At 61.5% G+C, this 107,649-nt stretch carries 127 protein-coding genes and 1 tRNA gene (2 of these 128 only partly in view); 70 read left to right on the top strand and 58 right to left on the bottom strand.

Going from position 1 to position 107,649, the window contains the following annotated elements; genetic code table 11:
• Positions 1–319 carry the end of an HTH domain-containing protein gene (locus AACZ65_RS08355; RefSeq protein ID WP_339669806.1) on the top strand. Its footprint begins 464 nt before the window's first position, so only the last 319 of its 783 coding nucleotides appear in the window; the start codon falls outside the window, past its left edge; its stop codon occupies positions 317–319.
• A 106-nt stretch (positions 320–425) separates the two neighbouring features.
• Here AACZ65_RS08355 and AACZ65_RS08350 read toward each other — a convergent pair whose 3' ends face one another.
• The 4 genes from AACZ65_RS08350 to trpA form a co-directional block, all read right to left on the bottom strand.
• The gene (locus tag AACZ65_RS08350) at positions 426–902 is read right to left on the bottom strand and encodes a transposase (RefSeq protein WP_339669804.1); all 477 of its coding nucleotides are present in this window, start codon (positions 900–902) and stop codon (positions 426–428) included.
• Between the two features lie 144 nt (positions 903–1,046).
• Positions 1,047–2,345 (bottom strand): terminase family protein, encoded by a 1,299-nt coding sequence (locus tag AACZ65_RS08345; protein ID WP_339669802.1) that lies wholly within the window; start codon positions 2,343–2,345, stop codon positions 1,047–1,049.
• The gene (locus tag AACZ65_RS08340; protein WP_339669800.1) at positions 2,317–2,778 is read right to left on the bottom strand and encodes a hypothetical protein; all 462 of its coding nucleotides are present in this window, start codon (positions 2,776–2,778) and stop codon (positions 2,317–2,319) included. Before AACZ65_RS08340 ends, AACZ65_RS08345 begins: the two co-directional genes overlap by 29 nt.
• Positions 2,779–2,885: 107 nt before the next feature.
• On the bottom strand, positions 2,886–3,677 hold the full coding sequence (gene trpA / locus AACZ65_RS08335) for a tryptophan synthase subunit alpha (RefSeq protein WP_339669798.1): 792 nt from the start codon (positions 3,675–3,677) through the stop codon (positions 2,886–2,888).
• 126 nt (positions 3,678–3,803) lie between these two features.
• On the opposite strand from trpA, the gene ychF reads away from it, so the two are divergent.
• The gene (gene ychF, locus AACZ65_RS08330; protein WP_339669796.1) at positions 3,804–4,901 is read left to right on the top strand and encodes a redox-regulated ATPase YchF; all 1,098 of its coding nucleotides are present in this window, start codon (positions 3,804–3,806) and stop codon (positions 4,899–4,901) included.
• Between the two features lie 26 nt (positions 4,902–4,927).
• On the opposite strand, the gene mnmA is transcribed toward ychF, so the two are convergent.
• The gene (mnmA, locus tag AACZ65_RS08325) at positions 4,928–6,073 is read right to left on the bottom strand and encodes a tRNA 2-thiouridine(34) synthase MnmA (protein ID WP_339669794.1); all 1,146 of its coding nucleotides are present in this window, start codon (positions 6,071–6,073) and stop codon (positions 4,928–4,930) included.
• Between the two features lie 123 nt (positions 6,074–6,196).
• Between mnmA and AACZ65_RS08320 the strand changes: the two genes are divergently transcribed.
• From AACZ65_RS08320 to AACZ65_RS08300, 5 genes are all read left to right on the top strand, one after another.
• Positions 6,197–6,469, top strand: coding sequence for a DUF1153 domain-containing protein (locus AACZ65_RS08320; RefSeq protein ID WP_339669792.1), 273 nt, complete (start codon positions 6,197–6,199; stop codon positions 6,467–6,469).
• 101 nt (positions 6,470–6,570) lie between these two features.
• Positions 6,571–7,287 carry a response regulator transcription factor gene (locus AACZ65_RS08315; RefSeq protein WP_339669790.1) on the top strand — a complete coding sequence of 239 codons (717 nt, stop codon included), beginning with the start codon at positions 6,571–6,573 and terminating at the stop codon, positions 7,285–7,287.
• Between the two features lie 104 nt (positions 7,288–7,391).
• Positions 7,392–9,512 carry an NAD-dependent DNA ligase LigA gene (gene ligA, locus AACZ65_RS08310; protein WP_339669788.1) on the top strand — a complete coding sequence of 707 codons (2,121 nt, stop codon included), beginning with the start codon at positions 7,392–7,394 and terminating at the stop codon, positions 9,510–9,512.
• Complete coding sequence (recG, locus tag AACZ65_RS08305) at positions 9,509–11,599, top strand: ATP-dependent DNA helicase RecG (RefSeq protein ID WP_339669786.1); 2,091 nt, start codon at positions 9,509–9,511, stop codon at positions 11,597–11,599. The genes ligA and recG overlap by 4 nt, the downstream gene beginning before the upstream one ends.
• Before the next feature lie 97 nt (positions 11,600–11,696).
• Positions 11,697–11,819 (top strand): hypothetical protein, encoded by a 123-nt coding sequence (locus AACZ65_RS08300; RefSeq protein WP_339669784.1) that lies wholly within the window; start codon positions 11,697–11,699, stop codon positions 11,817–11,819.
• A gap of 189 nt (positions 11,820–12,008) precedes the next feature.
• On the opposite strand, the gene AACZ65_RS08295 is transcribed toward AACZ65_RS08300, so the two are convergent.
• Positions 12,009–13,226, bottom strand: a complete 1,218-nt coding sequence (locus AACZ65_RS08295) for a methyl-accepting chemotaxis protein (RefSeq protein WP_339669783.1) — start codon at positions 13,224–13,226, stop codon at positions 12,009–12,011.
• A 99-nt stretch (positions 13,227–13,325) separates the two neighbouring features.
• The gene (locus tag AACZ65_RS08290) at positions 13,326–13,781 is read right to left on the bottom strand and encodes an iron-sulfur cluster assembly scaffold protein (RefSeq protein WP_297537837.1); all 456 of its coding nucleotides are present in this window, start codon (positions 13,779–13,781) and stop codon (positions 13,326–13,328) included.
• Positions 13,782–13,848: 67 nt separating this feature from the next.
• Here AACZ65_RS08290 and hisI point away from each other — a divergent pair, with 67 nt between their 5' ends.
• Positions 13,849–14,208 carry a phosphoribosyl-AMP cyclohydrolase gene (hisI, locus tag AACZ65_RS08285; RefSeq protein WP_339669782.1) on the top strand — a complete coding sequence of 120 codons (360 nt, stop codon included), beginning with the start codon at positions 13,849–13,851 and terminating at the stop codon, positions 14,206–14,208.
• 22 nt (positions 14,209–14,230) lie between these two features.
• Here hisI and gluQRS read toward each other — a convergent pair whose 3' ends face one another.
• From gluQRS to AACZ65_RS08270, 3 genes are read right to left on the bottom strand one after another with little or no spacing between them, the layout of a single operon-like run.
• On the bottom strand, positions 14,231–15,064 hold the full coding sequence (gluQRS, locus tag AACZ65_RS08280; protein ID WP_339669781.1) for a tRNA glutamyl-Q(34) synthetase GluQRS: 834 nt from the start codon (positions 15,062–15,064) through the stop codon (positions 14,231–14,233).
• Between the two features lie 11 nt (positions 15,065–15,075).
• The gene (trmFO, locus tag AACZ65_RS08275; RefSeq protein WP_339669779.1) at positions 15,076–16,434 is read right to left on the bottom strand and encodes a methylenetetrahydrofolate--tRNA-(uracil(54)-C(5))-methyltransferase (FADH(2)-oxidizing) TrmFO; all 1,359 of its coding nucleotides are present in this window, start codon (positions 16,432–16,434) and stop codon (positions 15,076–15,078) included.
• Between the two features lie 42 nt (positions 16,435–16,476).
• Positions 16,477–17,262, bottom strand: a complete 786-nt coding sequence (locus AACZ65_RS08270) for an enoyl-CoA hydratase (RefSeq protein WP_339669777.1) — start codon at positions 17,260–17,262, stop codon at positions 16,477–16,479.
• A 58-nt stretch (positions 17,263–17,320) separates the two neighbouring features.
• Here AACZ65_RS08270 and AACZ65_RS08265 point away from each other — a divergent pair, with 58 nt between their 5' ends.
• The 3 genes from AACZ65_RS08265 to rpsI all read left to right on the top strand — a co-directional run bounded on the left by AACZ65_RS08265 (position 17,321) and on the right by rpsI (position 18,942).
• Positions 17,321–17,740, top strand: coding sequence for a PaaI family thioesterase (locus AACZ65_RS08265; RefSeq protein ID WP_339669775.1), 420 nt, complete (start codon positions 17,321–17,323; stop codon positions 17,738–17,740).
• A gap of 246 nt (positions 17,741–17,986) precedes the next feature.
• A complete protein-coding gene (gene rplM, locus AACZ65_RS08260; protein ID WP_037269663.1) occupies positions 17,987–18,451 on the top strand; it encodes a 50S ribosomal protein L13 in 465 nt (154 codons plus the stop codon).
• On the top strand, positions 18,451–18,942 hold the full coding sequence (rpsI, locus tag AACZ65_RS08255; protein WP_037269666.1) for a 30S ribosomal protein S9: 492 nt from the start codon (positions 18,451–18,453) through the stop codon (positions 18,940–18,942). The genes rplM and rpsI overlap by 1 nt, the downstream gene beginning before the upstream one ends.
• Before the next feature lie 65 nt (positions 18,943–19,007).
• Here the strand turns inward: rpsI and AACZ65_RS08250 are convergent, their stop codons facing one another.
• From AACZ65_RS08250 to AACZ65_RS08200, 11 genes are all read right to left on the bottom strand, one after another.
• The gene (locus AACZ65_RS08250; protein WP_339669772.1) at positions 19,008–19,385 is read right to left on the bottom strand and encodes a DUF2852 domain-containing protein; all 378 of its coding nucleotides are present in this window, start codon (positions 19,383–19,385) and stop codon (positions 19,008–19,010) included.
• Between the two features lie 91 nt (positions 19,386–19,476).
• Positions 19,477–20,100, bottom strand: a complete 624-nt coding sequence (locus tag AACZ65_RS08245; protein WP_339669770.1) for a TetR/AcrR family transcriptional regulator — start codon at positions 20,098–20,100, stop codon at positions 19,477–19,479.
• Positions 20,093–20,962 carry a polyphosphate kinase 2 gene (gene ppk2, locus AACZ65_RS08240; protein ID WP_339669768.1) on the bottom strand — a complete coding sequence of 290 codons (870 nt, stop codon included), beginning with the start codon at positions 20,960–20,962 and terminating at the stop codon, positions 20,093–20,095. The genes AACZ65_RS08245 and ppk2 overlap by 8 nt, the downstream gene beginning before the upstream one ends.
• Before the next feature lie 37 nt (positions 20,963–20,999).
• Positions 21,000–21,968, bottom strand: a complete 969-nt coding sequence (locus tag AACZ65_RS08235) for an alpha/beta hydrolase (protein WP_339669766.1) — start codon at positions 21,966–21,968, stop codon at positions 21,000–21,002.
• Positions 21,952–22,875, bottom strand: a complete 924-nt coding sequence (gene metA, locus AACZ65_RS08230; protein ID WP_339669764.1) for a homoserine O-succinyltransferase — start codon at positions 22,873–22,875, stop codon at positions 21,952–21,954. The genes AACZ65_RS08235 and metA overlap by 17 nt, the downstream gene beginning before the upstream one ends.
• A 27-nt stretch (positions 22,876–22,902) precedes the next feature.
• The gene (locus tag AACZ65_RS08225; protein WP_339669762.1) at positions 22,903–23,775 is read right to left on the bottom strand and encodes an ATPase; all 873 of its coding nucleotides are present in this window, start codon (positions 23,773–23,775) and stop codon (positions 22,903–22,905) included.
• A gap of 113 nt (positions 23,776–23,888) precedes the next feature.
• On the bottom strand, positions 23,889–25,007 hold the full coding sequence (locus AACZ65_RS08220) for an outer membrane protein transport protein (protein ID WP_037269676.1): 1,119 nt from the start codon (positions 25,005–25,007) through the stop codon (positions 23,889–23,891).
• Positions 25,008–25,146: 139 nt separating this feature from the next.
• Positions 25,147–26,034 (bottom strand): DMT family transporter, encoded by an 888-nt coding sequence (locus AACZ65_RS08215; RefSeq protein WP_339669759.1) that lies wholly within the window; start codon positions 26,032–26,034, stop codon positions 25,147–25,149.
• Positions 26,031–26,297 (bottom strand): antibiotic biosynthesis monooxygenase, encoded by a 267-nt coding sequence (locus tag AACZ65_RS08210; RefSeq protein ID WP_339669757.1) that lies wholly within the window; start codon positions 26,295–26,297, stop codon positions 26,031–26,033. Before AACZ65_RS08210 ends, AACZ65_RS08215 begins: the two co-directional genes overlap by 4 nt.
• Positions 26,294–27,862: a glutamine-hydrolyzing GMP synthase gene (gene guaA, locus AACZ65_RS08205; RefSeq protein ID WP_339669756.1), complete on the bottom strand. Its 1,569-nt coding sequence runs from the start codon at positions 27,860–27,862 to the stop codon at positions 26,294–26,296. Before guaA ends, AACZ65_RS08210 begins: the two co-directional genes overlap by 4 nt.
• Before the next feature lie 51 nt (positions 27,863–27,913).
• Positions 27,914–29,173: an outer membrane protein transport protein gene (locus AACZ65_RS08200; RefSeq protein WP_339669754.1), complete on the bottom strand. Its 1,260-nt coding sequence runs from the start codon at positions 29,171–29,173 to the stop codon at positions 27,914–27,916.
• A 323-nt stretch (positions 29,174–29,496) separates the two neighbouring features.
• Between AACZ65_RS08200 and AACZ65_RS08195 the strand changes: the two genes are divergently transcribed.
• Positions 29,497–31,044 carry a trimethylamine methyltransferase family protein gene (locus AACZ65_RS08195; protein ID WP_339669752.1) on the top strand — a complete coding sequence of 516 codons (1,548 nt, stop codon included), beginning with the start codon at positions 29,497–29,499 and terminating at the stop codon, positions 31,042–31,044.
• A 60-nt stretch (positions 31,045–31,104) separates the two neighbouring features.
• Here AACZ65_RS08195 and AACZ65_RS08190 read toward each other — a convergent pair whose 3' ends face one another.
• The gene (locus AACZ65_RS08190) at positions 31,105–31,404 is read right to left on the bottom strand and encodes a DUF6477 family protein (RefSeq protein WP_297537812.1); all 300 of its coding nucleotides are present in this window, start codon (positions 31,402–31,404) and stop codon (positions 31,105–31,107) included.
• 238 nt (positions 31,405–31,642) lie between these two features.
• Here AACZ65_RS08190 and AACZ65_RS08185 point away from each other — a divergent pair, with 238 nt between their 5' ends.
• The 3 genes from AACZ65_RS08185 to lipA all read left to right on the top strand — a co-directional run bounded on the left by AACZ65_RS08185 (position 31,643) and on the right by lipA (position 34,909).
• Positions 31,643–32,761 carry a DUF6456 domain-containing protein gene (locus AACZ65_RS08185; protein WP_339669749.1) on the top strand — a complete coding sequence of 373 codons (1,119 nt, stop codon included), beginning with the start codon at positions 31,643–31,645 and terminating at the stop codon, positions 32,759–32,761.
• Positions 32,762–32,843: 82 nt separating this feature from the next.
• The gene (locus AACZ65_RS08180) at positions 32,844–33,842 is read left to right on the top strand and encodes a LysR substrate-binding domain-containing protein (protein ID WP_339669747.1); all 999 of its coding nucleotides are present in this window, start codon (positions 32,844–32,846) and stop codon (positions 33,840–33,842) included.
• A 122-nt stretch (positions 33,843–33,964) separates the two neighbouring features.
• Entirely contained in the window at positions 33,965–34,909 is a 945-nt protein-coding gene (gene lipA / locus AACZ65_RS08175) for a lipoyl synthase (RefSeq protein ID WP_339669745.1), read from the top strand.
• 83 nt (positions 34,910–34,992) lie between these two features.
• Here the strand turns inward: lipA and AACZ65_RS08170 are convergent, their stop codons facing one another.
• Positions 34,993–35,562, bottom strand: coding sequence for a DUF882 domain-containing protein (locus tag AACZ65_RS08170; RefSeq protein WP_339669743.1), 570 nt, complete (start codon positions 35,560–35,562; stop codon positions 34,993–34,995).
• 326 nt (positions 35,563–35,888) lie between these two features.
• Between AACZ65_RS08170 and AACZ65_RS08165 the strand changes: the two genes are divergently transcribed.
• The 3 genes from AACZ65_RS08165 (at position 35,889) to AACZ65_RS08155 (ending at position 39,202) form a co-directional block, all read left to right on the top strand.
• Entirely contained in the window at positions 35,889–37,514 is a 1,626-nt protein-coding gene (locus AACZ65_RS08165) for a L,D-transpeptidase family protein (RefSeq protein ID WP_339669741.1), read from the top strand.
• Between the two features lie 219 nt (positions 37,515–37,733).
• Complete coding sequence (locus tag AACZ65_RS08160) at positions 37,734–37,994, top strand: acyl carrier protein (RefSeq protein WP_339669739.1); 261 nt, start codon at positions 37,734–37,736, stop codon at positions 37,992–37,994.
• Positions 37,991–39,202: a beta-ketoacyl-[acyl-carrier-protein] synthase family protein gene (locus AACZ65_RS08155; RefSeq protein ID WP_339669737.1), complete on the top strand. Its 1,212-nt coding sequence runs from the start codon at positions 37,991–37,993 to the stop codon at positions 39,200–39,202. Before AACZ65_RS08160 ends, AACZ65_RS08155 begins: the two co-directional genes overlap by 4 nt.
• A gap of 59 nt (positions 39,203–39,261) precedes the next feature.
• Here AACZ65_RS08155 and AACZ65_RS08150 read toward each other — a convergent pair whose 3' ends face one another.
• Positions 39,262–39,885: an invasion associated locus B family protein gene (locus AACZ65_RS08150; protein ID WP_339669735.1), complete on the bottom strand. Its 624-nt coding sequence runs from the start codon at positions 39,883–39,885 to the stop codon at positions 39,262–39,264.
• A 431-nt stretch (positions 39,886–40,316) separates the two neighbouring features.
• Between AACZ65_RS08150 and AACZ65_RS08145 the strand changes: the two genes are divergently transcribed.
• Positions 40,317–41,876, top strand: a complete 1,560-nt coding sequence (locus tag AACZ65_RS08145) for a helicase HerA-like domain-containing protein (RefSeq protein ID WP_339669733.1) — start codon at positions 40,317–40,319, stop codon at positions 41,874–41,876.
• Positions 41,877–41,887: 11 nt separating this feature from the next.
• On the opposite strand, the gene AACZ65_RS08140 is transcribed toward AACZ65_RS08145, so the two are convergent.
• Positions 41,888–42,940 carry an ornithine cyclodeaminase gene (locus tag AACZ65_RS08140; RefSeq protein WP_339669731.1) on the bottom strand — a complete coding sequence of 351 codons (1,053 nt, stop codon included), beginning with the start codon at positions 42,938–42,940 and terminating at the stop codon, positions 41,888–41,890.
• 10 nt (positions 42,941–42,950) lie between these two features.
• Positions 42,951–43,880 carry an arginase gene (rocF, locus tag AACZ65_RS08135; RefSeq protein WP_339669729.1) on the bottom strand — a complete coding sequence of 310 codons (930 nt, stop codon included), beginning with the start codon at positions 43,878–43,880 and terminating at the stop codon, positions 42,951–42,953.
• Positions 43,881–43,997: 117 nt separating this feature from the next.
• Here rocF and AACZ65_RS08130 point away from each other — a divergent pair, with 117 nt between their 5' ends.
• Positions 43,998–44,426, top strand: coding sequence for an Lrp/AsnC family transcriptional regulator (locus tag AACZ65_RS08130; RefSeq protein ID WP_037269691.1), 429 nt, complete (start codon positions 43,998–44,000; stop codon positions 44,424–44,426).
• 7 nt (positions 44,427–44,433) lie between these two features.
• Here the strand turns inward: AACZ65_RS08130 and AACZ65_RS08125 are convergent, their stop codons facing one another.
• On the bottom strand, positions 44,434–44,898 hold the full coding sequence (locus AACZ65_RS08125) for a disulfide bond formation protein B (RefSeq protein WP_339669726.1): 465 nt from the start codon (positions 44,896–44,898) through the stop codon (positions 44,434–44,436).
• Positions 44,898–45,476: a YqaA family protein gene (locus tag AACZ65_RS08120; protein WP_339669898.1), complete on the bottom strand. Its 579-nt coding sequence runs from the start codon at positions 45,474–45,476 to the stop codon at positions 44,898–44,900. The genes AACZ65_RS08125 and AACZ65_RS08120 overlap by 1 nt, the downstream gene beginning before the upstream one ends.
• A gap of 143 nt (positions 45,477–45,619) precedes the next feature.
• Between AACZ65_RS08120 and AACZ65_RS08115 the strand changes: the two genes are divergently transcribed.
• Together AACZ65_RS08115 and AACZ65_RS08110 are read left to right on the top strand one after the other, a co-directional pair.
• Positions 45,620–45,705, top strand: a tRNA-Leu gene (locus AACZ65_RS08115).
• Positions 45,706–45,854: 149 nt separating this feature from the next.
• Positions 45,855–46,817, top strand: coding sequence for a site-specific integrase (locus AACZ65_RS08110; RefSeq protein WP_339669724.1), 963 nt, complete (start codon positions 45,855–45,857; stop codon positions 46,815–46,817).
• Positions 46,818–46,979: 162 nt separating this feature from the next.
• On the opposite strand, the gene AACZ65_RS08105 is transcribed toward AACZ65_RS08110, so the two are convergent.
• The 19 genes from AACZ65_RS08105 to AACZ65_RS08015 form a co-directional block, all read right to left on the bottom strand.
• Positions 46,980–47,204, bottom strand: coding sequence for a helix-turn-helix domain-containing protein (locus tag AACZ65_RS08105; protein WP_339669722.1), 225 nt, complete (start codon positions 47,202–47,204; stop codon positions 46,980–46,982).
• A 33-nt stretch (positions 47,205–47,237) separates the two neighbouring features.
• Positions 47,238–47,573, bottom strand: coding sequence for a hypothetical protein (locus tag AACZ65_RS08100; protein ID WP_339669721.1), 336 nt, complete (start codon positions 47,571–47,573; stop codon positions 47,238–47,240).
• 222 nt (positions 47,574–47,795) lie between these two features.
• Positions 47,796–47,984: a hypothetical protein gene (locus AACZ65_RS08095; RefSeq protein ID WP_339669719.1), complete on the bottom strand. Its 189-nt coding sequence runs from the start codon at positions 47,982–47,984 to the stop codon at positions 47,796–47,798.
• A complete protein-coding gene (locus AACZ65_RS08090) occupies positions 47,984–48,325 on the bottom strand; it encodes a hypothetical protein (protein ID WP_339669717.1) in 342 nt (113 codons plus the stop codon). The genes AACZ65_RS08095 and AACZ65_RS08090 overlap by 1 nt, the downstream gene beginning before the upstream one ends.
• Position 48,326: 1 nt before the next feature.
• A complete protein-coding gene (locus tag AACZ65_RS08085) occupies positions 48,327–48,584 on the bottom strand; it encodes a hypothetical protein (protein ID WP_339669715.1) in 258 nt (85 codons plus the stop codon).
• Positions 48,574–49,107 (bottom strand): hypothetical protein, encoded by a 534-nt coding sequence (locus AACZ65_RS08080; protein WP_339669714.1) that lies wholly within the window; start codon positions 49,105–49,107, stop codon positions 48,574–48,576. Before AACZ65_RS08080 ends, AACZ65_RS08085 begins: the two co-directional genes overlap by 11 nt.
• Before the next feature lie 99 nt (positions 49,108–49,206).
• Positions 49,207–49,701: a DNA N-6-adenine-methyltransferase gene (locus tag AACZ65_RS08075; RefSeq protein ID WP_339669712.1), complete on the bottom strand. Its 495-nt coding sequence runs from the start codon at positions 49,699–49,701 to the stop codon at positions 49,207–49,209.
• A 522-nt stretch (positions 49,702–50,223) separates the two neighbouring features.
• Positions 50,224–50,913, bottom strand: coding sequence for a hypothetical protein (locus AACZ65_RS08070; RefSeq protein WP_339669711.1), 690 nt, complete (start codon positions 50,911–50,913; stop codon positions 50,224–50,226).
• Positions 50,910–51,143, bottom strand: coding sequence for a hypothetical protein (locus AACZ65_RS08065; RefSeq protein ID WP_339669709.1), 234 nt, complete (start codon positions 51,141–51,143; stop codon positions 50,910–50,912). The genes AACZ65_RS08070 and AACZ65_RS08065 overlap by 4 nt, the downstream gene beginning before the upstream one ends.
• A complete protein-coding gene (locus AACZ65_RS08060; protein ID WP_339669707.1) occupies positions 51,134–52,045 on the bottom strand; it encodes a phage Gp37/Gp68 family protein in 912 nt (303 codons plus the stop codon). The genes AACZ65_RS08065 and AACZ65_RS08060 overlap by 10 nt, the downstream gene beginning before the upstream one ends.
• A gap of 2 nt (positions 52,046–52,047) precedes the next feature.
• Positions 52,048–52,338 carry a hypothetical protein gene (locus AACZ65_RS08055; protein ID WP_339669705.1) on the bottom strand — a complete coding sequence of 97 codons (291 nt, stop codon included), beginning with the start codon at positions 52,336–52,338 and terminating at the stop codon, positions 52,048–52,050.
• Positions 52,335–52,574, bottom strand: a complete 240-nt coding sequence (locus AACZ65_RS08050; protein WP_339669703.1) for a hypothetical protein — start codon at positions 52,572–52,574, stop codon at positions 52,335–52,337. The genes AACZ65_RS08055 and AACZ65_RS08050 overlap by 4 nt, the downstream gene beginning before the upstream one ends.
• Positions 52,571–52,801, bottom strand: coding sequence for a hypothetical protein (locus AACZ65_RS08045; protein ID WP_339669702.1), 231 nt, complete (start codon positions 52,799–52,801; stop codon positions 52,571–52,573). Before AACZ65_RS08045 ends, AACZ65_RS08050 begins: the two co-directional genes overlap by 4 nt.
• Positions 52,798–53,112, bottom strand: coding sequence for a hypothetical protein (locus AACZ65_RS08040; protein ID WP_339669700.1), 315 nt, complete (start codon positions 53,110–53,112; stop codon positions 52,798–52,800). Before AACZ65_RS08040 ends, AACZ65_RS08045 begins: the two co-directional genes overlap by 4 nt.
• 17 nt (positions 53,113–53,129) lie before the next feature.
• The gene (locus tag AACZ65_RS08035) at positions 53,130–53,759 is read right to left on the bottom strand and encodes a hypothetical protein (RefSeq protein ID WP_339669698.1); all 630 of its coding nucleotides are present in this window, start codon (positions 53,757–53,759) and stop codon (positions 53,130–53,132) included.
• A 12-nt stretch (positions 53,760–53,771) separates the two neighbouring features.
• Complete coding sequence (locus AACZ65_RS08030) at positions 53,772–54,053, bottom strand: hypothetical protein (protein ID WP_339669696.1); 282 nt, start codon at positions 54,051–54,053, stop codon at positions 53,772–53,774.
• A 216-nt stretch (positions 54,054–54,269) separates the two neighbouring features.
• On the bottom strand, positions 54,270–54,614 hold the full coding sequence (locus AACZ65_RS08025) for a hypothetical protein (protein ID WP_339669694.1): 345 nt from the start codon (positions 54,612–54,614) through the stop codon (positions 54,270–54,272).
• Positions 54,611–55,285 carry a S24 family peptidase gene (locus AACZ65_RS08020; RefSeq protein ID WP_339669692.1) on the bottom strand — a complete coding sequence of 225 codons (675 nt, stop codon included), beginning with the start codon at positions 55,283–55,285 and terminating at the stop codon, positions 54,611–54,613. The genes AACZ65_RS08025 and AACZ65_RS08020 overlap by 4 nt, the downstream gene beginning before the upstream one ends.
• Before the next feature lie 401 nt (positions 55,286–55,686).
• Positions 55,687–56,067: a hypothetical protein gene (locus AACZ65_RS08015; protein ID WP_339669690.1), complete on the bottom strand. Its 381-nt coding sequence runs from the start codon at positions 56,065–56,067 to the stop codon at positions 55,687–55,689.
• Between the two features lie 219 nt (positions 56,068–56,286).
• Between AACZ65_RS08015 and AACZ65_RS08010 the strand changes: the two genes are divergently transcribed.
• From AACZ65_RS08010 to AACZ65_RS07875, 28 genes are all read left to right on the top strand, one after another.
• Positions 56,287–56,553: a hypothetical protein gene (locus AACZ65_RS08010; protein WP_339669688.1), complete on the top strand. Its 267-nt coding sequence runs from the start codon at positions 56,287–56,289 to the stop codon at positions 56,551–56,553.
• Positions 56,553–56,909, top strand: coding sequence for a hypothetical protein (locus tag AACZ65_RS08005; protein ID WP_339669686.1), 357 nt, complete (start codon positions 56,553–56,555; stop codon positions 56,907–56,909). The genes AACZ65_RS08010 and AACZ65_RS08005 overlap by 1 nt, the downstream gene beginning before the upstream one ends.
• Complete coding sequence (locus tag AACZ65_RS08000) at positions 56,906–57,097, top strand: hypothetical protein (protein WP_339669685.1); 192 nt, start codon at positions 56,906–56,908, stop codon at positions 57,095–57,097. The genes AACZ65_RS08005 and AACZ65_RS08000 overlap by 4 nt, the downstream gene beginning before the upstream one ends.
• A complete protein-coding gene (locus AACZ65_RS07995; RefSeq protein WP_339669684.1) occupies positions 57,097–57,342 on the top strand; it encodes a hypothetical protein in 246 nt (81 codons plus the stop codon). Before AACZ65_RS08000 ends, AACZ65_RS07995 begins: the two co-directional genes overlap by 1 nt.
• A complete protein-coding gene (locus AACZ65_RS07990) occupies positions 57,339–58,163 on the top strand; it encodes a ParB N-terminal domain-containing protein (protein ID WP_339669896.1) in 825 nt (274 codons plus the stop codon). The genes AACZ65_RS07995 and AACZ65_RS07990 overlap by 4 nt, the downstream gene beginning before the upstream one ends.
• On the top strand, positions 58,160–58,705 hold the full coding sequence (locus AACZ65_RS07985; protein ID WP_339669683.1) for an MT-A70 family methyltransferase: 546 nt from the start codon (positions 58,160–58,162) through the stop codon (positions 58,703–58,705). The genes AACZ65_RS07990 and AACZ65_RS07985 overlap by 4 nt, the downstream gene beginning before the upstream one ends.
• Positions 58,702–59,166, top strand: a complete 465-nt coding sequence (locus AACZ65_RS07980) for a hypothetical protein (protein WP_339669681.1) — start codon at positions 58,702–58,704, stop codon at positions 59,164–59,166. Before AACZ65_RS07985 ends, AACZ65_RS07980 begins: the two co-directional genes overlap by 4 nt.
• Positions 59,167–59,986: 820 nt before the next feature.
• The gene (locus AACZ65_RS07975) at positions 59,987–60,211 is read left to right on the top strand and encodes a hypothetical protein (protein ID WP_339669679.1); all 225 of its coding nucleotides are present in this window, start codon (positions 59,987–59,989) and stop codon (positions 60,209–60,211) included.
• Complete coding sequence (locus tag AACZ65_RS07970; protein ID WP_339669677.1) at positions 60,208–60,516, top strand: DUF6378 domain-containing protein; 309 nt, start codon at positions 60,208–60,210, stop codon at positions 60,514–60,516. The genes AACZ65_RS07975 and AACZ65_RS07970 overlap by 4 nt, the downstream gene beginning before the upstream one ends.
• Before the next feature lie 48 nt (positions 60,517–60,564).
• On the top strand, positions 60,565–60,975 hold the full coding sequence (locus AACZ65_RS07965; RefSeq protein ID WP_339669675.1) for a hypothetical protein: 411 nt from the start codon (positions 60,565–60,567) through the stop codon (positions 60,973–60,975).
• Positions 60,972–61,619 (top strand): helix-turn-helix domain-containing protein, encoded by a 648-nt coding sequence (locus tag AACZ65_RS07960; RefSeq protein WP_339669673.1) that lies wholly within the window; start codon positions 60,972–60,974, stop codon positions 61,617–61,619. The genes AACZ65_RS07965 and AACZ65_RS07960 overlap by 4 nt, the downstream gene beginning before the upstream one ends.
• A 17-nt stretch (positions 61,620–61,636) precedes the next feature.
• On the top strand, positions 61,637–62,221 hold the full coding sequence (locus tag AACZ65_RS07955; RefSeq protein WP_339669671.1) for a hypothetical protein: 585 nt from the start codon (positions 61,637–61,639) through the stop codon (positions 62,219–62,221).
• Between the two features lie 8 nt (positions 62,222–62,229).
• Entirely contained in the window at positions 62,230–62,997 is a 768-nt protein-coding gene (locus AACZ65_RS07950; RefSeq protein WP_339669669.1) for a hypothetical protein, read from the top strand.
• 146 nt (positions 62,998–63,143) lie between these two features.
• The gene (locus tag AACZ65_RS07945) at positions 63,144–63,488 is read left to right on the top strand and encodes an HNH endonuclease (RefSeq protein ID WP_339669667.1); all 345 of its coding nucleotides are present in this window, start codon (positions 63,144–63,146) and stop codon (positions 63,486–63,488) included.
• 59 nt (positions 63,489–63,547) lie between these two features.
• Positions 63,548–64,045, top strand: a complete 498-nt coding sequence (locus AACZ65_RS07940) for a resolvase (RefSeq protein WP_339669665.1) — start codon at positions 63,548–63,550, stop codon at positions 64,043–64,045.
• A gap of 4 nt (positions 64,046–64,049) precedes the next feature.
• Positions 64,050–64,694, top strand: a complete 645-nt coding sequence (locus AACZ65_RS07935) for an HNH endonuclease (RefSeq protein ID WP_339669663.1) — start codon at positions 64,050–64,052, stop codon at positions 64,692–64,694.
• A complete protein-coding gene (locus tag AACZ65_RS07930) occupies positions 64,691–66,388 on the top strand; it encodes a terminase large subunit (protein ID WP_339669661.1) in 1,698 nt (565 codons plus the stop codon). The genes AACZ65_RS07935 and AACZ65_RS07930 overlap by 4 nt, the downstream gene beginning before the upstream one ends.
• A 3-nt stretch (positions 66,389–66,391) precedes the next feature.
• On the top strand, positions 66,392–67,603 hold the full coding sequence (locus tag AACZ65_RS07925) for a phage portal protein (protein WP_339669659.1): 1,212 nt from the start codon (positions 66,392–66,394) through the stop codon (positions 67,601–67,603).
• A complete protein-coding gene (locus AACZ65_RS07920) occupies positions 67,581–68,405 on the top strand; it encodes a head maturation protease, ClpP-related (RefSeq protein WP_339669657.1) in 825 nt (274 codons plus the stop codon). The genes AACZ65_RS07925 and AACZ65_RS07920 overlap by 23 nt, the downstream gene beginning before the upstream one ends.
• Before the next feature lie 11 nt (positions 68,406–68,416).
• Positions 68,417–69,646 carry a phage major capsid protein gene (locus tag AACZ65_RS07915; protein ID WP_339669655.1) on the top strand — a complete coding sequence of 410 codons (1,230 nt, stop codon included), beginning with the start codon at positions 68,417–68,419 and terminating at the stop codon, positions 69,644–69,646.
• Positions 69,647–69,707: 61 nt separating this feature from the next.
• Complete coding sequence (locus AACZ65_RS07910) at positions 69,708–69,872, top strand: hypothetical protein (protein ID WP_339669653.1); 165 nt, start codon at positions 69,708–69,710, stop codon at positions 69,870–69,872.
• Positions 69,869–70,378 carry a hypothetical protein gene (locus AACZ65_RS07905; RefSeq protein WP_339669651.1) on the top strand — a complete coding sequence of 170 codons (510 nt, stop codon included), beginning with the start codon at positions 69,869–69,871 and terminating at the stop codon, positions 70,376–70,378. The genes AACZ65_RS07910 and AACZ65_RS07905 overlap by 4 nt, the downstream gene beginning before the upstream one ends.
• Positions 70,375–70,695, top strand: a complete 321-nt coding sequence (locus AACZ65_RS07900) for a phage head closure protein (protein ID WP_339669649.1) — start codon at positions 70,375–70,377, stop codon at positions 70,693–70,695. Before AACZ65_RS07905 ends, AACZ65_RS07900 begins: the two co-directional genes overlap by 4 nt.
• Positions 70,692–71,168, top strand: a complete 477-nt coding sequence (locus tag AACZ65_RS07895) for an HK97-gp10 family putative phage morphogenesis protein (protein ID WP_339669647.1) — start codon at positions 70,692–70,694, stop codon at positions 71,166–71,168. The genes AACZ65_RS07900 and AACZ65_RS07895 overlap by 4 nt, the downstream gene beginning before the upstream one ends.
• A 3-nt stretch (positions 71,169–71,171) precedes the next feature.
• Positions 71,172–71,414: a hypothetical protein gene (locus AACZ65_RS07890; protein ID WP_339669645.1), complete on the top strand. Its 243-nt coding sequence runs from the start codon at positions 71,172–71,174 to the stop codon at positions 71,412–71,414.
• A complete protein-coding gene (locus AACZ65_RS07885; protein WP_339669643.1) occupies positions 71,414–71,800 on the top strand; it encodes a DUF3168 domain-containing protein in 387 nt (128 codons plus the stop codon). The genes AACZ65_RS07890 and AACZ65_RS07885 overlap by 1 nt, the downstream gene beginning before the upstream one ends.
• 1 nt (position 71,801) lies before the next feature.
• Positions 71,802–72,218, top strand: coding sequence for a phage tail tube protein (locus AACZ65_RS07880; RefSeq protein WP_339669642.1), 417 nt, complete (start codon positions 71,802–71,804; stop codon positions 72,216–72,218).
• A gap of 3 nt (positions 72,219–72,221) precedes the next feature.
• Positions 72,222–72,575, top strand: a complete 354-nt coding sequence (locus AACZ65_RS07875; RefSeq protein ID WP_339669640.1) for a hypothetical protein — start codon at positions 72,222–72,224, stop codon at positions 72,573–72,575.
• 292 nt (positions 72,576–72,867) lie between these two features.
• Here AACZ65_RS07875 and AACZ65_RS07870 read toward each other — a convergent pair whose 3' ends face one another.
• The gene (locus AACZ65_RS07870) at positions 72,868–73,332 is read right to left on the bottom strand and encodes a hypothetical protein (RefSeq protein ID WP_339669638.1); all 465 of its coding nucleotides are present in this window, start codon (positions 73,330–73,332) and stop codon (positions 72,868–72,870) included.
• Between the two features lie 38 nt (positions 73,333–73,370).
• Here AACZ65_RS07870 and AACZ65_RS07865 point away from each other — a divergent pair, with 38 nt between their 5' ends.
• The 16 genes from AACZ65_RS07865 to AACZ65_RS07790 all read left to right on the top strand — a co-directional run bounded on the left by AACZ65_RS07865 (position 73,371) and on the right by AACZ65_RS07790 (position 85,123).
• Entirely contained in the window at positions 73,371–75,455 is a 2,085-nt protein-coding gene (locus tag AACZ65_RS07865) for a hypothetical protein (protein WP_339669637.1), read from the top strand.
• The gene (locus tag AACZ65_RS07860) at positions 75,455–75,646 is read left to right on the top strand and encodes a hypothetical protein (protein WP_339669635.1); all 192 of its coding nucleotides are present in this window, start codon (positions 75,455–75,457) and stop codon (positions 75,644–75,646) included. The genes AACZ65_RS07865 and AACZ65_RS07860 overlap by 1 nt, the downstream gene beginning before the upstream one ends.
• A complete protein-coding gene (locus AACZ65_RS07855) occupies positions 75,646–76,308 on the top strand; it encodes a hypothetical protein (protein ID WP_339669633.1) in 663 nt (220 codons plus the stop codon). Before AACZ65_RS07860 ends, AACZ65_RS07855 begins: the two co-directional genes overlap by 1 nt.
• Positions 76,308–77,009, top strand: coding sequence for a hypothetical protein (locus AACZ65_RS07850; protein WP_339669631.1), 702 nt, complete (start codon positions 76,308–76,310; stop codon positions 77,007–77,009). The genes AACZ65_RS07855 and AACZ65_RS07850 overlap by 1 nt, the downstream gene beginning before the upstream one ends.
• Positions 77,006–77,389 (top strand): hypothetical protein, encoded by a 384-nt coding sequence (locus AACZ65_RS07845; protein WP_339669629.1) that lies wholly within the window; start codon positions 77,006–77,008, stop codon positions 77,387–77,389. The genes AACZ65_RS07850 and AACZ65_RS07845 overlap by 4 nt, the downstream gene beginning before the upstream one ends.
• Positions 77,386–81,171 carry a phage tail protein gene (locus AACZ65_RS07840; RefSeq protein WP_339669627.1) on the top strand — a complete coding sequence of 1,262 codons (3,786 nt, stop codon included), beginning with the start codon at positions 77,386–77,388 and terminating at the stop codon, positions 81,169–81,171. Before AACZ65_RS07845 ends, AACZ65_RS07840 begins: the two co-directional genes overlap by 4 nt.
• Positions 81,171–81,362 (top strand): tail fiber assembly protein, encoded by a 192-nt coding sequence (locus AACZ65_RS07835; RefSeq protein ID WP_339669625.1) that lies wholly within the window; start codon positions 81,171–81,173, stop codon positions 81,360–81,362. The genes AACZ65_RS07840 and AACZ65_RS07835 overlap by 1 nt, the downstream gene beginning before the upstream one ends.
• A 10-nt stretch (positions 81,363–81,372) precedes the next feature.
• On the top strand, positions 81,373–82,251 hold the full coding sequence (locus tag AACZ65_RS07830; RefSeq protein WP_339669623.1) for a hypothetical protein: 879 nt from the start codon (positions 81,373–81,375) through the stop codon (positions 82,249–82,251).
• Positions 82,252–82,262: 11 nt separating this feature from the next.
• Entirely contained in the window at positions 82,263–82,580 is a 318-nt protein-coding gene (locus tag AACZ65_RS07825) for a hypothetical protein (protein WP_339669621.1), read from the top strand.
• Positions 82,570–82,932, top strand: coding sequence for a hypothetical protein (locus AACZ65_RS07820; RefSeq protein WP_339669619.1), 363 nt, complete (start codon positions 82,570–82,572; stop codon positions 82,930–82,932). Before AACZ65_RS07825 ends, AACZ65_RS07820 begins: the two co-directional genes overlap by 11 nt.
• A gap of 23 nt (positions 82,933–82,955) precedes the next feature.
• The gene (locus AACZ65_RS07815; protein ID WP_339669617.1) at positions 82,956–83,333 is read left to right on the top strand and encodes a hypothetical protein; all 378 of its coding nucleotides are present in this window, start codon (positions 82,956–82,958) and stop codon (positions 83,331–83,333) included.
• On the top strand, positions 83,318–83,737 hold the full coding sequence (locus tag AACZ65_RS07810; protein ID WP_339669615.1) for a hypothetical protein: 420 nt from the start codon (positions 83,318–83,320) through the stop codon (positions 83,735–83,737). Before AACZ65_RS07815 ends, AACZ65_RS07810 begins: the two co-directional genes overlap by 16 nt.
• Positions 83,725–83,937 (top strand): hypothetical protein, encoded by a 213-nt coding sequence (locus AACZ65_RS07805; protein WP_339669613.1) that lies wholly within the window; start codon positions 83,725–83,727, stop codon positions 83,935–83,937. Before AACZ65_RS07810 ends, AACZ65_RS07805 begins: the two co-directional genes overlap by 13 nt.
• Complete coding sequence (locus tag AACZ65_RS07800; protein WP_339669611.1) at positions 83,934–84,584, top strand: lysozyme; 651 nt, start codon at positions 83,934–83,936, stop codon at positions 84,582–84,584. The genes AACZ65_RS07805 and AACZ65_RS07800 overlap by 4 nt, the downstream gene beginning before the upstream one ends.
• A complete protein-coding gene (locus tag AACZ65_RS07795) occupies positions 84,581–84,763 on the top strand; it encodes a hypothetical protein (RefSeq protein ID WP_339669609.1) in 183 nt (60 codons plus the stop codon). Before AACZ65_RS07800 ends, AACZ65_RS07795 begins: the two co-directional genes overlap by 4 nt.
• Positions 84,764–84,901: 138 nt before the next feature.
• Positions 84,902–85,123 (top strand): hypothetical protein, encoded by a 222-nt coding sequence (locus AACZ65_RS07790; RefSeq protein ID WP_339669607.1) that lies wholly within the window; start codon positions 84,902–84,904, stop codon positions 85,121–85,123.
• A gap of 203 nt (positions 85,124–85,326) precedes the next feature.
• Here AACZ65_RS07790 and AACZ65_RS07785 read toward each other — a convergent pair whose 3' ends face one another.
• From AACZ65_RS07785 to AACZ65_RS07760, 6 genes are all read right to left on the bottom strand, one after another.
• Positions 85,327–86,919 (bottom strand): FMN-binding glutamate synthase family protein, encoded by a 1,593-nt coding sequence (locus tag AACZ65_RS07785; protein ID WP_339669605.1) that lies wholly within the window; start codon positions 86,917–86,919, stop codon positions 85,327–85,329.
• Between the two features lie 112 nt (positions 86,920–87,031).
• A complete protein-coding gene (locus AACZ65_RS07780; RefSeq protein ID WP_339669603.1) occupies positions 87,032–90,772 on the bottom strand; it encodes a translocation/assembly module TamB domain-containing protein in 3,741 nt (1,246 codons plus the stop codon).
• Positions 90,772–92,580: an autotransporter assembly complex family protein gene (locus tag AACZ65_RS07775; RefSeq protein WP_339669601.1), complete on the bottom strand. Its 1,809-nt coding sequence runs from the start codon at positions 92,578–92,580 to the stop codon at positions 90,772–90,774. The genes AACZ65_RS07780 and AACZ65_RS07775 overlap by 1 nt, the downstream gene beginning before the upstream one ends.
• Before the next feature lie 102 nt (positions 92,581–92,682).
• Entirely contained in the window at positions 92,683–95,781 is a 3,099-nt protein-coding gene (locus AACZ65_RS07770) for an efflux RND transporter permease subunit (protein ID WP_339669599.1), read from the bottom strand.
• Positions 95,778–96,890, bottom strand: a complete 1,113-nt coding sequence (locus AACZ65_RS07765; protein ID WP_339669597.1) for an efflux RND transporter periplasmic adaptor subunit — start codon at positions 96,888–96,890, stop codon at positions 95,778–95,780. The genes AACZ65_RS07770 and AACZ65_RS07765 overlap by 4 nt, the downstream gene beginning before the upstream one ends.
• Positions 96,891–97,003: 113 nt before the next feature.
• Positions 97,004–99,487: an ATP-binding protein gene (locus AACZ65_RS07760; RefSeq protein WP_339669595.1), complete on the bottom strand. Its 2,484-nt coding sequence runs from the start codon at positions 99,485–99,487 to the stop codon at positions 97,004–97,006.
• Between the two features lie 472 nt (positions 99,488–99,959).
• Here AACZ65_RS07760 and AACZ65_RS07755 point away from each other — a divergent pair, with 472 nt between their 5' ends.
• A complete protein-coding gene (locus AACZ65_RS07755; protein ID WP_339669593.1) occupies positions 99,960–100,568 on the top strand; it encodes a response regulator transcription factor in 609 nt (202 codons plus the stop codon).
• 290 nt (positions 100,569–100,858) lie between these two features.
• Here the strand turns inward: AACZ65_RS07755 and AACZ65_RS07750 are convergent, their stop codons facing one another.
• The 4 genes from AACZ65_RS07750 to AACZ65_RS07735 all read right to left on the bottom strand — a co-directional run bounded on the left by AACZ65_RS07750 (position 100,859) and on the right by AACZ65_RS07735 (position 105,378).
• Positions 100,859–102,613: an AAA family ATPase gene (locus AACZ65_RS07750; protein ID WP_339669591.1), complete on the bottom strand. Its 1,755-nt coding sequence runs from the start codon at positions 102,611–102,613 to the stop codon at positions 100,859–100,861.
• Between the two features lie 440 nt (positions 102,614–103,053).
• Positions 103,054–104,115 carry a methyltetrahydrofolate cobalamin methyltransferase gene (locus AACZ65_RS07745; RefSeq protein WP_037274792.1) on the bottom strand — a complete coding sequence of 354 codons (1,062 nt, stop codon included), beginning with the start codon at positions 104,113–104,115 and terminating at the stop codon, positions 103,054–103,056.
• Positions 104,116–104,124: 9 nt separating this feature from the next.
• A complete protein-coding gene (locus tag AACZ65_RS07740; protein WP_339669588.1) occupies positions 104,125–105,051 on the bottom strand; it encodes a methylenetetrahydrofolate reductase in 927 nt (308 codons plus the stop codon).
• Between the two features lie 30 nt (positions 105,052–105,081).
• A complete protein-coding gene (locus tag AACZ65_RS07735; protein ID WP_037274794.1) occupies positions 105,082–105,378 on the bottom strand; it encodes a virulence factor in 297 nt (98 codons plus the stop codon).
• Positions 105,379–105,614: 236 nt separating this feature from the next.
• Here AACZ65_RS07735 and AACZ65_RS07730 point away from each other — a divergent pair, with 236 nt between their 5' ends.
• The 3 genes in view from AACZ65_RS07730 to AACZ65_RS07720 are tightly spaced (at most 10 nt apart) and all read left to right on the top strand, a layout consistent with a single transcriptional unit that may run on beyond the window.
• Positions 105,615–106,727, top strand: a complete 1,113-nt coding sequence (locus tag AACZ65_RS07730) for a Ppx/GppA phosphatase family protein (protein ID WP_339669585.1) — start codon at positions 105,615–105,617, stop codon at positions 106,725–106,727.
• Positions 106,728–107,186, top strand: coding sequence for a phage tail protein (locus tag AACZ65_RS07725; RefSeq protein ID WP_339669583.1), 459 nt, complete (start codon positions 106,728–106,730; stop codon positions 107,184–107,186). It abuts the gene before it with no gap.
• A 10-nt stretch (positions 107,187–107,196) separates the two neighbouring features.
• On the top strand, positions 107,197–107,649 hold the 5' portion of the coding sequence (locus AACZ65_RS07720) for an RlmE family RNA methyltransferase (protein WP_339669581.1). Its footprint extends 264 nt past the window's final position; the window shows 453 of its 717 coding nt (coding positions 1–453); its start codon is at positions 107,197–107,199; its stop codon lies beyond the right edge, outside the window.

Below are 107,649 nucleotides of genomic sequence, written 5' to 3'. Positions count from 1 at the left end.
TCCAATGGGTAGACGTCTATTCGAACACACAAAGGATAGATTGAACGGGAGATGGGATCGATTTTCTTGGTTTGGGTTGAGGTCTGTTAGCGAGGAAGGGCAGCTTAGAGATGTAGACACTTCATCAATAGATAGGGACACGCTAATTGCTACCTTGGAAGCGGTTCTAATAGAAGCATTGGAGCCACCGCAGAATAGGCGAAGAGGAGATCAGTTCAGCGCGATTGAGTATTTACAAGTTGCCGATCCAGACAAGGACAAACAAAAAATTGATGCGATAACCGCACTCATTTCCGGCACTCTCTTTTCCACTTCATAATTTCGAGGGCTATCTTGCGCATTTATTGCGCACCGGGTCGGTCGATGAATTCGGGGCGTGGGGTTGGGTTTGCGTCGGTGACAATGGTGCGCAATGAATGCGCACCCTACGGCCAATGGACGGGGCCGTCGCGGTGGATGGAGGAATAGGGCCAATCCTCGGGACGGTCGGCCAACCCATGTTTCACCGGATTGATCCAGCAATAGCGGATTGCGGCGCTTTTGTCCGCATCGCTGCGGAGGTGTTGCTCCCAGAACCGACGTTGCCAGATCCCATGCTCGCGCCGGGCCTCGTGGCTGGGGCGGCGGGGCCCAGGGGGCATGGCACGGGAAAACCGGGCTTTGATCACGCTCCACCGGGTCGAGAAATCGTGGTCATTCTCGGGCAGGGTCCAGACACAATGCATATGGTCGGGCAGGACAACCCAAGCCTCGATCGTGAAGGGCCGCTCGGCCTTGGTGCGTCTCACGGCGGCGCGCAGGGCCGCGATTTCGCGGGTGAGCAGCTCTGAGCGGCGGTTGGCGAGCGTCACGGTGAAGAAGATGCAGGCCCCGGCGATCTTGGGGCGGATATAGTTGGACATGGGTTCAGAGAACCATGGCAGGGTTAAGGAATGGTTATTGGCGGTGGGGGTGCGCAATGAATGCGCACCCTACGGGAGGAAACCGGATCGAGAGGGCACCCGTCGTAGGGTGCGCATTCATCGCGCGCCTGGGCGGTAGCCCAATCACACCCCCCGCACCCGTGGGCGGACCCATTTCGAGGCGGGTTCGACGATCAGATCGGTGAGCGCCCAGACCAGCGCATCGACGCGGTCGGGGCTGCCGCGCCCCTCATAGCCGCGCGCGGTCATGGCGCACATCTGATCCTCGAGCGCGCCAAGCCCGCGTGCGTGATGCACGCGGCCCTGTTCATAGAGGGCTGCCACAGGTTCGGCCCGCGCCACCTTGCCCCGGCTGGCGTGGACCTTGCGCAGGGGCACGAGGGGATCGACCTGCCGGATCACCCGTTCCACCAGATCGCCGCCCTGGTTGACCTCGGCCACCACGCGCTCTGCCCCCCAGAGTTCGCGCGCGCGGATCGCGGCGCGCGCCCAGCGGGCGGGGCTGGCGGCGCTGACGCTGGCATCGGCCAGAACATAGGCGCGCCAGTCCTGCACCGGGCCGCGCGTGATCGCGCCCACCACGATGATCCCACATTCATCCGATCCCGAATGGCCCGTGACGGGAGGATCGACCGCCACCACCACCCGGTCGAATTCGGGCAGGGTTTCGATCCGGGTCGCCTCGATCATCGCGGGGGTCCAGAGCGCGTCCTCGGCCTCGTCGATCAGCAGCCCGTCCAGTTCCTGCCGCCCGAGCCGCGTGCCGGCGTAGCGCGCGCGCACCTCGTCAAGGAAGCCTTCGGCGAGATAGGCACGATTGGCCTCGGTTGGGGCAGAGGTGGTGACGGTGCTGGAGGTGGCGAGAATATCCTTGAGCACGCCGACATTGCGCGGCGTGGTGGTGACACAGACGCGGGGGGCCTCGCCCAGGCGCAGGCCGAATTGCAGCATGTCCCAGGTTTCGCGCGCGCGTTTCCATTTGGCCAGCTCATCGACCCAGGCCCCGTCGAATTGCGGGCCGCGCAGCCCCTCGGGGTCATGGGCGGAAAAGGCCTGTGCCACCGCGCCATTGGGCCAGATCAGGCGTTTGCGCGTGGCCTGCCACTCGGGGCGGCGGTCGGGGGGCGAACAAGCGAGAATCCCGCTCTCGCCAAAGATCATCACCTCACGCACCTGATCGATGGTTTCACCCACAAGTGCGATCCGCCTGCAGCGGCCTGCATCCATGGGGCGCGCGCCTTCGACCTCGGACCGCACCCATTCGGCCCCGGCGCGGGTCTTGCCCGCCCCGCGCCCGCCCATGATGACCCATGTCCGCCAATCGCCCGACGGGGGCAGCTGATGTGGCAGCGCCCAGAACTCGAAGAGATAGGGCAGGGCCATGAGTTCACCGTCACTCAGGGCATCGAGGAAGTCTTCCATGACAACTGGCCCTTTTGAGACGATCCAGTCGGCACCCGATCTGATGCCGGGCGTCGTCGAAATCGAGGGCGTATCCATGGACAATGCCAAGGTCTTCTTTTCTGCGTCGTTCAAGCTGTGCCTCCGCTTCCAGTGCGATCTTGAGCCATTGCCGGATTTCGGTGGTGGCCTTGGTCGCGTTTTTCAGTTCATCGAGGTCGCCGGACCTGATCCGTTGATAGATCTCTGCCAGATCCGCGCGCATATCGGCCAATTGCTGTTCCAGCGCGTTGATCGAGGTGGTCAGGCCGGTGGGCCCCTCGTCGGGGGTGATCAAAACCATGCGTGCTCTTGCCTCATGAGTGGTGTGTTTCGGTGGGCCCCTCAGGCTGAACGGCACGAAAAAACGGCCGCCGGGGTTTCCCCCGGGGCCGTTGCCCAATTCGTCCAGCATGTCACAACCTATACGAGAGACCGCGCGCCAAGTCAAGTTTCAGCGCTTTAGCTTCGGCCCGCAAGTATCCGGTATGTTTACGTTTTGCTAACTATTCAGCGTGGCGCTCAGGCGCGATGTGCGCCGTCGGCCAGACCTTTGACAAAGCTCAGCACCTCGTCAACCGAACTGCCTTTGGCAATCTCGCCCACGATGGCCGAGCCCACGACGCAGCCATCGGCGACGCTGGCAATCGTCTGCGCGGTTTCGGGCGTGCGGATGCCAAAACCCACGATCACCGGAAGATCGGTTTGTGCCTTGATGCGCGCGACTTCGGGGGCGACATCCGCCGCCTCTGCCGCCGCCGCCCCCGTGATGCCGGTGATCGACACATAGTAGACAAAACCAGAGGTGTTCTCGAGCACCTTGGGCAGGCGTTTGTCATCGGTGGTCGGCGTGGCGAGGCGGATGAAGTTCATCCCCGCCTTCGAAGCCGGAACACAGAGTTCGTCATCCTCTTCGGGGGGTAGGTCGACCACGATCAGCCCGTCGATCCCAGCGGCCTTGGCATCGGTCAGGAACTTGTCCACGCCACGATTGTAGATCGGGTTGTAATAGCCCATCAACACGATGGGCGTTGTATCGTCGCCCTTGCGGAATTCGCGCGCCATGGCCAGCGTTTTCTCAAGCGTCATGCCGGCGGCCAGTGCCCGCTGGCCGGCCAGTTGGATTGTCGGACCATCGGCCATCGGGTCGGTGAAGGGCACGCCCAGTTCGATGACGTCCACGCCCGCGCCGGGCAATCCCTGCATCACCGCGAGGGAGGTGTCATAATCCGGATCGCCCGCCATGATATAGGAAACGAAGGCCTTCTTTCCGGCGGCCTTCAGCTCTGCGAATTTGGCGTCGATGCGTGTCATGCGGCTCTGTCCTCTGAATGGGTCCGTGCGGGTTTGGCGCAAAGCGCGCGGGAAATCAATGCCCGGCTTGACCTTGGGCCGCGCAAACCCGTAGATGCGCGCAATTCAAGGCATGGAGGGTCTGAGATGGGCTTTAAAATGGGAATCGTGGGCCTGCCCAATGTGGGCAAATCCACGCTCTTCAACGCGCTCACCCGCACCGCTGCGGCGCAGGCGGCGAATTTTCCCTTTTGCACCATCGAGCCCAATGTGGGCGAGGTGGCCGTGCCCGATGCGCGGCTCGACAAGCTGGCCGAGATTGCCGGGTCGAAACAGATCATTCCCACGCGCATGACCTTTGTGGACATCGCCGGGTTGGTCAAGGGCGCCTCCAAGGGCGAGGGGCTCGGCAATCAGTTTCTGGCCAATATCCGCGAGACCGATGCGATTGCCCATGTGCTGCGCTGCTTTGAGGATGGCGATGTGACCCATGTCGAGGGGCGCGTCGATCCGGTCGCGGATGCCGATACGATCGAGACCGAACTCATGCTGGCCGATCTTGAGTCGGTCGAGAAGCGCCGCGCAGGCCTTCAACGCAAGCTCAAGGGCGGCGACAAAGAGGCAGCACAGGCCGAGCGGCTTCTGGGGCTGGCGCAGGCCGCACTTGAGGCCGGACGCCCCGCGCGCACGGTGGCGGTGGATGCCGAAGATGCCAAGGCTTGGAAAATGCTGCAACTTCTGACCGCCAAGCCGATCCTCTATGTCTGCAACGTGGATGAGGCCAATGCCGCTACGGGCAATGCCCATTCGGATGCGGTGGCCAAAATGGCGGCCGAACAGGGTGCGGCGTCGGTGGTGATTTCAGCCCAGATCGAGGAGGAAATATCCAAACTCGACCCGGAAGAGGCAGAGATGTTTCTGACGGAAATGGGGCTGGAAGAGGCAGGGCTGGATCGGCTTATCCGGGCCGGTTATGGCCTTTTGCATCTAGAGACCTATTTCACGGTCGGCCCCAAGGAGGCGCGTGCCTGGACCATCCCGGCGGGCACGCCCGCGCCCAAGGCGGCTGGCGTGATCCATGGTGATTTCGAGCGCGGGTTCATCCGGGCGGAAACCATTGCCTATGACGATTTCGTATCCTTGGGCGGCGAGCAAAAGGCCAAGGACGCGGGCAAGATGCGGTCCGAGGGCAAGAGCTATGTCGTCAAGGATGGCGACGTGCTGCACTTCCTTTTCAACACCTGAGCGGGGCGACAGGCGGAAGGCGCGGCTTAGACTCCGCGCCAGATCCAGCCGCCGCCGAGCACGCGCGTGCCGGTGGTTTCATAGAACACGCAGGCCTGACCGGGGGACACGCCTTCCTCTGGTGTCAGCAATTCGACTGTCGCTTCGGTGGCGGAAATGGGCCGCAGCACCGCCTCGCGTGGGGGGCGGGTGGAGCGCACCTTGACCGAGATATGCCACTCCGCCTGAGAGGTGAGGGGCGTATCGCCCAGCCAGTTGATTTCGCGCAGGGGCACGGTGCGGGTCGAGAGCATCTCCTTGGGGCCGACGATGACGCGGCGGGCATCGACATCAAGGCGCACGACATAGAGCGGCTCTTCCAGCCCGCCGATGCCCAGACCGCGCCGCTGTCCGATGGTGTAATGGATCACGCCCTCATGGGTGCCAAGGATGCGGCCATCGGCATGGACAATCTCGCCCGGCTCTGCCGCGCCGGGGCGCAGCTTTTCGATCACGCTGGCGTAATTGCCGTTCGGGACAAAGCAGATGTCCTGACTGTCGGGCTTGTCCGCGACCTGAAGACCGTATTGCGCGGCCAATTCACGGGTTGCCTGTTTCGAGGGCAGATGCCCGAGTGGGAAGCGCAGGAATTCGAGCTGTTCGGGCGTGGTGGAGAAGAGGAAATAGGACTGATCGCGCGCCGAATCAGTGGCGCTATGCAGTTCCGGCCCCTGCGCGCCCATCTTGCGCTGGATATAATGGCCGGTGGCCATGCAATCAGCCTCAAGATCGCGGGCGGTTTCCAAGAGGTCTTTGAACTTTACCCGCTCGTTGCAGCGGATGCAGGGGACGGGCGTGGCCCCCGCAAGATAGCTGTCGGCGAATTCGTCGATCACGGCATCGCGAAAGATGTTCTCGTAATCCAGCACGTAATGCGGAAAGCCCATCTCTTCGGCCACGCGGCGGGCGTCGTGAATGTCGATCCCGGCGCAGCAGGCGCCCTTCTTGGCCAGGGCCGCGCCATGGTCGTAAAGTTGCAGCGTGACGCCTACCACATCATAGCCCTCTGCGGCCAGATGCGCGGCCACGACCGAGCTGTCGACACCGCCTGACATGGCGACCACCACCCGCGTTTCCGCCGGAGACTTGGGGAATCCAAGCGAATTCAGGGGTTTGTTCGTATCCAGTGGCATGGCGGTCTCCGCGAAGGTTCTTCAGAATATAGGAAAATCCTAAACACTCTCAAGGCCCGGTTTCACCCCGCATTAAGCCTGAAACCGTCATTCTGGGCGCATCAGACCGAAGGGGTGAGCGTCATGTATCTGAAGAAAGTGGAAGGGCCAAGGGCTGTGACCCTGGCGGATGGAACGGTGTTCAGCAGGGCGGATTTGCCGCCCAGCGATACGGTGCGATGGGTTGCGTCGCGCAAGCTCAAAGTGGTGCGGGGGGTGGCCTATGGGCTGATCTCACGGCGCGAGGCGTTGGAGACCTATGGGCTCAGCGAGGAGGAATTTGACACATGGATCGCGGCGGTGGCCAAGCATGGCGAGGCGGCGCTCAAGGTCACGGCCCTGGGTGCATACCGGTAACCGGAAGTTGAGTGAAGGGGAGGTCAAAACAATGGTAACGGGTAGTTAACCATTTTTGACCAGTGTGATCGGTATCGAAGCAATGTTCCAAGGAGTTCCCAATGCGCGTACTTTTGGTCGAGGACGATCCGACGACATCCAAAAGCATCGAGTTGATGCTGACCCATGCCAATCTCAATGTCTACACCACCGATCTGGGGGAAGAGGGCATCGACCTGGCCAAGCTCTATGATTACGACCTGATCCTGCTCGATCTGGGCCTGCCGGATATGAACGGGCATGAGGTGCTGCGGCAATTGCGGCTGGCGCGGATTGCCACGCCGATCCTGATCCTTTCGGGGGCGGATGACACCGACAGCAAGATCAAGGGGTTCGGATTTGGCGCGGATGACTATCTGACCAAGCCGTTTCATCGCGATGAGCTGGTGGCGCGTATCCACGCGATCATCCGGCGCTCAAAGGGCCATTCGCAATCGGTGATCCGCACCGGCAAGATCAATGTCAATCTCGACGCCAAGACGGTGGATGCGGGCGGCAAGCCGGTGCATCTGACCGGCAAGGAATATCAGATGCTGGAGCTGTTGAGCCTGCGCAAGGGCACCACTTTGACCAAGGAGATGTTTCTCAACCATCTGTATGGCGGCATGGATGAGCCGGAGCTAAAGATCATCGACGTGTTCATCTGCAAACTGCGCAAGAAGCTGTCGGAGGCCACCGATGGTGTCAATTACATCGAGACGGTCTGGGGACGCGGCTATGTGTTGCGCGATCCCGAACAGGGGGCAATCACAGGACGGCCGCTGGCCATCGGGGCCTGAGGGCTGCACAGGCTCTGGACGCTGGACGGGTCGGGCACTATCACTCTGATCAGGCATGGGGCGGGCAGGCATTGGCCGCCGCATCCGCGATCAGAGAGGGGCCGATGACCGACAGGATTGCCGTTGAGGATCTGACCGAAGGTGAGGCGGGGGCCGAGTTGGCGCGGCTTGCCGCGCTCTTGGCGGCGGCGAACCGGGCCTATCACACCGAGGATGCGCCCGAGGTCACGGATGCCGACTATGATGCGCTCAAGGCGCGCAATGCGGCCATCGAGGCGCGGTTTCCCGCGCTCAAGCGGCCGGATAGCCCATCTGAACAGGTGGGTGCGGCCCCGTCCGAGGGCTTTGCCAAGGTGGCGCATAGCGTCCGGATGCTCAGCCTTGGCAATGCGTTCGAAGCCGAGGATGTGGCGGAGTTCGATACCCGCATCCGCCGGTATCTGGGCCTGTCCGATGACGCTCCGCTTGCCTATACCGCAGAGCCCAAGATCGACGGGCTGAGCCTGAGCCTGAGGTACGAAAGCGGCAGGTTGGTGCAGGCGGCGACCCGCGGCGATGGCGAGGTCGGCGAGAACGTGACCGCCAACGCCCGCACCATCACGGATATTCCCGAGACGTTGAGCGGCGCGCCCGAGGTTCTGGAAGTGCGTGGCGAGGTTTACATGAGCCACGAGGATTTCGCGGCTTTGAACGCGCGGCAGGCGGCCAAATCCGACAAGGTCTTTGCAAATCCGCGCAATGCCGCTGCCGGGTCGTTGCGGCAGCTGGATGCGTCGATCACCGGCGCGCGGCCGCTGCGGTTCTTTGCCTATAGCTGGGGCGAGGTGAGCGAGCCCCTGGCCGAGACGCAGATGGGGGCGATTGAACGGCTGGCGGCGCTCGGGTTTCAAACCAATCCGTTGACGGTGCTCTGTGATGGGGTGGAGGCGCTGCTTGAGCATTACGCGCGGATCGAGCAGGTGCGCGCGACTTTGGGTTATGACATCGACGGGGTGGTCTACAAGGTCGATGATCTGGGCCTGCAAGCGCGGCTTGGGTTTCGCTCGACCACGCCCCGTTGGGCGATTGCGCACAAGTTTCCCGCCGAACTGGCCTGGACGCGGCTTGAGGCGATCGACATTCAAGTGGGGCGCACCGGCGCGCTGAGCCCGGTGGCGCGGCTGACGCCCGTCACGGTTGGCGGGGTCGTGGTCAGCAATGCCACGCTGCATAATGAGGATTACATCGCCGGGCGCGACAGCAAGGGTGAGGTCATCCGCGGCGGCAAGGATATTCGCGTGGGCGATTGGGTGCAGGTCTATCGCGCAGGCGATGTGATCCCCAAGGTGGCTGATGTGGATTTGGCGAAGCGGGCAGAGGATGCGGCACCGTTCGTCTTTCCTACCTCATGCCCGGAATGCGGATCGGATGCGGTGCGCGAAGAGGGCGACGCCGTGCGCCGCTGTATGGGCGGCCTTATTTGCCCCGCGCAGGCGGTCGAAAAGCTCAAGCATTTCGTGTCCCGCGCCGCCTTTGACATTGAGGGGCTGGGGGCCAAGCAGGTGGAACAATTCTACCGCGATGGCTGGATCAAAGAGCCGGCGGATATCTTTACCCTGCAAGAGCGCTATGGCTCTGGCCTTCAACAGTTGAAGAACCGCGAAGGCTGGGGAGAAAAGAGCGCGAAGAACCTCTTTGAAGCGATTGAAGAAAAAAGAAAAATCCCCTTTGGCCGATTGCTCTTTGCACTTGGAATCCGGCATGTTGGCGAGCAGGCCAGCACGCTCATTGCGCGCAACTATGGCGCTTGGGATGAGTTCATCGCGGCGATGGATGCGGCGAAGGACTTTGACGGGCCAGAGTGGGAGCGCCTGCTTGGCATCGACGGGGTTGGGACCGTCATGGCGCGGGCCCTTGTCGGCGCTTTTGCAGAGCCACATGAGCGCGACAGCATCGAGCGTTTGACCCAGCATCTCACGGTCGAAGAGGCCGCGCGCCTCAGGACCGAGGGCAGCCCGGTGGCAGGCAAGACGGTGGTCTTTACCGGCACTCTGGAAAAGATGACGCGGGCCGAGGCCAAGGCGCGGGCCGAAAGTCTTGGGGCCAAGGTGGCAGGCTCGGTCAGTGCCAAGACTGACCTGTTGGTGGCCGGACCGGGGGCCGGGTCCAAGGCGAAAAAGGCCGAGGAACTGGGGATCGCGACGATTGACGAGGATGGCTGGCTCGCCCTCATCGGGGACGCATGAGCGGGCGGCCGGAAATCCTGTTTCCGCTTTTTGCGGGGCTCGAAACGCTGGAGGGGATCGGCCCCAAGACCGCGCAGAGCCTTACCGCGCTCGAGATCTCGCGACCACGCGATCTGTTGCTGACGCTACCGCATACGGGTGTGGATCGCCGCCGCCGCGCCACGGTGCAGGGGGCGGAGCTGCCGGGCATGGTGACGGTCGAGGTGACGGTGGGCCAGCATCGCCCGCCCGCGCGCAAGGGGGGGCCGTACCGCGTGGTGGTCGAGGATGCCGCGACCAGCTTTCACCTTATTTTCTTTCATGCCCGCGACGAGTATTTGCGCCGGATGTTGCCTACCGGCGCGCGGCGGATCGTGTCGGGCAAGGCCGAGCTTTTCGACGGGATCGCGCAGATGGTGCATCCCGACCATATGCTGCCCCTAGAGGATGCGGGCGAGATCCCGGATTTCGAGCCGGTCTATCCGCTGACCGCCGGTGTCACGCAGCGGGTGATGGCCAAGGGCGTGCAGTCGGCGTTGACGCGTCTGCCCGATCTGGCCGAATGGATCGACCCGGGGCAAAAGGCGCAGGCGGGCTGGCCCGATTGGGCGGATGCGATACGCGCCGTCCACCGGCCGCAAGAGGCGCGGGATCTGTCGCCCGCGCATCCCGCGCGCGAGCGGCTGGCCTATGACGAGTTGATGGCGCATCAGATGACGCTGGCACTGGCCCGTTCGAAACTGCGCCGTGCCAAGGGACGCGCGACCGTGGGCACCGGGCGCTTGCAGGCGCGGGTGCTTGCGGCGCTGCCCTATGCGCTCACGGGGGCACAGACACGGGCGATTGCCGAGATTGCCGCCGATATGGCCGCACCCCAACGGATGAACCGGCTGCTTCAGGGCGATGTGGGCGCGGGCAAAACACTGGTGGCGTTCAAGGCGCTGTTGATTGCGGTCGAGGCAGGTGGGCAGGGGGTGATGATGGCCCCTACGGAAATTCTTGCCCGACAGCATTTGCAGGGGTTGCGCCCCCTGGCCGAGAGTGCGGGTGTGGTGCTGGAAATCCTGACGGGGCGCGACAAGGGGGCCGAGCGGCGCGCCAAGTTGGTCGCCTTGGCGCGGGGTGATATTCAGATTCTGGTGGGCACCCATGCGGTGTTTCAAAAGGATGTAGAGTTTGCCGACCTGCGTCTGGCGATTGTCGATGAGCAACACCGTTTTGGTGTGCGGCAGAGGCTGGAACTGGGCAAAAAGGGCGCGCAGGCTGATGTGCTGGTGATGACCGCCACGCCGATCCCACGCTCTCTGGCCCTTGCGCAATATGGCGATATGGATGTCTCGGTGCTGGACGAAAAACCGCCCGGACGCCAGCCCATCAAGACGGCGCTCATCAGCATGGGGCGGATTGACGAGGTGGTGGATCACCTGCGCCGCGCCATTGCCGAGGGGCGGCAGGCCTATTGGGTCTGCCCCCTGGTCGAGGAAAGCGAGGTGGTAGACCTCAGCAGCGCCGAGGAGCGGTTCAAACGCCTGCGCGCGGCCTTGGGTGATGGGCTCGTGGGGCTGGTGCATGGCCAGATGCCGCCCGAGGACAAGGATGCCGCCATGGCCGCCTTTCAACGCGGTGAGACCAGCGTTCTGGTCTCGACCACGGTGATCGAAGTGGGGGTGGATGTGCCCAATGCTTCGATCATGGTGATCGAGCGCGCCGAGAGTTTTGGACTTGCGCAGTTGCACCAATTGCGCGGGCGCGTGGGGCGCGGGCAGGCGGCGTCGACCTGTCTCTTGATGTATCAGGCGCCGCTCAGCGAGGGCGGTGAGCGGCGGCTGACCACGATGCGCGACACCGAGGATGGGTTTCGGATCAGCGAGGTCGATCTCGAGATGCGCGGCGCGGGTGATCTCATTGGCACGGCACAATCGGGGTTGCCGCGATTCCGGATTGCCGATCTCGAATCGCAATCGGCGCTGATGGCGGTGGCGCAATCGGACGCGCGCAAGCTGTTGCATGACGATCCCGACCTCGTGTCAGACCGGGGGCGGGCGGCGCGGGTGCTCTTGTGGTTGATGGAGCAGGATCAGGCGATACGTTTGATTTCAGTAGGTTAGATATTTTGTTCACTTATGTTCTCAAAAAGTTCTTTACTTGAGTGGGTCAATATGAGAACAAAGCAGCAACACAGAGGTTTTCAGAAGGAGCCCCCAGATGTTGCACCAGATCAAGACGACTGCGACCCGTGCGCAGGACACGATTGTGGGTGATGCGATTGGCGCGCTTGCGCTCATGGTCACGCTTGTGGGTGCGCTCTATCTGCCCGGCCTTTTGTGATTTCTGCCTGAGTTTCTGCCTGCGGGTTTGTCCCGGCGATGGCGGCATCCTCCTGTCCCAACTCTGGGGATGCGCCACACCACCTGTCCTAACCGGTTTTCGGGAATTGCCTCATTCCTCCCGAATGTCCGGGGCCTGTGACCCGCTCAACTTTGCCGCCGCCGCTGTCCCAAGCGTGCGGCGGTTTTTTCATTCCGAGGGCATGGGGGCAGGGCGCAGGCGCTGTACCAGCACGCTCCCGGTGTCGACGATGCCTTTCATCCGCTCTTCCAGACGGATCATTTCGGACATCACATGGCGCAGGCGCTCGCTCTCATCGCCCAGGGCGCCCAGATCGGAAAAGAGCGCCTCGCTTTCGGCAATCTGCGCCTCGGCATTGGCGACCACGGCGCGCAGATCCTCGATCAGGGCACCTGCATCCTCAGGGGTTTGGTTGCGCAGGTCGGATACCGCCCGGCGTGCTGTATCAAACCACGCTTGTGAGAGGCGCGGCTCTGACTTGGCGCTCAGCATCGCGGCGCGTTCCAGCCGGCGGATGCGCCCGGTCAGCGTGTCGATCCGGTCGCGAAGATCGCTCTGGATGGTGACGATGTCATCATTGACCGTGACCACCCGTTGCAGCACCTCGTCAAGCTCGCCCATCAACCGGGTAATACGGTCAAGAAAGAGGTTGAGATCGCGCGCCAATACGCCGAATTCATCGGCGCTGCGGATGTCAGCGCGGTGGTTGAGGCCGCCGTAGGCGCGCGCCAGATTGCTGACCACCGTACGCAGGCCCAACAGCGGCTCGAGCCGGGCGCGCAGGATCAGGAACAAAAGGACCGAGTGCAGCACGATCTTGGCCAAGGCCAAGAGGCCAGTCAGGCGCATATCCTCGATCCATTGCGCAAAATCGGTGGCCAGATCGCGCCGCACCGTCACCTCGCCCAGCACATCGCCCACCGCCGCCTCGGTATGGCAGGCAAGGCAAAAGGGCTCTGCCGTGATGGCGAGCGTCGCACTTGCATGGGCGGTGTCGGGCCACTCGCCGCGCGGCAACCCCTCGGGGGTAAACTCGAATCCCTGCTCGATGGATCGGATCGTCACATCCGAGGGAATGATCGCGATGCGATAACCCAGCCCGTCCCAATTGTCCTGAAGGATCGGATAGACCGTGCGCGCGGCCACCGGCCCGCCTTCGTTGCGCATGATCGAGCGGACATTGTCAGCGAGGTCCTGCGCCGCCTCTTGGGCGTCGGAGGGGCCATGCACCCGGAACTTGTAATAGACCATCCCGGCCTTGAGCGCGAATTCCAGAACGGTCACCATCAACAGGATGATGAAGAAGTCGCGGATCATATGGATCAGGAAGGACTGATCAAATCGGCCGATCAGCGGGCTGTTCTGGTCGAGTTTCTGCCCTGTCATGGCGCTATCCCCGGCGTTTCTGCAAGGGAGGTAGCGCGCATTTCAGGAAAGATAAGGGCTGTGGCCCTCACAAAGGATCGTTTTGGCGCGAGGGGGCGATCAGGCGCAGGATGTTTCGGCGCGCACTGTCTCCATAGCCTCGACCGCGGCCTCGAGCGTGAGGAGGATCGAGGCGTGACGGTTCTTGTAGTCGCGCGCGGGGCGCAGAACCTCGAGCCCGTCAAAGGGTGCGGGCGGTGTGGGGCCGTCGGATTTCAGCATTTCGCGCAGGGCGTCGCGCGCCGCCGTCACCTGTGCGAGATCGCAGCCGATGATCGCGCGACCCACAACACTTGCGGCGGCCTGACCAAGGGCGCAGGCCTTGACCTCGGCCGCGTAATCCGCGATGCGCCCGTCCGCGCAGCGGATGTCGACGGTCACGGTCGAGCCGCAGAGCGGCGCGCGGCGTTTGACGCTGGCCTGCGGATCGGCCAGACGCCCGTGATGCGGTATGTCAGAGGCCAGTTCCAGGATCCGCGCGGAATAAAGCTTGATCAGGTCGGTTTCGCCGCTCATGGCTTTCCCTTTCGTGTGTTGCCCCATAAATAGGCGCGTGACGCGCAGATGCAAAAGGAAATCCGCCATGCCCTTCGATCCGGCGACACTAAAGTATGATGCAAACGGCCTGATTCCTGCCATCGCCCAAGAGGCCGAAACCGGAGAGGTGCTGATGATGGCCTGGATGAACGCGGACGCCGTGGCGCGCACGCTGGCGACAGGTCGCGTGACCTATTGGAGCCGCTCGCGGCAGGCGTTCTGGATCAAGGGCGAAACCTCGGGTCATGTGCAGGAACTGGTCGAGATGCGCGTTGATTGTGACCGCGATTGCCTGTTGGTGCAGGTCCGCCAGAGCGGTCCCGCCTGTCACACCAACCGGCGCTCGTGTTTCTACACGGCGGTGCGGGAAGGTCACGAGACAGAGATCATGGCACCGATGGGCTGAGTGGATTCGAAATGCCGAACGTCTAGAGGCCGACCATCGCGCGGATGTCTCTGGGGCTCGCCCCCTGGGTGCGGTAGGTGGAGATGGCGCGCGCGTCGTCGCGTTTGGCCAGCCGCTTGCCCGCGTCATCGCGGATCAGCGCGTGGTGGTGATAGGCAGGTGTGGGCAGGCCCAGCAGGCGCTGCAAGAGCGCGTGAATTTGCGTGGCCTCTTGCAGGTCTTCGCCCCGGATCACATGGGTGATCCCCTGATCGGCATCGTCAACGACCACCGAGAGGTGATAAGAGGCCCCCATTTCCCTACGGGCCAGCACCACATCCCCGACAGTCTGTGGCAGATCGCGCAATGTGATGATCTCGTCCCTTTCTTTGTAAAATAAGGGGGTATCAAGCATTTCGCAGGCGCGGGCCATGTCGAGGCGCAGGGCGGAGTCCTCGGGCATCGGGCCCTGCGGCGGGGTCACAGGGCGACAGGTGCCGGGATAGATCACGCCATCGGGCCCCAAGAGCGGCGCACCCTCTTGCGGGGCGGAGGCCGCAGCGCGAACATCGGCACGGCTGCATGAGCATTGGTAGAGAAGACCCTGATCCCAAAGCGTTTTGAGCGCAGCGCGATAATGGGGCAGGCGGGTGGATTGGCGCAGCACGGGCCGGGGCCAGTCGAGACCGAGCCATGCGAGATCGTCGAAAATCTGCGCCTCCCATCCGGGGCGGCAGCGGGTTTGATCCAGATCGTCGATGCGTAGAAGGAAGGAGCCACCCTCTGCCAGCGCCCGGTCATGCGCCAGCATCGCGGAATAGGCGTGCCCCAGATGCAGCGGGCCGGTCGGCGAGGGGGCAAAACGTGTTATGAACATTTTTCAAAGACTTATGAGGCAATACTCATGTTCTGTGCGGCCAGCCAGTCGCGCCATGCCGCCTTGGCGCGGTCGGTATAGCCCTTGTAGCGGTCTATGCGCCCGCGCCGCCCGCCTTTGAAGCCATCAATCGGGCGGAAGAGGCCGAAATTCACGTTCATCGGCTGAAAGGTCTTTGCCTCGGCCCCGCCGGTGATGTGGTGGATGAGCGCGCCCATGGCGCTGTCCTGCGGCACGGGGGGCAGGTTTTGTCCCAAGATCTCCGCAGCGGCCAGGCGCCCCGCCAAGAGACCCATGGCGGCGGATTCGACATAACCTTCAACCCCGGTAATCTGCCCGGCAAAGCGGATATGCGGGCGCGAACGCAGGCGCATCTGCGCGTCAAGCAGCGTCGGAGAATTGAGGAATGTGTTGCGATGGATGCCGCCCAAGCGGGCGAACTGTGCGTTTTCGAGGCCCGGAATCATTTTGAAAACAGCGGTTTGTGCGCCATATTTCATCTTGGTTTGAAAACCCACGATGTTGTAGAGCGTGCCAAGCGCATTGTCGCGGCGCAGCTGCACCACGGCATGCGGTTTGACGTCCGGCGCATGGGGATTGGTCAGGCCAACGGGCTTCATCGGTCCGTGGCGCAGGGTCTCGCGGCCGCGTTCGGCCATGACCTCTATGGGCAGGCAGCCGTCGAAATATCCCGCCGTTTCGCCCTCGTGAAACTCGGTCTTGTCGGCGGCCAGCAGCGCGTCGATGAAGGCCTCGTATTGATCGCGGTCCATGGGGCAGTTGAGATAGGCGGTACGCTCTGCCTCGGTCTCGCCCTTGTCATAGCGCGATTGCATCCAGGCGCGCGTCATGTCGATGCTGTCGTAATACACGATCGGCGCGATGGCGTCGAAGAAGGCGAGTGCCTCGGTGCCGGTCTCGGCGGCGATTGCGCGACCCAAGCCTTCCGAGGTCAGCGGGCCGGTCGCAATGATCCAATGGCCGCTGTCGGGAAGTTCCGTGATTTCATCGTGTTGCACGGTGATCTTGGGGTGATCCAAGAGCCGCGCCGTGACCGATTGGGAAAAGCGATCCCGGTCCACCGCCAGGGCCCCCCCGGCGGGTAGACGGTTTTCATGGGCCATGGCCATGATCAGCCCGTTTGCCGCGCGCATTTCCCAATGCAACAGGCCCACGGCGTTTTGCTCGTCATCATCCGAGCGAAAGGAGTTGGAACAAACCATTTCCGCCAGATCACCCGTGCGATGGGCAAAGGTTTTGACGTTTGGGCGCATTTCGTGGATGACCACGTCGACGCCCATGTTGGCGGCTTGCCACGCGGCCTCTGACCCAGCCATGCCGCCGCCGATGATATGCAATGTCTTGTCCATGGGCTGCGATCTAGGCCATTGAGTCTGGTTTGGAAAGGGGCGTCACTGATCCCAATCGGGGGCGCGTTTGTCGATGAAGGCGGCGATACCTTCGGCGGTGTCGCGGTCAAGCATGTTCTCGACCATCACTGCGCCGGTATGGGCATAGGCAGCCTCCAGCCCCATTTCGAGTTGCTCGTAAAAGGCGCGTTTGCCGATGCGCACGGCAGAGCCGAGTTTGGCCGCGACGGTCTGGGCGAGGGCCATGGTCTCGGTCTCCAGATCCTCGGCCGGAACGGCCCGGTTGATGAGGCCAAGCTCTGCGGCGCGGGTGGTGTCGATGAAGTGCCCTGTGGTCAGCATCTCGAACGCCTGTTTGCGCGGGATGTTACGGCTGAGCGCCACCATGGGGGTGGAACAGAAAAGGCCGATGTTGACGCCATTGACGCCAAAGCGCGTGCCATGCGCCGCCACGGCCATGTCGCAACTGGCCACCAGTTGACAGCCCGCTGCCGTGGCGATGCCATGCGGGGCGGCAATGACGGGCTGATGCAGGGCGCGGATCGTGGTCATCATCCGGGCGCAGCGTGCGAAGAGATCTGCGAAATAGGCGCGCCCGCCATCCTCGGCCTGTCGTCCGGCTGTCATTTCCTTGAGGTCATGACCGGCGCAAAACGCCTTGCCGGCGCCCATGATCGTGACGACGCGTATGCTGCGATCCTGTGCCAGCAGGTCGAATTCGGCCTGAAGGGCCGCCAGCATCGCATCCGAGAGCGCGTTGAGATTGCCGGGCGAATTGAGCGTGAGCCGGGCGATTGCGCCCTCGTCGATGCGGTCGAGAATTGCCATCTTGTAACCCCTTGTGCGTTATGGCCATTCTAGCGCGGAACGAGGCAGGGAGCAAAGCATGAGGGTCAAGATGACCGCCGAAGAGTTGATGGAGTTTCTGGACCGGGAATTTCCGCAGGTCTCGGGCGAGTTTGCGATTGAAGAGGTGGGCGACATGCGGGTGCGCACGCGGCTCTTGGTCGGAGAGCGGCATTTGCGGCCCGGTGGCACGGTCTCGGGGCCGTCGATCTTTGCTCTGGCCGATGTGTCGGTCTATCTGGCGATTCTTGCGATGATTGGGCCGCAGGGGCTGGCCGTGACCACCAATTGCAGCATTGATTTCATGCGCAAACCGGCGGCTGGGGTGGATCTGATTGCCGAGTGCCGGTTGCTCAAGCTGGGGCGGGTGCTGGCGGTGGGCGATGTGCTGATCTATTCCGACGGACTGAGCGCGCCGGTGGCACGCGCGAGTTTGACTTATTCGATCCCCCCCAAGTGAGGGCGCGGGCGGGGGCCGGTCTGCCCTTCGGATCACCCCGAAGGTATTTTACGACGGGCGAGGCGCGAATTGCATGGGGTAACATAATACCTATTTTTTAAGGCATTGTTTTCTAATGTATAATTTGAACATATGGCGGTTGACCTGTGCATCGAACTGATTATAACCCGTCCATCGCATCAGAGGCGCCCGCTGGGTGGCCAACACTGATCAAGACCAAAGACCAAGCACAAGGTTCTGCCTGACATGAAAACATTCTCTGCTACCCCGGCAGATATCGACAAGAAATGGATCCTGATCGACGCCGAGGGCGTTGTTCTGGGCCGTCTTGCCTCGATCATCGCCATGCGTCTGCGCGGCAAACACAAGGCCAGCTTTACCCCTCACATGGACATGGGTGACAACGTGATCGTCATCAATGCCGACAAGGTTCAGCTGACCGGCAACAAGCGCAACAAGCCCAACTATTGGCACACTGGCCATCCGGGCGGCATCAAATCGCGCACCACCGGCGAGATCCTCGAGGGTAAATACCCCGAGCGCGTCGTGATGCAGGCGGTCAAGCGCATGCTGCCGGGCAATCGCCTGAGCCGCACGCAGATGACCAACCTGCGCGTCTATGCCGGCGGCGAGCACCCCCACGAGGCGCAGAGCCCCGAGGTGCTGGACGTCAAATCCATGAACTCCAAGAATACGCGGGTGGCTTACTGATGGCTGACGAAATCAAATCCCTCGAAGGTCTCGAAGCCGTCGCTGGCGGTGTGAGCGCCGCAGCCGTGGCGATGGAAGCTCCGCGTGAGCCGGTGCGCGATGCGCTTGGCCGGTCCTATGCCACGGGCAAGCGGAAAGATGCGGTTGCCCGCGTCTGGATCAAGCCCGGTTCGGGCAAGGTTGTGGTCAATGGCAAGCCGATGAACGAGTATTTCGCGCGTCCCGTGCTTCAGATGATCCTGAAGCAGCCGTTCACGGTTTCTGGCACCGAAGGCCAGTTCGACGTGATGGCAACGGTTGCCGGTGGTGGTTTGTCGGGTCAAGCCGGTGCGGTCAAGCATGGTGTGTCCAAGGCGCTTCAGCTTTATGACCCCAGCCTGCGCGGCGCGCTCAAGGCGGCCGGGTTCCTGACCCGTGACAGCCGCGTCGTGGAACGGAAGAAATACGGTAAGGCCAAGGCTCGCCGCAGCTTCCAGTTCTCGAAGCGCTGATCCTTTCTGGATTATACACTCAAAGGGCCGCCCACTGGGCGGCCCTTTCGCATGTGACAGAGGTGTCAGGCGGAGGTCTGCGCCGGTGTGGGGTTGCGGCGTTCGTCGATGAACTGATCGAATTCGGCCTTGTCGCGTGCATCGCGCAGGCGTTGCAGGAAGGCTTCGAACTGCTCTTGCTCTTCTTCGAGCCGGCGCAGCGTGTCGGCCTTGTAGGCGTCAAAGGCGGCGTTGCCGGTGTTGCGCGTGGCGTGGCGGCGTTGAAAGCGGGGTGTTGCGCTGCGACAGATCATGCGGTTGCTCCAAATCATATAGCCGAGTAGGGCGAGGCCGATGGGCCAAAAGGCGATGAAACCAAGGATCATGGCGATGATCCAGGCGGGTTTGCCTTGGCGATCAAGCCAAGATTCGGCCTGTGAAGGCCAGGTGGCGATGGCGGACATGTGGTCTCCTTTATGGTTGTAAATGTTACTTACATTTACATAAGTGGGGTGCCGGATTTGCCATGCAAGAGGTGAATCCGGATTTTTTGAATCAGGAGCCGCTGTCAGGTGGAATGAGGCCCAGACCGCGCAGATAGACGCTGATGCCGGATTCAAGCAGGTCTTCGGGAGGGAAGGGCGCGCGCGCGCCCGGAGCACCGCGTGCGTAAAGTTCGACCACCCCGTGGCTCATGGCCCAAACATGGGCCGCGAACATTGCCGCAGGCGGGCGGCGGTCGGGTGGCAAATGCGCGGAAAGGGCCGCAGCGGCGCGGGTGAGGATCGCTTGCGCGCGTCCCGCCGCGTCGGCCAGTTCCGGGTTGGTGTTGACCGAGAGACCGGATTCGAACATCGCCACATAATGCCCCGCATTCGAGCGGGCAAAGGCCAGATAGGCGCGCCCCGTCGCCATGAAAGCCGTCAGCGGATTGGGCCGCGCATCATTGAACGCAGCCTCCATTCGGGAAACGAAAATTTCAAAGCCCTGACGGGCGGCCTCTGCTATCAGCGCCTCGCGGCCTGAAAAATGCCGGTAGGGGGCGGCGGTCGACACGCCGGCCAGCTTGGCGGCCTCGGCCATGGTAAAGCCCTGCGGTCCTTTTTCGGCAATAAGGGCCAGCGTGGCCTCGACCAGAGCCTGCCGCAAATTGCCGTGGTGATAGCCCTGTTTACCCATGCCAGACTTCAGGGCCGCCAACGATGCCCGCATCACAGACGCCCACCGCGCGGACGTCCTTGCGGGCATAGTCCAGTTGGCTGAGGACATGGCGGATGGCCTCGATCCGGGCGCGCCGTTTGTCATCCGAGCGCACCACGGTCCAAGGCGCGTGGTCAGTATGGCTGCGGGTCAGGGTTTCGGCGATGGCGGCGGTGTAGCTGTCCCATTTCTTGAGACCTTCGACATCAATCCAGCTGAGTTTCCATTGCTTGAGCAGATCCTGTTCGCGGTCTAGAAAGCGGCGGAGTTGTTCGGCGCGCCCGACATTGAGCCAGATCTTGAAGAGATGAATGCCCTCATCAATGAGCATCCGCTCGAAATCCGGCACTTGGGCAAAAAAGTGCTCGCGCTGTGCGTCAGTGCAAAAGCCAAAGACCTTTTCCACCACGGCGCGGTTGTACCAGCTTCGGTCATAGAAGACGATTTCGCCACCCGAGGGCAAATGGTCGATATAGCGCTGGAAATACCATTGCGTTGCTTCGACGTCTGAGGGTTTGCTGAGCGCCACGACGCGCGCGCCGCGCGGGTTGAGATATTCACGGAACCGCTTGATCGTGCCACCTTTTCCCGCCGCGTCACGTCCCTCAAAGATGATGGCAATGCGCGCGCCGCTTTCCTTGGCCCAATGCTGAAGCTTGACCAGTTCGATTTGCAGCTTTGCGATCTCTTTCTCATAGGTCTTTTTCGAAAGCCCCTCGGAATAGGGGAAATCGCCGCCCAAGATGTCATCCTTGTCGGCGCGGCGGATTTCCTTGCGGATCGCATCGGGGGCCTCGGTTTCGAAAAAGGCGCTGATTGCGCCGTCAAAGGGTAGGTCCATGGGGCCTCTCGCAATGGTTTCGGGCCAGTATGGCGGCTCAATCGGCGGGGCGCAATCCGGCGCGGGTTGCAGCGCGATTTATAGCGGAAACGACCGCCTCGGGGGCGCTGTGATGCGGCATATGGCCGATGCCGTCGAGAACGGTCAAATGCGCGTCTTTGACCTGCGCCGCAAGCGGTTCGGAGTGGATCGAGACACCTACGGTGGTATCGGCGGTGCCATGCACGATTTCAACGGGCACGCTAATCTCGGCGTAACGCGTGTGCAGCGCCTCGATCTCACCCAGAAGGTTGGCGCGTTGCAGGGCATTGGCGCGCAAGGAATGGCGGCGGAGTGTCAGGCCCGCGCCGATATGATCCATGTAACCGGCGGGCGGTTCTTGCGGCGCAAAAATCTCTTGCACAGCCTGTTCGACGCGGCTGTCGGGGACAAAGGCGGTGAGGAGCGGGATCACAAGCGGCCCCAGCACGGGATGCGAGAGCACGCGGTAGTAGGTGGAAAGGCCCGTATCCCAGGGCTCCGCGGCACCGGCGATGTTCACCAGCGCCGCGATGTGATTGGGCTGCGTCACGGCCCAGGCAAGCGCCACGGCACCCCCATAGCTGTGGCCCAGCACGATCGGTTTGTCGGCTCCCAATTGCGCCGCCGCTTCTTGCAGGAGCGCCGCTTGCTGGGTGATCGTGGCACCGGTGCGGTTGATCCGCGGAGTATATCCGAGACCGGGACGGTCCAGGACGATCACGCGGTAGTCCTGCGCCAGACGCGGGGCAAGATCAAAGGTCAGGTCGCGGGTGTTTCCAGAGGCCCCGTGAATGAGCACGAGATCGGGGCCTTCGCCCATCACCACCGCATGCACGGGGTGGCCTTGGACGGTGATGATCTGTCCCTCGGGGGGAAAGGCCGCCTCGGCGCGTGCCTCATGGCTGCGCGCGCGATGCTGGGTCCAGCCCCAGAGGGCAGCCAAGCAGGCCGCGAGCAGGATCAGGGATTTAACCGCCAATGGCATTCATATCGAACGGGGTCGTTTGATAGATCTGGTTCACCCAGTTGCCATAGAGAAGATGCGCGTGGCTACGCCAGCGGTTCTGGGGCGGGCGCGCGGGATCGTCGCCGGGGTAGTAATTGCAGGGCACATTGATGGGCGTTCCATTGGCCACGTCGCGGTCATATTCCTGTTTGAGCGTGTCGCTGTCATATTCGAAGTGGTTGAAGATGTAGAGCGCACGGCGCGCGATATCCTCGACCAGGCAGGGGCCAACCTCGTCACTGTCGAGAAGGATTTTGAGCCCCTCGACGGCCTCGATCTCGGGGCGCTTCATTTCGGTCCAGCGGCTGACAGGTATCACGCAATCGTCGGAAAATCCACGCAGATAAGGCGAGGCGGGTGCCATGTTGCGGTGCCTAAAGCACCCAAAGGCCTTGGCGGGCAGCATGTGCTTCTTGACCCCGTGGAAATGGTTGATCATGGCCATGCCGCCCCAGCACACGCCAAAGGTGGAATGCACATGGGACTGGGTCCAGGCGAACACGCGCTCCAGCTCTGCCCAATAGGTAACGGCGTCGAAATCGAGATGCTCGATTGGCGCGCCGGTGATGATGAGGCCATCGTATTTGTCGCCAGAGGCGGCGACCTCGTCAAAAGGACGGTAAAAGCTCTCCATATGCTCGGCGGCGGTGTTTTTGGTCTGGTGTTCGCTCATGCGGATCAGGTCAAAGTCGATCTGCAACGGGGTGGCCCCGATCAATCTGGCGAACTGGTTTTCGGTCTGAATCTTTTTCGGCATGAGGTTGAGGAGGCCGATGCGCAGCGGGCGGATATCCTGCCGTGCTGCCTGATCCGGGTCCATGACCGACACGCCTTCGCGCGTGAGCACGTCATAGGCGGGCAGGTCGGCGGGGATCTTGATGGGCATAGGGCGGTGTTCCTTGATTGTCTGGCCTTAGATAGGCGTGGCGGCGCGGCGCTCAAGGGCGGTGGCGATCAACCCTTCGAAGTCTTGCGCGGTCTTGACCGCCGCCACTTCATTGGCGCTCACGCTCACGCCCCATTTGACCATCGCCTCATACCGCGGCTGACGATGTGCGAGCGCGCGCGCATAGGTCCAGCGGATGAAACTGTCAGGATCAACTTCGCTCTCTTGGCATTTGTTTTTGCTCAGATATTCCGCCCATGCCGCGTCAAGAAACTCGGACTGATAGGCCATCGGTTTGGGGGCGCGATCAAAACGGCGAATGAGTTCGGCGGTATGCCCCTCGGACCCTTCGATATAGATGAGAAGGCAATGCGCCGAGAGTTCGGTCAGGATCGGATCGGCGGGATCGTCCCCGTCCACCCATTCGCAGATCGAGCCGCCGGTGTCGCAGATGAAATGCGGATAGCCATAAAGGGCACCCGCGCGGCGGATGAAGTAGGCGGTATCCATAAGAGCGTGAATTTCCGCCTGCCGGAACTGTTCCTGCCGGATGCGATATTCGTCGATGGGCAGACCGCCCTTGGCCGGGTTCCCCGGCTTGCCCAGGTAGGTCGAAACCGGAGTGAGATTGTTAAAGGTGATGTTGGAGCCGATATAGATCGAGTCGCTGAGCAGGAGGTCGCGCAAAAAAGGCACCTGCATCGCATGTGCCTTGGCGTTGTCCGCGATGAGTTCGCCCATGTAGCGTGTGCCGATGCGGTAGTCGATGGAATAATGAAACCAGTCCCCGGCGTCGCGCAACATGTTCGACAGATGCGTCTTGCCTAGCCCGGACATGCCGTAGAACAGCACCCGTTTGTGTGTGGCCTCGCGCCAGTCTTGTGCTGAAGTATAGATCATCACCGCCCCCTCTCGCGGGCTTGGTACAAAGCGCGTGGCGCGGGGTCAAATGCAATCATGCAAAAGCCCCGCCCGGATGAGGGGCGGGGCCTGAATTTGCTTGGTCAGATCGCTTAGAAGCGGAAGGCGACCTTGGTGCCGATGGCAATGGCATCGCTGCCAGAGAAGGCGGTCACGCTCGAATTGGCATCGCCGATGTCGAAATACTTGATACCCGCGGTGATTTCCCATGCTTCGGTTTCATATGTGGCCGCAAGCCCGTAGCTGAAATAGCCGTCCTTGCCAGAGAGGTTACCCACAACGTCGCCCTCGTCTTTTTCATAGCCAAGGATGAGCGCGCCGCTCCAGTTCTCGTTGAACCGCCGACCGAGACCCAGCTCATAGGTCCAGATGTCGCTCGGGCCGCTGGCGATGGGCACGTTGACCGGAACGCCGGTGGCCACCGAGAAAAAGTCACCCGGCTGCACAGCGAATTTCGACCATTCCCGCCATTTGACGGAGCCGAAGAGCAGCGTGTCCTTGGCAATGCCCGACTGGGCATGCAGGGTGAACGCCTGCGGAATTTCCACCTTGAAGCCTGCGCCGGTGTTGTCCTTGAAGTCGTGCTCGGTCTTGGATTCGTAGGTCAGGGCAACGCGCAGCGCGATGTCGGGGATTTCATAGGCGGCACCCAATAGATAGCCGACCTGAAAATCCTTGCTCACACCCAGTGTATAGGGATTGTTTGGGGCAGGAACCGCGCTGCCAAGTGTGGCGGGAGAGATCACGGTCAGATTCCCCGAGAGGCCGATATAACGCAGACCGCCATAGATGCTGAAACGCTCGGTGGCCTTGTATTTTGCAAGTGCCGTGAAGGCAATGGAACTGACCTCTGCATTCGAGCCGCCGAAGAAAGCGCCGCCCAAAGCCGCCGGGGGCGTACGGTAGTTGACCGAAGCGCCGACCGGCTCGTCGACGACGAAAGCGAGCGCAATCCGGTCATTCAGTTCGTGCTTGTAGCCGCCTGCAAAGGACTGATAGCGGTTCTGGATATTGCCTGTGGGCGCTGTTGGGATGCCCGGAAGCGCGGTCCCCGAAACAGAGGGATCGACGGTCGCGGCCGAAAACTCGAGATAGTTCTTACCCTTTTCGAACAGGATCATCGAGGGATCGCCCCGACGTTCGATTTCGCCGCCAAAGGCTGTTGATGCGGTGGCGGCGATCACTGTCGCCGCAAGCCAGGTTGTCTTCATGATGTCCCTCTCCTCCAGAGTTATTGACGTCACATTACCGTTACGCCGAATCTGGTCAATCTTTGACGCGGCGTCACGAATTGAGACGTGGCGGCGGGTGGCGTGGGGGACACACCCTATAAGGGAAAAAAGTGCGTATTCAGGCGCTTTTGCGCGTTTCGCGCCAAAGATTGAGGTAATTCGCGCCAAAGATTACAAGCGCACCCAAGATCACAAATGCGTCAACAGGTTCCGCATACACCAAAACACCGATGATTGCGATCACTGGCAGTCGCAAAAAGTCGACCGGCGTGACCAAGGTGGCAGGGGCAAGTGAGAGCGCTGTGGTCAGGCAGAAATGCGCCAATAGCCCTGCGCAGCCGATCAGCACCAGCCATGGGGCAGAGGTGAGCGAGGGCAAAGCGATGTCGCCATCATACCCGGCGCAGGCCAGACCGAGGCCGATTTGCAGGAGGGTCATCCAGAAGAGGATGCAGGTGAGAGTTTCGGTGCGGGTCAGGCGTTTGGTCATCAGGATCGAGCCGGCAAAGCCGATGGCCGCAGCCGCAGCCGCGATCGTGCCCATGTTGAGGGTCTCGGGGCTGGGGCGGGCGACGATGAGGATACCGGCAAAGCCGATGACGGCGGCGAGCGCGCGGATGCCGGTCAGACGTTCGCCGAGGACAAGAGGCGAGAGGATCAGAACCCAGAGGGGTGCAGTGAATTCGAGGGCAAAGACCTGGGCCAGCGGAATGACGGTGATGGCGTAGAACCACAGGTTCTGGCCGGTGAAATGGCACAGATTGCGAATGATATGCATGCGCGGGCTGCGCGTGGTGATGGTGCCAATCTGGCCGGTCAGGCGGGCGACGCCGAGCACGAGAACAAAGCCCACGATGCTGCGATACATCATGATTTCGAACGTATCGAGTTCAAAACTGACCGCGCGCCCCGCGACCGCCATGGAGGAGAAAGAAGCGACTGCGCCCAGCATCCAGAGCCCTGCGCGCAGGGCCTGTGGTGCGGGGGCTGGTGCCGCCAGACTCATTCCTCGGAAATCTCGAAGTGACGGGGCATATCAGCGGTGACGCGCCACCAGTCGCTGGCGCGTGTGCGGGTCTGATGCGCATCAAAGGCGCTGCGGTCTACAAACCGCTCGGACACGCTGAATTCTCCGGGGGCGGTTTCGGTCACGTCAAACGCGAGGCAACCCGGTTCGGCGCGACTGAGGCGGATATGCTCGGGCAGGGCGGCGCGCACGGTTTCGACCTCTTCGAGCGCGCAAGTGAGCGTGCCGGTGAGCCGGATCACTCCCACTCGATTGTTCCCGGAGGCTTCGAGGTGATGTCATAAGTCACACGGTTGATGCCCTTGACCTCGTTGATGATGCGCGTTGCGGTTTCGCCCAGAAAGTCGTGGGTGAAGGGGTAGTAATCCGCCGTCATCCCATCAACGCTCGTCACCGCGCGCAGCGCGCAGGCGAAATCATAGGTGCGCCCGTCGCCCATGACACCCACGGTGCGCACTGGAAGGATTGCGACAAAGGCCTGCCAGATTTCATCGTAAAGCCCGTGCTTGCGAATCTGGTCGATATAAACGGCATCGGCCTTGCGCAGGATGTCGAGCTTTTCTCGGGTGATCTCGCCGGGGCATCGGATGGCCAAACCGGGGCCGGGGAAAGGATGACGCCCGATAAAGCTCTGGGGCAGGCCCAATTCACGCCCCAGGGCACGAACCTCGTCCTTGAAAAGTTCGCGCAGAGGTTCGACCAGTTTGAGGCCCATTTTCTCGGGCAGGCCCCCGACATTGTGATGCGACTTGATGGTCACAGAGGGACCGCCGGAAAAGCTGACGCTTTCAATCACGTCGGGGTAGAGCGTACCCTGGGCCAAGAATTCGGCCCCCTCGATTTGTCCCGCGTATTTCTGGAACACGTCGATGAAGAGGCGGCCGATGGTTTTTCTCTTGGTTTCCGGGTCACTTACGCCCTCAAGCTCACCCAGGAAAAGCTCTGCCTCGTCGGCATGGATGAGGGGGATGTTGTAATTGTCGCGGAACATGGCCACGACCTCTTCGGCCTCGCCCTGCCGAAGCAGGCCGTGATCGACAAAGACGCAGGTGAGTTGATCGCCGATGGCCTCGTGAATCAGAACGGCGGCAACCGAGCTGTCGACCCCGCCCGAGAGGCCGCAAATCACGCGTTTGTCGCCCACTTGTGCGCGGATCTTAGCGATCGCTTCTTCGCGGTAGGCGCCCATGGTCCAGTCGCCCTTGAACCCAGCCTGCCGCACGAAATTTTCATATAGGCGCGCGCCGTTCGGGGTGTGATGCACCTCGGGGTGGAACTGGACTGCGTAGAAATTGCGGGTGCGGTCGGCAGTGATGGCAAAGGGGGCACCGGGAGAGGTGCCCAGAACCTCGAACCCTGGCGCGATTTCAGAGACATGATCGCCATGGCTCATCCAGACCTGTTCGCGCGAATCCCCGGCGAACCAGCCATCGACAAAGCCGCTGGAAACCCCTGTCGAGGTCACGTAGGCGCGGCCGAATTCGGCGGTGGCATGTTCGCCCGCCTCGACGCGGCCGCCAAGGTCCTGCATCATCACCTGTTGGCCATAACAGATGCCGAGGATCGGCACGCCCAGATCATAGGCGGCGCGCGGCGGTCGCGGGCTGCCCTCGCGCATGACGCTATCGGGGCCACCGGAAAAGATGATCGCGCGCGGCGCCATCTCCTTCAGGAAGGCGTCCGTGACCTTTTGATAGGGGTGGATTTCGCAATAGACATTCAGCTCGCGCAGGCGACGTGCGATCAACTGCGTCACCTGGCTGCCAAAGTCGATGATCAGGAGGCGGTCATGGGATATCTGGCTCATATCTCGCCTAGTAATTGGCGTCCCGCCCCTGCGCAAGAGAAAGAGCGTGCCTCACCAGCGATAGCTGAGGCCGGTTGCAATCTCGTGCTGGTGCATGCGGATTTTCACCGGTTGTGCCACACCCGTCAGCGCGGGGTTGGCCCCGGAGAAGCTGTTGGAAAATGCGTGGGTGTAGGAAAAGGTGAACGACCACCGCTCGTCGATCTTGTATGTGCCGCCCGCAGAGAGATGCCATCGCGGTGTTGCGGGTGCGATGGTGTTGATCACTACGTCGCCATCGTTCTTGATGAACTCGGTCGAATAGCTGACGCCGGTGCGCAGCGTAAGCTTGTCCGATGTCCGCCAGATGGCGGCGAGACGCCAGACATCAATATCCTGCCAGCCAAAGCCTACACCATTCGGCGCGCCAAGAGGGCCATTCGGAGGCGCGCTCGGGTTGGCGATGGATTTTACATTGCCATAGAAAATGCGCTGATATTCGCCCGTGATGGTCCATTGCGGCGCAGAAGCAGGGGTATAGGCCGCGCCAAGGGTCAACATGGCGGGCACGTCGAATTCGCCCTCGGCAAAAAGGCCCTTGTAGCGGCTGAACTTGGACATCTGGATTTCATTGCGGTAGGCCGCGCCGATGGTCCACTCTGGACTGGCCTCGTAGAGAAGGCCAAGGTTCACGCCAAAGCCGGTGGACCAGTCGTGACCGCGATTGGTCACATCGCCGGGGCTGACCGAGAGGCCCGAAAAAGCCTGCAAGCCCTGCGCCTTGAACCGTTGGACCGCGAGAATGGGCGCAATTCCGAGGGACAGGCGGTCATTCACCTTGCGGGCGTAGTTCAGGGTGATGAACGCCTGTTCGAGATTGACCCCAAGCGGTGCGGAGCCTGCGCCGAGACCGGCAAGAAAATTCGTGTCGTATTCAGTGTTCATGCCGCCATTGGCAAAGACGAAGGCACCAAGCGATGAGCGGTCATCGAGCTTCCAGTTGGCGCCGCCGCAGGGGATGAAGAAGACGTCATTCTGGCTCTTGTGAGTACCGGGGGTCAGCGGGCCACCCGGCGCGATTTCCACATCGCGGTTGGGTGAAAACGTGGTCAGGCAAAAGCCGGCCTGATTGCCCACTTTGACGCCCGTCGCCGGATTTTGCGCCATGCCAAGAACGCCCGTGGGCACCGCGACGCCCGCACCGGCCATGCCCTTGGACTGGCCGCCATATCCATTGGCGAAATAGCCGTTGGTGGCTGTTGCGGGGCTGGCTAGCATTGCCGCACTGATCAGGGCACACACCTTGGCCAAATGGCCGAAACGTATTTTCATCATACAATCCCTCGCGATGCAGTGCAGTTTAACCGCATCTGTCAGTTTGTCCCGCGCTTTTCCAGACCAGAAGTGTTGGTGCTGAAAAGATCAGGCTCAGGCTAAACCATTAGGGTTTGTGAATATATTCTGACATTCACTTTTCTGTGTGTCGAAATCAATCGCGTTCTGGGGGGAATTGATCTGCGACGCGTGTCGCTTTTTCCCCGCAATCGCCGGAATCTTCGCCTGAAGGCGGCGGGCAAACAGTTATGACCACAGTAGACCTGCCCTGAGGCGGGAGCCTTGGCTATTGCAATTGACCACACACGAAGGGTGCATCCATGTCAGAAGCAGCACTGAGCAGCAGACGGTCCCGGGGCGGCGGCGGGGCCGCGCGCCGCGCCGAACGCACCGCCGTCAGCATCGAGACCGCGCGCTATATCGAGCGCAACATTCCCAATTTCGAGGTCCTGACCGAAGAGGCGCTAGAGATCATCGAAGCCAATGCCGAAACGGTGCTGGCAGAGGTTGGCGTGAACTTTGTGCAGAACCCGGCGGCGCTGGAGCGTTGGCGCGCAGCGGGTGCCGATGTGCAGGGCGAGCGCGTGCGTATTCCGCGCGGTCTGGCGCGGCAACTCTGCGCGACCGCCCCGTCGCGGATTATCCAGCATGCGCGCAACCCCGAGCGCACGGTGGAAATCGGTGGCAAGTCGCTGGTTCTGGCACCGGTCTATGGTCCGCCCTTCGTGCGCGACATGGAAGGCGGCCGCCGCTATGCCACGATGGAGGATTTTCGCAAGTTCGTGAAGCTGGGCTATATGTCGAAATGGTTGCACCATTCTGGCGGCACGGTGTGTGAACCCACCGATATTCCGGTGAATAAACGCCATCTTGATATGCTGCTGGCGCATATGACCCTGTCGGACAAGCCCTTTATGGGATCGGTGACAGAGCCTAGCCGCGCGCAAGACAGCGTCGATATGTGCAACATCCTCTTTGGAGAGGAGTTCGTGCAGAACAACACTGTCATGACGTCGCTCATCAACGTGAACTCGCCGATGACGTTTGACGATGTCATGATGGGGTCGCTGGAAATCTATGCTGCCAACAATCAGGCCTGCATCCTGTCGCCCTTTATCGTGGGCGGGGCCATGGCACCGGTTTCGGTGGCGGGCACGCTGACGCAGGTTCTGGCCGAGGTTCTGGCGGGCATTGCCTATAGCCAGCTTGTGTGCCCCGGCGCGCCGATGATCTTTGGCGCTTTTGTGACCTCGATCGACATGAATTCGGGTGCGCCGACATTCGGCACGCCGGAGGCCGCACATATCACCTATGGTGCGGGTCAATTGGCGCGGCGTCTGGGGCTGCCGTTCCGGTCCTCGGGGTCGTTCAACGGCTCGAAACTGCCGGATGCGCAAGCCGCCTATGAGACGGCCAACAGCCTCAACGTGGGCCTGTTGTCAGGCGTCAACTTCATGCTGCATTCCTGCGGTTGGCTGGAGGGGGGGCTGGTGTCCTCGTTCGAGAAATTCGTGATGGATGCCGATCAGTTGGGCACGCTTCACCATCTGGCGCGCGGCGTGCAGGTTGATGAAGAGGCACAGGCGATGGATGCCATCCGCGAGGTCGGACCGGGCGGGCATTATCTCGGCTGCGCGCATACGCAGGCGAATTTCAAATCCGCCTTCTGGCGGTCTGACTTGCTGGATTACAAGCCGTTCGAGACCTGGGCGGATGAGGGCGAGCGCGACACGATGGTTCTGGCCAATGCCCGGGTTCACAAGCTCTTGGCGGATTATCAGCAGCCGCCGCTTGATCCGGCGATTGCCGAAGCGCTTGCGGCCTATGTCGCCAAGCGCAAGGCCGAAATGCCGGATGCCTTTAGCTAAAAGACCCAAGACTTGATGTAAAAAAGAGCGCGCCGCACCCGTTTGCGGCGCGCTTTTTTGTCAGGTCTCGATCAGGGACGGGGCGATTGCAATATCCCGTGCCTCGCCCATCATTGCGATCAGCACCTCAACGTGGCGCGCGGGAGAATAGGCCGAATTGTCAAGGCGGCGTTCCTCATCCAGAGCGGCTTCGGTCTCCAGCAGGCGGATCAGCGCCGTGGCGCTCTGAGGGAGGGGGCCATCGCGGAGCAAGCGCCGCAAATGCACCTCGCGGCGATAGTCTTGCAGACCGATGCGCGCGGCGCGGATCAGCAGCGGGGGGCGGCGCAGCGCCCGGAGGGTTCCGAGAATATCATGCATGAGAGGCTCCTGTGATCGTGCATATGCTTCGTCGCACAGGTTGGATGGCTGTTGCGTTTTGGGGTGCTGCGGCGCGCGCAGGGCTTTGGATTTGTTTACGATTTGTCAATGAAGGTTGCATTTCTGGAAACAATTAACGAACCGGTAATCTTTGCACTCTTAAGTTGTGGATAACTCTGTGGGTAAGTTGCCAGGTTGCGATCTGGTGCCGGATGGCCGAAAGTTTGGGGGACGGGCGATGCACGAGGGGCATGCATTCAAGACCATTTTGCATGACGTGCCATCCTGGGTACCCGAAGCGGCACTGCATTATCTGGCCCATACCGAATCTGGCACGCCGATCCGGGCCTTGGCGCGGCACGCGGGGCGGCATGCCTCGACCGTGATGCGCCAGATCCGCGCCTATGAGACCCGCCGCGATGATCTCTTGGTGGACGAGGCGCTGCGGCGGCTTGGCCAGAGGGTCAACCATGACAAGATGCCCGGTTCTCCTGCCAAGGAGGCTCCGATGACATCCCAGACAATCTCGCAAAACGATCAGGCGCTTGAGTTGACTGAACTCCGGTTGAAATCTGAGGCGCAGCGCGTCTTGCGCCGCCTGTGTGAGGCGGGCGCTCTGTTGGCTGTCTCTGCCGATATGGACAAGGCCGTGGTGGTGCGTGACACTGGCATCGGTCAGACCCTGCGCACGGCCGTGGTCGAGCGCCAAGTGGCCGAGGCAATGGCGCTCAAAGGCTGGGTGGCCTGTGACGCGCCGGGGCGCATCGCGCGCTACCATATCACCGCAACGGGCCGCAACGCGCTGAGCCTGATGCTGGCAGAGGCGGAAAATCAGGCAAGCGGGTTCGGCGACGGGCCGGTGATGGCGTCGGGCCGCGCGGTGGCGCGCCCCGCCTCGGGGGCAAGCGGACGGCGCGCGCGTTATGGGATGGTCGACTCGCCGCTCGTGGCACTGGCCCGACGACGCGACAAGGACGGTAGCCGGTTCTTGACATCGGACCTTGTGCGCGCGGGCGAACGGCTGAGAGAGGATTTCGAACTGGCCCATATGGCGCCGCGGGTCACGCAGAACTGGGATCATTTCCTGAGCCATGTCGACGACCAAGCCAGCCCCTCCGTCTCGCGGGGATATGATGCCGAGGCGGCCCGCCTACGCGTTCTGGAGGCGCTGCGTGAGTTGGGGCCGGGGTTGGGGGATGTGGTGCTGCGCTGCTGCTGCTACATGGAAGGGCTGGAGCGCGCCGAGAAGAAAATGGGGTGGTCGGCGCGGTCAGGCAAGATCGTGTTGCGCATCGCGTTGCAACGGCTCAAGCGACATTACGAGAAGCTGGGAGAGGCGGGCGGCTTGATCGGCTGACGGCGGATGGGCGCGCGGGCTGCAAACCTGTCATGCGATAATTCAGGGTTGTTCTTGGGGTGGTTAGCCATAAGCTGGGGATATGAACATCACTCTGAGACAGCTTGGCTATTTCAAGGCGCTTGCCGAACAACGCAATTTCGGGCGTGCGGCAGAGGTGGTCAATATTTCGCAGCCGGCGCTATCTGTTCAGATCAAGGAGTTGGAAACAACGCTCGGTCAAAAACTGGTGGAACGCCGCGCGCGCGATGTCGTGTTGACCCCGTTTGGCCGTCTGATTCTGGCCCATGCGCAGCGGGTTCTGGACGAGATGCAGGCGTTGACCGAGGCCGCGCGCTGGCAAGGTGGGCTGGCGGGGCGGCTGTCTTTGGGCATTATCCCGACCATTGCGCCCTATATCCTGCCCGGCGTGCTCGAGGCGCTGCGCAGCCGCGACATCTCGCTTGATGTGCAGGTGCGCGAGGCCAAGACCGACCAGTTGATCGCAGATATCCAGAGTGGGCAGCTTGATGCCGCGATTCTGGCGCGGCCGGTCGGGGCCGAGGGGCTGCGCGAGCGGTTGCTCTTTGAGGATCGGTTCTTGCTGGCGGGAACGGCGGTGCGGCTGGCCGTGCTCGGGCAAGGGGCCGAGGCGCTGCGCCCCACCTCGCTGGTCCATAGCCCGCTTTTGTTGCTGGAAGAGGGGCACTGCCTGACCGATCAGGCGCTGGAGGTCTGCGGCCGGGGCCGGGGCCATGCGCAGATCGACATGGGTGCCTCATCCCTTGGCACGTTGTCGCGGCTGGTGGCGGCGGGATTTGGCCTGACGCTCATGCCCGAAATTGCGGCGGCAACCGAAGTGCGGGCCGCTCCGGGTATAAATCTGCGCCGCTTCGACCCGCCAGAGCCCGCCCGCCAGATCGTGCTGGTGCGCCGTCAGAGCACGCAAGACGAGGTTTGGTTCGAGAAACTGGCCGAGGTTCTGGAAACGGTTGGGGCCGCGCTCATTGCTCTTGCACGCGCGGAGGTGCCCGACGCCGCTGTTGCAACGCGGCCTGCACCGCAAACGGCGCAGGCCGACATTTACAGGGACACTCACTAAGCGCGATGGACACTCTTTACCCATGACGCAGACGTCGGGATGTAACGCTGCGTGACTGGCACTCTCCATCGCTATGACTTATACTAGCCAAGCCTTACCAAATCATTCGCGGGGAAAAATTCGTGCGCGATCTCAAACTTCCGGACCAACGTCATCCAGAAAAGGCGCATCGCCCCGATAACGCCCAGCCGCGCAAGCCGGACTGGATCAGGGTCAAGGCGCCGACCAGCAAAGCCTATTTCGAAACGCATCGGATCATGCGCGAGCACAAGCTGGTGACGGTCTGTGAGGAGGCAGGCTGTCCCAACGCTGGCGAATGTTGGAGCCAGGGGCATGCGACCATGATGATCATGGGCGAGATTTGCACGCGGGGCTGCACCTTTTGTAATGTGGCGACCGGTAAGCCGCAAACTCTCGATGCGTTCGAGCCGGGGCGCGTCGCCGATGCCGTGTCCAAATTGGGCCTGAAGCACGTGGTCGTGACCAGCGTCGACCGCGACGACCTTGCCGATGGCGGGGCCGAGCATTTTGCCCAGACCATCCGCGCGATCCGGCACCGTGCACCCGGGACGACGATCGAGATTCTGACGCCCGATTTCCTGCATTGTGATGAAGGCGCTCTGGAAACCGTCGTGGCGGCCAAACCCGATGTGTTCAATCATAATCTCGAAACTGTGCCGGGTCTCTATCCGACGGTGCGTCCCGGTGCGCGGTATTTCCATTCCCTGCGTCTCTTGCAGCGGGTCAAGGAAATGGACCCGACGATGTTTACCAAATCGGGGATCATGGTGGGCCTTGGCGAGGATCGGCAGGCTGTGCATCAGGTGATGGACGACATGCGCGCCGCAGGGATAGATTTCCTGACCATCGGCCAGTATTTGCAGCCAACGCCCAAGCATCACGCGGTCGACCGTTTCGTGCATCCGGACGAGTTTGCCGCCTATGAAAAGGCAGCCTATGGCAAGGGGTTCCTGATGGTTTCGGCGTCACCGCTCACGCGGTCCAGCTATCATGCCGGGGATGATTTTGCCCGGTTGCAGGCAGCGCGGAACGCGAAATTCGCCTGAGCGCGATTTGCGGACGGTTCCATCAAAAAGAAAACCGGCCTGAGGGGCCGGTTTTTCGTCTGAGCAGTGTCAGAACGTCGTGTCTAACGGCCCCAGGTGCGGACCGGGCCACAATCCATATGCACGAAGTTGCTACCGGAGTAGCGCCCGACGCCGCCGCCGCCACAGGCCACGCCCGCGCGGTAAATCTGGCTGACTGAGCGGCTGCCAAGGCGCAGATCGGCAGCCTCGCCAACCATATGCCGTGAATTACGGGCAACGCCGCTGGATCGGCTGCGCAACATGGCGTTGGTCTGCGGACTGCGATAGCCACTCAAAAGGGTGTAAGGCTCGGATGCGTCAAGAAGATTGTGACTGGCTGCCATGATGTCGATCGTGCGAATATCGATGTCACGCACCTGATTTGTGCGCCAGTCGCGCATGAAGAGCGAAATCTCGCGTACCGCTTCCTTGAGGTAGTCGCCCTCAATCCAGTAGATCGTATCAAGCCGCTCACCGGTTCGTGGCGAAACCAGACGGATGCGGCGGATATCGCCCGCGCCACGTAGAAAACCGGCCGCATTGGAAAAGGTGGGGGCCGCTGCCAAGGCTGTTGCCGCGAACGCCAGCAGTACGCCACGCCGCGAGATGCCAGTTGAACTGATTTCTGTCATTGTTTCAATCGCCTGTCCCGTAGCCTACCTGTTGTTGCTGTCCCGCAACATTGTCGATCATCCCCAAGATGTGCGGAATTTATGGCACAGCGGGAATCAATGACCAAGCCCTGATTTTCCATGTCGTTCAATATTCAAGTCCTTTCGGCGGGATTTCGCGCATAATTTCCCCAATGTGGCCGGAATGCGCGGTCGCCGCTGTATTTTCGCCGCAGTCACGCGCTTGTCGTCGAATGTCACAGGGAATCCTTAGGAAAAAATTGAGAAGGACAAGATATCCTGCATATAATTTTCTGAACGCGATCCCGCGACCTAGAGGTAGAAGAATGACTTTGGCGCTTGGCCATCCCTGCATCCGTAAAATTTTCCGCATTGTTCCGGTCGTGTTGACGGTAGTCAGCGTGTTGTCTGCATGGACTGTGCCAGCTGCGGCGCAAGAGGCGGCGTTTCGGCAGGCCGTGGCAGAGGCGGCGGCCCAGGATCGTGATCTGGCGGCCTTTTATCAGGAACAGACGTATCGCCCGGTCTGGACCGGTGAGGGTGCAGAGCACCTTGCGCGGCGTCAGGCCTTGGTTCAGGTCTTGGCGCGGGCAGGGGTGCATGGTCTGCCCACGCAGCGCTATGATCTCGATGGAGTAATGACGGCGATGCGTGCTGCGCGGTCGCAGCGCGATCTTGGACAGGTCGAGGTGGCGCTGAGCCGCGCCTATTTGCGCTATGCGCGGGATTTGCAATCGGGAGTTCTGGTGCCCTCAGAGGTCGTCAGTGACATCAAGCGTGAGGTTACGCGGCGCGAGGCGGGGGCGCTTTTGACTGAGATCCTGTCCGGCGACCCTGCTCGCACGATGCGCAATCTTGCGCCTCAGAGCAATGAGTATGCCCGACTGCTCAAACAAAAACTGCGTCTGGAAAAACTGATCGCCGATGGCGGCTGGGGTCCCACGGTGACGGCGGAAAAACTGCGCCCCGGTGACGGTGGCCCGGCAGTCATTGCCCTGCGCAATCGTTTGATTGCAATGGGTTATCTCGCACGCAGTGCGGCGCAGACCTATGACATGCGGTTGCAACAGGCCGTCCAGGCATTCCAGGCGGATCACGGGCTTGAACCGGATGGCGTTGCGGGAACGACGACGCTCGGCGCGCTCAACACGTCCGCTCTAGATCGGCTGAAATCGGTCATCGTCGCGATGGAGCGGGAACGCTGGCTAAGCGAAGAGCGGGGGCAGCGGCATATCCTTGTCAATCTCACGGATTTCAGTGCGCGGATTCTTGACAATGATGAGGTCACATTCGCCACCCGCGCCGTGATCGGCAAGAATGACCAGAACCGTCGCAGCCCCGAGTTCTCGGACGAGATGGAGCATATGGTCATCAACCCGACCTGGCATGTGCCCTATTCCATCGCGGTCAATGAATACCTGCCGCAGATGCAGCGCAATCCGGGGGCGGCGTCGCATCTCAAGCTCTACAATCGCAACGGCCGCGAGGTGAGCCGGGGGGCGGTCAATTTCGGCGCGTATAATGCACGGAATTTCCCTTTTGCGATCAAGCAACCGCCATCAGAGCGCAATGCGCTTGGGCTGGTGAAATTCATGTTCCCCAACAAATACAACATCTATCTGCACGACACGCCGCAAAAGGCCCTGTTCGATCTGGAGAAGCGCGATTTCAGCCATGGCTGTATCCGCCTGCATCAGCCGTTCGATTTTGCCTATGCGCTCTTGGCGCGGCAGGAAAGCGAGCCCAAGGCATTCTTTCAATCCGTGCTGGACACGAGGCGCGAAACCTATGTGCAGCTCGAACAGCATGTGCCGGTGCATATCATTTATCGGACGGCCTTTACCCAGGCACAGGGGCGCCCGCAGTATCGTGGCGATGTCTATGGGCGTGATGCGCGGATATGGGAGGCGTTGGAAAAGGCAGGGGTGTCATTGGACGCGCCGCGGGGCTGAAGTCTTAGTTGTTCGTCGGTTCATGGCCCGCGCCGAGAGGTGCGGGCCTTTTGCCATGCGCCCGCCTGTGGTAGCGCAAGGTTTCAGATGCGGCACACTGCGCGGCTATCTAGAAAAGATTGTCTGGGCGCGGGACCGTTCTTAAATAAACTGTTACAAAACCGACGCAGAAGATCAGCATCCGCCCGGGCCTCGGGCGTCAGAATGAAAGACCTTGCCATGAGCAGCATTCAGGACCGTGTGATCGCCATTATCGCCGAACAGGCTGTGCTCGAACCAGCGGATGTCACCCTCGACAGCACCCCCGAGGATCTGGGGATCGACAGCCTTGGGCTGGTCGAGAGCATCTTTGCCATCGAAGAGGCGTTTGACATCTCCGTGCCCTTCAATGCCAACAACCCGGCAGAGAGCGATTTCGACATTTCCTCGGTGCGCTCGATCATTGAAGGCATCGAGCGGCTGGTCGCGGAGCAATCGTGAAACGCGTAGTCATTACCGGGGCGGGCACGATCAACGCGCTCGGCGCCGATGTGCCCAGTACTCTCGAGGCGATGCGCGAAGGGCGATGCGGCATTTCCGATCTGGAGTTTCAGGATGTCGAGCGTCTGTCGATTCGCATCGGTGGACAGGTCAAGAATTACGACCCCGAAGCGCAGTTCAACCGCCAACAACTGGCGCTCTATGACCGCTTTACCCAGTTCACCTTGATCGCAGCGCGTCAGGCGATAGCGCAGGCGGGGTTGGAGTTCGCGGGTGAACTCGCGGCGCGAGCAGGGGTGATCCTTGGCAATTCGGGCGGGGGCATGACCACGCTCGACGAAAATTACCGCTCTGTCTATGAAGAGGGCAAGAACCGGGTGCACCCCTTTGTTGTGCCCAAGTTGATGAACAACGCCGCGGCCTCGCATTTGTCGATGGAGTTCAACCTCAAGGGGCCGACCTTTACCGTGTCCACTGCCTGTGCCTCGTCTAATCACGCGATGGCGCAGGCGTTTCAGATGGTGCATGGCGGCATCACGCCGGTGATGGTCACGGGCGGATCGGAATCAATGCTGTGTTTTGGCGGCGTGAAGGCGTGGGAAGGGTTGCGCGTCATGAGCCGCGATGCCTGCCGCCCGTTTTCCGCAAATCGCAACGGTATGGTTCAGGGCGAGGGGGCGGCGATCTTCGTCTTTGAAGAGTTGGAGTACGCCAGGAAACGCGGGGCCGAGATACTTGCAGAGGTCGCGGGCTTTGCGATGACATCGGACGCGTCGGATATTGTGATGCCATCGAAACAGGGGGCGGCACGGGCCATTACGGGTGCGCTCAACGATGCAAGGGTCAACCGCGAGGACGTGGGGTACATCAACGCGCATGGCACCGGCACGGCGGCCAATGACAAGACGGAAAGCGCGGCCGTTGCGGATGTGTTTGGTCATCATGCCGATCGGCTGATGATTTCGTCTACCAAATCCATGCATGCGCATCTGATTGGTGGCACGGGGGCGGTCGAGCTATTGGCCTGCATCATGGCGCTGCGTGACGGGATCATTGCGCCGACCATTGGCTATGAGGAACCCGACCCGGAATGCGCGCTCGACGTTGTGCCCAATGTCGCGCGTGAGGCGCGTGTGAACGTGGCGTTGAGCAATGCCTTTGCCTTTGGTGGTCTCAATGCGGTGCTCGCGCTCAAGCGCTTTGGCTGAGATGTGGTACGCAAAACGCCGCCCAATGGGGCGGCGTTCATGTTTGGCATATCGTGCGTTTATTGCTGAAGAACCGAGGCTTCTTCGAAGGCTGCGGTAAAGCCCTTGAGCGATGCGTCGATCTTGACTCTTTGATCGGGGGCTTGGGCAGGGACGATTTCAATCGTCACCTTCACACCGCGCTTCATGTTGTTGACGTCCTCCTGCGTCAGACCAATGCGCGCGAAACAGCCCGCCATGGTGCAGAACGAATAGGCATAGCTCTTGGCATTGCCACCATCGACCGCCAGCTTGATCTCTTCGGTCAAAAGCGTGCCGAGCGGGGCGGCAATCGTGGCCCCGGCAATGACCGGTCCACCTTCAGGCAGGCGATAAATGCTGAATTCTGCCACCGGGTTGCCGGCGCTCTCGGTCAGAAGTTGGTACATCTGGCATAGGTCTTCCTGGCCTTCCACGCCGGTGCGAAAGCACTTGATCTGCCAATCGTCATGGGTGGACTTGATGTAGGCTGGATCCTCTTGCACAGGGCGTCCAGTGTCGAGGCCGACGGCGGGGGTCCCGGTTTCCGGCTGCGCTGTTTCTGCCGGGGCTTCGGGGGCCGGTTGTGTTGCCTCCTGCGCGCTCAGGGCACCGCCCATTGCGAGGAACGCCATGATCGAAAAGCTGGTCAATAGTTTAGGCATCATTTCCCCATATCGGTCTATGTTTCTGGCGCGCTTTAGCATGGTGTGCCGGGAGTGTCAGGATCAAAACCGCATCTACGCCGACTTGCCAGCAGCTTTACGCCATCTTGTAATATGCCGTGATTGTGCGATCAGCACAAAAGGGTCAACACAAAAAGAAAGAGGCCTTGCGGCCTCTTCCTGCGTTTCTCCCCGTCGGACTGGCCGACTTAGTTATTGAACCGGACGCTAGGCCAGAAGCGCGCATGCGTCAACAGGGAAGGTCGCAAAAATGCGAAAAAAGGCCGCACCCAAGAGGCGCGGCCAGTCTGACAGGGAGGAAGTCACCCGCAACCAGAGGACAATCGGTTTCGGGCATGGATTCAGACTGGCATGAAAGGGTTAATTAAGTATGGTCGGCCCGTAACCTTTTCTGGACAGGGGGTGTAGGGGTGCAGACTTCGATTTTTGTAGGTGGCGGCGGCGTGGATTATGCCGAGCCTCAGGAACTCTTGCTGAAATACGGCAATCGTCATGGTCTTGTCGCTGGGGCCACGGGCACCGGCAAGACGGTTACACTGCAAGTTCTGGCCGAGGGGTTTTCGGACGCCGGCGTGCCGGTCATCCTGTCGGATATCAAGGGCGACGTATCGGGCATGGCGGTGGCGGGTAGCCCCGACCACAAACTGCATGCACCTTTCATGGAACGCGCGCAGAAAATCGGCTTTGACGGATTTCGCTACGATACCTTCCCGGTAATCTTCTGGGATCTCTTCGGCGAGCAAGGGCATCCGGTGCGCACCACGCTGTCCGAAATGGGGCCGCTGTTGTTGTCGCGGCTGATGGGCCTGTCGGACGCGCAAGAAGGCGTGCTCAACATCGCGTTTCGCGTGGCCGATGAAGAGGGGCTGCCACTGCTCGATCTCAAGGACCTGCAAGCGCTGCTGACATGGGTGGGCCAGAACAGTTCAGACCTGTCCTTGCGCTATGGCAATGTCGGGGCATCGTCGGTCGGGGCCATTCAACGTGCGCTTCTGGTGCTGGAAAATCAGGGGGGCGCGCATTTCTTTGGCGAGCCTGCCCTGGCGCTTGAGGATTTGATGCGTGTGACGCCCGAGGGGCGCGGTTATGTCAACATCCTCGCGGCGGATCGGTTGATCAACTCGCCCCGGCTCTATGCGACGTTCCTGCTCTGGCTCTTGAGCGAGCTGTTCGAGACCTTGCCCGAGGTGGGTGATGTCGAGAAACCCAAGCTCGTGTTCTTCTTTGACGAGGCGCATCTCTTGTTCGACGATGCGCCCAAGGCTCTTGTGGACAAGGTCGAGCAGGTGGCGCGGCTGATCCGCTCCAAGGGGGTTGGGGTTTATTTCATCACCCAGAACCCCGATGACGTGCCCGAGGATATTCTGGGTCAGCTTGGCAACCGGTTTCAGCACGCGCTGCGCGCCTTTACCGCGCGGGACCAAAAGGCGCTCAGCCGCGCTGCCGAGACATATCGACCCAATCCGCGCTTTGATACGGTCGAGGCGATCCGCGATGTGGGCGTGGGCGAGGCCGTAACCTCGATGTTGCAGAACAAGGGTGTGCCGGGCGTGGTGGAACGCACGCTCATTCGTCCGCCTGCGACACAGCTTGGCCCTTGCGATGCCGCCACACGGCGCGCGGTGATTGCGGGGTCGCCCGTGGCGGGCAAATACGAGGTGGCGATTGATCGCCAGTCCGCCCATGAAATCCTTGCCGCCCGCGCCGAGGCTGCGGCGAAAGAGGCAGAAGAGGCTGAGGCCAAGATTGCTGCCGCCGCCGCCGCCGAAGAGGCGGAGGCAGAGCGCGCCCGTGAATTCAAGGCGGCTCGGCGGTATAGTGCAGGGACGTCTTCGGGCCAGAGCCGCCGTGCGCGCGAACCCGAAAGTCTCGGGGGGGCGCTTGCCTCGGCGGTGATGAAGGAGTTGACCGGCACCACGGGGCGCCGAATCGTGCGCGGTATATTGGGCGGGCTCTTCAAAGGGCGCTGAGGCGCGCCCGCTCAGGGTCTGGCTGCGCGTTGCAGCATACCGAAGAGGTCGCGGGGATCGTCCGGATCGGCCAGAAGGTCGAGGTCCAAGAAAAGCTCGGTTCCCGCGATATGGTCGCGCACATAGCGCAAGGCCGAAAAGTCCTCGATCGCAAAGCCCACGCTGTCGAAGAGCGTGATCTGATCGTTGCTGGTCCGGCCCTTCGCGGTGCCGTTGATCACCTGCCACATCTCGGTCACGGGGTGATCCGGGGCAAGCTGCTGGATTTCCCCCTCGATCCGGGTCTGTTCGGGATATTCGACGAAGATGCTCGCGCGGTGCAGCACACCGGGGGCCAGTTCCGTCTTGCCCGGACAGTCACCACCGATAGCGTTGATATGCACGCCTGCGCCAACCATGTTGTCGGTCAGGATCGTGGCATATTGCTTGTCCGCCGTGCAGGTGGTGATGATCTGCGCGCCTTCCATGCTCTCTTCTGGGGTGGTGCAGGGGATCACCGCCAGCCCAAGCCCTTGCAGATTGCGGGCGGCCTTGGCGGTGGCGGCTGGATCGATGTCATAGAGGCGCACGGATTTGAGGCCGCAGATTGCCTTCATCGCCAGCGTCTGAAACTCGGACTGCGCGCCATTGCCGATCATCGCCATGGTATCCGCGCCCTTGGGGGCCAGATATTTGGCCACCATTGCCGAGGTGGCCGCAGTGCGCAGCGCCGTGAGCACGGTCATCTCGGACAAGAGCACCGGATAGCCATTCCCCACATTGGCCAAGAGGCCAAAGGCGGTGACGGTTTGCAGCCCCTCACGGGTATTCTTGGGATGGCCGTTCACATATTTGAACCCATAAACCTCGCCATCCGAGGTGGGCATGAGTTCGATCACGCCTTCCTTGGAATGGCTGGCGATGCGGGGGGTCTTGTCGAACAGTTCCCACCGGCGGAAATCGGCCTCGATATAGTCGGCCAGCCCGCGCAACATCGGCTCTATCCCGATGTGATGCACCAGCTTCATCATGTCGTCGACAGAGACAAAAGGCACCAACGCCTTGTGAGAGGGGGCAAGCGTCATATTGGGGTCCTCAGCTATAGGCTTGGGTGGGGCGGTCAAAGACACGGCGGCCAAGCGCCGAGGCCGCGAGATCGACCATCACCTGTGCGGTGCGCCCGCGTTCGTCCAGAAACGGGTTGAGTTCCACGAGATCGAGCGAGGTCATAAGCCCGCTGTCGCAGATCATCTCCATCGTCAGGTGTGCCTCGCGGATTGTCACGCCGCCGGGCACCGTGGTGCCCACGGCGGGGGCAAAGATCGGGTCGATGAAATCGACATCAAGGCTGACATGCAGCGCGCCCCCCGCCGCAGCAACACGGTCGAGAAAGGCCGCGAGCGGGCGGGAAATCCCCTCTTCGTCGATCACCCGCATGTCGTGATAGCGGATGCGGCTGGCCTGAAGCGCCTCGCGTTCCGCCCGGTCCACAGAGCGCAGGCCAAGGATACAGATATTCTCTTCGGGCACCGGATGGGCCACCGGGGGAAAGCCGTGAAACCCGGCGCGCCCCGTGACATAGCCGAGCGGCGTGCCGTGCAGATTGCCCGAGGCTGTGGTCTGCGGCGTGTGAAAATCGCTATGGGCATCAAGCCAGAGCACGAATTGTGGGCGCCCCATGGTGGCGGCATGATTGGCGACGCCCGCGACGGACCCAAGCGAGAGGCTGTGATCACCTCCCAGAAAGATCGGCAGCCCCTCTTGCATGGCCTTCTCTGCGGCCTGCATCAATGTGGCCGTCCAGCCCGCCGTTTCTGCAGGTGCGTGAACATGCGCAGGCAGGGCGGGATCGGCCGCGACTGGAGCAGGGCAGAAATTGCCAAGATCGCGTAAGCTGTGCCCGAGATCTCCAAGCGCCTCTGCCAAGCCGGCAGTGCGATAGGCATCAGGGCCCATCAGACAGCCGCGTCGGTCCTTGCCGCTATCCACCGGGGCACCGATCAGAAGAATGGTTTGTGGGGTCATCGGATGCTCTCACTTTACGCTTCAGAAGCAGGATGCCGCCGAATTGGGTTGATTTGAAGCGGCTATTTTGCGCAAATAGGACAGTAATTGCGCAAATTGGATTAAGGATTTTGCGAAATGGATGATGCCGATCAGAGGTTGATTTCCATGCTGCGGCATGACGCGCGCGCCTCTCTGTCAGATCTGGCGATCGGGCTTGGCATGTCGCGTACCACAGTGCGTGCGCGGATCGAGCGGCTGCGTGCCAGCGGGGCGATTGTTGGCTTTACCGTCGTGCTGCGCGGCGACGCGGCCCGCGATCCGGTGCGGGGCCTCATGATGCTGGGTATCGAAGGGCGCGGTACCGACCGGATCCTGCGTCAGCTCAACGGGCTGAGTGCCGTGCGCGCGACCCACACCACCAATGGCCGGTGGGACGTGATCGTCGAGATTGGCACCGAGACGCTAGAGGAACTCGACAAGGTGCTGGCGCAAATCCGGCGGTTCGAAGGGATCGCCCAGTCCGAGACAAGTCTGCTCCTCAATACCTGGAAGTCGGGGGCTTGACGCAGCTTCAGCGCGCGCGCAAGGCCATCAGCCAGAGTGCGGCCAACCCCAGCGACACGAGCATGTTCCAACTGGCCATTGACAGGCCAAGCATTTCCCAAGGCACCTGATCGCAGCGAACCAAGGGGGCCGCCATGATCTGTTCAAAGAGCGCATCGGCGCTGATCCCGTCCGTACCGGAGGAGGAGCAACTGGTCGGACCTTGCCACCAGCCACGCTCGACCCCGGTGTGATAGCCACCAAGAACCGCGGTGGTCAGGGCCGCCAAGAGACCTGCAAGGCTGAACAGGCGGGGCAGGGCAATGAGGGCTACAGCGCCGAAACCGATTGCGAGCACATGCGGCCATCGTTGCCAGATGCAGAGCTTGCACGGGGCCATGCCGCCCAGGTGCTGAAACCCCAATGCGCCCAGCATGAGGGCTGCGGACCCGCCTGCGGCGAGGAGAATTAGGTGCTTCTGGCTTAGTTTCATCAAAGGAACCTCGTCGCGTAAAAGCCGCCAAAGAGCAGGACCACAAAGGCGATGGTCACGAGGCCAAGACGGCGCTCAATGAAATCGCGCACCGGGGCCCCGAATTTCCACAACAGGGCCGCGACCAGAAAGAAGCGGATGCCGCGTGCGAGAATTGAGCTAGCGATGAATACACCAAGCGGCATCGCGGTCCAGCCGGACATAATGGTGATGACCTTGTAGGGAAAGGGCGTGATGCCGGCTGTCAGCACAGCCCAGAACCCGAAATCGTTGAACCGCCCGCTGAATTCGGCCATCGCGTCGCCCTTGCCGAGGGCTGTGAGGATCGGTTGGCCAATCTCCTGAAAGGCAAAGGCACCGATGGCATAGCCCAAAAGCCCCCCCAGAACCGAGGACACAAGGGCTACGACCGCGATCAACCATGCCCGTGAAGGGCGCGCTAGGATCATTGGAATCATCAACACATCGGGCGGGATTGGAAAGATAGAGCTTTCGATAAAAGACACCGCCGCCAAGGCCCAAAGCGCATGGCGGTGATCGGCCATGCGGATCGTCCAGTCATAAAGCGCGCGGATCATCGGTGTCTCTCGGGTTGCCTGACGCGAGACACCACGCCAATTGGCCGGGGTCAAGGCCCGAGAGATTTCTTGTGCAATTTCCACCAAGAGAGTCCTTTTCGCCACTGGACGCCGGTCGTATGCTTGGCTAGAGAAAGGACAGTGCCCAAGTGGCGGAACGGTAGACGCAGCGGATTCAAAATCCGCCGCCTTTACGGGTGTGTGGGTTCGAATCCCACCTTGGGCACCAACTTCCCGCGCAGTAACGTGCAGTTATTGGCAAAAATGCGCATTTATTGGGGATAACTCAGCCCCCATGCGCCCCCATGCTTGCTATCCGCGTGCATTTTCACGCATTCATTCGCGCATCTTTTCCCCACGTGCGCGATTCTATTCCCCATGGCCTCGATCACAAAGCACGGCAAAGGCTGGCGCGCGCAGATTGCCCGCAAGGGCGTGCGCAAGTCAAAGGTATTCCCGACTCGCCAAGCCGCGAAAGATTGGGCGGCGCATGAGGAATACCAGATCGCCAATAGCCGCAAGATCGCGGCGGCGATGTCATTGGCTGATCTGCTGGACCGATACGCCCGCGAGATTTCCCCGGCCAAGCGCGGGCACCGTTGGGAGGCCATGCGGCTGGCCAAGATGGGGCGCGACCTTGGGCATCATCGGCTTGGCGACCTGGAGCCTAAACACATCGCGGAATGGCGTGACCAGCGGGCGCGCGAGGTAGCGCCGGGATCTGTGAGGCGGGAAATGGGGCTGCTCGGCGCGGTGTTCACGCAGGCGCGCGAGGAATGGGGCCTCATGCGCGACAACCCGATGACAGGGGTGCGCAAGCCGCAAGAGCCTGCGCCGCGTGACAGGCTCCCCACGGCGGCGGAAATCGAGGCTCTGGCCCATGTTGCCGGGGATGATCTTTCAACAGCTACCGGGCGGGCGTTCCATGCTTTTCGGTTCGCGTGCGAGACTGCCATGCGGGCCGGTGAGATATGCGGGCTGACATGGGCCAATGTAGATCTTGAGCGGCGCGTGGCGCACCTGCCTATGACCAAGAACGGCACCGCGCGCGACGTGCCCATGACGGCGGCGGCGGTTGAATTGCTGCGGCCTCTGGTGGGCCGTGATCCGGTGTTCGGGCTATCGAGCGCGCAGCTTGACGCGCTCTTTCGCAAGATCAAGGCCAAGGCGATGATCAAAGGGCTGACGTTTCACGATTCCCGCGCCTATGCTCTGACCGCTCTGGCGCGCAAGGTGGACGTTCTGACGCTCGCCAAGATCAGCGGCCACCGGGATCTGCGCATTCTCAGCAATACCTATTACCGCGAGTCCGCAGAGGACATTGCGCAGCGGTTGGATTAGGCTACTGAACCCAACCAAGCGCGATCAATCCCGCCGCGATTTGGAAGAGACCAAGCAAGCCCGGAACTATGCGAAAGATTATAGAAGACCTAAAGTTTTCAGTGTTCATAATGAAGGCAATAAAGGCTAGGTAAGACCCGGCTACAATTGCAATATATCCGCTCATACCTTCACCCTCTTTGCCTTCCCGGTCATGCCGTTTGTTTTCAGTTCCCCCGAGCGCACCTTGCGCCGGATGGTGTCTTGGCTCACGCCCAAGCGCTTTGCCGCCTCTGCGACCGTCAGCATGTCGCTCGGCGGGGCGATCAACTCACGCAGCGCCCGGACCTCGCTTGCGAGGCTGGCAATGGTGGCGGTCGCTTGCTGTATCTGCGCCTCTATTGTCATGGGTCTCTCCGTTGTGCGGGCGGCGGGCATGGGTCAGTTGTCCTTTGATCTATCCGGGCCGATGCCCATGGCGTCCATGATGCGCATCACTTCGGGGTCAGTCTGGGATCGCGCCCAAGCCTCGCTTTCCTCGCGGCTGGCGTCGAATTCACCGGCTGCGACACGGGCCGCAAACTTAGTCAGGCCAGCCCTGCTGAGCTCGATAAAGAGCGCAGTCGGGCCGCACACATGCACGTCGCCATAGTCGTCAAACTCGCCAGTCTCTGCGCGATCTGCGAGCGCCCGGTATGTGGCTGCGTTGGTGGGTTGAGCCTTGTCAGCGACGGCGCGCAGTTCGGCGGCGAGGCGGTCTTTTGTGGGCAGGGGCATGGGTCAGGTCCTTTCACCGCGTGCAATGCGGTCGCGCTCATAGGTCAGCACGTCAGAAATGCCTGCGGAGTAACACCAGCGGAAGGTTTGCAGCCAAGAACTGCACGGCCCTTGGCTGAGCTTTCGGCACGTGCAGCGACCGTCATAGAGTGCTTCGCAGAGGGCGAGCGCCTCTGCCTTTCTGGGCTTGTAGATTTTGACTTGTCCGCGCGTGGGCATGGGTCAGTCTCCGGGGGTGTGAGTGAGCGTGACCGATGCAATCTCAGTATATCCGAGAATATTTGATATGTGGGCATCCACATACCTCAGCGCCTTTTGCGCCCGCTCCAGATCGGATGCATCAACATGATCTTTGTTTGGGTTGCCGCCGGTCGCTTTGATGGCTGCGTTCAAAATTGGGACCAGATCCATCACCCCGCCTCCCCTGCATCCGCGAGGGCGCGGATCGCAGCGCGAATCGCCGAAATTGGGACGCCGTAGCCGTAGTTTTTCAGGTGTTCTCCAATAATTACAGACGGCTCAAGAAGCACCTCATCACCATGTCCAGTTAATGCCCTTGCCGCCTCTGCCGGTGTCACGGGGGCCGGTTCAAGGGCGAGTTGCGCTTCCAGTTCACGGACATGATCTTTGACGCATCTAAGGTTGTCTTTCATTGCCTCGGTCGCGTCCATCTGAACCATGCAGGCAGCAAGATGATCGCAGAGGTCAAGAATAACTGGTGTCTTCCAGTTGTTCGCCGCTTTACTGGTCATACTATTTTGCACTTTCTGCATTGAGCCTGTCCAAATCTGCTTGAGTGATGCCGTGTGCCGGCCCGTCGATGCGAATGCCACACGCGCTGAAATTTTCTAGGCTAATTGACCGGGCAAGCATTTCAAGTGCTTCGGCGTTTGCCTTGAGCGCATCGGCTATTGACTGCACCGCTCTCGCAGTCTCCTTGTTCAGTCCGGCTTTTGTGTTGAATGTGCAGTTGTCGATATTCGTGGTTTGCTTTGGTATTTCACTGGTCATGGTCTTTGCTCTCCTTGGGCGTGTAGGGGCAGGGCATGGTGCGGATTAGGCGAGCAAGCCTGTCGAATTGGCCCTCGTATAATTCCGCCGCCGCCTCAATCGCCGCGTTCCAGCCCTCTATGCGGCGGTCGGGGATCGTGTCTGCGGTGAGTTGGGCGATTGTGCGTATTGATTTGTGCAATCGAGCGCGGGCTTTCTTGCTGTCACTTTCGCCGAATTCTTCGCCGTTGATAATATCGTCTAAGGCTTTTGTGGTTTCAGTCAGTGCCTCCACCGCCAGCGCCAGCTTGGCCGCAAGCGCGTCACGCTCGGCCTCTGCGGCAAGTTTGGCGTGATACTCTGCTATGTATCGGTCGCTCATATCTGTGGCGCGCCTGTTTGCATCCACAGCTTTCACCTCTGCGGCTTCGGCGCGGGTGAGAAGGGCTTTAATAGCCTTATTGTACAAGTCAATTCCTGTCGGGCTTGCGTTATCAGCAATCCAAGTTCCCAACTGATCCACAGCTTTTCGTGTCGTGTCCATTCCTCTATCCTCTCTGTTATCGGCCAGCGCCGGGTGAGACCGTGAGTGGCGCGGCGCTGGCCTGCCCGCCGTGGGGAGCGGCGGTGTGGGGGTGGGCGGTCATGCGGCAATTCCTATCGGCGTCATGGTCCAGCCAATCACGCCGTTTGCGCGCATCAGCGCCAACTCTGCCTTTTCGCCACATGCTACCAGCACAGACCCATTTCCGGGGGACTCCCCAAGCGTCCCGTCTGGTCGCTCGAACTTGATTTTGCTGTGGACAAAGCAAAGTGCATCAGCCTGCGCGAGCGGCTTGAACCATGGGGCAGACGTGCGGTCCGGCAGGAGCGCAATGCCGTTGCCGTGGGTGATGAACTTCTGCACCCAAGGCATTAGAGCGTTGCGCCCGCCGTATGGCGGGTTCATCCAAACGAAACCATACCAACGCCGCGACAAGCTGCGGTCGATCCGGTGATACCAGTTGTAAGAAAACAAGTGGCGCGGGCCATCTATCGGAGCGGCGACGTCCAAATCAAACCGGCACCCAAGCGCATCCATGATGTAAGCGGGCGTGAACCACTCGTCTGATTTGCCAGAGGCTTCCCACTTGCTCATGCTCTCGCCCTCCCGTGGTTGCTGTGGAATCTATGTTTGGCCTCAGCGGCGATGCGGGCGCACTTCGCTGCGGTTATGCAGTTAAAATGACCCAAGTGACTTCTCTGCCCTGCAACCGTTATGCTCGCGCACCATTTGCGTTGGCTTTTGTGCCAACTTACTCCCATCTGGCCGCTCGAATTGTTGGACGGAATCTGCCTGTTCTGATTGTTCTCACACGATGAAACCGCGCGTAGGTTCTCAATCCTGTTGTCTGCGCGATCCCCGTTTATGTGATCGACCTGCTCGGTGGGCCACTCGCCATGGACAATCGCCCAAACGACGCGATGAGACGCATAGTGCTTTGCGAAAATGTTCCCGCACTTATAGCCTCTATCGTTCGCTGAATTGAGTGCCTCGGTGCCAGCAAATTTGCCGTTCCAAGACCGGCAACTGCGGTAGTTGCGAAAAAACCTTTGCGGCCTTTCGCGCCAGAACAGAAGGCCAGTTTTCGGCTCATAACGCAGTATCTCGCGCAGGATTTCAGGCGTTACCATATCGGTCCCTCTCTGTGGCTGCGGTTGTCCATTGGGTTGCGGCGGCGCGCATCATGCCGGGGTAGGAGCGGCTGCGCAGGCGGGTGCGCTCGAGGCCGGGGGGCATGCGGTGAACGCGGTTCCAGCGTTTCCATTCGTCGCTGCCGCGCTCCGGCTCTGGCAGGCGCTGTGTCTCGGTCAGCGGTGGCAGGCCGCGCAGATACCAGCCTGTCGCCTTGTAGGCCGGTTCGCCGAACCAGAACGGCTGCACGATCTGAGGGCTTGGCAGATCGACCGGCATGCGGTCACGGGCAAGGTCGTTCATTTCCGGGTTCTCTATGGCCACGCGGTCGATCGGAGCGGTCCAGCAAGCGGTGAACACCTCGACGCCGGTTTCGAATTCGTCGCGCAGATCGTCCAGGGTGCGGCCACGGGGCAGGCTCTTGGGCGCGGTCCATTTCCCCGGCCCGCTCATCCAGCGCCGCCCGGATCGGCAGAGGCGGGTGCAGGGCGGGTGCATGCAGGCCAGCAAGTCCCATCCATCGCACAGGATGCCGTCGCGCACGTCGCAGATGATGTGCCGGTTGCTGCCATCCTCTGCCGGTTCCAGATCGCAGGACCACACGTCATGGCCAAGGGCCGAAAAGGCACGGCGGGCAATGCCAGAGGTTTCGCAGGCGATCAGGACTCGCATCATGCGCCCTCCCTCAAATCAGCCGCGCGCAGCAGGTCGGCCCATGCGGCGATGAGCGCGTTCTTGGCGGCGAGTTCGGATTTGGCCACGCCTTCGCGCGACCGGTGGGTTGTCAGGAACAGAGACCAGCGGCAGGGATTGCCGGGGAACACCGCGCCGACGATCATGCGGCCCGAGTGCGCCTCGATACGTGCGCCTGCGTAATCGTGGGGCTGGTGAAAGGTCAGGGGCATGTCGGCACCTCGTTCCATTCCCGGCCATCGAGAGTGCGACCGGCGAGGGTTTTGCCCGTGCGACGGACGGTTGCCCCATCAGGAAATCGGTAGTGATCCCCCGGCCCCTCTACCTCGCTCACAGACACGAACTCACCATTTTGCTTAAAGAAATACGCCACGCCAGCCGCTTGGCACTGGTCGCGCAGGGACCGCGCCCAATCAGGGTGCATCGGTCGCGCCTTGGGGCCGCTCTCACCGCCGACGATCACCCAATGAATTTTCCCGGTTCGGTAATATTCATCCGGGCTATCCGGGTCCATTGGGTCGCAGGCAATGCCGCGCAGCGCGCTAATATCGTGACCGCGTGCATCCGTGACCAGCATGTTGACCGGCCCGAGCAGCGGCTCGGCGCTGACAAACCGGATCGCGGCGGGGGTGGCCAGCAGGTGCGGGATATTCTGATCGGCGGTCTTTTGCGTTCCGGCGCTGGTGCCAAGCCACACATGCGGCCAGCCGTTGCCCCAATCGGCGGGCAGCATCTTCGTCATGTTCTGCGGGCGCTTGGTCAACAGCAGCCAATCAAGGTTCGGGGTCGCGCGGATCAAATCGAATAGATCGACGCGCCAATCCTGCGGCACAGCGTTGTCGGCCCAATCTGCCAAGCTGGCGCAGAACACGCGCTGGCGGCGACCGTGGGCGGCGAAAAAGGCCGCGTGATCGCGGTTCCATTTCAGCGGCTTGTTCCAGTTGCTCGGGCTAGTGCGGCGACGTGGTGCTTTTGGCCCCCAATGCTTGCCGCCTGTGAAGCGCTGATCGCGGTTCTCGGCGTAGCAATTGTCGCACTCGGGCGCGACTTTCTGGCACCCTTCCCACGGATTGAACGTGTGATCCGTCCATTCGATTTTTGATTGCTCGGCCATCCTCAACACCCTCCCCGGCAAGCCGCCTCATACCCCGGCCCGGTATAGGGCGCGGGCGTGGCGGGCAGGGTCATGCCGCCGATCAGGGCACCGGCAACCGCTGCGCCTGCGATCCATGCCCAAACGCGCCATCGTGGGGGCTCTGTCGGTATGAGGCCGCCGTTGCGCAGATCGGCGTAGTATGCGGGCCGGTGTTTCCGTGGCAGGCCCGAGAACTCGTTGGCATCGTCGCGCATGGCGTCTGCCGTGTGGCGGGCTATGTCGACGCTGGTCCATTTGTGCGGGGGGGTCATGCGTGCGCCCTCCCTGCGGTGGGCAGATCGCCGCGCAGAAACATTACGGCGGTTGCCGGGTCTTGGGCGTTGTAGACGGCCTCGGTGATCGTATCGCCCGAGGGGTCTTCGCCGATCAGCTCGGCGATGATCGCGGCCAGCCGGTCGGTCTCGGCCAGCATCGCGTGGGTGCATTGCAGCAGGGCCAAGATGCGGCACTCTGTTTCGCGGTCGGGGATCAGGTTTGGCGTGTTCATGTGCGGACCTCGAACATCACGATAAATTCCTCATTCGGGTGCTTCGCTGCGAGGCGGTCGCGCTCGTCGATGGCGGCCCCTAGGCTTGGGTGCTCAAAAGGCCATTCCGGAGCGCGGATGCGGCCCGTTCCGGAGGTGCGGCGGAACACGAAAAAGCCGCCGCCAATCTTTTCACCGCGCCGCAAAAGGCGTGGGTCCAGCAACACGCCGGGTGCGCCGGGCTTCATGTTTCGCTTTTGGATTGTGGGGGCGCTCCTGCTGCATCTCCGCCATAGGGGCCCATGCCCAGCTCTGCGGCGCGGGCGTGGATGCGGCGGCGGCGGTCTTCGGCGGTTTCGTCGAGCCGTTCGGTGAGCGTGAGGCCCACGCCGGTGTGGTGGCGCACCATGGGCAGGCGGGTGAAATCGTAGGTCTGGCCACGGGCGCGCTTGAGGGTTGCCCAAGCGATGCCGCGCGCGCCGGGGCGGGGGCCGAAAAGGGCCGGATCGGAGACCAGCTTGCGGGCCTCTGCGATTTGGGTGTCGGTCGGGCGGGTCATGGTGGTCTCCTTTCGGGTCAGCGGATATGGCTGGGGGTGTCGAGGGGTTCGCCCATGGCGATGCGCTCGGCGTCCATCATCGAGATGGGTTTGCCGTTGATGGCGAATTGGGTCTGGTAGAGCTGCTCGCCGTCGCCGGTGATGTTGCCCGGTGTGGCGGTGCAGGTGAGGTTGCCGTGATCGGTCATCTGGCCCAGCACGCCCGCCTCGCCGCCATCCTCGCAGAGGCGGGCAATGGCGACCCGGCGCATGGCCCGGATGAAGTGGATCGCGGCGGGATCGGGGAGGGTGTCGGACATGGTCATGCCTCCTGTGGCGCGCGGCGCGCGGCTTGGCTGGATTTGTGTGGAAAAGCGGATAGGGTCAGGTGCGGGCCGCATGTTTGCAGCGTGCGGCCCGCCACATCCCCGAAGAAACGCACCTTCCACGGAGACATTGAGATGACTGACAAGAAACCCGATTTTGATCTCGAGATCAGGCAAGAGGACGCCGTTGTTGCGTCCTTCATGCTCTGGCACGCGCTGTGCGATGCGCTTGTGCTGCTGGGCCGCACGCAGGGCAATAACGGCTGGCGAGAGGCGCTCTATGACGCGACGATGCGCCGGTTTGAAGCCGCTGATCTGATGACTTTCGGGCCAAGTGAACATCAAAAATCAGCCTTATCCCGAGAGGCCAAGGAGGCGCAGAAGGCGGGTTCCAAGCTGATTGATGCGGCGTTTGACCGTATCAAGTTTACCGGCGGGCCGCGCGGGTAGCTGAATCGCATTGGCGTAAAGCCGCCCGTTGCCGTCCGCGTGCAGGTCAAGCCAGGCGTCTTCGCCAAAAGAGATGCGGACAGCTGAGACCGGATCAGAGCGCGCCTCGTCGCAGGCGGCGTTGACCGCCTCGATCTGCTGGCGCAAGGCGTCCGGTTGCGGCTTGTCGTTCGGGGTGTCGGACATGGGATGCTCCATCGGGTTGATGGATGCAATATGCAGTTATGCATATAACGTGTCAATGCAGGAATGCATAAAAATGCATTACCGCATATGCTGCCGCGAATCGCCGTGCTACAGTGCCCCGGTCAGCGATGGGCTGACGGACTCAAAAAGCCCCGCGCGATGGCGGGGCTGAGGCTGAGGCAATGGATGAAAACAAGTGTAATCTTGAGGTTCTGGTCAATCGTCGTGATCTGGCGGCATTGGCCGAACTAGTCTCAGCTGTGGCGAAGAGTCCTGCTGTTCAAGTGGTCCGTGTGAAGTCTCAAAAGAAGTGATCATGCCCGAGAACATTTCTTCGGCTGGCCCGTGTTCCGAGTATTTCTCTCGAAGGTGTTCAAGCGCTTTCTTCAAGCTCGGATAGTCAATTAGATCGAGGTCCATAAGGGCGCGCAACAGCAGCTTGTCAGTGTCTATCTGGCCCAATACCAGCGATTTAAGTTCGTTGATTTGTTTCTGGAGATGGTCAACGGTTTTCTGATGAGGCAAAACCACACGCTCCGACTCCGGGTCTTTGTGGCTCATACCTTGCCCCCTTTCCAGATCACCTTGCCGATGACCTCGATGTCGCCGAGGGCGCGTTCGACGGGCGGGTAGTGATCGCGGTTGTCCGAGATCACGGTGATGTGGTGGCTGCGGCTAGCGCGGCCTATGCGTTTGATCAGCAGGGCATCGCCATTGTCGCGAATGACAAACAGGCCATCATAGCTCAGATCGCGCTTGGTGGTGTCGATCATCACGATGTCATCATCGCAGAGCGTGGGCATCATGCTGTCGCCCTTGACCGAGATCACGGCCAGGTTGCGGGGCTGGGCGCGGGTGATGCGCTGCAAGTAGCCCTCGGGGAAGGACAGGCTTGCGACCTGGTATTCATCGCCGATATGCGCGCCGTTCCCGGCGCTGGCCTCGACATTGTAGATCGGCACCAGATGCGCACCCTGCGGGGCGGGGTCGCCGTTGGGGATTTCCAAAAGTGTTGAGGCGTCACTATCTTTGAATGGTTGGAATGGTATTCCCGTAACTTGGCTAACCTTCTCGATGTTCTGGATTTTCACCTCGTAGGGGTGATCGGGATCGTTGACTGGTCGGGTCAGTGTAGTCGATGAGATACCTGCCTCGCGGGCGATAGCCGTGAGCGTCCTGCCTGAGTGCTGTTTTACATACTCTAGGTATCGGATGGTCCAGTGTTCTTTCATAGCGCCCAACGTATCTGCAGGAAAATGCATGGTCATGCTGCATTTGTGCATTGACTGCATTGGTGCAGAAATGCATATTGCGTGCTTAAAAGCACAAAAGGTCTGCATGCATGGTTCACCCCAATGACATTCCCGAGATGGAGGCGGCGCTGGCAGAGCGTGGTTTTTCTGTTGCAGAGCTTTGCCGTCGGGCAAGCATTGCGGAAACAACATGGGGCCGATGGAAGAGAGGCGAGTTCATGCCCTCTTTTCGTGCTTGGGGTAGCGTGACGAAGGCATATTCTGCGTTGCTTGCGGGCCCTTCCGAAGCAGCAGCCGAACAAGACCGGGGGGCTGCATGACCTATCCCCTCGCATGTCTCGCGCTTTCTTTGATCGCCGGTGCTGGCGCCGGGGCGCTGGTCAGTCTGAGGGTGACGCGCCCTCTGCAGCGGCGGCTTGCTGCGATGCAAGTTGAGATTGCAGGTCTGCTGCCAGAGCCGAGATTTGACCGCACAGGACGGCAAATGCCTCGGCCTCGACTTCTGAATACGGACGATCTTTGTCGCTGTCGGATTGGGCAGGAACTGTGCAGCCCCACGATAGATAAACCGGTCTTTGCGTCGAATCGTCGGGATGGAATGTGATGCTGAAATCGGCCGAAAAGTGTGGGGCGATTGCGGGGCGACCGCCCGAGATGGTGATTGATCCATCCGCTTCTTCCCTGCGTGAGGGAATTTTCGCCGATGATTTTACAAATTGCAGAGCGGCGAAGTGCACGGTTGTTCTGTCTTCGGTTTCCATGGGTGGTGTCCTTTCCGATGTATGGCACCTGTGGTTGGGCGTGTCGGGTCTGATCACCCGGCACGCCGCTGATCTTGTGTCGGATTTCGTGCACTGTCCAGATTTTGTGCTGAATAGCGAAAAGGGAGGTCTGGCATGACCCCCCGTCCCGTCCTTTCCCTTGCTGCTTCAAATCCTGATCGCGGTCCATGTGATCAGGATGGCAGAGGGACGGATGCAATGTCTTACGAAATGTTTTTCCGCCCGCGTCCCGTCGATCTGGCGGGGTTTGCGCGGGCGTTTCCGGATCGGGCGCGGGCGTATTTTCGCGGCACGGGGCTGAGTGCGGCGGAGATCGCCGTGGCCTATGGCGTGACCGAGCGCACGGCCTGCAACTGGCTGGAGGGTGTCACGCGCCCGACCGGCGACAAGGTGGCGGTGATTGCCGTGGTGGACCCCGAGGGGTTCGCGCGGCATCTGGCCCCGGATTTCAGGAGGGCGGCGTGATGGTATCCCCGACACTGGGACGCGAGGTTATGCTGCGGCGGCGTGAGGCGGTGGTTGCCGATGCCTCTGGCATGCTGCGCCAGATCGGCGCGGGTCTGCGTGATGATGCGATCATGGCGCGCTGCTGTGGGGCTGGTGAGGTGCAGACCAAGTTCACGCTGAGCGTGGCGGATGCGCGGGCCTTGGCGGATGAGATTGCCCGGTTGCAGCAGCAGGACGCGGCGGCGTTGACCGCGCCCGAGAATTTGAGCGAGGAGCTGGGCCAGCCATGGGGGCTTGTGTGCTGCATTGCCCTGATGGGGTTGTCCGTTCTGGCCATTCCGGTGGGTCTTTCCATTCTGGGGTTGATGCCATGAGCGCGCTTTTGGCCAAGGTGCGCGCGGGGCAGACCGTGACGCTGATCGACAAGATCGCGGCGGAAACCTCGGTCGAGGAATTGGACGGGATGCGCGCGGCGCTGTCGGCGCGGGGGCAGGTGCTGTGCCCCCAAGAGGCCGAAGCGTTTGCGCGGCGGCGGGCTGAGTTGCTCAAGGGGGTGCGGTGATGCCAGCGAAAAACTACAGCCGGTCAGAGGATATTGTGGCGCTGGAATTGCTCGATCTGGCGGATCGTCAGGGCCTGAGAGGTGCTGAATTGCGCCGGCGCATGGCTGAGATCACGCGGAATAGTTGGAGCAATGGGCGCGTGCAGGGGCTGTTGTCGCGGCTGCGTTTGGAGCCTGAGCCGCGCGCCGGCGCGCGCCCAGAGAACCGCGACGGGGGCATGCCTGCCCGGTGGTGGGCGGCATGACCGTCGAGGCGATTAATATCGCGGGTTTCAAGCCCGCCACGCTGGCGGATCAACCGCAGCCGATGCTGATCTGGGCCGATCTGGCCGATCTGGTGATTGACCGGCGCTATCAGCGCAGCATCACTGCCAAGGGTCGCAGCGCCATCCAGCGCATTGCCAACGGGTTCGACTGGCGCAAATATCAGCCGATCCTTGTGGCCCCGACCGATGGGGGTAAGTTGGCCGTTGTGGATGGTCAGCACCGCGCCCATGCTGCCGCGCTCTGCGGGATTGAAAAGCTGCCCGCCATGACGGTGCCGATGACGCCGACCGAGCAGGCGGCAGGCTTTGCCGCGATCAACCGCGACCGCATTTCAATGGACGCGCCCACGATCTACCGCGCCGAATTGGCGGCAGGCACGCAATGGGCGGTGGATTGCAAGGCGGCGGTCGAGGCCGCTGGCTGCGGTCTTGGCACGTCAAGGCCCGCACAGGCGAGCAAGCGCCCCGGTATGGTCTATGCCGTCAACCTGATCCGCAAGATGGTGCAGAACGGAGAGTCCGACGCCGTGACGGGCGGTCTTCGGGCAATCCGGGAAAGTGAGAGCGGCGATCACATAGAAAGCTATGGCGGGCCTGTTTTGTCGGTCTGGCTGCCCGCTCTGGCGATGAACCAGCGGTTTCTGGTGCTTGATCTGGCCAGCATTTTCGACGGCCTCGACATTCTCACGATGATGGATGAGGCGCGTGTTACCAGCCGCCAGACCGGCACACCAGCCAAGGCCATCGTGCTGGGAAAGGTTGTTGCCGAGCTGACGGAACGAAAGGCGGTGGCATCATGACCGCGCCGCTCGATTTCGGCCCTTTCGACATCATCTGCGCCGATCCAGCGTGGCGGTTTGCCTCGAATTCCGTGGCGCGGCCCGGTCGCAACGCGATGCGGCATTATCCCTGCATGACGGTGCCCGAGATTGCCGCTTTGCCGGTGCGGGATTGGGCCGCGCGGGATGCGCTCTGTTTCATGTGGGTAACGGTCCCGCACCTGGTTGGCGGGCTGGATGTGATGCGCGCTTGGGGCTTTCGCTATGTCTCGCAGATCGTTTGGGTCAAGAGCCGGATCGCGACGGGCTATTGGGCGCGCAACCGGCATGAGCTGGTGCTGATCGGCAAGCGGGGCAAGTTCCCCTGTCCGCGCCCTGCGCCGTTTTCGGATTCCGTGATCGAGGCCCCCACGCGCGAGCACAGCCGCAAGCCCGAGGCGCTGCAAGAAGCGATTGATGCGGCTTGGCCAGAGGCTGCGCGGTTGGAGATGTTCGCGCGGCGCGCGCGTGTCGGCTGGACCGCATGGGGCAATCAGGTGGGCAAGTTCGAGGCTGTGGCATGAGTGATTTGCATAAGCGCCTGATCGAATGTGCCGCGCGCGGCATGAACCAGACAGAGGCGGCAGAGTTCTGTGACTGTGATCGGTCTGTCGTGGTCAAGCTGGTGCGGCAGACGGGCACGAAGTTTGCCACGCACCGGCGCTATGGCCGCAAGGCGCTGGCTGTCGCGGTGCATAAGACCGTGCCGGACGCCGTGGCCTATGAAATGAGCCCAGATCAGGCGGCGCGGATATTGCGGGCCGTGGCGCACCCCAAGTGGTCGCCTGCGCTCGATGCCGACATTCTGGCGCGCAAGGACCGGGGCCATCACTTCACGCGGATCGGGGCGGATATGGGCCTGCCGCGTGTGGCGGTCGAGCAGCGCTGGCACCGCCTGCGGATCGTGGCGCGGGTGAATGAGGCGCTCACCGTCGCGCTGCGGCACCGTCTGAGTTACGCGGCCACCGCAGAGGTGGCGCTATGAGCTTCCCCGGCATTTCCTTTTCCCTTGCCGGGGCAGAGCCGGGGCGCAGCGGTTTCCCTGCGTCGATTACCTCCCTGTTGGACTGCCCCCCGGCCCCCCGGCTGGGGGGGCTTTTCTGGCCGCTTTCTGGCCGCGCGTCGGTTAAGTCCGTCCCTCTGCCCGGTGACGATCGGGCACGGATAGAGATGTCGACGCGCGCCCCGAGCGCGGTAGCGTTCAAGAGAGGGTGGGCGGGGTTTCCGGTGCCTGCAGCGCCCTGCAATGCGGAGAGAACCGGCGCAATCATACCCACGCGAGACGAGGTATGCGCGAAGCGTGGCGGCTGCGAGAGTGCCGCCACGACAAGATACCAAGCGAAAGGATCAGTCGCGAACCTCACGGGAACATCGGACAGAGAGACGCCGCCGGGGGCGATCCGAGTAGGTTTGGCTGTGGACGTTTCACAGTCTGCAACGTCTGAGAGAATGGACGTGACAGCCGGGAGAGACCGGCACCCGCTTTCTGGTGGTGTGTGGCACAGGCTCGAAATTGTCGGTGATGAAGCCCGACAGCCTACATCAAGCACACACCTCCAGAGCGCGGCGGCGTGGAATGCAGACACGCAGGCACCCGACCACATGCCACCCCGTAGGTCGGTGCATGGAACATCACCAGCAGAAGAAAACGGGAGTAGCCGGAGTAGCGCCCGGCCCGCGCTCTACCTGCCCACGGGTGGCCTTATCCCCGTGGGGTTCTGCCTCAGTCACCTTCCCCGGCGTGCGGACCTCCAGCCCCGCGCCGGGGGCTTTTGCGGGGCTTTGACCAACAGGAGAGTTTCAGCATGACCACAGTTACCAATGGCGATGGCGATACGCGGCTGCGGGCCGTGCGACCCGAGGATTACGACAAGATGCCGCTCAGTGAGCTGTTCGCGCCGGTCTCGGCCACGGTGATCCCGGCCAGCAAGCTCTGGACCATTTCCGGCAATCACATGTCGCCCAAGGCGGCGGCCTATTCGACGCGGCGCGCGCATGTCAGCACGCGCAGCAAGGGGAAGGGGCGATGAGCGTCCGGTCGGCAATTCTGGCGGCGGCGACGCAGGCCGTGACAGTCGACCGGGCCGCGACCCATGGCGCGGCGGAGCAGTCATTTGCGCAGATCGCCGCGCTCTGGTCGGTGCGGTTGGGCGTCGAGATTACGCCCGAACAGGTGGCCATCCTCTTGGTCGATCTCAAGACGGTTCGGGCGTGGGGCAATCCCGGCCATTTCGACAATTGGGTCGATATTGCGGGCTATGCGGCCTGCGGTGGTGAGGTGGCGAAGCTGCGGTCGGCAGAGATGCCAAAGGCGAGCCCGCGCACGCGGTTCTAAGGGCAGAGGCAAGGCAACACGCGCGTCAGGCGCGGGACGGGGGTAGAGATGGGCAGTGGGCCAATCACGATACGGGGCGTGACCTATGCCAGTGCTGCAGCTGCGGCGCAGGCGTTTGGTGTCACGCGTGAAAACATCTACATGGCGCGCGCACGCGGCAGGCTCGAGTCCGTGGGGCTTGGGATGCGCGGCAATCAGGCCAGGGCAAAGCCTGTCACGCTCTGCGGGCTGCATTTCGCGTCCGTCAAGCAGGCGGCGCAGGCGGTCGGTTGTCACCCCGACACATTGGCGCGGCGCTTGCGGGTTGGTGCGCCTTTGGGGGCGGAATTGCGCGCGCGGTTAGAGGCGTTGAGTGCGCAGCGCCGTGCCGTTGTCGTGTCGCCAGAGGCGGTCTATGCGGCCGCCTTGGCCCGTGTGGCCGCCGTTGAGCGGGCGCAGCATGCGAGGGTCTGGAAATGAGCCACAAGGCGACGAATTGGCTGTCGGACATTCCTGCGGATCGTCTGAGCGCGTCCGAGTTCCGCGTTCTGTTTCACCTGTGCGATTGCCACAACCCGTCTCAGGGGTGCTTTCCGACGCAAGGCTATCTGATCGAAAAGACCGGGGCGTCCAACGGCACAGTGAACAATGCACTGAACGGTCTTGAGGAAAAGGGGCTGATCAAGCGGCATCAGTCGCGCGATGGCGTGACGAAACGGCAAAAGCCGACCCACTACATATTGGGGTTTGAAATGGGCGAAGCACAAGGGCCGACTCCAGAAACTGGAGACGGAAAAGGGCCAAAGCCGTCTCCAAAATCTGGAGTCGGAGCCGTCTCCAAAAAAAGGGGTGAGCCGTCTCCAAAAAAAGGGGGGGGTCCGTCTCCAGTGGGCTGGAGACTAACCTGTAAAGAACCAGTAATTAACCAAACGCCCGCCGACACGGCTGCGGAAAAGCCGATGTTTTTCACCAGCGACGAGGTGAACGAGGCGCTGCAAATCGTGCGGCACGTTCGGCAAGGCGGAAAGGTCAACGCCAAGGCAATCCCGGTGCGGGTCCAGACCTGCATCGTGGCGCGTGATCTGCTCGACAGTGCCGAGCGGATAGCGTTGGGCATTTGCTGAGAAAAGGGGCAAGGGGCATGGACAGCATCGAACAGGCAAGCGGCGAAAAGCGGGTGAGGGAAATCCTTGTCGAGGGGCTGCTCAAGCGTGGGTTGGCCAAACCGTCGCGTCTGACCAAGGATCAGTTTGAGGCGAGCGTTGACGATCTGTGCAAGCGGTTGGCCTACATGACCACGGCCAATCTGGAGGCGCTGCAAGAGGTTGCGGCGGCGCGCCCCGGTGGCAAGTTGCGCGACCAGATGCCGATTGCCAATGCGATCCTCGACATGGCGTCTGACATTCAGGCCCCGCCTGAGGATGCCAGCCCCCTGATCAGGGCGGTATTCGCCAGTGCGCTCGGGGCCGATGCGCTTGCCGGTGGGTGGGCGCCGGAGTTGCTGGGCGAGCTGCGCCGCAACCGGCGCTGGCCCAATGCCTGGACGGTCAGCCAGATCAAGACCGATGCCGAGCCGAACGTGCGCCAGTTGCGCAGCCTTGAGGGGCGGTTGGCGCGGGGCGACGATCTCGGCCCGACTGAGGCGATGTGGCGGGATCGGCGTGTGGCGGCGCTGCGGCGCTGTCAGGAGATTGCGGAATTGGCAGAGCGGGAGAGCAGCAAATGAGGCACAACATGCAGGATTTCATCAAGGCGGGGCAGGTGGTCTATGTGGCTGCGGACGGGGTGGCGCGCTGTGGCAAGGCAGTAGCGGCGGCGGAACGGGCGCGGGTGGCTGAAATGCTGAGCCGGGCTGCCCCGCCTGTCGAGTGTGGGCCGCGCATCCCGGTTGCGCCAGCGCGGGGGCCAATGATGACCTTTACGCCGCGTGAGGTGGTTAAGACTGACGCGGGCAACTATCGCTCGGTGCCGACGGGTCACAAGGGGCGCAAGGCCGCACGGGTGGCGGATGCGTTCGATAATATGACCCGCGATGCCATCAAGGCGCACATGAGGTTGGGCGGCGATGACGCCAGCTTTGTGCCGCCGTTCTCGGTGGGGCAGATCGAGGCGGGGCGTGAGTATGCCGCGCTGGTCGAGCGGGTGGCAAGCTCGGGTCTGGGCTGTGCTTCATTGGAGGCGGCGGGGCGTGGTGGCTCGGGCGGTGAGGGTGTGCAGGCGGCGGTGTTTCGCGACATCGAGCGGTTGCGGTTCCTGCGGGCGCGGATCGGCAACGGGCTGGCCAAGGAAGTTCGGCGGTTTCGGCCCGATGGGGACAAGCGGCGCGTGATATTGGCGCGGGTGCTGGTCGATCAGGTCTGCGTCGAGGGGCTGAGCCTTGAGGCGGTGTTGAAGCGGCACGGATGGGGCATCAACACCCGGTGCCGTGAGGCCCTGCGCGCCGCGCTATGTAGCGCTTTGGACCGCATGCGGGGGTTTGATCTGGTGCGCCCCACAAAATAGGGTTTGACAGCTTAGGCTCGGAGAAGTTACAGAATCTACTATCATCACGAATTGCGCCCGGAGCGGAGACCCCGCCACCGGGCGCAGTCATGTCCAGGTGCTGGCAATCACGACATCGGAGGTTTGGTTTGGGTCGCTTGCGGTCAATGGCGGCGCGCGTTCGTGAGTTGCCATCCGGGCCGCGCAAGCTCGATGTCAGCTTTGACGATGCGCGGCGCGGGCTTGAATGGCGCAAGTGGTATGGGCTGGCGCGCTGGAAGGCGCGGCCCAACGGGGCGCGGTGGCGCTGCTTGGTGCGCGATCTCTTCACATGCCAGATGTGCGGTGTGATCGAGGCCGACAGTTCGAAACTGGTGGCGGACCACAAGATACCGCACCGGGGCGATCCCACGCTCTTTTGGGATGACGACAACCTGCAATGCCTGTGCAAGCCCTGCCATGACGCCGACAAGCAACGGGCAGAGGCCATGCAGAGGGGAGGGGGGGTCTAAAGTCTGGAGATCGGCCCCCGTGGCAACCGGCGGCTCTAACACGCGGAGATTTTTTTCTGATGGCGGCGAAATTTCAGGATGATCGGGCGACCGACCTGTTCGGCAACCCCGTCAGAGAGCGCACAGGGGTGCGTGGGCGACCCTCTTTGCAGATCGACCCGAAAGACCGGGACATGGTGGAAGCGGCCTTGGCGCGCGGCTGGGGCAATCAGCGCATTGCAAACACGTTGGGAATCTCCCTGCCGTCGCTCAAGCGGTATTTTAGAGCCGCGCTGCAAAAGCGGGACATCATGCGCGACCGGCTCGAACTGGCGGCCAACGCTCGCCTGATCCGCGCGGCCATCGAGGATGGCAACATGACCGCGATGAAACAGTTGCGCGAGCTGATGGATCGGGACGGACTGACCCGTCAGAAGGTTGTCCTCGAGGCGCAGCAGCAAGAGGCCCAAGCAGCCGGGATCGGCATGGGCAAGAAAGAAGCGGCGCAGCGCGCGGCAGAAGAGGCCGCAGCCTCGGGCGGGTGGGATGATCTGCTTGGGCCAAATCGTGTGAACTGATGCGATGAGTAAGACCCCTGAACTTTGGACGCTTTCAGAAGCCGCCGCCGTAAAACGAGTATTGCAGTTTGCGTGGCGATCAGTCGTCGGGGGAAGGAATCGCCCCAAGGTTACAGATGCGCACCGCGCGCTTCAAAAACACTTATCGGTTTCTGGTGACCTTAAGTCTGTAGCAATCGCCGCTGTCAATGCAGGTTTGGTATCGCGCAATAATATTGGTGCCTTGCAAGGGGCTATGCAGGCTTCCAACAAGCCAAGCGATTTGATTGACCCGCTCAAACCTCACGACACAAAAGCCAAAAAGCGCGTGTCCAGAAGTAGCAACAATAGTTTCTACACCAGCTGGGAATGGACCACGCTAAGAATGAAGGTGATCAAGACTTACGGTCGCCGGTGTATGTGCTGTGGTGCAACACCCTCCGATGGGGCGGTTATTCAGGTCGATCACATAAAGCCGCGTTCGTTACGCCCTGATCTCGCTCTCGACTTTGACAACATGCAGGTGCTTTGCCAAGCCTGCAATCGGGGCAAAGGAAACTGGTGCTCGAAAGACTATCGGCCTGGGGCGTTTGATCGTGAGAGACCAGCTTGGCAAGCGGCTGTTGATGAGTTGGATGGGATTTCGGTTAGCGGAATACTGATGCAATGAACGCTCCAGTTCGTCGGCAGCTTTGGGATACCTCGCTGCCCGATTGGGATGTGCGAATTCAGACCGGGCAAAGCCTGATCCCGGAATTGCCATTGTTCGACGCCTCGGCAGATCGAGCGTTGGCGATTTTCAAGCGGTTGCGGGTGCCGGACCTGATCGGCATGCCCACCTATGGCGAGGTGTGCGAACAGTGGGTGTTCGACCTGGTGCGCGCGATATTTGGGTCATACGACCCGGAAACCAAGCGGCGGCTGATCCGCGAGTTCTTTCTTCTGATCCCGAAGAAGAACGGCAAATCATCCATCGCGGCGGCGATCATCGTTGTGGCCTGTCTGGTCAACGAGCGCCCCGAGGCGGAGTTGCTGCTGATCGCGCCGACGATGACGATTGCCAAAATCGCATTCAAGCAGGCTTGGGGCATCATCCGGGCTGACGAAACGCTCGATAAACTGTTTCACATTCGTGAGCATCTGCGCACGATTACCCACCGGCTGACCAAGGCGGAAATCGCGATCAAGGCCGCTGACAGCGACGTGATCACCGGGGGCAAAGCGACTTATACGCTGATTGACGAGACCCATGAGTTCGCGCGCAAGAGCCGGGCCGAGGCGGTCTTTGTCGAATTGCGGGGCGCTCTGGCATCACGGCCCGATGGGTTCCTGATGCAGATCACGACGCAATCCAAGAGCGCGCCTTCGGGGGTGTTCAAGAAGGAACTGGAGCGCGCCCGCGCTGTGCGGGACGGGCGCCTGAAACTGCCGAACCTGCCGGTTCTCTATGAGCTGCCGCCCGCCATGGTGAAGCAATGGCAAGACCCAAAGACGTGGGGGATGGTCAATCCGAACCTTGGCCGGTCTGTCGATCCTGACTTTTTGACCGACCAGCTCGTGCAAGCGAAAGAAGATGGCGCGCAATCGCTGGCCCTTCTGGCCTCGCAGCACTTCAACGTCGAGATCGGCGTGGGGTTGGGGGGCGATTGGCAGGCGGCGCGGCATTGGGCCGGTGCGGCAACGGTTCTTTCGTTCGAGGATATGTTGCAGCGCTGTGAGGTGATTGTAGCCGGAATCGACGGCGGCGGCCTAGATGACCTGTTCGGTCTTGGCCTTCTTGGCCGGGATCGTGAGACCAAGGATTGGCTGGCGTGGTTCCATGCCTGGGCGCATCCCGAAGTTCTGGAAGTGCGCAAGGAAATCGCGCCGCGGCTGATGGATTTTGCCGAGGCCGGGGATCTGACGATCCTCGACCCTGACCATCCCACACAGGACATCGAAGAGGTGGCCGCGCTGATAAAGGCCGTCGCGGATGCGGGGTTGCTGCCGGAAAGGGACGCCATTGGCGTCGATCCCTACGGCATATCGGCAATGCTGGATGAGCTGATCCTGAACGGGATCACCGACGATCAGATTGTCGCCGTGCGGCAGGGCCCGGCGCTCTCGCCCGCGATTTGGGGGATCGAGCGCAAGCTCAAGAACGGAACATATCGGCACGGCGGCCAGCCCATGATGGACTGGTGTCTTGGCAATGCCAAAACGGAAACACGGGGGTCGGCAGTGATGATCACGAAGTTCACGGCAGGACGTGCCAAGATCGACCCGTTGATCGCGGGGCTGAACGCCTATCAGCTCATGTCGCGGAATCCGGTGGCCTCAAATTCGGCCTCCATCTACGAGACGCGCGGCGTCCTAACCTTGTGAGGCATGATGGGCATTAGAAACTGGTTGCCCTTCACGCGGGCCACGAAACCAAAAGGCCAAGTGGCGCTCGACTCTCCTGAGTTCCTGGAGTTTGTGCGGACCGGCATGGGCGGCAACTCTGTTGAGACGGCCTTGCAGAATGACGCAGTGTTGCGCGCGGTCGATTTGGTGACAGGCTCAATCGCTATGCTGCCACTCGAAATGATGCGGCGTAGCGAGTCTAATGGAAAAATAGGCCCGGCTCTCGATCACCCTCTATACAATCTGCTGCGATATCAGACCAACCCTTGGCAAACCGCGCATGAGTTCAAGGCGCTTATGCAGGGCTGGCTCCTGATGCACGGAAACGCTTATGCCCAGATCGTGCGAACGCTGGGCAGGGTGTCGTCGCTGATCCCTATAGACCCGCGCAACGTGTCAATCGAAACTGACGGGGGCATGTTCCCATTGCGCTACCGGGTTACGACGCAGCGGAACGAAAGTGTCGTGTTGCAACCGGGGGATATTCTTCACCTTCGCGGCTTTTCGGTTGACGCTGAAAAGGGCGTGTCGCGGATACAGAAAGCCGGTGCGATCATCCAGACCGCGAACCAGCAGCAGATTGCGGCGCAAAGCCTTTACGAGAAAGGCGTGATTGCGGGGGTTGCGTTCAAGCACCCCGGCCAGATCACCGCCGAAGCCTTCGCGCGTCTCAAGGCCTCACTGGACACCTATGCCGGTGCGCAGAACGCAGGTCGGGCGGTGCTGTTGGAAGAGGGTATGTCGCGGGAGTTCCCTCCAGCGACGGCGCAGAGTTCGCAAATGTTTGAAATGGGCGGGCAATTGACGGAGCGCATTGGCCGCGTGTTTGGCGTGCCGCGCCCGCTTATGTTTATGGATGATACATCATGGGGCAGCGGGATCGAGCAGCTTGCCATGTTGTTTGTTCGCTTCGGGCTGGCCCCGTGGTTCTCGGTTTGGGAGCAGGGCATTACGCGTGCGTGTCTGCCGATACAAGATCGCGGCGTATTCTACCCCGACTTTGACGAGCGAGAGTTGCTGCGCGGCACTTTGAAAGACCAGGGCGAGTTCTTGGCCCGCGCGCTTGGATCGGGCGGTCACCGCCCATGGATGGAAGTAAATGAGGCGCGCGATCACGTGGGCCTAGGTCGGCACGAGCAAGGCTCTGGTCTTATCGCAGCAGGAGAAAGCAATGTCCCTTCGCAAACTGCCTGAGATAAAGGCATTCACGCGCCCCGGCGCATATCAACCCGACGCACCCGCCGATGCGCTCGACCAATGGCGTCCGCGCGCGGCTGAGGCCGACGAAAAGGCAACGATCAGCGTCTATGACGTCATCGGCGAAGATATGTGGACTGGCGAGGGGGTGACAGCGCGGCGGGTTGCAGGCGCGCTGCGGGCCATCGGCAAGAACCCGATTACTGTCAACGTCAACAGCCCCGGCGGTGACATGTTTGAGGGCTTGGCAATCTACAACCTACTGCGCGAACACCCTGCAGAAGTCACGGTAAAGGTGATGGGCTTGGCCGCGTCGGCCGCGTCGATCATCGCTATGGCGGGCGACCGGATTGAGATGGGGTTGGGGTCGATGTTCATGGTGCACAATTCTTGGGGCCTCGTCATGGGCAACCAGAACGACATGCGCGATGCCGCCGAAACATTCGCGGAATTCGATGCCGCAATGGCTGATATCTACACCGCCCGGACTGGTCTGGGGCGTGACGAGATCGAGGCCATGATGAACGCAGAAACATGGCTGCGCACTGAGCGCGCCATTGAAATGGGATTTGCCGAGGCCACGTTTGAAGCGCCGGCATACGACGACAAAGAGGCGCAGGGCATGAAAGCCCGCGCCCGACTGGATGCAACTCTGGCGAAAGCAGGTATGCCGCGTGTCGAGCGGCGCACCCTTCTCAGGGAAGCGGCTGGCACGCCTAGCGCTGCCGGGACAGCCACGCTTAGCGCTGGCTTTGATGTGGACGCCGCTCGGCGTCTGCTGGAAACCCTCAAAGCCTAAGGAGAAAACCAATGGCTGGACTGAAACACCCCGCGCGCGGGATCATGTTCGCACGCGCTGATGCGAGCAATCCCACCGCGATCCTCGCCCAACTGCAAAGCGCGGTCGAGGAAATGAAACAGGCGCACGCAGAGCAAATCGCAGGCGTGAACGCCAAGTTCGACGACGTTGTGACGCGCAACAAGCTCGACGCCGTCAACGCACATGTCGGCACCTTGCAGGCCTCACTGGATGAGATGAACGCCAAGCTGGCGAATGCGCAACTGAACGGCGGCAATGCCAGCCGGTCGCGCGACCCTGAATATACGCAGGCTTTTGCCATGCACGTCCGCAAGGGCGACGTTCAGGCGTCTCTGAACAAGGGCGCCGACGCAGAGGGCGGCTATGTCGCGCCGACAGAGTGGGACCGCACGATCACTGACAAGCTGATCGAAGTTTCCCCCATGCGTCAGATTTGCCGCGTGCAGACCATCAGCACCGGCAGCTTTTCGAAGTTGTTCAACCTGCGCGGAACCTCGTCGGGCTGGGTCGGTGAAACGGCAGCACGCCCCGCAACGGACACCGGCACCTTTGGTCAACTGGTCTACCGCGTCGGCGAAATCTACGCCAATCCGGCGGCTACGCAGCAGCTTCTGGATGATGCGCTGGTTGATCTGGAGAGCTGGTTGGCGGGCGAGGTGCAGACCGAATTTGCCTATCAGGAAAATCTGGCGTTCGTTTCCGGTTCGGGCGCAAACAATCGTCCGAACGGCCTGCTGACCTACATCACCGGCGGGGCCAATGCGGCGGCACACCCTTTCGGCGCGGTGACGGCGACGAACACGGGTGCGGCTGCAGCCTTGACCGGCGACGGCATCGTGAATCTGGCGATGGCGCTGCCATCGGCATTCACGGCGAATGCGCGGTTCATCATGAACCGCAACACCATGGCGGCGGTTCGTTTGCTGAAAGATGGGCAAGGTAACTATCTGTGGCAGGCGTCCTACCAGGCAGGCACGCCCCAGACGCTGGCGGGTTATGCGATGGTCGAGGTCCCGGCCATGCCCGACGTGGCAGCTGGTGCGAAGCCTATTGTTTTTGGCGACTTCGACCAAGGCTACCTGATCGTCGACGGCATCGGCACGCGCATCCTGCGCGACCCTTACACAAACAAGCCTTTCGTGCAGTTCTACACCACGAAGCGCGTTGGCGGAGGCCTGCTGAACCCGGAGGCGCTGAAGGCGCAGAACGTCGCAGCGTAATCGGTTTTCTGACGGGGCGGCGCGTTCGCCCCGTTTTTCAAGCCGATAGAAGGAGGCAGAAATGGCCAAATTTGCAAAGCCCTTCAAGGGCGTTAAAGCGCAGGAGATCTACCCGACAGAGTTTGCCGTCGGTGACGAGTGCCCGCTCGAACTTGAGGCGGCGGCGCGGTCGGTGGGCGCGATTTCCGACACGAAGGCAACCAAGAAGGCACCTGAAACCAAATGACCCCCTATCTCGTGACGCCGCCCGCTGCCCTGCCTGTGTCGTTGCTCGACATGAAGGCGCATCTGCAAGTTGTCCATGACGACGACGACGCGAAGATTGCGACCTTGCAGGCTGGTCACGTTGCCACGCTCGATGCTTATGGCGGAGTTCTTGGCCGCTGCATCATGCCGCAGACCTGGGCGGTGGACGTGACCGGGCCGGGGCCGCACCTGTTGCCGTTCCCGGATGCCACGGACGTGACCGCAGACGCGTCGGGCACTGCTCTGGCCAACGAGCTTTCGCGCACGGCGATGGGTATATGCATCACTGTCCCGGAGGCCCTGACCGATCAGGAGATCACGCTTCAAGCGACATATGGGCTTTCCGCCGAACGGCTGCCCGCAGCTCAGGCGCTGGTCAAGATCATGGTGTCCCGTGACTATGACGCGCTGCACGGCCCCAACTATGATGCGGCCATGCGGAGTGCGGATGCGCTGGTGAGTGCGTTGCGCTGGAGGCGATTGTGAACCTTAACCGCCGCGTTCAGTTCCGCCGCGCCTCGCTGTCGGATGACGGGTTTCAGCAGGCTGAAACATGGGCGGACCATGGCGAGAGAATACCTGCCGACAAGACCGATGTCAGCGACGGCGAGCGGTGGCGCGCCGGTGAGGTTGGTGCCTCGATCACGACCCGGTTTGTGGTGCGGTCAAGCACGTTCACGCGCGACCTGACCCCCAAGGATCGGCTGATCTGCGAAGGCCGGGAATACGACATTTCCGGGATCAAGGAAATCGGGCGGCGGGACCGGCTGGAAATCACGGCATCGGCGAGGGTTGATCAGTGAGCGTCACCATCAAACTTGAGGGCCTGAGTGAGTTGGAGAAGAACTTGGACAATCTGTCCAAGGCGGCGGGCAAAGGGGCATTGCGGCGTGCATTAAAGCGCGCGGCTGAGCCTACAGCCAAGATCGCGCAGGGGCTTGCCCCTGTCAGGACCGGCAGATTGAAGCAGTCGATTATTGTTGGCGCAAAGCTCGACGGTCGACAGGCCAAGCTGCATCGTCGCATGTTCAAGGATGATCGGTCCTCGGTCGAGCTTTTCATCGGCCCGTCCTACCTGCGCGGTGATGGTGGGCGGCACGGGCACTTGCAGGAGTTTGGCACGATCAACCATGGGCCTCAGCCATTCATGCGCCCTGCATGGGATCAGGACCAAAAAGCTATGTTGCAGCGCCTTAGCGAGAACCTTTGGGAGGAAGTGACCAAGGCAATCCAGAGGGCAGAGCGCAGGGCGGCTAAAGCGGCTGAGGAAGGATAAAGCATGATCAGGATCAAGTGCGAGGGCGGCATGGCTTACAGCGCCCGAATCGAGAATATGGATGGCACGACGATTGATGGTGTTACCGGCTTACGGCTGGTCATGGACCCTAACGATTTCGTGCGGGCTGAGCTTGAAATCAGGGTCGGCTCTGTGGACGTGCAAGCGCATCCGCTGCTTGGACTCGAGACTGTGAAGGAAGCCGCTGCCGCGCATGGGTATCGGCTGGTTCCAGCAGGCGATTGATGGAAGAGGCGTTCAAGTCGCTGCTGACAGGATCGGCGGCGGTCACAGCTATTGTCCCGGCATCCCGGATCAATTGGGGCGCGCATCCGCAAGGGGCCGCACTGCCGGGGCTGGTGCTGAACGTGATCGACGATGCCGAGGGGCTGACAACAAAAGGCCGTGATGGGCTTTCACAAGGCCGCTTGCAGGTCGATTGCTACGCAGAGACCTACAAGGGCGCAAAGCAGCTATCCCGCGTCGTGCGCTCCCTGCTGCATGGGTATCGCGGCGGGTCATTCCGGCTGGTGTCGCATGACAGCACCCGAGACAGCCGCGAGGGCGGCAGCAACGAGGCTACGCGGCCCTACCGCGTGAGCATGGATTTCAACACCCATTGGAGGGCATGAGATGACGACAGCAGATATTGGTTACAACTCCAGCTTTGGTATCGAGGGCGAGACCCCCGGCACCTACGTTGACGTGGCGGAGGTGATGGCGATTACGCCTCCCGGCATGACGCGGGGCACTGAGCAGGCCACCCACCTGAAAAGCCCGGATGAATATCACGAACATATCGCGCTCTTGGCCGATGCGGGCGAGGCGTCTTTTACGGTGAATTTTGTGCCTTCGGCGACCGACACGCTCTTTGCAGCTTTCAACGCCAAAACCGGCAACTACCAGATCACCTACCCCAATGGGGTGATGTTGCGCTTTGGCGGGATCGTCACGGGCTATACGCCGCCCGAGCTGGCGCCGGAAGGCAAGATGGAGGCGACGGTCACGATCAAGCCGAGCGGCAAGCCAACCCTGTACGCGGCGGTGTAACCCATGTCTGACGTAAGAGGGGCCGTAACGGTCACGGCGAACGACAAGAGCTATACGCTCTGGATCGGTTTTTCGGTGCTGGCGGACTTGCAGGCCAAGCACGGGCAAGACGTGCTTGAGCGGCTTGATGCTCCTGCGGATGCAGGGCCGAACTGGATGCCTGATTTGGGCATTGTCCGCGACCTGTTTATGGGCGCGCTTGAGCGCCACCATGCCGACGAGGCCGACCGCTGGCTTGTCGATGACATTCTGGCGCAGAATGCTGATGCATTGGGCACGGTCATGGCGGGCGCGTTCCCCGATGTCGCAAAGGATGCCAAGCCGGGAAACCGCAAGAGGCCGACGCGGGCGGCCTGAACCTCGCGGACCTGCTGAAATACTACATCGCGGCGGGTTTCGATCCGGCGCGGTTTTGGGAAATCACCCCCCGGCTCTACAGCTTGGAAATAGACGGGGCGGCGCTACGAATTGAGCGCGAGCGGTCGCATGTTTGGTTCACGGCAATGTTGCCGCGTCTCAAAAAGACACCTTCGCTCGAGGATTTTGTGGGGCGCAAGTCGCGCCCCAAGAGGCAAACGCCAGATCAGCAGCAGGCGATGTTGCAGGCTTTGGCCGCTGCATGGGGCGCAACGATCCAGTAGCGCCCCGGTTAGTCTTGCGACAGCGCCCCAGACAGAGCTTTATCGACCATTGATTGCGGGCGGGGCTTTTCGTTCCCAATGGTCTCGCCAATTTGATCGCCGTTCACGTCTAGGAACTGAGCTTCTAAGAAGGCGACTTCTAAGGGCAACCCGTCTGATCGGCTGTCCAGGCTGACAGGTGAAATCAAGGTTCGGACTGTTTCCCCCGGTTCTATGCCGCCTCTGACCAGAGCGCGCCCTTTGCTCCAATCGTTGCCGATTTCGGCCCAAGGCACTTCTCGGTCGGGGCTTTTGAAAATGGCCCTGAAAACTAGCGTTGCAACGGCTCGGTCTGATTTGTTTTCGACATCGCAGTAGATGATCGACTGCACCGTTTCGCGGCGCTCAATCGTGCAGGCAGAAATAGTGATCGCACCCGCAATGGCCGGTGACGGCAGTAGCAGTGCGATCATCAATGCTGAGCTTCTTTTCATGGCTCTAACCCTCTTGAGGTAAACGAATGGCATCCTCTGTGATCGGCGCACTGCGTGTCAACCTCGGTCTTGATTCGGCGCAGTTCGAGAAGGGCGCGAAGCGGGCGCAATCCTCTACTCAAAAGCTGGCGGCTCAGGTGAAGAAGATTGCTGCGATTGGCGCCGCAGCCTTTACCGCCCTGAACGCTGCGGCCCTTGCGGGTGCGCGCGATATTGATGCTGCGGCGAAAGCGTCTCGGAGGCTGGGCGCATCTATTGGTGGCTTCGAGGCAATCAAGTTGGCGGCAGAAGAAGCGGGCGTTCCGGTTTCAGCCCTGACCGACAACCTGCAAAACATCGACCGCGAAATTGCCAAGGGCGGCAAGAATACGACGGAGGCGCTTGATCGTCTGGGTCTTACCGCAGAGGGGATTTCAACCCTAGAGGCCGATGAAAAGATTGCGTTGATTGCAGATCGTGTCAAAGACCTCGGCCTGAGTTCGGGCGAGGCAACCGCGCTGTTACAGGCGCTTGGTGTTCGCAGCCGAGAAATGGTCCTGCTTTTGCAAGGCGGCGGCGATGCGATCCGGCAGGCGCGCAAGGATGTTGAGGATTATGGCCTCGCGCTGAGTGGCCCAGTTGCGGCGTCTATTGAGCAGGCAAACGACCGCATTGGCCGTCTGTCTCTTGTCGCGCGAGTGTTCGGACAGCAGATGGCGATTGCCGTTGTCCCGGCCCTAGGGGCCTTGGCTTTGGCTGTTACTGACAGCCTCAGAGAAGGCGGTGCACTGCGGGCTGTGATTGACGGAATTGTGAGCGCCACGCGCGGTTGGGTCACGGTCATTTCTGGCGCTGTATCTGGGCTTTCCAGTCTCGCGGATTTCATCGGCGGGCCTGCGATCGCTGCGGTGTCTGCCCTTGCCGCCGCTTTTGTTATCTTGCAGCGGCGGATGATCTTAACCGGGATCGGCGCATTGATCGTAGGTGTCGGCGCGCTGATCGACTTTATGATGCGCCTGCGCGATTCCACAGGCTCTTGGGGCGAAGCCCTAAGCGCGGTGTTCGATCTCGGGAAATCTGTCTTCCTCGGTATCGGCAATACGGCTTGGGGATTGTCGGAGATATTGGCCGGGGTCGCGGCTGCAATCACCGGTTCTTTTGTGCGCGCCTTCGCAGAGATCGCGAAAGCATGGGATGCCCTTGTTAACGGCATGGGCGATGCGTGGAATGCGCTTGCGGGTTCCGCCTTCGGCGAGACCTTGGGCCTTGGGGTGATGGGCCGATCCAATACGTCTGGCATTCTTGGCGGCCTTGCGGATGGGCTTTTTGACGGCGCTGTCGACAGCATCAACCGAGGCGGCCAGCGTATTCGTGACGCAGGGCAAGGCGTGTCTGATGCTATTGGCGGGCTTAGGGACATCATCAATTCCGAAAGCGACGCCACGACCGAGGCCGCAGACAGCGCGCGCACTCTCGCGGATACCCTCGACGATGTTGGCGGCTCAGGCGGCTCAGCGGCGAAAGCTGCGAAGGGCCTAACCGATATGACCAAGGCGGCGCGTGAGGCCGCTCAGGCGGCTGCGGACTCAGCAAAGCAACTTGCGGCTGGCATAACCGACCCGCTGAAGGACGCCTTCAAAAGCGGCAAGGTCAACGCCGAGGCCTTTTCTGGCGCGATGCAGGGGGTATTTGGCAACCTGCGTGACCGCCTGATTGATAACGCTTTCAAGCCGATAGAGGATGCGCTTTTTAACCTGTTCTCGGGGGCGTCTGGCGGTGGTGGCGGAGGTCTATTCGGCGGCATCGGCTCAGCGCTTGGCGGTCTTTTCGCGGGCTTCTTTGACACGGGCGGGCGCATCGGCGCGGGGCAGTTTGGCATCGTCGGCGAGCGCGGCCCGGAGATCGTGAGCGGCCCGGCCAATGTCACCTCGCGGGTGGACACGGCCCGGATGATGCAGGGCGGCGGCGGTGGCCGCATCGAAGTTGTCGCCCGCGTCGAGAATGGCAGCATCGTGCAAGACGTGCGGCGCATATCTGGCGAGGTGGCCGTGCAGGTAACGCAGGCGGGCATCAAGCAATTCGCGCGCGAGGGCCTGTCGGTTGCGGTGGACCGGATCAACAAAGACCCCCGGAGGCGTGGCTAATGGATATTCTCATCATCGCAGTTTCTTTTTTGTCTGGCTTGGCTGGCGGTGCAGCGGGGGCGTTTCTGGTGTTGAAGACGGTCAAGCGAGAAGTGAAGGAAGTCATTCTGCGCGGCGACACCATCGAGCTTTCTAAGATTGTTCGAGAACCCGCTATCCCCGTCGTTGATCCAGTCAAGAGGCGCGGCTGATGCCCTTAGCATATCCATTGGCCTTGACCGATTTTCAAGAGCGGCTGAAAATCTCGGTTTCGCAATTGGTGATTAACACGCCCTTGCAGATCGACCGCACGTCAAGCGGTGTGCCGCTGCCGGCCCAGCTTGGCGAGCCGGTGTGGCGGGGATCGTTTTCCCTGCCGCCCACGAACGACCGCAGCAACGCCGCCCGGATTGACGCGCTCCTATCCGTGTTGGACACGCCGGGCGCGTCGTTTCTGGTTTATGACCCGTCCAAGACGCACCCGGCAGCGGACCCGACCGGCGCGCTTTTGGGGGCCGCCACGCCAGTGATCTCGGCGCTCGACGGCACGGACGCACGGATCATGTCGGTATCCGGCCTACCCGCGAACTACCAGTTGCGCGGCGGCGATCTGATCGGCTGGCAATATGGCAGCAGCCCCACGCGCTACGCGCTGCACCGGCTGGTGAGCGACATCAAGGCCACGGCGCTCGGGGTTGCGGCGTCGTTTCAGGTCACGCCGCCGATTCAGCCGGGCGTCACCACGGGCGCGGCTGTGACGCTGATCAAGCCGGTGATCAAGGCGCGGCTGGAACCGAACCCCGGTTACGGCGTGCAACGGCCTGTCGTGTCCGAGGGGCCGCAGTTTTCATTCGTGCAGATCGTGGGGCAGTAATGCGGGATTACGGCACAGCCACCGAGTCGATGCTGGCCAGCCTGTCGGGGGTCATATCGCGGCATCTGGTGTGGGTCTCTGCCCGCCGCCGGTCCACAGGGCTGATCGAGGCTGTCGGCTTTTGGAACGGCCTTGACGTGCGGCAGTTCACGATTGGCGAGACCGCGCGCAGCTATCAGGGGGCAGGGTCGATCCTTGGTCTTGATGCGATCCGGGGCGAGGTAGGGTTGAACGTGCGGATGCACACGATCCGCTTTTCCGGCATCCCGGCTGCTGTGGTCAATCTGGTGAACCTCTATGACCTGCGCGGTGCACCTGTTGAAGTGCATCGCGTGTTTTTCGATCCGGTGAAGGCGGTGCAGGTGGGCGTGCCCGTGCGCGTGATCAAGGGGTGGGTCGAGGAAATGCCCTTGCCGCGCGCCGCAGAGGGGCAGGCGGCGGATGTCGAAATGACCGTAGCGAGCGCCGCCCGTGCCCTGACCCGCACCTTGGCGCTCAAGAAATCCGATTCCGCACAACGCCGGATCAGCGCCGCAGACCGTGGCCGCGAATATGCCGCCACCTCGGGCGCTGTGCCGGTGTTCTGGGGGGCAGGCAAGTCGCAGAACGGCACGCCGCCGCCCACGACCGTCACACCAGCCACGCCCACGGCAGATGAGCGCGCAGGCGGTGGCAGTAGTAATGGGGACACACGCGGATGAACCGGGCGCAGATGCTTATCGACTACCTTGCCACCGTGCGCGCCAAGCGGTTTCGCCCCGGCAGCCACGATTGCGGGATGTATGTGGCCGGGTGGGTCAAAGCCTGCACTGGCACGGATCACGGCAAGCGGTGGCGCGGGCGTTATCGCAGCATGGCGGGGCTTGCCCGCGTGATGGCCGAGGACGGCTTTGCCAGCCACGTCGATTACATCGCCAGCCTCTTCCCGGAGACCCCGCCCGCGATGGCGCAGGTGGGCGATCTGGCGGTGTGCCAAAATGATGCCATGGGCATCTTTGCCAGCGACCGTGTGTTCGTGCTGCGCCCCGATGGGCTGGGCCACCTTTCCCGACTGAAAGCGCTGAGGGCCTTCAAGATATGATCCTGTTTTTCGCGATCCTTGCGGCGCTCATCGCAGCGCCCAGCGGAGCTATGGCCGAGCCGATTTCGACCGCCATTGCCGTGGCGCTGGCCGCGTCGAGTGCCGGGGCTGGCACCTTTGCCGCGATTGCAGCCGGGTTCGGCGCGCTCGGGGCATTTGCGACACAGATCATCGTGGGCGCTGGTCTGTCGCTCTTGGGGCAGGTGTTCGCGAAAAAGCCCAAGGTCAACGGGCAAGGTATCCAGACCGAGCAGACCACGACCGGCGACGTGACGCCGCAGAAATTCGTCGTGGGCACCTATGCGGTTGAAGGTCACGCGGTTGCGCCTGCCTATTCCCGGTTCAAGAACAACGGCATCCTGACCTATATCCTTGAGGTCTCGAATATCCCCGTTACCGGCCTGACCGGGCGGATCATCATAAACGGCAAGTATTCGGACATCGAGGCACCGGATAATGGCACCGGCAATTTTCAGGAGGTTCCCGCCAATTCCGGGCGGCGCATCCTGACCGAGTTTCGGCAGGATGATACCGATCCGACCGCGTGGCTGTGGTTCTACGATGGCACGCAGACCGCCGCCGATCCGACGCTGGTGACGCACTACGGCAACCACCCTGATCGCCCTTGGACAACCGATCACGTGTTGCGCGGCACGGCCTATGCGGTGCTGGAGTTCGCGCTTGATCCCGAGATTTATCAGGGCCTGCCCTCGGTGCGTTTCGAGGTGCAGGGCATCAAGTTCTATGACCCGCGCAAGGATACGACCGTTGGCGGTTCCGGCGCGCATCGGTGGGATGATCCGACAACGTGGGAATTCAGCGATAACCCGCAGGTGATCAACTACAATATCCTGCGCGGGATCACTCTGCCCACGGGCGACATCTGGGGCGGCAAAGTGGCGGCAGAGGATTTGCCACTGGATAACTGGTTCGCGGCGATGAACGAGTGCGACGTGCTGATCGGCGACCGCAAGCAGTATGTGGCCGGGTTCGAGATCAACGTCGAGGAAATGGAACCCGCCGATGTGATCGAAGAGATGAACCGCGCGAGCTTTGCCCAGATGGCAGAGTTCGGCGGCGTGTTCCGGGTGCGCGTGGGTGCGCCCTCTGCGCCGGTGCTGGCCCTGACGGATGCAGATTTCGTGATCACGGAATCCTTAACCCAGACCCCATTCCCAGCCCACGAGAACGTGACCAACGGCATCACCGGCACCTATGTTGAGCCAAACGACATCTGGGAAGGGCGTGAGGCCGATCTTATCCTTAATGAGGATTGGGTGGCAGAAGACGGCGAAAAGCGGGTTTCGAGCGTCGGCCTGCCTGCGGTGAGCGTCAAGGCGCAGGCGCAGCACCTGCTGAATTCGCTGCTGCTCGATGCGCGCCGGTTTGTAACGTTCCAAGTGACCTTACCGCCCTCTTTTGCCCTGGTCGAGCCGTTGGATTCGATCAGCTTCACCTCGGAGATTTACGGCTACACGAACAAGACCTTTGAGGTCATCGAGGTAGAGGACCGGCCCGACACGCTCTTGCAGGTCGTGGTGATGCGCGAGCGCGAGGCGGGCGATACCGATTGGGGGCCGGAACTGGATGTGCCGGCACCTCTGCCGACCAATGGCCAGACCCCGCCCGCGCCGCTTGTGGTGCCGCTTTCGGTCGCGGCCTTTGGCCTGTCCGATGCAGCGGGCAACGCGCGCCGCCCGGCGATCCTGTTGACGTGGACGATTGAAAGCCTGCCCGCGATCCGCAACCTGAAATACCAGGTCCGCGTGAAGGCCACGCAGGAGATCGTCGCCGAGGGGATCAAGCCTGTGGACGGTGCCCGCGTGCTGGTGCGTGGCGACATCATCGCCGCCACGGAATACGAGGTCCGCGCGCGCTATGTGGCGGATGCCCCAACCGCATGGACGCCGTGGCTCAGCGTGACCACGCCGGATTTGCGGTTGACCCAATCCGATCTTGCAGACGCGCTGCGCGATCAGATCGACACGGCTTTTGACCGGCACGATGCGGTTCTGGGCGAAGCCGGGACGCCGCAATCGGTGCTGGACCTGCTGGACGAGATCGGGGCGAACATCGCGCCGATTGTGCCGGGGCAGCCGCCGCGCGAAACGCTTTTGCAGCGGTTGGATTTCGAGACGCCGCAGCTGCGCGGGATCGCGGATGCGGTGCGCAACATCGAGGACCGGCTGGTCGAGTTGGACCTGAGCCAGTTCGGCCTCTCGCGCCGCCTGACCGATGCCGGGGTCTATGTCGATCCAACCAGCGGCACCGTGCGGATTGCCGGGGTTGACACCACGCAAGAGCGGCAATCGCTGGTCGAGGCGAATTTTGACGCGCTGGCCGCGACGGTGAGCCTCAAGGCCAGCTTGACCGAGGTTCGTGACGAAATCGCAGCGGCGGTTCTGGATCCCGCCGATCTGGCCTCTCTGACCGAGTTGCAGGCGCGCGTCACGGATGTTGAAATCGCGCTCGACGCGGCGGCGGGCACGCTGACGCTCTTGTCGGACACGCTGACCGTCGAGGGCGGGCTGGTCACGATGACAGAGGTCACCGGGCGGTTGGATAGCGCCGAAGGGGCGCTGGCGCTCAAGGTCGACCAGGTGGAGTTCGACGCAGCCGAGGCGCGGCTGTCGGATGCAGAGATCGCTATCGAGACACTGGACGGGGCTGGCATCACCTTTGCCGTGTCCGACCAGCGGCTTTTGCGAGATGAGACACTGCAATCGGATGACGCAGCAGCGGAGGGCCTTTTGCGCGCGTGGCTCGACGGGCAGGGCGCGCGCGACGCTGCGGCGTCGGGGCGGCGGGAATTGACCGCCGTTGTGACCGAGGGGCTGCAGGCCGAAGCGGCGGAGCGGCTGACGCTCACGGCGCAGGTCGCCGAGGCGCAGGCGCAGATTCTGGCCGAAAGCACGGTCAGGGCCAGCGAGACAGGGGTGCTGACCGGCGTTGTCGCGGCGCAGGAAACGCGGCTTGGCACAGCAGAGAGCGCGATCACCACGATCAACGCGACCAAGGTGGACGCAGCGGGGGCGGTCGCTGCCGTCAACCAGACGATCAGCGCGAGCTACGGCAGCATGACCGCGCTGGCCGAGGCCAGCGCCTTTGCCGAATCGACGCTCGACGGGATCACCTCAGGCTTTGTCTGGAAACTTGGCGGTGGTGACGTGCTGTCGCTGGTGCAGGTGGATGACGGGATCACCGAGCCGGTGACGACCGCCCGCATTCGGGGCGATTTTATCAAGCTCGACGGCACGGTCGAGGTGACGGGCGATTTCCTCGCTACCAAGATTTTCGCGGAGGAAATCCTTGTCGAGCGTCTGACCGTGACCGAGGAGTTGATTGCACCAAACGCGACAGGCGTAATCAGTTCCACAACGCTCGCGTCAAACTTTGCCGTCGCATTCACGACCTATTCCACCGTCCTGACTCTCACCGCCAATCACGCAAATCGCCCCTCTGACATGAATATGATTTTTAACTGCCGCATCGCGATTTCGTCAGTGAAGGAAGAGGCGGCCAGCAACAGCATCCAGTATCGCATCTTGCGCAACGGCGTGCTCATGTCTGGCGTCCCTCCCTATAGGCGCGAGGTTCCGGCACTGGACATCTCGCAAGAGTTTTTCTCCGTCAAACAACGCACTACAGCAAACGCATCCGCCACCACCTATGAACTCCAAGTCAGGACCGTTGTGCCTGCCGGGCCGGGGGTGTCGGAGCCTGTCATTATGGCAGGCACTCAGATGTGGACCGTAGAGGAATCAATCGCGGGGTTGGTGTGATGCATAATATCCGCAGAGTTCGAAACCAACTGCTCGCGGCCTGCGATTGGACGCAGATGCCCGACGCGCCGGTCACGCCAGAGGTGCGGGCCGCGTGGGCCGAATACCGGCAGGCGCTACGCGACGTGACAAACGGGGTGACGGACCCCGACCAAATCATCTGGCCCGAGCGGCCCGACAACATCAACTGAGAGGGACGCCATGAGCCTGTGGTATAGAACCGGCACGATCAACCTGACCAACGGTAGCACCGCGCTGACCGGCACCGGCACCGCGTGGGTGGCAAATGTCAGCCCCGGCATGATGGTGGTTTATGACCGCCAGATCATCGGCGAGGTGCAATCGGTCAATTCCAACACCTCGATCACGCTGGCCGTGGCCTATGCGGGCACGACGATCAGCGGTGGGGCCTATGCGATTGCCAATCTCGGGGCTGTGCGCGACGGGTTGATTGCGGCGGTCAATGACGCGCTGGCCGTGTTCCAGGCGGCGCAGGATGGCCCGCTCTCTGGCCGGTTTGGCGATGGCACATTGTCCGAGCCGGGGCTAGCGTTTCTCGCCGATCTCAACACCGGTTTTCGTCGCCCCGCTGCCGATCAGATCGGCATGGTCACGGGTGGTGTGCAAAGGGCGCTGCTGTCGAGTGCGGGCCTCAATGCCGTCACGAATCTGTTGCTGAACGGGTCGCAGGTCTTTGCCCGGTCCAACCTGCTCGGCACCGTCAGCCAATCCGGTGGCGTGCCCACGGGGGCCGGGATCGAGCCGGGCAGCAACGCCAACGGCGACTATGTCCGCTTTGCCGATGGCACGCAGATTTGCTGGCACACCCTGACAACCGGGGCGATCAACGTCGCAGAGGGCGCGGGCTACAGCGCATCGGCGGCGACAAACTGGACCTATCCTGCGGGCTTTGCGAGCGGGACGTTGCCGGGGATTTTCGGCGCCAGCCCAAATCTCGGGCGATCTTGGCTGGCACCGTTCTCCTCGACTAACAGCGCATGTTCGGTCCTGCCGATGCGGTTCATCTCGACAGCGTCAGCATCGCAATTCATCGCGGTCGCTCTCGGCCGTTGGTTCTAAAGGAGACCGCCATGCAGATCACCCTTTCCCCCGCCCGCCGCGACACACCCCTTACGCTGAGCCGCACTGGCGATGCGCTCACGATCAACGGCGAGGTGTTTGATTTCACGCCCCTGCCGGATGGCGCAACCCTGCCGCGCGAGGCAATCGCAAGCGACTGGTTCGCAGGACCGGTCGAGCGGGTGGACGGCACGCTGCGCCTGTCGCTCGTCTTGCCTCACGGGGCCAACGCGCCGCAAGAAACGCTCTTTCCCGCGCCCCTCACCCTCACAGGCAACGGCCCCGTGACCCTGCCGCCCTACGCCGTGGAGACACCCGATGCAGATTGATTTCACCCAAGCGATTACCGCCGAGACCAAGGCGCAGGCCGCAGCGCTTGCCCGCGCTACCACGATCAAGGCCGACTGCCGCGCGCGCATCCTCGCCGTGGGGTCCGAGGCCACGCAGATGAACATCGCCCAAGCCGGGATCGTGTTCACCGCTGCCGTTCTTGACGGCATCCCCCGCGCCGATGCTCTGGCGGCGTCCGGTCTGCAAGAGGGCGACCTGACGCTGGCGCAGGGCTGGAAAGCATGGGTCGCGGCGATGCAGACCGAGTGCCGCCGCGCCATTGAGACCGGCACCGATCCGGTCTGGCCGGAGGTGCCCGCAGGCGTGGCCGAATTGGCGGCGCGGTTTTGATGCTCGGGCGCGCGCGCCGGTTTATGTCCGAGGTCTTGGCCGAGTTGCGCCGCCCGGATGATTTTGCAAACCAGCCATACGTCGGCAGCTTGAACCAAGCCGGTCATGCGGCCATTGCGGGGCCAAGCCTATTGGCGGTCCTGCAGTTGCCCTTGGGTGTCATTCCGGCGGTGTGGGTATCCGGCGGTCTGGTGGTGGCATGGGAAGCGGCGCAGTTTTTGCGGCGCGGGGCAAAGGCAAGCGACATGCGGGCCGATACCCTGTTCTGGCTGGCAGGCATCGGCGCGTGGGCATCGTGCTTGCACGCGGGATACGTGACCGGCCCCGCTCAATTCCTGCCGCTCGTCGGTGTCGCGGCGTTTCTAATCTACTACGGGGGCAGGGCATGGACCGCGCGCTAGGGTCAATCGCAGGGATGCACACGCTTGAGCGATACGCGCCCATCTACGGGCTGGTGCAGCTAGGTCTGTTCATGATCGGCTGCGTCTTCTGGATTGACGCCAGATCGGGCGCGTCAGAATTCAGCCCGACGACATGGGGTGAGTTCGCGTATTCGTTCCCGGCTGAGTTCTGGGCGTTCCTGACAATGACGGGGGCCTGCGCGGCGCTGATCGGCCTGATCAACCCGGTCAAGCGCGGGATGGTTCTGTTTGGCGGTGGCCTGCATATCTGCCAGCACGTCGCGCTTGCCTACAGCGCGGCCCTGACCGGCGGCGACATAGCCGTCGCGCTCTACGCCGCGTTCCTGCTGGTGCCGTTTCACCTGAGCATGTTCGTAGGAGCCGCGTTGCAATGGAAAACCTAGTGATGGAGCAGGCGTTGGCCGTGTTTGGCCCGCCGGGGATTTTCGCGGGCCTGCTGGCGTTTCAGTGGATTCAGAGCGTGCGCAACGGGCGCGCGCCGCGCGATCCGCTCGCTGAGAAAATCGACGGCATGGAAAAATCCCTCACCGACCTGCGCGAGCGGTTGGCCCGGATCGAGGGCGCATTGGGAGTTGGGAAATGAGCATGAAAACATCGGATAAAGGCATACTTGAGATTGCCGAGCATGAGGGCGTTGTCCCGGCTCCTTACCGCGACAGCGTGGGCGTCTGGACTTTCGGCATCGGACACACTGCGGCGGCGGGCGGTCTTGATCCGCGCGAAATGAATAGTGCCATGCCAGCGGACGTTGACGCCGCAGTCATGCGGGCAATCGACGTGTTCCGCCAAGACCTTACCAAATACGAGGCGCGGGTGAACGCAGCTATCAAGGTGCCGCTTAAGCAGCACGAATTCGACGCGCTGGTCAGCTTCGATTTCAACACGGGCGGTATCCACCGGGCGCAACTGACCAAGGCGATCAACCGGGGCGACAAGGACGCCGCGCGGCATTTTATGGGCTGGCTAAGGCCCGCCGAAATTTACAATAGGCGCAAGGCTGAAATGCGCCTGTTTCAGACTGGCGATTATGACCACAACGGCGATTCCATTCCGGTCTGGCGCACCGATGGCAAGGGCAACCTCAAGGGCATCCTGCGCACCATGCGGGGCGGCGAAATGCTGGCCCTCATGCGTCCGCCACCGGCAGCCGAACCGGACACGCCGCCTGCCAATTGGGTGGCGGCAATCGTCAAGGCCATCTGGGTCGCAATCGAAAGGATCAAGCGATGAACCCCGTATATTTCCGCGTCATTCTCTATTTCATCGCGCCGCTCGTCGCGCTTGTTCCCGGCATCGTCTACGACGCCAACGCCCAGACGGTCACGATTGACCTTGAAGCGGCGGCAACCGGTCTTGCCGTGGCAGGCGCTGCGGTCGCGGCCATGTTCGCCAAGTGGGGCAAGAAGTGACTTGGTTGCTCATGGCCCTGCGCAGCCGCGTGGGGCAGGCCGTGGCGCTGGTATTGGCCGGTCTCGCGGCCTTGGGTGTGGCAAAGCAACGGGGGCGCTCACAGGGGCGTTCTGAGGCTCTAAGAAAGGTGCAGGACAATGACAGGCAAAGGGCTGACGATATTCGCCGCCGCGCTCGTGATGCTGACGGGGTGCCAGATGCAGACGACCGTCGCGGGTGGCGAGACTGAGGCGGCAATGTGTGACGCTTGGCAGGACAGCTTGCCCACGCGCTCACGCGCCGACACGCCAGAAACAATTGCCCAGATTGGCCGGGCTTATGACGTATTCGAGGCCGTGTGCCGGAGGGCTGTCCGATGATCCGCGCGCTTATCCTCTGCGGCGGGCAAACCGTGCTCGACCTGATCGGCGGCGAGGCGCTGTGATCGTGGCTTAATCGCGCATATTTTCCCCAAAATACGATCCAAGATATTGACTTAAAGAAAAAATCGCGTGCCCACCTTGGGCACCATTCGTTTTCCTTTGATCAGAACCCGCTAATCCCTGTCATTCGCGGCCTTCGTTCAGGGAGCGAAGGCGAAGGTGTCGGGGCGGGCGTGGTCCCAGTATTTCGCAAAGGCTGGATGACTGACATGACCACTGAGCAATTCGCCCGGTTGCAGCCAAAGATATTGGCTGGCGGCGGACCGCACTTCGCGGCTGTTGACGCGGATCATCAGGTGATGCGGGGTGAATTCCTGTGGGCGCTGGAGACCAGAGGATTCCACCGCTTCCTTGAGCGCAAAGAGTGTGTTGCGGTGATAATTGGCGACGCGCAGATGCTTTTCCGTAACGACGATCGCACGGTAACGCCCGGGATCCTGCGAGGTGACGCCCGTGGGGCATTTGCCGGAATGACAAACCTGCGCCTGAATGCAACCTACCGCGAACATGAATCCGCGCGCGATGTTACAGCCATCGGCGCCAAGGGCGAACATGCGGCACATGTCAAAGGCGCTGATGATCTTGCCCGAGGCGATCAGGCGGATGCGGTCGCGCAATCCCACCCCGACGAGGCTGTTGTGCACCAGCATCAGCCCCTCGCGGATGGGGGCCCCCTTGTGATCGGCGAATTCTACCGGGGCCGCGCCGGTTCCGCCTTCGGCCCCGTCAATGGTGATGAAATCGGGCGTAATGCCGGTGGCATGGAAGGCCTTGACCATGGCGAACACTTCCCACGGATGGCCCACGCAGAGCTTGAGCCCCACAGGCTTTCCACCTGAGAGTTGGCGCAGGCGGGCTATGAACCGACAGAGCCCCTCGGGCGAGGAAAATTCGGAGTGGGCGGCGGGGCTGATGCAGTCCTGACCGACGCGGACGCCGCGCGCCTCTGCAATCGCCTCTGTCACTTTGGCCCCCGGCAGGATGCCACCGTGTCCGGGTTTGGCCCCTTGGCTCAGCTTGATCTCGATCATCTTGACCTGATCGTTGGCGGCATTCGTGGCAAACATCTCGGGGTCAAATGCGCCATTGGCCGTGCGGCATCCGAAATAACCCGAACCAATCTGCCAGATCAGATCGCCGCCATGTTTGCGATGAAACCGAGAGATGGAGCCTTCGCCGGTGGTATGCGCAAAGCCACCCAGTTTCGCGCCCCAGTTCAGCGCCTCGATCGCCGTGGGCGAGAGCGCGCCATAGGACATGCCCGAGATGTTTAGCGCAGAGCTGTCGTAGGGTTGGGCGCAGTCCGGGCCGCCGATAAGGTGACGAAAGGAAATGTCGCCAAGATGGCTTGGTGACATGGAATGATTGATCCACTCGTGGCCCACGGCATTGACATTGCGCAAGGTACCAAAGGGGCGTAGGCCCTCAATCCCCTTGGAGCGGCGATAGACCAGCGCGCGCTGCTCGCGGGAGAATGGGGTCTCGTCGTGGTCGCTTTCTAGGAAATATTGCCGGATTTCAGGGCGGAAATGCTCGAAGAGAAAGCGCAGCCGTGCTGAGAGCGGGTAGTTTTTGAGCACGGCGCGTTTGGTCTGGAACAGATCGTAAAGACCGATAAACGCGGCCACGCCTGCAAGCCCCGCCAGCAATCCGCCCCAAAAAGGCAACCAGACAGCCAGCAGCCCGCCAACAGGCACGAGCAAAATGCTAAGCAACAGTGGAATATAACGCATGCGATCCTCCCTTTTGCCCGACCGCTGCACGAATTGTTCCAAGCGCCGAGGCCTTCGGTCAGTCTTTTATGCACGAATTCTTAGCAATCTGCGAAAGGGTTTTGGTTTTCGCTCAATAATCGCGCTCAAAGAACACGCCGACCCCAGAGGAGCCATCGTTAGAGGCCCCGCCCTTGAGCGTGACACTGTCGCTGAGATCAAAGTTGAGATTTATGCGTTGCTTTCCGTCGCTGTCGGCTGTGACCTCGGTATAGACCTTGTCCGAGATATACGCGCCGGCACTGACCTCGGTGCCGCCATCTTCGGTTTGGGTGACGTCCAGATCCGAGAGGCCGATGGCACCGCGCAGCTTGCCGACCACGTCGGCGTTGCTGTTGCCCGACAGTGTCGCCACTGCCGAGGCCATCTGTGCAGCCTGAAACGCCGAGATATTGTCGAGGCCACGGCCAAAGATCAGGCGCGAGACGACCTCTTCCTGTGGCAGATCGGGATCAGAGGCAAAACGCACCTCGGGCGCGCTTGCCAAGCCTTCGACGATGACCTGAACGGCAACGTCGCCCGCATCGGTGGTGGCCACAAATCGTAGAAATGGATCAAGCGAGCCTTGCATGGTAATGCGCCCCTCGGTCATCGTAAGCCTTTGACCAAGGATGTCGATCCGACCTCGGATCAGTTCAAAAAAACCGTCTGGGGCAACGGCATCGGTGGTTCCCGCTAGGCGCAAGTTGCCGCCCAGTTCGGCATCAAGCCCGCGCCCTCGAACGAATATCCGGTTGGGTGCGCTGATCGACAGGTCGAGCAGATAGGGCCGTGCGCGCCCTGCGGTTTCGGTCTGGATCAGGCCGGCGCGCGCGCGGGTCTGGCGCACCGCGGCCGGTTCGTTCCTATGCTGAAGATCCGGCAGCGAGACCGAAGACGCCCCCAATCCAGACGGGATGCGGATATTGGTTTCCTCGAGTGTCAGCGCCCCGCCGATCCGTGCGCCGCCCGTCAGGGGGCCATTAACGCCGATGTTGCCATTCACCGTGGTGGTGTAGATCAACTGGTCGGTTAGCACGAGACCGTCAAGCCCAACCTCCAGATCACCCGAGAAACCGGGTGTCAGGCCAATCGGCCCCGTCACTCGTATCTCACCACCATCGCGCATCCGGGCGGTAAAGTCTGTCTGCACACGGCTTTGACCGAGGGTTGCGGTGCCGCTCAGGGTTTCGACCGTCAGGCCGGTTGCGGGCAGGGCGATACGTGTGTCAGATGTGCTGATCGTGCCCGAAACAGCAGGCAGGGCAGGGGCCCCGTTTATCCGCAGATCATAGCGCGCCGTGCCCTGAATCGCATTTGGCCGGATATAGCTATTGGCAAGCGCCAAGGGGAGCGCGCCGCTGGCGCTCAGATCAAGCCGCGCACCGTGATCTACGATATCGCCCGAGACCTGCGCCGTCGTGCCCCCCGGACCCTCTGCCGAAAGTGTCACGGCCACCCGTTGTGCAAGATCTCCGGACAGGCTGGCGCGCCCCGTAGCCGTCACCGGACCTGCAAAATCCGGGGCGAAGAGCCCGAGATTGGCCAGACGCACATTGAAATCCACGGGGGTGTCGGGGCGGGGCGATCCTGCTGAGAGAGTGAGTTGTGGTGTCTCAAGCTCGACCGTGTCAATTTCGATCCGGTCAAGACGCCGCGCACCGGCGGCCGTGAGCTTGAGCCGTCCGGCGATGAGCTTGTCAAGGTCCGCAATTCCGGTCCGCAGGTCACGCCCGTCAATCGCTGTATTGATCTCCACATCCTGCCCGCGATCCTTGGCTTTACCCGCGACCCTGAGATCAAGTGCGCCGCGCAGGGTCTGACCAACCAGAGCGTTGAAACGCGCCAGATCGGTGATCTCGGCCCGGAGTTCGCCACTGACTGGCAAACCCGCCGCCTCGGGCGAGAGCGATGCGTCGGCGCGCAAGCGGGTGCCCATGAAGGCTGCGTCAAGCCCGGTTAGTGTCACGTCACCGCCGGTTTGCCACGCAACATTGCTGCTGAGTTCCGCCGGGCCGGACAGACGCGGATCGGCGAGCGCGAGATCAGTCAACCGCGCTGCAAGGCTGAGCGCGCCGCTGTCCCCGTTCAAACGCCCCGATGCCGTGGCTCGAATAACCTCGTTCTCGACCTGAAGTCGATCGAGCGCGATGCCTGTTGTGTCGCGGCGTGCCGCGAGAGAAAGCGTGCCCGCGCTTGCGATCAGGGGGTCAACCTCGGCGATGCCGACTGCCAGTTGATCTGTTTCGGCATCGAGCGTGATGTCGAAGTCACCCCCAAGCAGGCTGCCGGATCCTGTCATGGTGGCCTTGGCGGCACCTGCGATATTCTGTCCGGTGAGGGCAGCAAAGCGTTTGAGATTGGGTGCCTCCAGCGTGGCGGTGCCAGAGACGGGAAAGCCGTCAGCAAAGGCAGAGATTTGCCCGTTGCCCGTGAGCTGCGCTGCGCCTGACGTAAGGCGGAGCGCCCTCAGGACAAGCGGGCGACCCTCGGTAAAATCGAGAGAGGCGAGCCCGCCAATCTCTGTTCCGACGGCCTCGGACACTGCTGGATCGTCAATGCGCATCCCGCCCAGGTCGAATTCCATCAGCGCGGTGACACCGCGTGGCGCGGTGCGTTCCAAGGCACCACGGCCTGAGAGGGTCGCTGTGGAAAGACCGATGTCGGGACGCTCGAACCCGGTCAGACCCAGCCGTGCGCGCCAACGGTCGCCGCGCGCGGCATCAAAGGCGGCGTCAATCGTTGCGCCCCGGATATGGGTTGCCGGGCCGCTGATCGGCAAACGCACACGCGTGTCGCCGTCGCCCAATTGCCCGTTGAGCCTGAACTGCTGTGGCCAACCCGCCGCATCAAGCGACAGGGCACCGGAGAGGGCGATCTGTGCCGCCGTAAGCGTGAAATCCGCGATCTCCAGAGCCCCGTTCTGTTGGCGCGTGCCGGTCAGTTTGAGCGCGCTTTGCGTGCCAAAGAAGGGGCGGTAGTCGGCGGCAAAGAGGGGGGTGAGATCGCCAGAAAGGGTCGCGCCAAAGACCTTGGCTGTCGTCTCATCCGCGGCTGCGTCGCGGATCGTGACTTGCCCGGTCAGACGGGGTGTGCCGTCCGAGGCGAGGCGGATTTCGGCCGTATAGTCATTCAAAGGGGCCGTGCCGCTGATCCCGAGCGCGAGCGCGGGCCGATCCGGCAGTTGCAGCAATGTGGCAGCGATGCCGCCTGCGTCCTCTTGCAACGACAGATCAAGTGCCAGAACCTCTGTCGCATTGACAAAACTTGCGTCGAGCGTGACCGCGCCGCGCCCGTCAAGCCGGGTCACATCTATTTCTGCCGCGCCTTCGCCACTGCCCAGTGACAGCCGACCGAGCAGGCGCAGGGCGATTTCTTCGCCCAACAGGGGCGCGCCAAGCGTGAGCGTCTCGGCGCTGATTTCGCCGATATTGACCGAGACCGGAAGCTCTGGCAGGCGGAATGGCGTGGCCTCTGCCATCTCTGGCGAGAGCGGTTCTTCGGCGATCGGGGCGCGTGCCACAATGATTTCTCGTGCGGTCAGGCGGTTGACCTCGACCCGTCCGCGCAAAAGCGCCGTGCGCGTCCAATCGAGCGCCACCTCGCGCAGCGTGAGCCAGATACCATCGCGGTCGGCAATGGTCAGTTCCTCGATCGTCGCCCGCGACGACAGCGCCCCGGCAAAGCCGGTGATCCGCACTTCGCGCCCGGCACCCGACAGATTATCCTCAAGAAGGGCCTGCAGATAGCCGCGGTCCTCTTCTGCGGATTGCGCCAAGAGCGGGCTCGCAAACGCCGTCAGCACCAGCGAAAGGATGAGGAATAGACGCGCCATCAGAACGCCTGCCCAATACCGATATAGATTTCGAGATCTTCCCCGACCTTGTCGCCCAAGGGCGTTGCGATATCCACGCGAATTGGACCCACAGGGGTGAAATAGCGCGCGCCAATCCCGGCACCGCTGTGCCAATCCCCGCGGCCCGTGCCAAGGGCATCCTGACCGACAAAACCCGTGTCGGCAAAGGCGACGGCCTGAATCTTGTCGGTAACGGTGGCGCGAAATTCGCCTGAAAAGCCGACAAAGGCGCGCCCGCCAACGGTGACGCCCGGGGCAAGATCGACCCCGAGAGATTGGTAATCCTGTCCGCGCACAGTGCCCGCCCCGCCGGAGTAAAACAGCATGTCGGCCGGAATTTCGCCAACCGATGGCCCTGCGACCGATCCGATCTGCGCGCGCCCGGCCAGGGTAAAGCGGTCGCCATCCCCAAAGCTGCGGTAATGCCGGGCATCGGCAAACATGCGCACACCGTCCCCTGAATTGTCGTCGAGACCGATAAAGGGCGTCAGCGTGACGTCGATGAAATGTCCAGAGGTTGCGTTGAGCGGATCATTGCGCTTGTCCCACGTGAGGCTGGCGGGAAAGAGGAGATGCTGCAATTCACGCCGCCCGAGATCATCGTCGATGTCGGAATAGCGATAGGAAATCCCCGCTTCGCCGCTCAACTCCTGCGAGAATATCCGGGTAAAACCACCGCCGACCTCGACCTTGGATTCGGTATAATCCGGTTCGTCATTGCCCTCGATCACTGCCAATAGAAAGAGGCCGGTATCGGGGTGAAAGGTTGCGGGCCGGTCATAGCGTGCGCCAAGGCGGTAGTCCTCGCCGCCAGAGTCGCCACCGATGCCGCCGATCATGGCATCAAGCCGCAACCGTTCCGCCCCGCCAAAGAGGTTGCGATGCAACCAAAAGCCCGAGAGCGTCAACCCTTCGAGCGAGGCCAGTTCCGCGCCAAAGCCGAGGCGGCGCGGTTTGGCGTCGGTGACGCGGGCCGTAATGTCAAGACTTCCGTCGGTATTGGGCCTGTCCGCCTCGATCATCACGACCGATCGAAAGGCACCGCTGCGGCGCAGGCGCGCAGCGGCCTCGTCCAATTCCTCGGGCGAGAACTGTCGTCCGGTCGGCAGTCCTGCAATATCGCGAATGCGCTCTGGACGCACGCGGCTTTCGCGACTTTCCTCAGCCAGCAAAAGCCTGCCGAAACGCAGGCGCGGGCCGGGATCAAGGCTGATGTCGGCAAAAAGTGTCGAGGCTGCGTGATCGGCAATAATAGTTTGCTCTGCAACAAGCGCCTTGGCATGCCCGCTGGTCCGCCACGCGTCGATACTGCTGCGCGTGGCCTCGCCGATCAGATCGCCCTTGGCCCGGTTGCCCTTGGCAAATTCAGGTGGCAGTGCGGTTTTTGGCGCAAGCGGTGCGACGCGGGCGGTTGAAAAGACGAAGGGTGCGTTGCGTTCGACGGTGATGTCGATCTGTCTGATTTCGTTTGGCGCGCGCAGAGGGGGGATGCTGGCGGCTTCTTGGCCGTCGACGCGGATGCGGATCACGCCGCCATAGAAGCCTTCGGCATAGAGTACACCGATCAGGCGCCCGTAATCCGATTGTGCGGCGGCCAGCAAATCCTGTGCGGTCGCTTCTTCTTTCGCGGCGGTGGTTATCGAGAGCGACGCGCTGCGCAGCCGGTCCGTGAACCCATCCCCCGCCTCGGGAGCGGTAAGCCTGACCTCGGCGGCGTATGCGAGCGAGGGCGCAAGACAAAGGCAGAGCGCGGTAAGGGCCGATTTTCCGAACCTTGATTGCAGCACCTGATGCCCCCCTTCGACTCTGTCTTTTATGGCATTGCACCCTTGGGATTGCCACCCTTGCAAGCCGTAAAACGAGGCGCGGAGAGCGGTCTTGGCAAGAAATCACTCAGCGGGTTGGCCACGCTTGCCAAGGGCGGCATCGAGTGTCTTTTCAATCGCACCACGTGGACGGGTGAACCGGGCCATCAAGTCATAGAGGATCGGCGTGACAAAGAGCATGAGCGCTGTAGCCATGGCAAGACCCGCGATGATCACCGTGCCCACCGCGATGCGGCTCTCAGCCCCCGCGCCAGAAGCGGTAACAAGCGGCACTGCGCCGAGAATGGTAGAGATCGCGGTCATCATGATGGGCCTCAGACGCAGGACGGAAGCCTCGATCACTGCCTCACGCACCTCATAGCCTTCGTCGCGGAGTTGATTGGCGAATTCTACAATCAGGATGCCGTTCTTGGAAATGAGCCCTATCAGTAGGATGATTCCGATCTGGCTATAGACGTTGAGCGACAATCCCCCCGCCGCCATGGCATAGATTGCCCCTGCCACGCCCACAGGCACGGTGAGCATGATGACGAGCGGATGCACGAAGCTCTCGAATTGCGCCGCAAGCACAAGATAGACAATCAGCAGCGCCAGCAGGAACACGACGCCGACCCCGGCGGATGTGTCCATATAGGTGCGCGATTGGCCATCGTAGCCCAGCTTGGCCTCGGGCGGCAGGATGTCTTCTGCGATGTCCTGAACCTGTGCCAGCACGTCCCCCAGTTCGGCATCCGGGGCAAGCGCGCCCGACAGTTGGATCGAGGGCAGGCGATCAAAGCGCCGGAGCGAGGGGGTTGCGGCATTCTCCGTCAGGGTTACGAGCGCGCCAAGCGGCACCAGCGTCTCGCCATCGCCCGCGCGCAGGAAGATGTTTTCGATGTCTGTGGGGATGCGGCGGTCTGCATCCTCGGCCTGCACCAGCACGGGATATTCGCTGCCCCGGCTGACAAAGGTCGTGACTTCGCGCGAGGCAAGCATGGTTTGCAACGTGGCCGCGATCACATCGGCAGAGATGCCCAGATCATCTGCGCGGGCGCGGTCGATCTCGATGTCAAGCTGTGGCAGGTTCTGTTCGAAATTGATCTCGGGATTGACGAGACCCTCCACTGCTTCGACGCGTTCCAGCAGAGTGGTTGCCCATTCCTTGACGCTCTCGAAATCTGGACCGCCGATAACCACCTGCACTGGTGTTGAACTGCCGCGTAGGCCAAGGCCCGCCGGGGTTACGGGAAAGCCGCGTGCGATAGTGACCTGGCCCATCTGCGGGGCGATTTCGCTGACGATGGCGGATACGGGGCGATCGCGCTCTTCCCAAGGGGCAAGGCGAAACACGACGAAAGAGCGCCAGGCTCTTCCGCCCCAGCCGGTAAAGCTGAACAAGGTCTCGATCTCGCCTGATTGGCGCAGAGGTTCGAGAATAGCCTCGACCTGACGGGCGGCCATGTCGGAATGACCCACGGTCGAGCCTTGCGGTGCCGTAAGCGGCACAAAGCCTACGCCGCGATCCTCGCGTGGGGCCAACTCGCGGGGCAGGCTGTCATAAAAGAGTGCGGCCCCCGCCGTGATGGCAAGGGTCAAGGGCAGGATCACCAGAGGCATGCCGATGGCGCGGGTCAGAAGTGCGCGATAGACGCGCTGAACCCACGAGGGCGGGCGTGGGCCGGTTGAGGCGTTCGCGCGCAGTTTGCGCGCGCTCAGCACCTTGGAGGCGAGCGCCGGGCAGGCGGAGAGAGCCACGAAGGTCGAAATCGCGACCGTTCCTGCCATAACCCAACCAAATTCCACAAAGAGGCGGCCCACCTGACCGGGCATGAACGAGAGAGGCACAAAAACCGCGATCAAGGTGACAGAGGTGGCGATGACGGCAAAAGTCACTTGGCGTGCGCCATGCACGCTGGCCACCAGCGGAGATTCCCCATCCTCGATCCGGCGTTGGATGTTTTCCAACACCACAATCGCATCGTCCACCACCAGACCAATCGCCAGCAAAAGCGCAAGCAATGTCAGCGTGTTGAGCGAAAAGCCCCACATGCCGATCAAGAGAAAGCTGCCGATCAACGACACAGGAATTGTGATGAAAGGAACAAGTGTGGCACGGAGGCTGCGCAAGAAGAGGAGGATCACCGCGACTACAAGCGCCAGAGAAATAAAGAGCGCGATCACCACCTCGCGGATCGACGCCCCGACAAAGAGCGCATCGTCAGAGCCGACGATGATCTTCATGCCTTCGGGCAGGTTCGGTTCCAGCGTCTTGATCTCGGCACGCACGGCCTTGGAAATCTCGAGCGTGTTGGACTGGCTCTGCCGCAATATCCACATACCGACGGCTTCTGTCCCGTTGGTGCGCACGATGGTGGAATCGTCTGCTACCCCCGGCACCACCCGCGCCACATCGCCCAACCGCACCGGATAGCCCGCCACGCGGTCGATCACGATGTCGCGGAAATCCTCGACGCTGTCCAACCGGCTGTTCAGCCGCACGGTCATTTGCCGGTTGATCGATTCCACCTCGCCGGCGGGTAGTTCGAGGTTGTTGCGCAAGAGCGCCGCCTCGACATCCGAGACGGTGAGGTTGCGCGCGGCGAGCGCACGGCGGTCGATCCATATCCGCACTGCAAAAGGCTGCGCGCCGATCACGTCGACATTGGCCACCCCGTCGAGGGTAGAGAACCGATCCACCACGAAACGGTCGATATAGTCGGTGATTTCAGCCGTGGTCATGCGATCCGACGTGACGGCGACGCGCATCACGGGGTCGGCATCGGCATCGCTCTTGACGACTTGCGGTTCGTCCGCCTCTTCAGGCAGGTCGCCACGTACCCGGCCTACGGCATCGCGCACGTCATTGGCGGCCACGTCGATATCGACACTGGTTTCAAACTCGATGGTGACGCGGCTGCGGCCTTGACGGCTCTCGGAACTGATGGTGCGAATGCCGGATATAGAGGCGATGGCACCCTCAACCGTCTCTGTGATGTCCGTGTCGATCACTTCGGGGGCAGCCCCCCGATAGGTGGTGGTCACGGTCACGACGGCATTGTCCACATCCGGCAATTCGCGCACGGGGATAGACCGCAGCGCCGCGACACCGAAGATCACGATCAGGAGGCTGGCCACAGCGGCCAGAACCGGACGTCTGATCGAGATGTCCGACAGTGTCACGTCGCGCTCTCCGGCTTGGCGAGATCGGTTTTCGCCGTGGCGTCCTTGTCCGCGCCCAAGATCTTGAGTGCGCTTCCATCACGGACCCGTTGCAGCCCGCGAATGATCACCTCTTCGCCGGCCTCTAATCCTGATAGGATCGCAATCCGCCCATCCTTGCGCTGACCGGAGGTGACGGTGCGGCGGCTGGCCTTGCCGTCTGCGACGACAAAAACATAGGTTTCTGCGGCCTGAAATATCAGCGCCTCTTCCGGAACGGTGACATGCGTGCTCTCGGATAGCACTAGCGTCAAGGACAAGAACATCCCCGCAGCCAACGTGCCATCGGCGTTCGGAATGCGCCCGCGGGTTCGAAAAGCACGACCGACCGGATCAATCCTGCTGTCCACTACATCCAATGTGCCCTCAAAAACGCGGTCCGCAAAGGCAGCGCTGCGAGCGATCAGGGACTGGCCAGGTTGCACTAGGGCAAAAACGGTTTCAGGCAGGGAAAACTCCACCTCCACCTCGCTCAGATCATCGAGCCTGGTGAGCACTTGACCCTCGACCACGCGTGCACCAACATCGTAATTGGTGAGCCCGACCACGCCCCCGAAAGGCGCAGTAATGGTTCGATCCTCAAGCCGGCGGCGTGCGCGTTCGACCTCGGCCTCGGCTTCGGCCAGACGCGCCACGGCCTCTTCCTCTGTCGCCTGCGACACCGCGGCTGTCTGGCGCAATTGGCGAGTGCGCTCGAGGGTTTGCCGCTGTTCGACCAGTATCGCCTCGGCTTCGGTCAGGTCCGCCCGCTGGATTGTATCATCGAGCCGCGCCAGCACATCGCCTTGCTCGACGCGAGCGCCGGGGGTGATCCTGAGGCTGGTGAGCCTGCCGTCCGCCTCGGGCACGATGTCGATGGATTGCAGCGCACGTGTCGTGCCGACCGCTTCGATGGTTTGTTGCAACATGCGCTCTTCTGCGACGGCAATCTCTACCGTCACAGGCCGCTCTGTCTGTGCTTCTGCCGCAGCTTTGGGCGCGTCGACAAGGTAGGTCTGATAGCCGAGATAGCCGCCATAGGCTGTGCCGCCGATCAGGCAGAGCAAGAGCAGTTGTTTCCATATCTGCATTGGTGCGGCAATCCGTTTTCAGAGGGCGATGGAGCGCGCATGGGTTACGGGCGCAATCTAGCTTCGTGCAAACGTATAGTAAGCCCGCAAAAAGGCAATTCTTTGTGCGCGATTCAGCCAGCGCGATTGTGACTGTTGAGTTGGCGGAGCGTCTCTTGCAAAAGGGATGGCAAGGCTGAAATTGCCGTTTCCGCGGCTTCCGCATCGCCGCCGCGCAGAGCAGATTCCGCGCGGCCCAAGAGGGCCTGCAAGGCTAGCCCACCCGTGGCCGCTGCCGTGCCTGCGAGTTTGTGGATGCGATCCGCAAGATCTGTGCCGCTCAGGGGATCGTCCCGCTTCAGATCGCCCAGAATGGCCGCGCCTTCGGTTTCGAACTCTATCAAAAGGCGGTCGATGCGGTCCTGTGGCAAGGCGGCGCGGAGTTGTTCCATATAAACCGGATCGACATGGCAGGGTTTGTCCGCAGGTGCGTCGGCGGTTGAGTCAATCTGCCCCAGGAGGGCGCGCAGCGCCTCGCGGCGCAGGGGTTTCGTTTCGACCCGGTCAAAGCCCATCTTTTCGAGATCGCCGCGATCCTCGGCGCGCACATGGGCGGTGAGCGCGACGATCTGGGTCCGCGCATTCGGCCCCTGACTGGCGCGGATGTGCAACGTCGCTTCGCGCCCGTCCATCCGGGGCATGCTGATATCCATCAGGATTAGGTCAAAGCGCTGTTTTTGAGCGGCTTCCACGCCTTCGATCCCGTCGCTGGTCAGATGCACCCTGTGGCCATCGCCCTTTAGCATCCCCTCCAGCACGACGCGATTGGTAGCATTGTCCTCGACCACCAGAATGTCGAGCGCGCGCGCCGGGGTGTGGGTCTGAGGAACGTCGGCCACGGCCTTTGGTTCTGGCGCGATTGAGACGGCTGCGGCGGGCAGGGGCAGGCGCACCCAAAACAGGCTTCCTTCGCCAACTTCGCTTTCGACGCCGATCGTGCCTTTCATCAGCTTGACCAGTTGGCGCGCGATACCAAGACCCAATCCGGTCCCCTCGGGGCGGTCGCCCGTGGTATCCTGAACCCGCATGAAATCGTCAAACACCTTTGGCAAGTTTTCAGAACTGATCCCGATGCCTGTGTCAATGATCTGAAACTCGATCATGTCCGGCTCATTGTCTGTTGATGGCAGGCGGGTGACGTCGAGCGTTATCTCCCCATCCCGGGTGAATTTGATCGCGTTCGAGACAAGGTTGAGCAGAACCTGATAGATGCGCGCCCGGTCTCCGGTCACACGCCCGAACCCATCCTTGGGGGCCACCAGCCGCAGGCTGTTGCCGCGTGCCTGCGCAGGTCCCTGCTGGGTTTCCGCCAATTCCCCAAGAAGTTGGTCAAGATCAAAGACCGCAGGGCGCAACACGATCTGACGTGCGGCGGCCTGCGTGAGGTCAAGCGCGTCGGTGATCTGCGTCAGCAAAAGCTGGCCAGAAGAGCGCATGATGCGGGTGAATTTCTCTTGTTCCGGGGTTAGGCCGGTGTCCCCCAAGAGTTCGAGAGCGCCCAGGATGCCGTTGAGGGGCGTGCGCATTTCGTGGCTGATCATGGCCAGGAACCGCGCTTTGGCCCGCTCTCCGGCAAGGGCCTTTTCGCGAGAGCGTTCGATTTCGGACTCTGCGGCCAGACGTTCCGAAATATCGCGGATGAAAAGAATACAGATCTTGCCCGCCCCCTGCCGCGCGAGATCGGCGGAAAGCTCTGCCGCAAACTCTCGACCTGCGAGATTGCGCACGATCACATCCTCGCGCCGTGAGGGACCAGTGGCGCAGGTGTTACGCAAGATCTCGCCCGAGAGCGGCTTTAACGTCCCATCATCGCCCTTGCAAAACAGAACATCGCCCAACTCGATTTTCGTTGTCAGCCGATCACTCAGTGCCAAGAGGTCATTGGCGCGCGCATTCGTGTCGCCGATCAGGCCGTCGGCGCCGACCACCATTACCGCGTCCTGAGATGTGTTAAGAATGGTCGCTAATCTATTGGATTTACTCTTGTTCTGCTCAGCCTCCGTGCGATAGTTGCGGTAGAGGCGCCAAAGCAAAAGCAGGAGTGAGGACAGGGCAGCCAGCATCATCAGGATGAGTATGGCGAGGCTCAGAATCTTGGCCGTAAGAGCTGCGCGTTCCGAATCCGAGCGCTGCGCATCCGCGGCCAGCCCTCGCGCAGCAATGTTGCGGATCGGATCAGCCATCCGGGTGCCAAGCTGGATCAACCGCGCCCGCTCCTTGAACACATTGCTCTGATCGCCGTCGATGATGGGCACCATGGTCGCCAAAAGCTCGGTCACGCGATCCATATCCGCATGTGCAATGTCCTGGGCCAAAACCTCGCGGTACACCCGACCATCCCGCAGGGCGGTCGCGCGGCTGTAGAGGATATCGAACTGGCGGCGCACCGCGTCGACCAGTTCCGGCTCTGGCCCCGTGAGCGCCCGGAGCGAGGCGAGAAATTTGAGTTGATCCACTTCAAGACGCGAGGTGGTCCAGTGGAGGTTGTCCTGGCTGGCGCTTCGATAGTCGTCCAACTGCACGAAAACCCGGCTTGTTTGCAGGACGGCAGCCAACATGCACCCGGCAGCGAACAGGCTCAGAAGCACCACAAACACTTTGTTGCGGCCGGGGAACCTGCGGGGGAAGGGAACGTGCATATCGGACCTTACACTGGAAAACTTGAACAAAGGAGGTTGTGGTTTGATCGGGTTCCTCGACGTGATGCGGGGGACACAGTTTCCGAGTGATCTTCGGCTCTTGCTTGGGTAGAGTATATCAACCGGGGCGGTTCCTTGTCACGCGGGGTCATCGGCGCTGGCGAAATTATTGTATTATCACTGGCATTTGCCTTTTTTTCATCGTTTGACCAGCCCCCTATCCCTAAAGATAGGTGGGATTTGAGGGTTGGCACGGAATTTGCCGTTTAGGGAATAGGTGGAGGATACCCACCTAGGGTTGTCTTGGGATTGTCATGGCTCGACGGCTGACTTAGTTGTTGAAAAATGAGTTAAAAAAGACATTTGAGGTAGTAGAAGGAAGGACGCGCCGATGACCAAACTCTTGTTGGCTGACGATCATGATCTGGTCCGGGAAATGATTGCCGCCTACCTGCGCGCGCAGGGTGGGTTCGAGGTGCATGTCGCCGAGAGCCTTGGAACGGCGCTAGATGTTCAGGAAAAAAGCGGGCCTTTTCAATTGGTTCTGCTGGATTTGATGATGCCGGGAATGGATTCCTTGACCGGTCTTGGCGTGATGAAAGCGCGGGCGAAATGCCCTGTTGCAATTTTGTCGGGGACGGCGACGGCGGAGATTGGGCGCAGGGCGCTGAGATCCGGGGCGGCGGGGTTCTTGCCCAAGACGCTTGATCCGCAATCTCTGGTTGCGGCGGTCCACCATATGTTGTTGGGGGAGACCTATGCGCCGCTAGATTTTCTTGAAGCGGGGGAGGATGAGGCGGAGGGACCGGTGCGCCTGACGCCCAGAGAGACCGATGTGCTGGTCGGCATCCTGCACGGAAAATCAAACAAGGAGATCGCCAGAGACCTTGATATTCAAGAGGTTACGGTGAAATTGCACCTCAAGACGCTGTCCCGCAAACTTGGTGCCAAGAACCGCACCCACGCCGCCATGATCGCGCGGGATATGGGGCTGTCGTGAGAGTGCGCGTGTAAGGTCTGTAAGGTTTGTAAGGGGGTTTTGTAAGGTTTGGGGGGCAATACAGTTGCCTTTAGTCCTCTTTATGGAACCGCGGGCGAAAAGTGGCCCGTGGCGCCCAAAGCGGATATGCTAATCGCGTCATGCGAATACATGAAGCTGATCAAGGTGTGCGGATAACAGCGATCTTTTACTGTGCTTCGCGCAGACGCTTGGATTGGCGCACGCACAGATGTAACGCTGTGCGTCATGGACATCTTATCAGCTACGCTTTCTGCGGTGTCTCAGTTAGTTCACTCTCCTAAATGGGACCTTATTTCTCCGAGAATTTTGAATATCTCTGGATCAACCTCAGATAAGTCAAGCTCTGCTATGACCCTTGCACTTGTAACGGTAACTTTGAACTTTTCTTGAATGTTTCTGGCGATTTCTGCGAAGACTTCCTTTCCGGGAACAACCTTTTTCTTGAACTTAAAATCAGGCCAACCTTCCGAAATAGCTTTCTCCTCCTCCGCAGAGACGGTTTGCATATCGGCTCGGGACTTTTGAAGCGCTAAAAAATTAAGTTTGCTCCCAATCCGTTGAGCAAGCACACGCAATTGCGTTGCGTCACATGCCGCATTAAAAATGTTGTCAACAATCTCTTCCCATCCGCTTGGCAGCTCTTCACTAGCGTGGCGCTGCACAGCAGCCTTTATTGCTCGGGGAACCAGCAGAATGTTCTCAATCTCTTTGAATGGTAGAACGTAGCATGCTGTGTCCGGGTTGTTTATTGAGCTTAAGAACTCGACAACCTCATCATCACAACGATAGTCTCTGTCGAAAAGAGCAGCAACTGGCACATCGAATCCAAAAAAATTCTTAAAAACCCAAGAAGATGTCGAAACTCTACTCCAATTTGAAAACCCATCTGTCTTCATGACGGTTATAGAAGAATTCGATATGAAATCCATTTTTCCTAAATTACTCGCGATGCGAGATAGAAATCGAGCATCTTGCCCTTCGAAATATAACACTTTCTTGGTTCTCGCGAGTCTGGCAAATTGAGCATTCTCTGAACTACCGATTGCGCTATAAATCGCGGGATAGTCGGACTCGTTTTGGATACGTTTCGCTCCCCTTGCACCGGATCGAACTATGAGAACTTCACCAGGGTCTACATCGTTAATAATTTCAGTTGAGTGTGTAGCGATGAAGTATTGGCCTACACGTTGAGAGACGAGACGCAAAAGCCGATGTTGCAAATCGGGGTGAAGGTAAATGTCAGGCTCGTCTAAAATTAGTGTTGACCTATGGTCTGCCTGGAGTAGGTGCATCATAGTTTGCATCCAAACTTGAAACCCAAACCCTGCCCACTGCACTTCACGAACGTGTGGCCCATCTCGGAAATACATTCTGACGACAGGTCGCGCTCCACCTCTTTCAATCTCAGGTTTCATTAGCCTGATTCCAGGCCATCCGATCTCAACCAAATCGGCAAAATCCTGAAATTCATCATTTGTTTTGTGAAGCCAGAAGTTTCGAAAATTTCGACTGGCCAGTCTGCTGTATCTATTCTTCTCTACTGTCGCCTGCTGAACAAGCTCTTCATTTTGCTCAAGCGGACTAAGTGTTGGAACGATTACGATATCGAGAGGAAATTGGTTTCTTAGAAAAGACGAGTTTTTCTGCGGTGATACGTCAGATTTTAGATAAAGTTGAATGTCGCCACCTTGGGGAATCTTCAAGACAACTGAATTCCCGTTATCGGCTGAGATCTCGATGCGAGCGAAACCATCACCAAAGTTGTGAATGCAATACCTTAAATCTGTTTGAATAACGGACTGAGGGACTTCGTATGTCGAACAAACACCATCTGTTTCTTGGCTTCGGAAGGTTGCTGAACGACGGCCTGCATATCTAAGCGCATCAAATGCAATTCTAAATGCATCTAAGGTGGTGGACTTCCCTGCGTTGTTGGGGCCAACGAGAACGTTCTTTGAGCGCGCTGATATCACAAAGCGCGAAAATGTTTTGTAGTCTCGGAACTCTATAGATTTTACCCGCACCTTCTTCGCACCTTTCGTGATAGCTGAGGGGTAATTTGCATGACCTTGGAGTGGAAGTCATTATGCATTACGCTGCTCCGTCCTTGACCAAGGAAACCCCAAAAGGCCCCCGATCAAGTCCGCGGTGACGTGGCTGGGGGGCTATGGGCGTGCTTTTTTGAGGGCGGTGCCTGCGGCACCTTGACTCCGCGCATTGGTGATTGGGGAGGGTATGGCAAGAGACCTCGGGTCAAGCCCGGGGTAACGGTGTTGGGGGCGGGAGATGCCGGAGGCATGCCTTTGGCATGACCGCTGCGCGGCGGCGCTGCGCGCCTTGAGTCCGCGCTTTTTTTGGGTGAGAGGCCCCGGGTCAAGCCCGGGGCGTGTGAGGTTTGCGAGGCCCCGGGTCAAGCCCGGGGCGGGGAGGTGTGGGAGGCCCCGGGGCGAGCCCGGGGCGGGGATTAGCCGCGGCGGCGGCTGCGGGAGCCGGCGCGGCCGCCGGCGCGGACTTCTTCACCGGGCTTGGGGGGGGCCTTGTTGAACTTGATCCAGTTGCCACCGTGGGGGTCGTTGTTCATCAGGAAGTTGGCGGCCATGATCGCCTCCATTTCCTTGCCTGCGCGGGCCTGCATGGAGCCCAGACCAAAGAGCTGGCAGAAGGTCTCGTCATCCATATCTTCGGGCAGGATCAACCCTGCGGCAGTGATTTCGGCCTTTTTCGCGGCAATCTCGGCCTGTTTCACCGGCAGCGCGATGGGGTTCATGATGGCGGAGGTCATGCCCGCCTCGATCGCCATGGGCAGGAAGGCATTGTTGATGCCGTGCCGGTTGGGCAGACCGAAGGAGATGTTGGAGGCGCCACAGGTGGTGTTGACGCCCAGTTCCTCGCGCAGGCGGCGCACCAGGGTAAAGACCTGACGGCCCGCCGTGGCCATGGCGCCCACAGGCATCACCAGCGGATCGACCACGATGTCATGGGCGGGGATGCCGAAATCGGCCGCACGCTCGACGATCTTTTTGGCCACGGCGAAACGCACGTCGGGATCCTCGGAAATGCCGGTGTCGTCGTTGGAGATGGCGACGACGGGGACGTTGTATTTCTTGACCAGCGGCAGGACGTATTCGAGACGCTCTTCCTCACCCGTCACCGAGTTGAGGAGGGGGCGGCCATGGGCGGCCTTGAGACCGGCCTCGAGCGCGGCGGGCACCGAGCTGTCGATGCAGAGGGGAAGATCGACGAGACCCTGAACCAGCTCGATCATCTTGGTCATGAGGGGCGGTTCGGTCTCGTTCGGGTTGGGGTTGGAGTTGTAGACCACGCCCGCGTTGATATCGAGCACGGTGGCCCCGGCGGCGGCCTGAGCCAGCGCATCGGATTCGACGGTGGAGAAATCGCCCGCCTCAAGCTCGGCGGCGAGTTTCTTGCGGCCGGTGGGGTTGATGCGTTCGCCAATGACGCAGAACGGCTCGTCAAAGCCGATGACGGCGGTTTTGGTTTTGCTCTCGACGATGGTGCGGGTCATGGTCTGGTCTTATCCTTGCTGGTTGGCGGGCGTGGCGGAGGCCCCGCCGTTTTCGATGGCCCATTCGGCATTGGCCTTGATCCCGCCAAGCGGGAAGAAATGCACATGCTCGATGTTGAAGTTCGGGTTCGCGGCCTTGTGGGCGGCAAGTTCGCTCAGAACGTCGGTCGGCTCGTAGGGCAGGAGCAGTTTCGAGACGTCCATGGCGCGTTTTTGCAGGACCTTGAGCGAGGGGCCGACACCGCAGGCGATGGCGAACTTGATCAGGGTCTGCAATTTGGCGGGACCGGCGATGCCGATATGGATGGGCAGGGTGATGCCTGCCGCGCTGAGGCTGTCGGCCCAGGCGATGATCGGCTTGGCGTCGAAGGCGAATTGCGTGGCGAGGGCCATTTTCGCATCGGTGGTTTCTGAGAATTTCTGTTTCCAGCGAAGGGCATCCTCGACGTTCTTCATGCTGCCGTCGGGGTCGATGTCCTTGTTGCCCTCGGGGTGGCCGGCGACATGCAGGCGTTTGAAGCCGGCGCGGTCGAATTCACCGGATTCGAGGAGCTGCATGGAGCTGTCGAAATCGCCATGGGGCGTGGTGACGCCACCGGCGAGCAGGAGGGCCTGATCGACATTGGCCTCGCCCTGATAGCGGGCGATCCAGTCGGCGAGCGTGGCGCGGTCCTTGATGATGCGCGCGGGGAAGTGCGGCATCACGGGATAGCCTTCGGCGTTGAGGCGTGCGGCGGTGGCGACCATATCCTCGATGGGCGTGCCCTCGATGTGGGCGATATAGACGCGGGTGCCGGCGGGCAGCAGGTCGCGGAAGTTCTCGACCTTTTCGGCGGTGCGCGGCATCACCTCGATGGAATAGCCATCAAGGAACGCCTCGAGCTGGCCATTGGCGGGGGTGAATTTCTCACGCTTCTTGAAATTGAACAGTGCCATCGCGGCCTCCCATAGAGATCCAGAGCGCATTCACGCCCAGCCATCATTCGCGATCAGGGCCTTGATGCGCTCCTGATCGTAGTCTGCGTCGAGCCGGGCCGCCTCGGATTGGGCGACGGCGTCGGGTTCGCCTTCGATGGAATAGGGATCGGCCTTGCGCCATTCGGCAAGATAGGCATCGGTGCCCGCTGCGCCGCATTTCATCGCCGCGCGGTCGATGGCCTGCTCGAACCGTTCGGGCAGCTGAACCTTGCTGCCGCGACGCCCCTTGCCGACGATGACCTGAGCGGGGATGTCCCGCCAGTAGACGATGGTGACGTCAACCATGGCTGATTCCTTTTTCCTTCGTGGTCACTACCTAATGCAGGAGCGACGTGGCACAGGGTCGGATTTCGACAGAACGGGCGCGTCATGCGACCTGCGCACCCTAGCCGCGGGCCGGGACAGGGGCCATGGGCACAATTGCGAAAAATACTCATCATCATCATGACCCCTCGCAACGCTTGCGTGCGCCTGCGCTTCGGACTAGTTTGGGGATAACTTGAAATGGAGGGCGTGTTGCGATGACGCCCAAGCGTCCCGAAAGTGCGGGCGCGGTCCCGAAACCGGTTGAGAGCCCCGCACTGACCCGTCCGGATCGGGGGCCGCTCTATGCGGCGCTTGATCTGGGAACAAACAGTTGCCGCATGCTGATTGCCCAACCCGAGGGCCATCAGTTCAAAGTCGTGGATAGCTTTTCGAAATCAGTGCAGTTGGGCGCAGGGCTGGAAGGCTCTGGCCGTTTGTCGCGGGCGTCGATTTATCGGACGATTCAGGCGCTGCGGGTTTGCAAGCAGAAGTTGAAGCGGCACGGGGTGACGCGGATGCGTCTGGTCGCGACCGAAGCCTGCAGGCGCGCCAGTAATGGGGCCGATTTCATGCTGCGGGTAGAGCGCGAAACCGGGCTCAAGCTGGATATCATCGCACCGCAGGAAGAGGCGCAATTGGCGGTCGTGTCCTGTGCGCCGTTAGTCAGTCAGCGCACCGATCAATTGTTGGTGGTGGATATTGGCGGTGGGTCGACGGAATTGGTCTGGATCGACCTGACGGCGGTTCCGCATGACGAGCGGCGGCGCGCGATCATGCGGATGCATATGGGCTTTCATGCCAGCCCCGTAGGCCTGCCCGCGCCGAAGGTCGTGGACTGGATCAGCGTGCCGCTTGGCGTTGCGACGCTGCGTGATCAATTCCGAGATGTCGAGGATGACGCGGCGCGGTTTGCGTTGATGAGTTGGTTCTTTGAAGAGAACCTCGCCGAATTCGCGCCCTACAAGGACGAGCAATCACGCGAGGGGTTTCAGATCGTGGGCACGTCCGGCACGGTGACCACCGTGGCGGCCAGCCATTTGGGCCTCAAGCGGTATGATCGCAACAAGGTGGACGGGCTGACCATGACGAGCGACGAGATTGACCGTGTGATCCGGTCCTATCTGGCGCTTGGGCCGGCGGGGCGGCGGCGTGATCCGCGCATCGGGCAGGACCGGCAGGCGCTGATCATGTCGGGGGCCGCGATCTTGCAAGCGTTGCTCCGGTGTTGGCCCACGGATCGGCTGAGCGTGGCGGATCGCGGCCTGCGCGAAGGTATGCTCTATGCACAGATGGCGGCGGATGGCGTATTGACGGAAAAGGACGGATAAATGGTGGATGACGGATCGGCGCAATCGCAAAACATCTGGCCTTTGCCGAAGTTTTATTTTCGGGTGACATGGGATACTTCGGAGCTGAATTTTCAAGAGGTTTCGGGGCTGGATGCGGACTCCCAACCGATTGAATATCGCGCGGGCAATTCGCCTGTGTTTTCGCGGGTGAAAATGCCGGGAATGCTGAAATCGGGCAATATCACCATGAAAAAGGGGGTATTTTCCAAGGATAACGGACTGTTTGAGTGGTTCACCGAGATCGAGATGAACAGGATCACGCTCAAAGAGCTGACGATTTCCTTGATGGACGAAAGCGGCGCGCCGACGATGATCTGGAGGGTCAAGAACGCCTTTCCGGTGAAGGTCAGGGGCACCGACCTGAAGGCTGAGGGCAATGAGGTGGCGATTGAGTCCATTGAGTTTGCCCATGAAGGACTGACAATTGAAAACGTGTGAGACGGAATAGATGGCCAAGACACCGGATGGCAAAAACACCTCGGGGCGCGGACAACGCGACCTGACGGTCAAGGTCAAGACGGCGCGCGGGCGCACGTCTTCCTCGACGCGTTGGTTGCAGCGGCAGTTGAACGATCCCTATGTCAAGCGCGCACAGATCGAAGGCTACCGGGGCCGGGCGGCGTTCAAGATCATGGAATTGGATGACAAGTTCCGGTTTCTGGTGCCCGGCGCGTGGGTGCTCGATCTGGGCTGTGCGCCCGGAGGCTGGTGTCAGGTGGCGGTGCCGCGTGTCAATGCCTTGGGCGAGAAGCAGGGCAAGGCGATTGGGCGCATCGTGGGGGTCGATCTGCAAGAGGTGGAGCCGATCATGGGCTGCGAGATTCATCAGCTGGATTTCATGTCCGACGATGCCGATCAGCAGGTCAAGGCCTGGCTGGGTGGCAAGGCGGATGTGGTGATG

The sequence above is a fragment of the uncultured Roseovarius sp. genome, assembly GCF_963972555.1.
Taxonomy (GTDB): domain Bacteria; phylum Pseudomonadota; class Alphaproteobacteria; order Rhodobacterales; family Rhodobacteraceae; genus Roseovarius; species Roseovarius mucosus.
This window is presented reverse-complemented; position numbering and strand designations above follow the sequence as displayed.

Bases quoted from the DNA above. Each gene is read 5' to 3' on its own strand.
- AACZ65_RS08350 (WP_339669804.1), bottom strand. From the start codon at position 902: ATGTCCAACTATATCCGCCCCAAGATCGCCGGGGCCTGCATCTTCTTC.
- AACZ65_RS08345 (WP_339669802.1), bottom strand. From the start codon at position 2,345: ATGGAAGACTTCCTCGATGCCCTGAGTGACGGTGAACTCATGGCCCTG.
- AACZ65_RS08340 (WP_339669800.1), bottom strand. From the start codon at position 2,778: ATGCTGGACGAATTGGGCAACGGCCCCGGGGGAAACCCCGGCGGCCGT.
- trpA (WP_339669798.1), bottom strand. From the start codon at position 3,677: ATGACACGCATCGACGCCAAATTCGCAGAGCTGAAGGCCGCCGGAAAG.
- ychF (WP_339669796.1), top strand. From the start codon at position 3,804: ATGGGCTTTAAAATGGGAATCGTGGGCCTGCCCAATGTGGGCAAATCC.
- mnmA (WP_339669794.1), bottom strand. From the start codon at position 6,073: ATGCCACTGGATACGAACAAACCCCTGAATTCGCTTGGATTCCCCAAG.
- AACZ65_RS08320 (WP_339669792.1), top strand. From the start codon at position 6,197: ATGTATCTGAAGAAAGTGGAAGGGCCAAGGGCTGTGACCCTGGCGGAT.
- AACZ65_RS08315 (WP_339669790.1), top strand. From the start codon at position 6,571: ATGCGCGTACTTTTGGTCGAGGACGATCCGACGACATCCAAAAGCATC.
- ligA (WP_339669788.1), top strand. From the start codon at position 7,392: ATGACCGACAGGATTGCCGTTGAGGATCTGACCGAAGGTGAGGCGGGG.
- recG (WP_339669786.1), top strand. From the start codon at position 9,509: ATGAGCGGGCGGCCGGAAATCCTGTTTCCGCTTTTTGCGGGGCTCGAA.
- AACZ65_RS08300 (WP_339669784.1), top strand. From the start codon at position 11,697: ATGTTGCACCAGATCAAGACGACTGCGACCCGTGCGCAGGACACGATT.
- AACZ65_RS08295 (WP_339669783.1), bottom strand. From the start codon at position 13,226: ATGACAGGGCAGAAACTCGACCAGAACAGCCCGCTGATCGGCCGATTT.
- AACZ65_RS08290 (WP_297537837.1), bottom strand. From the start codon at position 13,781: ATGAGCGGCGAAACCGACCTGATCAAGCTTTATTCCGCGCGGATCCTG.
- hisI (WP_339669782.1), top strand. From the start codon at position 13,849: ATGCCCTTCGATCCGGCGACACTAAAGTATGATGCAAACGGCCTGATT.
- gluQRS (WP_339669781.1), bottom strand. From the start codon at position 15,064: ATGTTCATAACACGTTTTGCCCCCTCGCCGACCGGCCCGCTGCATCTG.
- trmFO (WP_339669779.1), bottom strand. From the start codon at position 16,434: ATGGACAAGACATTGCATATCATCGGCGGCGGCATGGCTGGGTCAGAG.
- AACZ65_RS08270 (WP_339669777.1), bottom strand. From the start codon at position 17,262: ATGGCAATTCTCGACCGCATCGACGAGGGCGCAATCGCCCGGCTCACG.
- AACZ65_RS08265 (WP_339669775.1), top strand. From the start codon at position 17,321: ATGAGGGTCAAGATGACCGCCGAAGAGTTGATGGAGTTTCTGGACCGG.
- rplM (WP_037269663.1), top strand. From the start codon at position 17,987: ATGAAAACATTCTCTGCTACCCCGGCAGATATCGACAAGAAATGGATC.
- rpsI (WP_037269666.1), top strand. From the start codon at position 18,451: ATGGCTGACGAAATCAAATCCCTCGAAGGTCTCGAAGCCGTCGCTGGC.
- AACZ65_RS08250 (WP_339669772.1), bottom strand. From the start codon at position 19,385: ATGTCCGCCATCGCCACCTGGCCTTCACAGGCCGAATCTTGGCTTGAT.
- AACZ65_RS08245 (WP_339669770.1), bottom strand. From the start codon at position 20,100: ATGGGTAAACAGGGCTATCACCACGGCAATTTGCGGCAGGCTCTGGTC.
- ppk2 (WP_339669768.1), bottom strand. From the start codon at position 20,962: ATGGACCTACCCTTTGACGGCGCAATCAGCGCCTTTTTCGAAACCGAG.
- AACZ65_RS08235 (WP_339669766.1), bottom strand. From the start codon at position 21,968: ATGCCATTGGCGGTTAAATCCCTGATCCTGCTCGCGGCCTGCTTGGCT.
- metA (WP_339669764.1), bottom strand. From the start codon at position 22,875: ATGCCCATCAAGATCCCCGCCGACCTGCCCGCCTATGACGTGCTCACG.
- AACZ65_RS08225 (WP_339669762.1), bottom strand. From the start codon at position 23,775: ATGATCTATACTTCAGCACAAGACTGGCGCGAGGCCACACACAAACGG.
- AACZ65_RS08220 (WP_037269676.1), bottom strand. From the start codon at position 25,007: ATGAAGACAACCTGGCTTGCGGCGACAGTGATCGCCGCCACCGCATCA.
- AACZ65_RS08215 (WP_339669759.1), bottom strand. From the start codon at position 26,034: ATGAGTCTGGCGGCACCAGCCCCCGCACCACAGGCCCTGCGCGCAGGG.
- guaA (WP_339669756.1), bottom strand. From the start codon at position 27,862: ATGAGCCAGATATCCCATGACCGCCTCCTGATCATCGACTTTGGCAGC.
- AACZ65_RS08200 (WP_339669754.1), bottom strand. From the start codon at position 29,173: ATGAAAATACGTTTCGGCCATTTGGCCAAGGTGTGTGCCCTGATCAGT.
- AACZ65_RS08195 (WP_339669752.1), top strand. From the start codon at position 29,497: ATGTCAGAAGCAGCACTGAGCAGCAGACGGTCCCGGGGCGGCGGCGGG.
- AACZ65_RS08190 (WP_297537812.1), bottom strand. From the start codon at position 31,404: ATGCATGATATTCTCGGAACCCTCCGGGCGCTGCGCCGCCCCCCGCTG.
- AACZ65_RS08185 (WP_339669749.1), top strand. From the start codon at position 31,643: ATGCACGAGGGGCATGCATTCAAGACCATTTTGCATGACGTGCCATCC.
- AACZ65_RS08180 (WP_339669747.1), top strand. From the start codon at position 32,844: ATGAACATCACTCTGAGACAGCTTGGCTATTTCAAGGCGCTTGCCGAA.
- AACZ65_RS08170 (WP_339669743.1), bottom strand. From the start codon at position 35,562: ATGACAGAAATCAGTTCAACTGGCATCTCGCGGCGTGGCGTACTGCTG.
- AACZ65_RS08165 (WP_339669741.1), top strand. From the start codon at position 35,889: ATGACTTTGGCGCTTGGCCATCCCTGCATCCGTAAAATTTTCCGCATT.
- AACZ65_RS08160 (WP_339669739.1), top strand. From the start codon at position 37,734: ATGAGCAGCATTCAGGACCGTGTGATCGCCATTATCGCCGAACAGGCT.
- AACZ65_RS08150 (WP_339669735.1), bottom strand. From the start codon at position 39,885: ATGCCTAAACTATTGACCAGCTTTTCGATCATGGCGTTCCTCGCAATG.
- AACZ65_RS08140 (WP_339669731.1), bottom strand. From the start codon at position 42,940: ATGACGCTTGCCCCCTCTCACAAGGCGTTGGTGCCTTTTGTCTCTGTC.
- rocF (WP_339669729.1), bottom strand. From the start codon at position 43,880: ATGACCCCACAAACCATTCTTCTGATCGGTGCCCCGGTGGATAGCGGC.
- AACZ65_RS08130 (WP_037269691.1), top strand. From the start codon at position 43,998: ATGGATGATGCCGATCAGAGGTTGATTTCCATGCTGCGGCATGACGCG.
- AACZ65_RS08125 (WP_339669726.1), bottom strand. From the start codon at position 44,898: ATGAAACTAAGCCAGAAGCACCTAATTCTCCTCGCCGCAGGCGGGTCC.
- AACZ65_RS08120 (WP_339669898.1), bottom strand. From the start codon at position 45,476: ATGATCCGCGCGCTTTATGACTGGACGATCCGCATGGCCGATCACCGC.
- AACZ65_RS08110 (WP_339669724.1), top strand. From the start codon at position 45,855: ATGGCCTCGATCACAAAGCACGGCAAAGGCTGGCGCGCGCAGATTGCC.
- AACZ65_RS08105 (WP_339669722.1), bottom strand. From the start codon at position 47,204: ATGACAATAGAGGCGCAGATACAGCAAGCGACCGCCACCATTGCCAGC.
- AACZ65_RS08100 (WP_339669721.1), bottom strand. From the start codon at position 47,573: ATGCCCCTGCCCACAAAAGACCGCCTCGCCGCCGAACTGCGCGCCGTC.
- AACZ65_RS08095 (WP_339669719.1), bottom strand. From the start codon at position 47,984: ATGGATCTGGTCCCAATTTTGAACGCAGCCATCAAAGCGACCGGCGGC.
- AACZ65_RS08090 (WP_339669717.1), bottom strand. From the start codon at position 48,325: ATGACCAGTAAAGCGGCGAACAACTGGAAGACACCAGTTATTCTTGAC.
- AACZ65_RS08085 (WP_339669715.1), bottom strand. From the start codon at position 48,584: ATGACCAGTGAAATACCAAAGCAAACCACGAATATCGACAACTGCACA.
- AACZ65_RS08080 (WP_339669714.1), bottom strand. From the start codon at position 49,107: ATGGACACGACACGAAAAGCTGTGGATCAGTTGGGAACTTGGATTGCT.
- AACZ65_RS08075 (WP_339669712.1), bottom strand. From the start codon at position 49,701: ATGAGCAAGTGGGAAGCCTCTGGCAAATCAGACGAGTGGTTCACGCCC.
- AACZ65_RS08070 (WP_339669711.1), bottom strand. From the start codon at position 50,913: ATGATGCGAGTCCTGATCGCCTGCGAAACCTCTGGCATTGCCCGCCGT.
- AACZ65_RS08065 (WP_339669709.1), bottom strand. From the start codon at position 51,143: ATGCCCCTGACCTTTCACCAGCCCCACGATTACGCAGGCGCACGTATC.
- AACZ65_RS08060 (WP_339669707.1), bottom strand. From the start codon at position 52,045: ATGGCCGAGCAATCAAAAATCGAATGGACGGATCACACGTTCAATCCG.
- AACZ65_RS08055 (WP_339669705.1), bottom strand. From the start codon at position 52,338: ATGACCCCCCCGCACAAATGGACCAGCGTCGACATAGCCCGCCACACG.
- AACZ65_RS08050 (WP_339669703.1), bottom strand. From the start codon at position 52,574: ATGAACACGCCAAACCTGATCCCCGACCGCGAAACAGAGTGCCGCATC.
- AACZ65_RS08045 (WP_339669702.1), bottom strand. From the start codon at position 52,801: ATGAAGCCCGGCGCACCCGGCGTGTTGCTGGACCCACGCCTTTTGCGG.
- AACZ65_RS08040 (WP_339669700.1), bottom strand. From the start codon at position 53,112: ATGACCCGCCCGACCGACACCCAAATCGCAGAGGCCCGCAAGCTGGTC.
- AACZ65_RS08035 (WP_339669698.1), bottom strand. From the start codon at position 53,759: ATGTTCACTTGGCCCGAAAGTCATCAGATCAGCGGCTTCAAACCGGCG.
- AACZ65_RS08030 (WP_339669696.1), bottom strand. From the start codon at position 54,053: ATGTCCGACACCCCGAACGACAAGCCGCAACCGGACGCCTTGCGCCAG.
- AACZ65_RS08025 (WP_339669694.1), bottom strand. From the start codon at position 54,614: ATGAGCCACAAAGACCCGGAGTCGGAGCGTGTGGTTTTGCCTCATCAG.
- AACZ65_RS08020 (WP_339669692.1), bottom strand. From the start codon at position 55,285: ATGAAAGAACACTGGACCATCCGATACCTAGAGTATGTAAAACAGCAC.
- AACZ65_RS08015 (WP_339669690.1), bottom strand. From the start codon at position 56,067: ATGGAAACCGAAGACAGAACAACCGTGCACTTCGCCGCTCTGCAATTT.
- AACZ65_RS08010 (WP_339669688.1), top strand. From the start codon at position 56,287: ATGTCTTACGAAATGTTTTTCCGCCCGCGTCCCGTCGATCTGGCGGGG.
- AACZ65_RS08005 (WP_339669686.1), top strand. From the start codon at position 56,553: ATGGTATCCCCGACACTGGGACGCGAGGTTATGCTGCGGCGGCGTGAG.
- AACZ65_RS08000 (WP_339669685.1), top strand. From the start codon at position 56,906: ATGAGCGCGCTTTTGGCCAAGGTGCGCGCGGGGCAGACCGTGACGCTG.
- AACZ65_RS07995 (WP_339669684.1), top strand. From the start codon at position 57,097: ATGCCAGCGAAAAACTACAGCCGGTCAGAGGATATTGTGGCGCTGGAA.
- AACZ65_RS07990 (WP_339669896.1), top strand. From the start codon at position 57,339: ATGACCGTCGAGGCGATTAATATCGCGGGTTTCAAGCCCGCCACGCTG.
- AACZ65_RS07985 (WP_339669683.1), top strand. From the start codon at position 58,160: ATGACCGCGCCGCTCGATTTCGGCCCTTTCGACATCATCTGCGCCGAT.
- AACZ65_RS07980 (WP_339669681.1), top strand. From the start codon at position 58,702: ATGAGTGATTTGCATAAGCGCCTGATCGAATGTGCCGCGCGCGGCATG.
- AACZ65_RS07975 (WP_339669679.1), top strand. From the start codon at position 59,987: ATGACCACAGTTACCAATGGCGATGGCGATACGCGGCTGCGGGCCGTG.
- AACZ65_RS07970 (WP_339669677.1), top strand. From the start codon at position 60,208: ATGAGCGTCCGGTCGGCAATTCTGGCGGCGGCGACGCAGGCCGTGACA.
- AACZ65_RS07965 (WP_339669675.1), top strand. From the start codon at position 60,565: ATGGGCAGTGGGCCAATCACGATACGGGGCGTGACCTATGCCAGTGCT.
- AACZ65_RS07960 (WP_339669673.1), top strand. From the start codon at position 60,972: ATGAGCCACAAGGCGACGAATTGGCTGTCGGACATTCCTGCGGATCGT.
- AACZ65_RS07955 (WP_339669671.1), top strand. From the start codon at position 61,637: ATGGACAGCATCGAACAGGCAAGCGGCGAAAAGCGGGTGAGGGAAATC.
- AACZ65_RS07950 (WP_339669669.1), top strand. From the start codon at position 62,230: ATGCAGGATTTCATCAAGGCGGGGCAGGTGGTCTATGTGGCTGCGGAC.
- AACZ65_RS07945 (WP_339669667.1), top strand. From the start codon at position 63,144: ATGGCGGCGCGCGTTCGTGAGTTGCCATCCGGGCCGCGCAAGCTCGAT.
- AACZ65_RS07940 (WP_339669665.1), top strand. From the start codon at position 63,548: ATGGCGGCGAAATTTCAGGATGATCGGGCGACCGACCTGTTCGGCAAC.
- AACZ65_RS07935 (WP_339669663.1), top strand. From the start codon at position 64,050: ATGAGTAAGACCCCTGAACTTTGGACGCTTTCAGAAGCCGCCGCCGTA.
- AACZ65_RS07930 (WP_339669661.1), top strand. From the start codon at position 64,691: ATGAACGCTCCAGTTCGTCGGCAGCTTTGGGATACCTCGCTGCCCGAT.
- AACZ65_RS07925 (WP_339669659.1), top strand. From the start codon at position 66,392: ATGATGGGCATTAGAAACTGGTTGCCCTTCACGCGGGCCACGAAACCA.
- AACZ65_RS07920 (WP_339669657.1), top strand. From the start codon at position 67,581: ATGTCCCTTCGCAAACTGCCTGAGATAAAGGCATTCACGCGCCCCGGC.
- AACZ65_RS07915 (WP_339669655.1), top strand. From the start codon at position 68,417: ATGGCTGGACTGAAACACCCCGCGCGCGGGATCATGTTCGCACGCGCT.
- AACZ65_RS07910 (WP_339669653.1), top strand. From the start codon at position 69,708: ATGGCCAAATTTGCAAAGCCCTTCAAGGGCGTTAAAGCGCAGGAGATC.
- AACZ65_RS07905 (WP_339669651.1), top strand. From the start codon at position 69,869: ATGACCCCCTATCTCGTGACGCCGCCCGCTGCCCTGCCTGTGTCGTTG.
- AACZ65_RS07890 (WP_339669645.1), top strand. From the start codon at position 71,172: ATGATCAGGATCAAGTGCGAGGGCGGCATGGCTTACAGCGCCCGAATC.
- AACZ65_RS07885 (WP_339669643.1), top strand. From the start codon at position 71,414: ATGGAAGAGGCGTTCAAGTCGCTGCTGACAGGATCGGCGGCGGTCACA.
- AACZ65_RS07880 (WP_339669642.1), top strand. From the start codon at position 71,802: ATGACGACAGCAGATATTGGTTACAACTCCAGCTTTGGTATCGAGGGC.
- AACZ65_RS07875 (WP_339669640.1), top strand. From the start codon at position 72,222: ATGTCTGACGTAAGAGGGGCCGTAACGGTCACGGCGAACGACAAGAGC.
- AACZ65_RS07870 (WP_339669638.1), bottom strand. From the start codon at position 73,332: ATGAAAAGAAGCTCAGCATTGATGATCGCACTGCTACTGCCGTCACCG.
- AACZ65_RS07860 (WP_339669635.1), top strand. From the start codon at position 75,455: ATGGATATTCTCATCATCGCAGTTTCTTTTTTGTCTGGCTTGGCTGGC.
- AACZ65_RS07855 (WP_339669633.1), top strand. From the start codon at position 75,646: ATGCCCTTAGCATATCCATTGGCCTTGACCGATTTTCAAGAGCGGCTG.
- AACZ65_RS07850 (WP_339669631.1), top strand. From the start codon at position 76,308: ATGCGGGATTACGGCACAGCCACCGAGTCGATGCTGGCCAGCCTGTCG.
- AACZ65_RS07845 (WP_339669629.1), top strand. From the start codon at position 77,006: ATGAACCGGGCGCAGATGCTTATCGACTACCTTGCCACCGTGCGCGCC.
- AACZ65_RS07840 (WP_339669627.1), top strand. From the start codon at position 77,386: ATGATCCTGTTTTTCGCGATCCTTGCGGCGCTCATCGCAGCGCCCAGC.
- AACZ65_RS07835 (WP_339669625.1), top strand. From the start codon at position 81,171: ATGCATAATATCCGCAGAGTTCGAAACCAACTGCTCGCGGCCTGCGAT.
- AACZ65_RS07830 (WP_339669623.1), top strand. From the start codon at position 81,373: ATGAGCCTGTGGTATAGAACCGGCACGATCAACCTGACCAACGGTAGC.
- AACZ65_RS07825 (WP_339669621.1), top strand. From the start codon at position 82,263: ATGCAGATCACCCTTTCCCCCGCCCGCCGCGACACACCCCTTACGCTG.
- AACZ65_RS07820 (WP_339669619.1), top strand. From the start codon at position 82,570: ATGCAGATTGATTTCACCCAAGCGATTACCGCCGAGACCAAGGCGCAG.
- AACZ65_RS07815 (WP_339669617.1), top strand. From the start codon at position 82,956: ATGTCCGAGGTCTTGGCCGAGTTGCGCCGCCCGGATGATTTTGCAAAC.
- AACZ65_RS07810 (WP_339669615.1), top strand. From the start codon at position 83,318: ATGGACCGCGCGCTAGGGTCAATCGCAGGGATGCACACGCTTGAGCGA.
- AACZ65_RS07805 (WP_339669613.1), top strand. From the start codon at position 83,725: ATGGAAAACCTAGTGATGGAGCAGGCGTTGGCCGTGTTTGGCCCGCCG.
- AACZ65_RS07800 (WP_339669611.1), top strand. From the start codon at position 83,934: ATGAGCATGAAAACATCGGATAAAGGCATACTTGAGATTGCCGAGCAT.
- AACZ65_RS07795 (WP_339669609.1), top strand. From the start codon at position 84,581: ATGAACCCCGTATATTTCCGCGTCATTCTCTATTTCATCGCGCCGCTC.
- AACZ65_RS07790 (WP_339669607.1), top strand. From the start codon at position 84,902: ATGACAGGCAAAGGGCTGACGATATTCGCCGCCGCGCTCGTGATGCTG.
- AACZ65_RS07785 (WP_339669605.1), bottom strand. From the start codon at position 86,919: ATGCGTTATATTCCACTGTTGCTTAGCATTTTGCTCGTGCCTGTTGGC.
- AACZ65_RS07780 (WP_339669603.1), bottom strand. From the start codon at position 90,772: ATGGCGCGTCTATTCCTCATCCTTTCGCTGGTGCTGACGGCGTTTGCG.
- AACZ65_RS07765 (WP_339669597.1), bottom strand. From the start codon at position 96,890: ATGCAGATATGGAAACAACTGCTCTTGCTCTGCCTGATCGGCGGCACA.
- AACZ65_RS07760 (WP_339669595.1), bottom strand. From the start codon at position 99,487: ATGTTGGCTGCCGTCCTGCAAACAAGCCGGGTTTTCGTGCAGTTGGAC.
- AACZ65_RS07755 (WP_339669593.1), top strand. From the start codon at position 99,960: ATGACCAAACTCTTGTTGGCTGACGATCATGATCTGGTCCGGGAAATG.
- AACZ65_RS07745 (WP_037274792.1), bottom strand. From the start codon at position 104,115: ATGACCCGCACCATCGTCGAGAGCAAAACCAAAACCGCCGTCATCGGC.
- AACZ65_RS07740 (WP_339669588.1), bottom strand. From the start codon at position 105,051: ATGGCACTGTTCAATTTCAAGAAGCGTGAGAAATTCACCCCCGCCAAT.
- AACZ65_RS07735 (WP_037274794.1), bottom strand. From the start codon at position 105,378: ATGGTTGACGTCACCATCGTCTACTGGCGGGACATCCCCGCTCAGGTC.
- AACZ65_RS07730 (WP_339669585.1), top strand. From the start codon at position 105,615: ATGACGCCCAAGCGTCCCGAAAGTGCGGGCGCGGTCCCGAAACCGGTT.
- AACZ65_RS07725 (WP_339669583.1), top strand. From the start codon at position 106,728: ATGGTGGATGACGGATCGGCGCAATCGCAAAACATCTGGCCTTTGCCG.